At 65.6% G+C, this 114,549-nt stretch carries 105 protein-coding genes and 1 riboswitch (3 of these 106 cut by a window edge); of the genes, 40 read left to right on the forward strand and 65 right to left on the reverse strand.

Annotated elements, in window-relative coordinates:
- On the reverse strand, positions 1–533 hold the beginning of the coding sequence (locus ARTH_RS13985; protein ID WP_011692593.1) for an ATP-dependent DNA helicase UvrD2. The gene continues 1,648 nt to the left of window position 1, outside the view; the window shows 533 of its 2,181 coding nt (coding positions 1–533); its start codon is at positions 531–533; the stop codon falls past the left edge of the window.
- A 70-nt stretch (positions 534–603) separates the two neighbouring features.
- Positions 604–1,680, reverse strand: a complete 1,077-nt coding sequence (gene nudC / locus ARTH_RS13990) for an NAD(+) diphosphatase (protein ID WP_011692594.1) — start codon at positions 1,678–1,680, stop codon at positions 604–606.
- A gap of 164 nt (positions 1,681–1,844) precedes the next feature.
- Between nudC and ARTH_RS13995 the strand changes: the two genes are divergently transcribed.
- Positions 1,845–3,050, forward strand: a complete 1,206-nt coding sequence (locus tag ARTH_RS13995; RefSeq protein WP_011692595.1) for a macrolide 2'-phosphotransferase — start codon at positions 1,845–1,847, stop codon at positions 3,048–3,050.
- Here ARTH_RS13995 and ARTH_RS14000 read toward each other — a convergent pair.
- From ARTH_RS14000 to ARTH_RS14010, 3 genes are all read right to left on the reverse strand, one after another.
- Positions 3,022–6,573, reverse strand: coding sequence for an ATP-dependent helicase (locus tag ARTH_RS14000; RefSeq protein WP_011692596.1), 3,552 nt, complete (start codon positions 6,571–6,573; stop codon positions 3,022–3,024). The genes ARTH_RS13995 and ARTH_RS14000 overlap by 29 nt on opposite strands.
- Positions 6,570–9,902 carry an ATP-dependent helicase gene (locus ARTH_RS14005; protein WP_052309795.1) on the reverse strand — a complete coding sequence of 1,111 codons (3,333 nt, stop codon included), beginning with the start codon at positions 9,900–9,902 and terminating at the stop codon, positions 6,570–6,572. Before ARTH_RS14005 ends, ARTH_RS14000 begins: the two co-directional genes overlap by 4 nt.
- A 116-nt stretch (positions 9,903–10,018) precedes the next feature.
- Entirely contained in the window at positions 10,019–10,435 is a 417-nt protein-coding gene (locus tag ARTH_RS14010) for an MGMT family protein (protein WP_011692598.1), read from the reverse strand.
- Between the two features lie 82 nt (positions 10,436–10,517).
- On the opposite strand from ARTH_RS14010, the gene ARTH_RS14015 reads away from it, so the two are divergent.
- The 4 genes from ARTH_RS14015 to ARTH_RS14030 all read left to right on the forward strand — a co-directional run bounded on the left by ARTH_RS14015 (position 10,518) and on the right by ARTH_RS14030 (position 14,311).
- Positions 10,518–11,282: a 3'-5' exonuclease gene (locus ARTH_RS14015; protein ID WP_011692599.1), complete on the forward strand. Its 765-nt coding sequence runs from the start codon at positions 10,518–10,520 to the stop codon at positions 11,280–11,282.
- Positions 11,283–11,565: 283 nt separating this feature from the next.
- The gene (locus ARTH_RS14020) at positions 11,566–12,645 is read left to right on the forward strand and encodes a methionine ABC transporter ATP-binding protein (RefSeq protein WP_011692600.1); all 1,080 of its coding nucleotides are present in this window, start codon (positions 11,566–11,568) and stop codon (positions 12,643–12,645) included.
- Positions 12,642–13,313 (forward strand): methionine ABC transporter permease, encoded by a 672-nt coding sequence (locus tag ARTH_RS14025; protein WP_011692601.1) that lies wholly within the window; start codon positions 12,642–12,644, stop codon positions 13,311–13,313. Before ARTH_RS14020 ends, ARTH_RS14025 begins: the two co-directional genes overlap by 4 nt.
- 155 nt (positions 13,314–13,468) lie before the next feature.
- On the forward strand, positions 13,469–14,311 hold the full coding sequence (locus tag ARTH_RS14030) for a MetQ/NlpA family ABC transporter substrate-binding protein (RefSeq protein ID WP_011692602.1): 843 nt from the start codon (positions 13,469–13,471) through the stop codon (positions 14,309–14,311).
- Between the two features lie 103 nt (positions 14,312–14,414).
- Here the strand turns inward: ARTH_RS14030 and hemL are convergent, their stop codons facing one another.
- The 10 genes from hemL to hemE all read right to left on the reverse strand — a co-directional run bounded on the left by hemL (position 14,415) and on the right by hemE (position 25,527).
- On the reverse strand, positions 14,415–15,758 hold the full coding sequence (gene hemL / locus ARTH_RS14035) for a glutamate-1-semialdehyde 2,1-aminomutase (protein WP_011692603.1): 1,344 nt from the start codon (positions 15,756–15,758) through the stop codon (positions 14,415–14,417).
- 13 nt (positions 15,759–15,771) lie between these two features.
- Positions 15,772–16,905, reverse strand: coding sequence for an LLM class flavin-dependent oxidoreductase (locus ARTH_RS14040; protein WP_011692604.1), 1,134 nt, complete (start codon positions 16,903–16,905; stop codon positions 15,772–15,774).
- Positions 16,902–17,885 (reverse strand): porphobilinogen synthase, encoded by a 984-nt coding sequence (gene hemB, locus ARTH_RS14045; protein ID WP_011692605.1) that lies wholly within the window; start codon positions 17,883–17,885, stop codon positions 16,902–16,904. Before hemB ends, ARTH_RS14040 begins: the two co-directional genes overlap by 4 nt.
- Complete coding sequence (locus ARTH_RS14050) at positions 17,882–18,811, reverse strand: uroporphyrinogen-III synthase (RefSeq protein ID WP_011692606.1); 930 nt, start codon at positions 18,809–18,811, stop codon at positions 17,882–17,884. Before ARTH_RS14050 ends, hemB begins: the two co-directional genes overlap by 4 nt.
- A gap of 18 nt (positions 18,812–18,829) precedes the next feature.
- Positions 18,830–19,828 carry a hydroxymethylbilane synthase gene (hemC, locus tag ARTH_RS14055; RefSeq protein WP_011692607.1) on the reverse strand — a complete coding sequence of 333 codons (999 nt, stop codon included), beginning with the start codon at positions 19,826–19,828 and terminating at the stop codon, positions 18,830–18,832.
- On the reverse strand, positions 19,825–21,105 hold the full coding sequence (locus ARTH_RS14060; RefSeq protein ID WP_011692608.1) for a ferrochelatase: 1,281 nt from the start codon (positions 21,103–21,105) through the stop codon (positions 19,825–19,827). The genes hemC and ARTH_RS14060 overlap by 4 nt, the downstream gene beginning before the upstream one ends.
- Positions 21,102–21,815 carry a hydrogen peroxide-dependent heme synthase gene (gene hemQ / locus ARTH_RS14065; protein WP_011692609.1) on the reverse strand — a complete coding sequence of 238 codons (714 nt, stop codon included), beginning with the start codon at positions 21,813–21,815 and terminating at the stop codon, positions 21,102–21,104. Before hemQ ends, ARTH_RS14060 begins: the two co-directional genes overlap by 4 nt.
- 120 nt (positions 21,816–21,935) lie before the next feature.
- Positions 21,936–22,853, reverse strand: a complete 918-nt coding sequence (locus ARTH_RS23910) for a hypothetical protein (protein ID WP_198011512.1) — start codon at positions 22,851–22,853, stop codon at positions 21,936–21,938.
- Positions 22,854–22,925: 72 nt separating this feature from the next.
- A complete protein-coding gene (locus ARTH_RS14080) occupies positions 22,926–24,401 on the reverse strand; it encodes a protoporphyrinogen/coproporphyrinogen oxidase (protein ID WP_011692611.1) in 1,476 nt (491 codons plus the stop codon).
- A 4-nt stretch (positions 24,402–24,405) separates the two neighbouring features.
- A complete protein-coding gene (hemE, locus tag ARTH_RS14085) occupies positions 24,406–25,527 on the reverse strand; it encodes a uroporphyrinogen decarboxylase (protein ID WP_011692612.1) in 1,122 nt (373 codons plus the stop codon).
- 158 nt (positions 25,528–25,685) lie between these two features.
- Here hemE and ARTH_RS14090 point away from each other — a divergent pair, with 158 nt between their 5' ends.
- Positions 25,686–27,026, forward strand: a complete 1,341-nt coding sequence (locus ARTH_RS14090) for a glutamyl-tRNA reductase (RefSeq protein WP_043429913.1) — start codon at positions 25,686–25,688, stop codon at positions 27,024–27,026.
- 316 nt (positions 27,027–27,342) lie between these two features.
- On the opposite strand, the gene moeB is transcribed toward ARTH_RS14090, so the two are convergent.
- Entirely contained in the window at positions 27,343–28,542 is a 1,200-nt protein-coding gene (gene moeB / locus ARTH_RS14095; RefSeq protein ID WP_011692614.1) for a molybdopterin-synthase adenylyltransferase MoeB, read from the reverse strand.
- A gap of 66 nt (positions 28,543–28,608) precedes the next feature.
- Between moeB and ARTH_RS14100 the strand changes: the two genes are divergently transcribed.
- The 3 genes from ARTH_RS14100 to ARTH_RS14110 are packed head-to-tail and all read left to right on the forward strand — an operon-like array spanning position 28,609 to position 29,922.
- A complete protein-coding gene (locus ARTH_RS14100) occupies positions 28,609–29,295 on the forward strand; it encodes a TetR/AcrR family transcriptional regulator (RefSeq protein WP_011692615.1) in 687 nt (228 codons plus the stop codon).
- A gap of 51 nt (positions 29,296–29,346) precedes the next feature.
- The gene (locus ARTH_RS14105) at positions 29,347–29,571 is read left to right on the forward strand and encodes a DUF3107 domain-containing protein (protein ID WP_011692616.1); all 225 of its coding nucleotides are present in this window, start codon (positions 29,347–29,349) and stop codon (positions 29,569–29,571) included.
- Positions 29,572–29,619: 48 nt separating this feature from the next.
- Positions 29,620–29,922 (forward strand): hypothetical protein, encoded by a 303-nt coding sequence (locus tag ARTH_RS14110; protein ID WP_011692617.1) that lies wholly within the window; start codon positions 29,620–29,622, stop codon positions 29,920–29,922.
- On the opposite strand, the gene ARTH_RS14115 is transcribed toward ARTH_RS14110, so the two are convergent.
- The 4 genes from ARTH_RS14115 to ARTH_RS14130 all read right to left on the reverse strand — a co-directional run bounded on the left by ARTH_RS14115 (position 29,919) and on the right by ARTH_RS14130 (position 32,708).
- Positions 29,919–30,272 (reverse strand): 4a-hydroxytetrahydrobiopterin dehydratase, encoded by a 354-nt coding sequence (locus ARTH_RS14115; protein WP_011692618.1) that lies wholly within the window; start codon positions 30,270–30,272, stop codon positions 29,919–29,921. The two genes, ARTH_RS14110 and ARTH_RS14115, sit on opposite strands and share 4 nt — an antisense overlap.
- 23 nt (positions 30,273–30,295) lie before the next feature.
- Positions 30,296–31,117 (reverse strand): thiazole synthase, encoded by an 822-nt coding sequence (locus ARTH_RS14120; protein WP_011692619.1) that lies wholly within the window; start codon positions 31,115–31,117, stop codon positions 30,296–30,298.
- A gap of 5 nt (positions 31,118–31,122) precedes the next feature.
- The gene (gene thiS, locus ARTH_RS14125) at positions 31,123–31,359 is read right to left on the reverse strand and encodes a sulfur carrier protein ThiS (RefSeq protein WP_011692620.1); all 237 of its coding nucleotides are present in this window, start codon (positions 31,357–31,359) and stop codon (positions 31,123–31,125) included.
- Positions 31,356–32,708, reverse strand: a complete 1,353-nt coding sequence (locus ARTH_RS14130) for an FAD-dependent oxidoreductase (protein ID WP_011692621.1) — start codon at positions 32,706–32,708, stop codon at positions 31,356–31,358. Before ARTH_RS14130 ends, thiS begins: the two co-directional genes overlap by 4 nt.
- Positions 32,695–32,814: riboswitch (TPP riboswitch) on the reverse strand. It overlaps the preceding gene by 14 nt.
- Positions 32,815–32,840: 26 nt before the next feature.
- On the opposite strand from ARTH_RS14130, the gene thiE reads away from it, so the two are divergent.
- Positions 32,841–33,554 carry a thiamine phosphate synthase gene (gene thiE / locus ARTH_RS14135; RefSeq protein ID WP_011692622.1) on the forward strand — a complete coding sequence of 238 codons (714 nt, stop codon included), beginning with the start codon at positions 32,841–32,843 and terminating at the stop codon, positions 33,552–33,554.
- On the opposite strand, the gene ARTH_RS14140 is transcribed toward thiE, so the two are convergent.
- Positions 33,555–34,229 carry a ferritin-like domain-containing protein gene (locus ARTH_RS14140; RefSeq protein ID WP_011692623.1) on the reverse strand — a complete coding sequence of 225 codons (675 nt, stop codon included), beginning with the start codon at positions 34,227–34,229 and terminating at the stop codon, positions 33,555–33,557.
- A gap of 41 nt (positions 34,230–34,270) precedes the next feature.
- Here ARTH_RS14140 and ARTH_RS14145 point away from each other — a divergent pair, with 41 nt between their 5' ends.
- The 3 genes from ARTH_RS14145 (at position 34,271) to ARTH_RS14155 (ending at position 38,681) form a co-directional block, all read left to right on the forward strand.
- Positions 34,271–35,743 (forward strand): RNB domain-containing ribonuclease, encoded by a 1,473-nt coding sequence (locus tag ARTH_RS14145; protein ID WP_011692624.1) that lies wholly within the window; start codon positions 34,271–34,273, stop codon positions 35,741–35,743.
- A gap of 299 nt (positions 35,744–36,042) precedes the next feature.
- Positions 36,043–37,800 carry a DEAD/DEAH box helicase gene (locus ARTH_RS14150; protein ID WP_011692625.1) on the forward strand — a complete coding sequence of 586 codons (1,758 nt, stop codon included), beginning with the start codon at positions 36,043–36,045 and terminating at the stop codon, positions 37,798–37,800.
- A gap of 8 nt (positions 37,801–37,808) precedes the next feature.
- Complete coding sequence (locus ARTH_RS14155; RefSeq protein WP_011692626.1) at positions 37,809–38,681, forward strand: DNA-methyltransferase; 873 nt, start codon at positions 37,809–37,811, stop codon at positions 38,679–38,681.
- Positions 38,682–38,765: 84 nt separating this feature from the next.
- Here the strand turns inward: ARTH_RS14155 and ARTH_RS14160 are convergent, their stop codons facing one another.
- Positions 38,766–39,614, reverse strand: coding sequence for a PHP domain-containing protein (locus ARTH_RS14160; RefSeq protein WP_011692627.1), 849 nt, complete (start codon positions 39,612–39,614; stop codon positions 38,766–38,768).
- Between the two features lie 84 nt (positions 39,615–39,698).
- On the opposite strand from ARTH_RS14160, the gene ARTH_RS14165 reads away from it, so the two are divergent.
- A complete protein-coding gene (locus ARTH_RS14165) occupies positions 39,699–41,291 on the forward strand; it encodes an aminopeptidase P family protein (protein WP_011692628.1) in 1,593 nt (530 codons plus the stop codon).
- 63 nt (positions 41,292–41,354) lie between these two features.
- Here ARTH_RS14165 and ARTH_RS14170 read toward each other — a convergent pair whose 3' ends face one another.
- Positions 41,355–42,257, reverse strand: coding sequence for a general stress protein (locus ARTH_RS14170; RefSeq protein ID WP_011692629.1), 903 nt, complete (start codon positions 42,255–42,257; stop codon positions 41,355–41,357).
- 76 nt (positions 42,258–42,333) lie between these two features.
- Between ARTH_RS14170 and ARTH_RS14175 the strand changes: the two genes are divergently transcribed.
- Genes ARTH_RS14175 through ARTH_RS14185 form a run of 3 tightly spaced genes read left to right on the forward strand, consistent with a single transcriptional unit; the run spans position 42,334 to position 45,459 of the window.
- Positions 42,334–43,617, forward strand: a complete 1,284-nt coding sequence (locus ARTH_RS14175; RefSeq protein WP_011692630.1) for a magnesium transporter MgtE N-terminal domain-containing protein — start codon at positions 42,334–42,336, stop codon at positions 43,615–43,617.
- On the forward strand, positions 43,598–44,320 hold the full coding sequence (locus tag ARTH_RS14180) for a DUF1003 domain-containing protein (protein WP_043429917.1): 723 nt from the start codon (positions 43,598–43,600) through the stop codon (positions 44,318–44,320). The genes ARTH_RS14175 and ARTH_RS14180 overlap by 20 nt, the downstream gene beginning before the upstream one ends.
- An 11-nt stretch (positions 44,321–44,331) precedes the next feature.
- Positions 44,332–45,459 carry an Mrp/NBP35 family ATP-binding protein gene (locus tag ARTH_RS14185; protein WP_011692632.1) on the forward strand — a complete coding sequence of 376 codons (1,128 nt, stop codon included), beginning with the start codon at positions 44,332–44,334 and terminating at the stop codon, positions 45,457–45,459.
- Between the two features lie 70 nt (positions 45,460–45,529).
- Here the strand turns inward: ARTH_RS14185 and ARTH_RS14190 are convergent, their stop codons facing one another.
- The 3 genes from ARTH_RS14190 to sigE form a co-directional block, all read right to left on the reverse strand.
- Positions 45,530–45,931 (reverse strand): hypothetical protein, encoded by a 402-nt coding sequence (locus ARTH_RS14190; protein WP_011692633.1) that lies wholly within the window; start codon positions 45,929–45,931, stop codon positions 45,530–45,532.
- Between the two features lie 81 nt (positions 45,932–46,012).
- On the reverse strand, positions 46,013–47,086 hold the full coding sequence (locus tag ARTH_RS14195) for a hypothetical protein (protein WP_011692634.1): 1,074 nt from the start codon (positions 47,084–47,086) through the stop codon (positions 46,013–46,015).
- 8 nt (positions 47,087–47,094) lie between these two features.
- The gene (sigE, locus tag ARTH_RS14200) at positions 47,095–47,724 is read right to left on the reverse strand and encodes an RNA polymerase sigma factor SigE (protein ID WP_011692635.1); all 630 of its coding nucleotides are present in this window, start codon (positions 47,722–47,724) and stop codon (positions 47,095–47,097) included.
- A 297-nt stretch (positions 47,725–48,021) separates the two neighbouring features.
- Between sigE and ARTH_RS14205 the strand changes: the two genes are divergently transcribed.
- Entirely contained in the window at positions 48,022–48,654 is a 633-nt protein-coding gene (locus ARTH_RS14205; RefSeq protein ID WP_011692636.1) for an O-methyltransferase, read from the forward strand.
- A 44-nt stretch (positions 48,655–48,698) separates the two neighbouring features.
- Here the strand turns inward: ARTH_RS14205 and ARTH_RS23335 are convergent, their stop codons facing one another.
- The 4 genes from ARTH_RS23335 to ARTH_RS14220 form a co-directional block, all read right to left on the reverse strand.
- Positions 48,699–48,866: a DUF3117 domain-containing protein gene (locus ARTH_RS23335; protein ID WP_009357720.1), complete on the reverse strand. Its 168-nt coding sequence runs from the start codon at positions 48,864–48,866 to the stop codon at positions 48,699–48,701.
- 243 nt (positions 48,867–49,109) lie between these two features.
- Positions 49,110–50,318 carry a hypothetical protein gene (locus tag ARTH_RS14210; RefSeq protein WP_156810822.1) on the reverse strand — a complete coding sequence of 403 codons (1,209 nt, stop codon included), beginning with the start codon at positions 50,316–50,318 and terminating at the stop codon, positions 49,110–49,112.
- 74 nt (positions 50,319–50,392) lie between these two features.
- The gene (locus tag ARTH_RS14215) at positions 50,393–50,752 is read right to left on the reverse strand and encodes a DivIVA domain-containing protein (RefSeq protein ID WP_011692638.1); all 360 of its coding nucleotides are present in this window, start codon (positions 50,750–50,752) and stop codon (positions 50,393–50,395) included.
- Positions 50,753–50,775: 23 nt separating this feature from the next.
- Positions 50,776–51,603, reverse strand: a complete 828-nt coding sequence (locus ARTH_RS14220; protein ID WP_011692639.1) for a TIGR00730 family Rossman fold protein — start codon at positions 51,601–51,603, stop codon at positions 50,776–50,778.
- A gap of 164 nt (positions 51,604–51,767) precedes the next feature.
- On the opposite strand from ARTH_RS14220, the gene ARTH_RS14225 reads away from it, so the two are divergent.
- The 4 genes from ARTH_RS14225 (at position 51,768) to ARTH_RS14240 (ending at position 55,059) form a co-directional block, all read left to right on the forward strand.
- A complete protein-coding gene (locus ARTH_RS14225) occupies positions 51,768–52,523 on the forward strand; it encodes an amino acid ABC transporter ATP-binding protein (RefSeq protein WP_043429919.1) in 756 nt (251 codons plus the stop codon).
- Positions 52,524–52,593: 70 nt separating this feature from the next.
- Positions 52,594–53,478 (forward strand): glutamate ABC transporter substrate-binding protein, encoded by an 885-nt coding sequence (locus ARTH_RS14230; protein WP_011692641.1) that lies wholly within the window; start codon positions 52,594–52,596, stop codon positions 53,476–53,478.
- 94 nt (positions 53,479–53,572) lie between these two features.
- Positions 53,573–54,223: an amino acid ABC transporter permease gene (locus ARTH_RS14235; RefSeq protein ID WP_011692642.1), complete on the forward strand. Its 651-nt coding sequence runs from the start codon at positions 53,573–53,575 to the stop codon at positions 54,221–54,223.
- Positions 54,220–55,059 carry an amino acid ABC transporter permease gene (locus tag ARTH_RS14240; protein WP_011692643.1) on the forward strand — a complete coding sequence of 280 codons (840 nt, stop codon included), beginning with the start codon at positions 54,220–54,222 and terminating at the stop codon, positions 55,057–55,059. The genes ARTH_RS14235 and ARTH_RS14240 overlap by 4 nt, the downstream gene beginning before the upstream one ends.
- A gap of 77 nt (positions 55,060–55,136) precedes the next feature.
- On the opposite strand, the gene dapE is transcribed toward ARTH_RS14240, so the two are convergent.
- Positions 55,137–56,261 (reverse strand): succinyl-diaminopimelate desuccinylase, encoded by a 1,125-nt coding sequence (dapE, locus tag ARTH_RS14245; RefSeq protein WP_011692644.1) that lies wholly within the window; start codon positions 56,259–56,261, stop codon positions 55,137–55,139.
- Between the two features lie 50 nt (positions 56,262–56,311).
- Between dapE and dapD the strand changes: the two genes are divergently transcribed.
- Together dapD and ARTH_RS14255 are read left to right on the forward strand one after the other, a co-directional pair.
- On the forward strand, positions 56,312–57,343 hold the full coding sequence (gene dapD / locus ARTH_RS14250) for a 2,3,4,5-tetrahydropyridine-2,6-dicarboxylate N-succinyltransferase (RefSeq protein WP_011692645.1): 1,032 nt from the start codon (positions 56,312–56,314) through the stop codon (positions 57,341–57,343).
- Positions 57,344–57,398: 55 nt separating this feature from the next.
- Positions 57,399–58,250 (forward strand): hypothetical protein, encoded by an 852-nt coding sequence (locus tag ARTH_RS14255; RefSeq protein ID WP_011692646.1) that lies wholly within the window; start codon positions 57,399–57,401, stop codon positions 58,248–58,250.
- 21 nt (positions 58,251–58,271) lie between these two features.
- On the opposite strand, the gene ARTH_RS14260 is transcribed toward ARTH_RS14255, so the two are convergent.
- Both ARTH_RS14260 and ARTH_RS14265 read right to left on the reverse strand, forming a co-directional pair.
- On the reverse strand, positions 58,272–58,883 hold the full coding sequence (locus ARTH_RS14260; RefSeq protein ID WP_011692647.1) for a hypothetical protein: 612 nt from the start codon (positions 58,881–58,883) through the stop codon (positions 58,272–58,274).
- A 76-nt stretch (positions 58,884–58,959) separates the two neighbouring features.
- The gene (locus ARTH_RS14265; RefSeq protein ID WP_011692648.1) at positions 58,960–59,580 is read right to left on the reverse strand and encodes a TetR/AcrR family transcriptional regulator; all 621 of its coding nucleotides are present in this window, start codon (positions 59,578–59,580) and stop codon (positions 58,960–58,962) included.
- An 81-nt stretch (positions 59,581–59,661) separates the two neighbouring features.
- On the opposite strand from ARTH_RS14265, the gene galE reads away from it, so the two are divergent.
- The gene (galE, locus tag ARTH_RS14270) at positions 59,662–60,675 is read left to right on the forward strand and encodes a UDP-glucose 4-epimerase GalE (RefSeq protein WP_011692649.1); all 1,014 of its coding nucleotides are present in this window, start codon (positions 59,662–59,664) and stop codon (positions 60,673–60,675) included.
- A gap of 135 nt (positions 60,676–60,810) precedes the next feature.
- Here the strand turns inward: galE and ARTH_RS14275 are convergent, their stop codons facing one another.
- The 3 genes from ARTH_RS14275 to fdxA form a co-directional block, all read right to left on the reverse strand.
- Entirely contained in the window at positions 60,811–62,094 is a 1,284-nt protein-coding gene (locus tag ARTH_RS14275; protein ID WP_011692650.1) for a citrate synthase, read from the reverse strand.
- A gap of 248 nt (positions 62,095–62,342) precedes the next feature.
- Complete coding sequence (gene dapC, locus ARTH_RS14280) at positions 62,343–63,491, reverse strand: succinyldiaminopimelate transaminase (protein WP_011692651.1); 1,149 nt, start codon at positions 63,489–63,491, stop codon at positions 62,343–62,345.
- Positions 63,492–63,501: 10 nt separating this feature from the next.
- A complete protein-coding gene (gene fdxA / locus ARTH_RS14285) occupies positions 63,502–63,828 on the reverse strand; it encodes a ferredoxin (protein ID WP_011692652.1) in 327 nt (108 codons plus the stop codon).
- Between the two features lie 166 nt (positions 63,829–63,994).
- On the opposite strand from fdxA, the gene ARTH_RS14290 reads away from it, so the two are divergent.
- Together ARTH_RS14290 and ARTH_RS14295 are read left to right on the forward strand one after the other, a co-directional pair.
- Complete coding sequence (locus ARTH_RS14290; protein WP_232223521.1) at positions 63,995–64,252, forward strand: putative acetyltransferase; 258 nt, start codon at positions 63,995–63,997, stop codon at positions 64,250–64,252.
- Positions 64,253–64,283: 31 nt separating this feature from the next.
- Positions 64,284–64,793, forward strand: coding sequence for an ArsR/SmtB family transcription factor (locus ARTH_RS14295; RefSeq protein WP_011692654.1), 510 nt, complete (start codon positions 64,284–64,286; stop codon positions 64,791–64,793).
- A gap of 19 nt (positions 64,794–64,812) precedes the next feature.
- On the opposite strand, the gene ARTH_RS14300 is transcribed toward ARTH_RS14295, so the two are convergent.
- Together ARTH_RS14300 and typA are read right to left on the reverse strand one after the other, a co-directional pair.
- Complete coding sequence (locus ARTH_RS14300; protein ID WP_043429921.1) at positions 64,813–65,175, reverse strand: hypothetical protein; 363 nt, start codon at positions 65,173–65,175, stop codon at positions 64,813–64,815.
- A gap of 48 nt (positions 65,176–65,223) precedes the next feature.
- Complete coding sequence (typA, locus tag ARTH_RS14305; protein WP_011692656.1) at positions 65,224–67,152, reverse strand: translational GTPase TypA; 1,929 nt, start codon at positions 67,150–67,152, stop codon at positions 65,224–65,226.
- A gap of 274 nt (positions 67,153–67,426) precedes the next feature.
- Here typA and ARTH_RS14310 point away from each other — a divergent pair, with 274 nt between their 5' ends.
- Positions 67,427–68,377, forward strand: coding sequence for an SGNH/GDSL hydrolase family protein (locus ARTH_RS14310; RefSeq protein ID WP_011692657.1), 951 nt, complete (start codon positions 67,427–67,429; stop codon positions 68,375–68,377).
- 144 nt (positions 68,378–68,521) lie between these two features.
- Here the strand turns inward: ARTH_RS14310 and ARTH_RS14315 are convergent, their stop codons facing one another.
- The 5 genes from ARTH_RS14315 to ARTH_RS14335 all read right to left on the reverse strand — a co-directional run bounded on the left by ARTH_RS14315 (position 68,522) and on the right by ARTH_RS14335 (position 76,096).
- On the reverse strand, positions 68,522–70,237 hold the full coding sequence (locus tag ARTH_RS14315; protein WP_011692658.1) for a dipeptide ABC transporter ATP-binding protein: 1,716 nt from the start codon (positions 70,235–70,237) through the stop codon (positions 68,522–68,524).
- A gap of 11 nt (positions 70,238–70,248) precedes the next feature.
- Complete coding sequence (locus tag ARTH_RS14320) at positions 70,249–71,241, reverse strand: ABC transporter permease (RefSeq protein ID WP_011692659.1); 993 nt, start codon at positions 71,239–71,241, stop codon at positions 70,249–70,251.
- A complete protein-coding gene (locus ARTH_RS14325) occupies positions 71,231–72,160 on the reverse strand; it encodes an ABC transporter permease (RefSeq protein WP_011692660.1) in 930 nt (309 codons plus the stop codon). The genes ARTH_RS14320 and ARTH_RS14325 overlap by 11 nt, the downstream gene beginning before the upstream one ends.
- A 215-nt stretch (positions 72,161–72,375) precedes the next feature.
- Positions 72,376–74,019 carry a peptide ABC transporter substrate-binding protein gene (locus ARTH_RS14330; RefSeq protein WP_011692661.1) on the reverse strand — a complete coding sequence of 548 codons (1,644 nt, stop codon included), beginning with the start codon at positions 74,017–74,019 and terminating at the stop codon, positions 72,376–72,378.
- Positions 74,020–74,257: 238 nt separating this feature from the next.
- Positions 74,258–76,096, reverse strand: a complete 1,839-nt coding sequence (locus ARTH_RS14335; RefSeq protein WP_043429924.1) for an ABC transporter ATP-binding protein — start codon at positions 76,094–76,096, stop codon at positions 74,258–74,260.
- A gap of 76 nt (positions 76,097–76,172) precedes the next feature.
- On the opposite strand from ARTH_RS14335, the gene ARTH_RS14340 reads away from it, so the two are divergent.
- The gene (locus ARTH_RS14340; protein ID WP_043429926.1) at positions 76,173–76,802 is read left to right on the forward strand and encodes a PH domain-containing protein; all 630 of its coding nucleotides are present in this window, start codon (positions 76,173–76,175) and stop codon (positions 76,800–76,802) included.
- A gap of 24 nt (positions 76,803–76,826) precedes the next feature.
- Here the strand turns inward: ARTH_RS14340 and ARTH_RS14345 are convergent, their stop codons facing one another.
- The 5 genes from ARTH_RS14345 to ychF form a co-directional block, all read right to left on the reverse strand.
- Complete coding sequence (locus ARTH_RS14345; protein ID WP_011692664.1) at positions 76,827–77,924, reverse strand: ABC transporter permease; 1,098 nt, start codon at positions 77,922–77,924, stop codon at positions 76,827–76,829.
- Positions 77,921–79,462, reverse strand: coding sequence for an ABC transporter permease (locus ARTH_RS14350; protein ID WP_011692665.1), 1,542 nt, complete (start codon positions 79,460–79,462; stop codon positions 77,921–77,923). Before ARTH_RS14350 ends, ARTH_RS14345 begins: the two co-directional genes overlap by 4 nt.
- Positions 79,463–79,638: 176 nt before the next feature.
- Positions 79,639–81,417, reverse strand: a complete 1,779-nt coding sequence (locus tag ARTH_RS14355; RefSeq protein WP_011692666.1) for an ABC transporter family substrate-binding protein — start codon at positions 81,415–81,417, stop codon at positions 79,639–79,641.
- A 642-nt stretch (positions 81,418–82,059) separates the two neighbouring features.
- The gene (locus ARTH_RS14360; RefSeq protein ID WP_011692667.1) at positions 82,060–83,382 is read right to left on the reverse strand and encodes a nicotinate phosphoribosyltransferase; all 1,323 of its coding nucleotides are present in this window, start codon (positions 83,380–83,382) and stop codon (positions 82,060–82,062) included.
- A gap of 2,285 nt (positions 83,383–85,667) precedes the next feature.
- Complete coding sequence (ychF, locus tag ARTH_RS14375; protein WP_043430854.1) at positions 85,668–86,753, reverse strand: redox-regulated ATPase YchF; 1,086 nt, start codon at positions 86,751–86,753, stop codon at positions 85,668–85,670.
- Positions 86,754–86,875: 122 nt separating this feature from the next.
- Between ychF and ARTH_RS14380 the strand changes: the two genes are divergently transcribed.
- On the forward strand, positions 86,876–88,087 hold the full coding sequence (locus ARTH_RS14380; protein WP_011692671.1) for a DNA recombination protein RmuC: 1,212 nt from the start codon (positions 86,876–86,878) through the stop codon (positions 88,085–88,087).
- A 33-nt stretch (positions 88,088–88,120) separates the two neighbouring features.
- Here the strand turns inward: ARTH_RS14380 and ARTH_RS14385 are convergent, their stop codons facing one another.
- Positions 88,121–89,200 carry a 4-hydroxy-3-methylbut-2-enyl diphosphate reductase gene (locus tag ARTH_RS14385; RefSeq protein ID WP_011692672.1) on the reverse strand — a complete coding sequence of 360 codons (1,080 nt, stop codon included), beginning with the start codon at positions 89,198–89,200 and terminating at the stop codon, positions 88,121–88,123.
- 9 nt (positions 89,201–89,209) lie between these two features.
- Positions 89,210–90,082, reverse strand: coding sequence for a hypothetical protein (locus ARTH_RS14390; protein WP_011692673.1), 873 nt, complete (start codon positions 90,080–90,082; stop codon positions 89,210–89,212).
- Positions 90,083–90,268: 186 nt separating this feature from the next.
- Here ARTH_RS14390 and xseA point away from each other — a divergent pair, with 186 nt between their 5' ends.
- Together xseA and ARTH_RS14400 are read left to right on the forward strand one after the other, a co-directional pair.
- Positions 90,269–91,555 (forward strand): exodeoxyribonuclease VII large subunit, encoded by a 1,287-nt coding sequence (xseA, locus tag ARTH_RS14395; protein ID WP_011692674.1) that lies wholly within the window; start codon positions 90,269–90,271, stop codon positions 91,553–91,555.
- A gap of 65 nt (positions 91,556–91,620) precedes the next feature.
- Positions 91,621–91,851 carry an exodeoxyribonuclease VII small subunit gene (locus ARTH_RS14400; RefSeq protein WP_011692675.1) on the forward strand — a complete coding sequence of 77 codons (231 nt, stop codon included), beginning with the start codon at positions 91,621–91,623 and terminating at the stop codon, positions 91,849–91,851.
- A 38-nt stretch (positions 91,852–91,889) separates the two neighbouring features.
- Here the strand turns inward: ARTH_RS14400 and ARTH_RS14405 are convergent, their stop codons facing one another.
- From ARTH_RS14405 to rsgA, 7 genes are all read right to left on the reverse strand, one after another.
- Positions 91,890–92,744, reverse strand: coding sequence for a polyphosphate kinase 2 family protein (locus ARTH_RS14405; protein WP_011692676.1), 855 nt, complete (start codon positions 92,742–92,744; stop codon positions 91,890–91,892).
- Positions 92,745–92,848: 104 nt separating this feature from the next.
- Positions 92,849–94,069, reverse strand: coding sequence for a pyridoxal phosphate-dependent aminotransferase (locus tag ARTH_RS14410; RefSeq protein ID WP_011692677.1), 1,221 nt, complete (start codon positions 94,067–94,069; stop codon positions 92,849–92,851).
- Positions 94,070–94,196: 127 nt separating this feature from the next.
- Positions 94,197–95,153, reverse strand: coding sequence for an ABC transporter substrate-binding protein (locus ARTH_RS14415; protein WP_011692678.1), 957 nt, complete (start codon positions 95,151–95,153; stop codon positions 94,197–94,199).
- Positions 95,150–95,896, reverse strand: a complete 747-nt coding sequence (locus tag ARTH_RS14420) for an ABC transporter permease (protein WP_011692679.1) — start codon at positions 95,894–95,896, stop codon at positions 95,150–95,152. Before ARTH_RS14420 ends, ARTH_RS14415 begins: the two co-directional genes overlap by 4 nt.
- A complete protein-coding gene (locus ARTH_RS14425; RefSeq protein WP_011692680.1) occupies positions 95,893–96,603 on the reverse strand; it encodes an ABC transporter permease in 711 nt (236 codons plus the stop codon). The genes ARTH_RS14420 and ARTH_RS14425 overlap by 4 nt, the downstream gene beginning before the upstream one ends.
- Positions 96,603–97,700 carry an ABC transporter ATP-binding protein gene (locus tag ARTH_RS14430; RefSeq protein WP_011692681.1) on the reverse strand — a complete coding sequence of 366 codons (1,098 nt, stop codon included), beginning with the start codon at positions 97,698–97,700 and terminating at the stop codon, positions 96,603–96,605. The genes ARTH_RS14425 and ARTH_RS14430 overlap by 1 nt, the downstream gene beginning before the upstream one ends.
- A 235-nt stretch (positions 97,701–97,935) precedes the next feature.
- A complete protein-coding gene (gene rsgA, locus ARTH_RS14435) occupies positions 97,936–99,099 on the reverse strand; it encodes a ribosome small subunit-dependent GTPase A (protein WP_442853000.1) in 1,164 nt (387 codons plus the stop codon).
- Between the two features lie 349 nt (positions 99,100–99,448).
- Here rsgA and ARTH_RS14440 point away from each other — a divergent pair, with 349 nt between their 5' ends.
- A complete protein-coding gene (locus ARTH_RS14440) occupies positions 99,449–100,540 on the forward strand; it encodes a pirin family protein (RefSeq protein WP_011692683.1) in 1,092 nt (363 codons plus the stop codon).
- A gap of 58 nt (positions 100,541–100,598) precedes the next feature.
- On the opposite strand, the gene ARTH_RS14445 is transcribed toward ARTH_RS14440, so the two are convergent.
- Positions 100,599–101,573, reverse strand: coding sequence for an N-acetylglucosamine kinase (locus ARTH_RS14445; protein WP_011692684.1), 975 nt, complete (start codon positions 101,571–101,573; stop codon positions 100,599–100,601).
- Positions 101,574–101,608: 35 nt separating this feature from the next.
- Here ARTH_RS14445 and ARTH_RS14450 point away from each other — a divergent pair, with 35 nt between their 5' ends.
- On the forward strand, positions 101,609–102,658 hold the full coding sequence (locus ARTH_RS14450) for a nitronate monooxygenase (RefSeq protein WP_011692685.1): 1,050 nt from the start codon (positions 101,609–101,611) through the stop codon (positions 102,656–102,658).
- A 33-nt stretch (positions 102,659–102,691) separates the two neighbouring features.
- Here ARTH_RS14450 and ARTH_RS14455 read toward each other — a convergent pair whose 3' ends face one another.
- Entirely contained in the window at positions 102,692–103,675 is a 984-nt protein-coding gene (locus ARTH_RS14455) for a LysR family transcriptional regulator (protein WP_011692686.1), read from the reverse strand.
- Between the two features lie 97 nt (positions 103,676–103,772).
- Here ARTH_RS14455 and ARTH_RS14460 point away from each other — a divergent pair, with 97 nt between their 5' ends.
- Positions 103,773–105,032, forward strand: a complete 1,260-nt coding sequence (locus ARTH_RS14460) for an MFS transporter (protein WP_011692687.1) — start codon at positions 103,773–103,775, stop codon at positions 105,030–105,032.
- On the opposite strand, the gene ARTH_RS14465 is transcribed toward ARTH_RS14460, so the two are convergent.
- A complete protein-coding gene (locus ARTH_RS14465; RefSeq protein WP_198011513.1) occupies positions 105,029–106,192 on the reverse strand; it encodes a trans-sulfuration enzyme family protein in 1,164 nt (387 codons plus the stop codon). The two genes, ARTH_RS14460 and ARTH_RS14465, sit on opposite strands and share 4 nt — an antisense overlap.
- 132 nt (positions 106,193–106,324) lie before the next feature.
- Here ARTH_RS14465 and ARTH_RS14470 point away from each other — a divergent pair, with 132 nt between their 5' ends.
- Complete coding sequence (locus ARTH_RS14470; RefSeq protein ID WP_011692689.1) at positions 106,325–106,828, forward strand: Lrp/AsnC family transcriptional regulator; 504 nt, start codon at positions 106,325–106,327, stop codon at positions 106,826–106,828.
- Between the two features lie 55 nt (positions 106,829–106,883).
- Here the strand turns inward: ARTH_RS14470 and ARTH_RS14475 are convergent, their stop codons facing one another.
- From ARTH_RS14475 to ARTH_RS14485, 3 genes are all read right to left on the reverse strand, one after another.
- A complete protein-coding gene (locus ARTH_RS14475) occupies positions 106,884–107,123 on the reverse strand; it encodes a hypothetical protein (protein WP_011692690.1) in 240 nt (79 codons plus the stop codon).
- Complete coding sequence (locus ARTH_RS14480; RefSeq protein ID WP_156810677.1) at positions 107,120–107,860, reverse strand: ArsR/SmtB family transcription factor; 741 nt, start codon at positions 107,858–107,860, stop codon at positions 107,120–107,122. Before ARTH_RS14480 ends, ARTH_RS14475 begins: the two co-directional genes overlap by 4 nt.
- A 99-nt stretch (positions 107,861–107,959) precedes the next feature.
- Positions 107,960–109,201 (reverse strand): MFS transporter, encoded by a 1,242-nt coding sequence (locus tag ARTH_RS14485; RefSeq protein ID WP_011692692.1) that lies wholly within the window; start codon positions 109,199–109,201, stop codon positions 107,960–107,962.
- A 160-nt stretch (positions 109,202–109,361) separates the two neighbouring features.
- On the opposite strand from ARTH_RS14485, the gene ARTH_RS14490 reads away from it, so the two are divergent.
- The 3 genes from ARTH_RS14490 to zapE are packed head-to-tail and all read left to right on the forward strand — an operon-like array spanning position 109,362 to position 111,370.
- Entirely contained in the window at positions 109,362–109,874 is a 513-nt protein-coding gene (locus ARTH_RS14490; RefSeq protein WP_011692693.1) for an Lrp/AsnC family transcriptional regulator, read from the forward strand.
- Positions 109,875–109,889: 15 nt separating this feature from the next.
- Positions 109,890–110,885 (forward strand): magnesium/cobalt transporter CorA, encoded by a 996-nt coding sequence (gene corA / locus ARTH_RS14495; protein ID WP_011692694.1) that lies wholly within the window; start codon positions 109,890–109,892, stop codon positions 110,883–110,885.
- 11 nt (positions 110,886–110,896) lie between these two features.
- Positions 110,897–111,370, forward strand: a complete 474-nt coding sequence (zapE, locus tag ARTH_RS14500) for an AFG1/ZapE family ATPase (RefSeq protein ID WP_011692695.1) — start codon at positions 110,897–110,899, stop codon at positions 111,368–111,370.
- Here zapE and ARTH_RS14505 read toward each other — a convergent pair.
- Entirely contained in the window at positions 111,367–114,045 is a 2,679-nt protein-coding gene (locus ARTH_RS14505; protein WP_011692696.1) for a PEP/pyruvate-binding domain-containing protein, read from the reverse strand. The two genes, zapE and ARTH_RS14505, sit on opposite strands and share 4 nt — an antisense overlap.
- A 157-nt stretch (positions 114,046–114,202) precedes the next feature.
- Between ARTH_RS14505 and ARTH_RS14510 the strand changes: the two genes are divergently transcribed.
- Positions 114,203–114,549, forward strand: partial view of a hypothetical protein gene (locus ARTH_RS14510; protein WP_043429931.1) — the 5' portion only. The gene runs 4 nt beyond the window's last position; only the first 347 of its 351 coding nucleotides appear in the window; the start codon lies at positions 114,203–114,205; its stop codon lies off the right edge, out of view.
- Positions 114,534–114,549: the 3' portion of a S1 family peptidase gene (locus ARTH_RS14515; protein WP_043429933.1), read on the reverse strand. The gene runs 740 nt beyond the window's last position; only the last 16 of its 756 coding nucleotides appear in the window; its start codon lies off the right edge, out of view; its stop codon occupies positions 114,534–114,536. The genes ARTH_RS14510 and ARTH_RS14515 overlap by 20 nt on opposite strands.

Consider the following 114,549-nt stretch of genomic DNA (forward strand, 5'->3'; position numbering starts at 1 on the left):
TTCGCCGGCGTCAGCATGGACACCTTGGCCCACTCGATCTCGGAGGCGAGGTCCCTGATGGATGCACGGTCCGTGCTGAGCCGGAGTCGGCGGGCGGCCTCGGCGATCATCTGTGCCTTGTGGTCGAGGAGATTCGGCAGCGCCCCGCCGACGGCCTGCGGCCAGAAGAATTGCAACTGCCTCAGCGCGGCAGCGTGGAACGTCCTCGCCTGGACGTTGCCCACCCCGAGATCCCGGAGCCGGCTCCGCATCTCCGCCGCTGCGCGCGCAGTAAATGTCACGGCCAACAGCCGCTGCGGGCTGTAGACGCCTGAGTGCACGCCATAGGCGATGCGGTGGGTGATGGCGCGCGTCTTTCCGGTGCCGGCACCCGCGAGCACGCAGAGGGGTCCGTTCAGCGTGCTCGCAACCTCCCGCTGCTCGTCGTCCAAACCGCCGAGAATGCGCTCTTCCAAGGACCGGGTGTCCAGCAGGGCGGGATCGGGTGACGCGCCGTCGCCCGGCAGGGTGCGTTCAAAATTGTCAGTTGTCACTTGGTGCTCATGTCGATTGGTGCTCGGTGGATCAGTTCTGTCAGTCGGAGGTCCGCAGTGCGTGGTGAAGTCATTCGTCGGCCGGGCGGTCCTGGATGACGCCGCCGTACCAGTGCTCAATCAGGGAACGGGCGATGGACAGTCGGCTGGAAATAACGATCTCCCCGCTCAACACAGCGGCCTGGAGTTCCTCGCGGCTGAACCAGCGCGCCCGGGTGACCTCCACGCCGTCGGGCGTTGCCTCCGTATCCAGGGTCCTGGCCGTGAAACCCAGCATCAGCGAGGCGGGAAACGGCCAGGACTGGGAACCGAGATACTGGGTGGCCGTAATCCGAACACCAACTTCCTCCTGGATTTCGCGGACGACCGCCTGTTCCAGTGACTCGCCCGGCTCCACGAATCCGGCCAGGGTGGAATAGTTTTTCGCATCCAGTGGTCCGCCGCCGCCCAGCAGGAGCCTGTCATCCGGGCCGACCACCGTCACGATAATCGCGGGGTCCGTCCGGGGGTAGTGTTCGGAGTTGTCGACAGGACAGCGGCGGACCCATCCCCCTGCTTCCACGACCGTCGGGGCACCGCACCGCGGGCAATGAACGTGCGTGGCATGCCAGTTGGCGATGGCACTGGCTTCGATGAACAGGGCGGTGTCGGTGGCGTTCAGGCGGGCCGCCACGTCCCGGAACCCCGTCCACACGGCGTCCGACGGGATTCCGGCGATGCCGCGTTCGAACTGTTCCGCCCGGACCTCGAACGGCTCCGGCAGGACAAAAAGGACGATTTCCGTACCTTCGTCCAGGTGTGAGCCGGCGAGGGCGGAACCGAGGTAGATGGTCATCGACGGCGGTGTTCCGGCTTCGCCCAAGCTCTCCGCGAGCCCGGCGGCGTCCGTCAGCAGGAGGCTGTCGCCACGGACCAATGCCTGTCGGTGCGAGAGGACCATGGCCAGCGCCCGTCCTGAACCGACCACGGAGTCAACCATGCCCGGTTTCATCCGGGCGCCCGATCCCCTGTCAATAAGGGCCGGACGGACCGGAAGGACTGTGTCCATAAGGTGGTTCGCCGGGAGCCGCGTCAATGGCGGCGTGCTGCCCCGGGACGCATTTTCTGTTAACTGGTTTTTGGATGCCGGGGACTCCGCAAGACTCATGTACCCACCGTACTGACTCCGGCTGACAATTGATATTTGCTCCGGGCGCTACAGCCGCGCGGGGAAGCGTTCCACGTGCTGCCTTGGCAAGGGAAATCGTCACGATCTGGAGACTCGCCGTAGTACATCGCCATGTTGGGCGCCAGTCAATCTACCGTGGATGGGTGAGAAGAAAACCGATCGAACTGGCAGCTGTAGCAACCGCGGCAGTCCCCGGACTGACGCCCACCGCCGTGAGTTCCGCCCCCGACGATCCGGCGGACTTCGATTCGGCACTTCTCCTGGATTCCGAAGGGAAGCAGTGGCGGGTACGCTCACCGCGCCACGCGGAGGCCAGCGCCCGGCTGGAAACGGAGTTCATGGTCCTCCGCGCGTTCGCCCCGGGAATCAGGGCCGAGCTGCCCTTCCTGATGCCCACGGTGGCAGGGACCGTCCGGCAGGGCGCGCTGAGCACGTTTGTATACTCGCATCTGGCTGGCACCACCCGCAGCGTGGAAGAGCTGACTGCGGGACCGGAAGGCCTCGCCCGGGAAGTGGGCGCGGCACTGGCTGCGATACATGACCTTCCCCGGACCCTGGTCAGCAACGCCGACCTCCCCAGCTACACCCCCAACGAGTTCAGGCAGCGCAGGCTCAATGAACTCGACCAGGCCGCAACCACGGGGAAGATCCCTCCCGTGCTGCTGCGCCGCTGGGAGCACGCCTTGGAGGATGTGTCCCTATGGCGGTTCAATCCCTGCGTGGTCCATGGCGACCTGCACGAAGACAACATCCTGGTTGAGGGCCAGCGCGTGACGGCTGTGACCGGGTGGACAGATTTGCGCATCGGCGATCCCGCCGACGACATGGCGTGGCTGGTGGCCTCCAATGAACAGGGTTTTGTCGACGCCGTGTTGCGCCATTACACATCGAGCCGCAGGGATGCACCCGATGCCCACCTGCTGCGCCGGGCGGCGCTCTCTGCCGAGTTCGCGCTCGCCCAGTACCTGGTCAAGGGGCTGGCCGCCGGGGACCAGTCCATGATCGGCGAAGCCGAGGAAATGCTGGCGTCGCTGGCCGCGGACATCGCTGAGCACGGCGGTCAGCCCATCAGCGTGGAACCGTTGCCGCAGTCCGTCCCGGCCGTGCAGGTGGAACCTGTGCCGCTGGACGAACCGTCAACGGCCGCCGCCATGCCCGCCGTGCACGTGGCACCCATCCCGGTCGAACAGTCCGCCGAACCCGATGCCCCGGCATCGGGACCAGCACCAGCGGACAGCGACTCCGGCCGGGCTGCTGACGGGCCGGGAGAAACAGCTCCCCCGGCCCCGCCTGCAGCAGACGACACGTCCACCGCTGCCCTCAAGATTGTGGACGCGAAGTCCCACTAGCGGGGCCGGAGGCGTTGAGCAGGGCTGTCGTTCCGCCGAGGGCAGCCGTAACGATGTCCTCGAGCTGCTCGGCTGTGCCAAGGTCGTGGGGGCGCACCACCTGGTTTTCCCCCACGTAGTAGAACGCTGCCCGGACACTGTCGAGCGGAACTCCCTTGAGCCGCGCCCAGGCAAGACGATAGACGGCCAGCTGGACAGCCTTCACCTTCAACTGTCCCGCGGCCGGGCGTCGGCCCGTCTTCCAGTCCACCAGGTCCCAGCCGCCGTCGGCGTCCCGGAACACGGCATCGATCCGGCCACGCACCACAACCTCCCCTATGCGCGTCTCCACCGGAACCTCCACATGGGCGGGAGCACGGTGCGCCCACTCCGAATTCCTGAATGTTTCCACCATGGAATCCAGCCCGTAGGCCTCGTCAATGTGGCTGTCCGAACCGGGGGCCTCATCCAGCTCCAACATGCCCGCCTTACCGAAGTGCTCTTCCACCCAGGCGTGGAAAGCCGTTCCTTTACGGGCGGACATCCCCGGTTCCCTGGGAACCGGCCGCCGCAGCCGCGCAAGCACTGCTGCAGGATCGTCACCGAGATCCACGAACGTTGACGCGGAAATGTGGCCCGGCAGGTGGACGTCCTGCACGGTGGCCCTGCGATGGCGGCGCTCCAACAACAGGTCAGCTTCCTTCGCCCAGTTGGCCGCGAAGCTCCGGAGCTGCCGGGGCCCCTCCCCTGCGTCCGAATCCGCCGCCGGCTCCGTATCGGGGCCAGCGGCCAAGGCTTCGCGGACCCGCCCGGCGGCTGCCTCCATCGCTGCCCGCCGTCCCGGAACCAGCCTGAGCCTGGCACCGGTGCGCGGATCGGCCGGTCCTTCCAACGGGTCATACGGCCAGTGGGCCAGTTCGAGGTCCTGGGTCAACGGACTTTCTGCCGGCACTAATGATTCCTCCACCGATGCGGCATGCACGACGGCGGCGGTCCCGGCCGCCGCTTCCGTCCGCCCGCGGGTGCTGCCCTCCGCCGCCACGGTTTCGGCTTCACCTGCCCCGATCCCTGCAAGGGGCGCCAGCTCCGAGAGGAATGGCGACATCTCCGCCATACCGGCCCGGGAACCGACCCAGGCCGCGCTCGAAACCCACAGCACGAACTTAGCCCGGGTGTACGCCACGTAGGCGAGCCTGCGTTCTTCGGCCTCTCCGTGCGCCTGGACGTCGGCTTTGAAGTTCTTTTCGGCGTCCAGCCAGCCCTTTTGATCCGGCTGGTCCGTGTCCCACTGGGGCAGGTCGGCACGGTCTCCCCGCAACGGCCAGGGCAAGGCAGCGCTTCCGCTGCTCCACCGCGAATCCCGGCTGCTCGGAAACGCTCCGGCGTTCAGGCCGGGAACGAACACAACGTCCCACTCCAGGCCCTTTGACGCGTGCACCGTCAGCAGCTGCACCGCTTCGTGGTTGACCTCCGGGGCCGCGACGTCCAGCCCGCCCTCTTCCGTTGCCGCTGCTTCCAGCCAGGCCAGGAACGCGAGGACATCGACGCGGTGCGAGGTGTGGAGGAATCCTGCCGCGGCATCGTGGAATGCGTCCAGGTTTCGCCGGGCCTGGTGGATGCTGACGCCGGGGCGGGCCGCCACCTCGATGTCGAGGAGCATGGCCCGTTCCACTTCGCCCAGAAGCGTCGTGAGGTCATCGCCCATAAATCCGCGGAGCTGCCGGAGTTCGGCCGACAAGGCATGCAGCCGGTCGAGGGCTGCAGGGCTCAGCGTCCGGCCGTGGGCCGAGGTCCATCCTTCCCGCGGCAGCCAGTCCAAGGCTTCCACAAGGCTCGGCGAATCGGTGATGTCGCTCTCGATCACCGCGGCGTCCGGATCGTCAGCTTCATCTGCGTCCGTCCGCGGATTCCCCCGGCGGCGCGCGAGGAATGATGACCAGTCCCGGAATGCCATGAGGTCAGCCGGGCCAATGCGCCAGCGCGCTCCGGCCAGAAGCCGCATGAGGCTATCCGAACGTCCCGGATCCGCGAGTACTCGCAGCGTGGCGACCAGATCCACGATCTCCGGGGTGTCCAAGAGGCCACCGAGGCCCACGATTTCGTAGGGGATCCCGCGCAGCTCGAACTCACGCCGGACGCATTCCATCTGTGCGCGGCGCCTGCACAGGACCGCCATCGCAGGAGCTACGCGGTCGGCGCCGACGGGTTCCTCGAAATCTGTGAGGCGGTAGCGCAGGACATCCGCTGCGATGGCCCTGGCCTCATCCTCATCCGTCGCAAAGCGTCCGATGACAACCTTCCCCTCGGCCGCAGCCGGACTGGGCTGCAGCGGCGGGACCTCCACGGAACCCGCCGACTGCCGCTCCCCCGCCGGGCCGGCTTGCAGCGCGGCGGCGCTAAGGGGCGCCGAAATAACGTTGGCCGCGGAAAGGATGTTGCGCCCGTTACGCCACGCGGTTGTCAGGTAGGAGGTGGGTGCCACGGCAAACGAATCGCCGGCCAGGGCAGGGAACTCCCGAACAAAATGGAAGAGCTGGCCGGCAGACGCCCCCCGGAACCCGTAGATCGACTGGTTGGGGTCGCCCACGGCTGTCACGGCGTGGCCGCCGCCGAATAGCCTGGAAAACAGCACTAGCTGGGCATGCGAGGTGTCCTGGAATTCGTCGAGCAGCACCACTTTGAACCGCTGGCGTTCCACTTCGGCGGCCAGCGGAATCTCACTGGCGACCCGCGCGGCGAGCGCCACCAGGTCACCAAAATCCAACGCCCCGCGGACCCGCTTCGCGTCAGCATACCTGCCCACCATTTCGGCGACGCTCGCCCTGGTGCGCAGCATGGCGCCGAGTTCTCCGGCAGCCTGTGTCGGGTTCTTTTTGGCCCCGGCCACGTAGGGCAGGCCTTCAAATTCCGCGACCCGCTCCATCAGCCATTCCTGCACCTCGGCCGGATCGCGCAGGTGTTCGGCACACTCGCCCGCGAGCTGGATGACGGCTTTGACGAGCGTCGATTTGGCAGCACGGAAATGTTCGTATTCGCCGTCGAAAGCCTCAACAACTTCGCTAGCCAGCTGCCAGGCCTGCGCCCCGCCCAGGAGGACAACATCACGTTCGACACCGAGCCGGAGCCCGTAGTCGGACACGATGCCGCTGGCGTAGGAGTGGTACGTGGAAACTTTAGGTTCCAGGGCATCCTCGCTGAGCAGGCCCTCGGGAAATATCCTGTGGCCGGTGTCCTCCGCCGCAATCCGTTGCAGGGCCGAGAGCTTGGATCGGATCCGGCTGGCCAGTTCCCCGGCCGCCTTGCGCGTAAACGTCACGCCCAGGACTTCTTCCGGCCGGACCCAGCCGTTGGCAACAAGCCACACCACACGATCCGCCATGGTGGCGGTCTTGCCGGACCCGGCACCGGCAATAACCAGCCGCGGGGTGAGCGGCGAGGAAATGATGGCGGACTGCTCAGCGGTGGGGCTGTTGCGTTCGCCCAGCATGGCAGTCAGCTCTTCCGGGGAAAACCGGGCGGGCGGGACGTCGGGTGGCGTAGTCATTCAGTAACCTGCTTTCCGCGCGGACAGAGAGGACAGACCTCCGGCAGCCGGCAGCCATGGCCGCCGTGACCAGATTTTGCCGGATCGTGGCGCGCCTCGAAGACACTGCCGGACATGAGCCGTGCGGCATCGTTCACCATGTCGAGTGCCCAGTTGTTGTCGGAGCCGTCCAGCGGCTCCTGGACCTGGATGCCCGGGCTTTTACTGCTCGTGCCAAGCTGGGCAAGGACAGCGCCACCCGGCTGACTATCGCCGGACTGAAGGTCACCTTCCGCCGTGCCGGGTTCGGTGAACCCCCCGGCCACTACCGCGGCCTGGTAAGCACCCAGCTGGGGATGGCGGGCCAGGTCTGCCTTCGACGGCTGGCGTTTGCCCGTTTTGAGGTCCACGATCACCAGGCGTCCTTCGGCATCGATCTCCAGGCGGTCCACCTGACCGCGGAGTACCGCGGATCTGACCTCGGGCTCAGCATCGGTTGCCGCAGGTACCAAGGTTTCCGGCTGCGGGATGTCCACGATGTCTGGCAGTTTCACTTCGAAGTCCCGCTCGACGCCGACAAGGCTCCTGCCTTCGCTGCGCATGACCAGGACGTACTGGGCGAGCTTCCGGACCATTCCCTCGGCACGCTGGAAATCCAGCTTGCCTTCCCAGTTATCCTTCATGCCGAGGGCCGGCCACCGCCGGACCAGTTCCACGAGGTATTCCGAGCCCGAAGCGTCCGGGAGATCCTGTGCGATGGCGTGGACCAGTGTTCCCAGACTCCTGGCGAAGTCGGTGGCTGCTTCACCACCGACAGCCTGGATGAACCAGTCAAGGGGCGACTTTTGGACGGATTCCACCTTGGACGGCGAAACGAACACTGTTCCTCCGGGCGGAACGATCCGTTCCTCCGAAGACAGGGCAGCGAGGCCCCACCAGGAATCGGGATGGGCGCCGGGAACGGAAGGCTCGGCAGCGGCGAGCCTTGCCAGGACCCTGGCTGCTTCGACGGATTCAGCGGCAAACCTCCCGTCAAGCTGCGCGTGCTGCCGAAGTTCGGCCACGAGGGCGCGGAGGGTCATGGGACGTTCCACCGGGGTGAAGGTCCGCCGGTCCTGCCCGGGATGCAGCGGTGCGACGTAGTCGAGGAAGGAGGAGGGCTGTTCGTCCTCTGACGACACGGCGGTGCAGATTAGCAGTTCGCGGGCACGGGACACCGCTGTGGAAAAGCTGCGGAGTTCGTCGTACCGGATTTCCCGCAACCTACTGATTGGCCCGAGTTGCAGGGCGTGGTCCACCCCGTGCTCCACGGCGTCGGCGAACAGCGTGCTGCCCAGGAGTTCTCCCCGGAGCCTGGTGTTGGGCCACACTCCTTCCTGCAGGCCGGCGATGATGACCACAGGCCATTCACGTCCGGCGGCACTCGCCGGCGTCATGAGTTCAACGGCATCCTCCAGCTGCGCGCGCGCCGCCAGGGTGTCCATGGGCAGCTCCTGGCTGAGCAGGTACTCAAGGAACTGGTCCGGCCCTGACCCCGGCAACTGGTCAACATAGCGTTCGGCTGTGTGGAACAGGGCCATCATGGCGTCCAGGTCGCGGTCTGCCCGCGCCCCCGCCGCTCCGCCGGCCAGTGCCGCGTCAGTCCAGCGTGCGGCAAGCCCGGTGGAGTTCCACAATGCCCAAAGCACCGTCTCCGCGTTTGCCCCCGGTGCCCGGGCCGCCTCCCGGCCGGCCTCGATCATCCGCGCCACACGCCTCGCGGAGCGGCCCTCGATACCTGTGGTGGCCAAGGCGCCCGGTTCAAGCAGCGACTCGACCAGCAACGCATCACTGGTGCGGCCACCGCCGCCGAGGATCTCCTCGCGGCGCAGCGACTGGCGCAGCCGGCGCAGCTCGATGGAGGTCGCTCCGCCGATCCGGGATGTCAGCAGTGCCACTGCCGCTTCCGGGGTCAGCACCGCGGGATCCAGCGCCACAGCATAGGCATCAAGCAGGGGGCGGACCGCCACTTCGTCCCGGACGGCGGACTCCGCTACAGGAACGCGGACGGGAATGCCGTGGCCGGCCAAGTGCCGTTGCAGCTGGTTCAGCTGCCCGCCGTTACGCACGATCACCGCGATGTCGCCGAGCTCACGACGGTCGTTCAGGTGCGCGTCCAGGATGCGCTGGGCTACGTAGCGCAGCTCTTGGACCGGCGACGGAAGGATATGGCCCTCGACTCCGCCGCATGCCGGGACCGCGCCGGACTCGGGACGGTTGGATGGCGGTTCGGCGCTCTCCAACCTGCGCGCCGACTGGCTGCCTGCCCGTTGGGAGATCCGTCCCGCCACCGAAAGCCAGGCCTGGGCGACGGCGGGAGTATGGCGGTGCGTACGCCAGAGCGGGCGCTCCAGGGCAGTACCCGGTGCGGCGGCATCCCGGGGGCTGCGTCCGGTTGCGTCCGCTGGAGCCAGCAGGTGGGGCAACTCAGCTGTGAGGTCAGGGCGGGCGCCGCGGAAACCTTGGACGACAGTGTCCGGGGAGAATGCCACGTAGGCGTCCTTGCCTGCCGCGATATCCGCCAACAGTTCGAATACCGCCGGGTTGGCTTCCTGGATGTCGTCCACCAGGATCAGCTGGAGGCGTTCCCGCTCGGCGGCCAGGAATTCGGGGGCGTCCTGGAAGATCTGGCGGGCCGCCGTGATGATTCCGGCGGGGTCGAATGCCTCCGGCATCCGCAGGTCCAGGACGTCGCGGTACTCGGCGTACAGTGCGGCCGCAGCGATCCAGTCGGGACGGTTGCACTGCTGGGCCAAAGCCACCAGGTCGGCGGGCGTCCGGCCGGATTCGATGATCCGGTCAAAGAGCTGGCGTACTTCCTGACGGAAACCACGGGTTTCCAGAGCGGCACCGAGATCGTCCGGCCACGGCAGCTCAAGGCCCGGCAGGGTGTGTCCTTCCAACAGTTCCTTGATAATTAGGTCCTGCTCGGGTCCGGACAGCAGACGTGGCGGCCGCGGCAGCGGGAGGATGCCTTCCGCCTTGGCACGCCGGATCAGGTCGAAGGCATACGATGCCCAGGTGCGTGCCGGCGTCGTGCTCAGGCTCCGGTTGAGGCGGGCCGTGAAACGGTCCCGGAGCGAGTCTGCAGCGAGGCGGCTCGGGGCCAGCACGAGCATTCTTTCCGGATCCAGGCCGTCGCGCTCTGCCCGGCGCACTGCTGCTTCAATGAGCACAGTGGATTTTCCCGTCCCGGGAGCACCCGGAACCAGCACCGGGCCGGACCCGTGGGGGACGTCCACGGCCGCCTGCTGGTCCGGTGTGAGGACAGGAACGGCGCTGTGGGCCTGGCGGGGAGGGAGGAGTCTCAGGCCGGCGGGCGATCCGGCTGGCCTGGCGACTGTTAGCTGGCCGGGCTGCCCATCTGCCCTCCGGCCGGACTGGACTCGTGGCCCGGAACGGACCTCCGGGGAATCGCTGGTAAGTGTCACACAGTCATTTCATCATCGGGGGCGGACATTTTATGGAGCCGCCGCTCCAACCGCTCTGCAATCAGGTCAATGAGGTCAAAATCACCGTCGACGGGGGCCCACCTTGCCTCGGTAAGGTCAACGCGCCACCGGCCTTCCCCGGTCCGGAGGAAGTCCAGGTAGCGGCCAAGAAGCGGAGTGCCTTCCTGGATGTAGAAGTTCAAGGCTTCGGTTTCCAGCCCCTGCGGTGCTTCGCCGTTTGCCCTCAACACGCGCCACCAGGGAACGGAACTGCCGTGGTGGCTCATGACGGAGCCCACCTGCCGTGCGCCGCCTGACCCGAGGAGCTCAGCAACATCCCCATACGCCACAGCTGATCCCGGAGGAACGAGCTGAACCAGGGCCAGCACCGCCTCGACATACTCCGTGCGCATGGATCCAGCGTAGCGGGTACCTTGTGGCGGCACGCCACCGGCCTGGCACAAAACTGTCGGTGGCAGCAGGTAGTTTTGAAGCATGAGCAGCAGGAACACCATCACCACGAGTAGCACCAGCACCGCCACCACGGCTACCGGCACGTGGGACAAGCGGCCGCGGGCTGCATTCGACTTGGAGACCACCGGCCGCAACTCGCGCGCCGCGCGGATTGTCACGGCGTCGGTCACGGTGGTGGACGCGGACGGAAGTGTCATCACGGAACATGAGTGGCTCGCGGATCCTGGAATCGAGATCCCCGCCGAAGCCAGCGAAGTCCACGGCGTCACAACCGAAAGAGCCCGGCTGGAGGGCCGTCCGGCCGCGGAGGTGACCCGCGAACTGGCCTCGGTGCTGCAGGGGTTGTTCGACGACGGGATCCCGGTTATTGCGTTCAACGCAAGCTATGACTTCACGGTGCTGGCTGCCGAATCGGCCCGCTACGGCATTCCGCAGCTGAACCGCTTCCCCGTGCTGGATCCCTACATCATGAACAAGCAGGTGGACCGGTTCCGCAAGGGCAAGAGGACGCTGACCGCACTGTGCGAGGAATACAAGGTCAACCTTGACAACGCCCACACGTCCGCCGCGGACGCCCTCGCGACGCTCCGGATGCTTGACGCCATGGCCGGCAAGTTTCCCAAGCTGCGAATGGCAGCCGGGCAGCTCCATCAGCTGCAGGTCGGCTGGGCGGCCAGCCAGGCCGCAGACTTCCAGACCTATCTGCGCAAGACCAAGCCCGCCGCCGTGATAGAGGGCGAATGGCCCGTCCTCCCCCCTGAAGACGCCAGCAAGGGCGACTTTTAGCCACTGCCCCGGGCTGGGCACCCGGGAGAGGCCCGCCCCCTGGGATGAGGATCACAGTCTCCGGCGCGTTCAGCTACCGGCAGCTTCGTCCCCTCCAATTTGGCCTGCCCCTGTGGGGCCGCACGAGTAGCGCCACCGGGGGGTCTCGGCGCACTTTTATGCGGGCAGCAGCACCCCAAGCCGAATATTATGCGGAAGTGGCTCGCTTCAGGGTCCGCTGACATAATTAAGTTCAAAAGCGTGCTTGTGCTATGCCCTGCCCGAGGCCAACTCCTGAGGATAAATGATCACAGTTACTGACCTTCGAAAGGTCTACCGCCAGGGGAAAAAGGAAGTCTTGGCCCTCGACGGCGTCACCCTTTCCGTTCCCAAAGGTTCCATTCATGGAATCATTGGCCATTCAGGCGCCGGAAAGTCCACCCTGGTGCGCTGCCTCACTCTGCTGGATCGTCCGACGTCCGGCTCGGTCAGCATCGACGGCACAGAATTGAGCTCCGTCCGGGACTCCGAAATCCGTGCGGCGCGGCGCCGCATCGGCATGGTTTTCCAGCATGCCAACCTCATGGATTCACGCACTGCGGCCGGCAACGTGGCCCATCCCCTGGAGCTCGTCAAAACGCCGAAGGACAAGATCCGGGCCAAGGTGTCCGAGCTGTTGTCCCTCGTAGGACTCGAAGGCTTCGAGAACGCCTACCCCTCCCAGCTTTCCGGTGGCCAGCGCCAGCGCGTTGGCATCGCCCGGGCCCTGGCCGCCGACCCCGATGTGCTCTTATGCGATGAGCCGACCTCGGCCCTGGACCCCGCGACCACTGATGAAATCCTGGACCTGATCCAGGACCTCACCAAGCGCTTGCAGCTGACGGTGCTGATCATCACGCACGAAATGAACGTCGTGAAGCGCGTTTGCGACTCGGTCTCCCTGCTGTCCAAGGGCCGGATCATCGAGCACGGCGCCCTCAAGGACGTGGCCGGAGACCTCGAGAGCAAACTGGCCAAGGCGCTCCTGCCCCTGCCGGCGTCCGAACCCCTGAAGGGGGCGCTTCAGGGCGGACCGGTCCTGGAAATCCTGTTCGCCGGTGACAATGCAAAGGAACCTGTCCTCACCGGCGTAGCGCGGCACTTTGACATCGACCTGAATGTCCTGGCCGGCAGCGTCGAGACCCTGGGCGGCCAGCAGTTCGGGCACCTCCGTGTGCAGCTCGCTGAAAATGCGGACTACGACGCCGTCCTCAACTACCTCCACCAGCGCGGAATAGGCGCAAAACTGGCCGCGACCAGCACAGCAGCCGGCGACCCCCTCGATTCGGACCCTGCAGAAGCGGATGCTGCTGAATTGAACGACGTGACGGGAAGGAACCCATGAACGACATTTTCAGCAACCCCGTCCTTGCCAAGGCCCTGCCCGAAGCAATCGTAGAAACCCTGCAGATGGTCGGAATTTCGGCCTTCTTTACAGTGCTGGTTGGGCTTCCCCTGGGCGTCTTCCTGCACGTCACGGCGCCGGGCGGCCTGCGTCCGATGCCTGTCACCAACCGGATCATGAGTGACGTGATCGTCAACATCACCCGCTCCATCCCGTTCGCAATCCTGATGGTCGCCCTCATCCCGCTGGCCCGCCTGCTGACCGGCACGAGCCTGGGACCGGTGGCGGCCTCGGTATCGCTGTCCATCGGCACCATTCCGTTCTTTGCACGCCTGGTGGAGACCTGCCTCCGGGACGTCCACCATGGCAAGATCGACGCCGCCCAGGTCATGGGTTCCACCAAGATGCAGGTCATCAACAAGGTGATGCTGCGCGAATCACTCCCGGCCCTGGTAGCCGCCACGACCACCACCGTGGTCACCCTGGTGGGGTACTCGGCCATGGCCGGCCTGGTGGGCGGCGGAGGACTGGGGAAGCTGGCGTACAACTACGGCTTCCAGCGCTTCGATGTCACGGTCATGATCGTGACCATCGTGCTGATCATCGTCCTGGTGCAGGTCATCCAGCTCGTGGGCGAACAGATCTCCCGCAGCCTCGACCACCGCTAAGCCATTACCACCGCTAAACCCTCACCATCAGCCGTCGTCCAACGGCCACGGCGATCTTCACCGCAGCAGGTAGCCTCCCGCTGCATCTGTGCCGGAGCGGGCGCCGGGCGCAAGCCCGCCGTCGAACTCCCAGCAATTCGAAAGGAACGCATCCGATGCGTAAATCACTCTCCCTCCTGGCCACCGGTATAGTCACCGCACTGGCGCTGACGGCCTGCGGCGGCTCGTCCAGCCCCAGCTCCGAGGCCACGACCCTTGACCCCGCCAAGCCCGCCACCCTGACCGTCGGCGCCAGCCCGGTCCCGCAGGCGAAGATCCTGGAGTTCATCAACCAGGACCTCGCGCCGAAGGCCGGCCTGAAGCTGGACATCAAGGAAATCGAGGACTACCAGACGCCGAACACCGCCCTGAGCGACGGCTCGCTGGACGCCAACTACTACCAGCACCTGCCGTGGTTTGAGGACCAGGTCAAGACCAAGGGCTACAAGTTCGGCCACGGCGAAGGCGTCCACATCGAGCCGTACGCCGCGTTCTCGGAAAAGGTCAAGGACATCAAGGACATCCAGGAGGGTGCCAAGGTTGCCATCACGAATGACCCTTCCAACCAGGTCAGGGCCCTCAAGGTCCTCCAGGTAGCCGGGCTGGTGAAGGACATCAAGGATGATTCCTCCGTGCTGACCCTGACTGACGAGCAGAACCCCAAGAAGCTGAAGTTCTCCGAGAACCAGCCTGAACTGTTGATCAACGACCTCAAGGACCCGTCAGTGGACCTGGCGCTCATCAACGGCAACTTCATCCTGAAGGCCGGCCTGAGCACCAAGGACGCCCTCGCAGTGGAGTCCGTGGAGAACAACCCCTACGCGAACTTCCTGGCCTGGCGCGAGGACTCCAAGGACGACGTCCGGATCAAGAAGCTGGATGAACTCCTGCACTCCCCCGAGGTCAAGGCCTTCATCGAGAAGGAATGGCCCAACGGTGACGTGACGGTGGCCTTCTAAGCCTCCGTTTCACAGCTTTAGCAAAAGTCCCCGCCTCCCGGACGTTTCCCCTTCGCTTTTAGCGGGGACTCGTGCGGGAGGCGGGGACTTCTGTTGTGAGCCGTTACAGCCCGGCCGGCACCGCTGCCGACGCTGCAGCCCTGGCTGCGGCGGGAAGTGCGTCGAAGATCCGGTTCATGGCGGCGTCGTCGTGGGCGGCGGAAAGGAACCAGGCTTCGAAGACAGACGGCGGCAAGTAGACCCCGGAGTCCAGCATCGAATGGAAGAACGGCGCGTACCGGAACACTTCCTGGCCCTGGGCGTCGTCGTAGTTGTGGACGCCCCGCGCCGAGGTGCCGAAGGCCACCGAGAACAGGTTGCCGGCCCGCTGGATGGAATGGTCCACCCCGGCGGCATCCAGTGCCGAGGACAGCGCAGCGGAAAGCTCCAGCGAGCGTGCGTCGATGAACGAGTACACCTCAGGGGTGGCATGGGCCAGGGTGGCGACGCCGGCTGCCATGGCGACGGGGTTTCCGGACAGGGTGCCTGCCTGGTAGACGGGACCGAGCGGCGCAAGGTAGTCCATGATGTCGGCACGGCCGCCGAGAGCCGCCGTCGGCATGCCCCCGCCAATGACTTTGCCGAAGGTGAGGAGGTCCGGGCTCCACGGTTCGGCGGCGTCTGCCGCACCGCCGGTGAGGCCCCAGTAGCCCGAGTATCCGGTACGGAAGCCGGTGAGGACTTCGTCCACGATAAGCAGGGCGCCGTGTTCGCGGGTAATCCGCGAAAGTCCGGCGTTGAAGCCTTCGCCGGGCGTAACCACACCCATGTTGGCGGGTGCCGCCTCCGTAATGACGGCGGCGATGTTGCTGCCATGGGCGGCGAACGCGGCCTCCACGGCGGCGAGGTCGTTGTACGGAAGGACCAGGGTCTCGGCGGCGGTGGCGGCCGTGACGCCGGCGGAACCGGGCAGCGCCAGGGTGGCCACACCGGACCCGGCCGCGGCCAGGAGCCCGTCGAGGTGGCCGTGGTAGCAGCCGGCGAACTTGATTACCAGGTCGCGTCCGGTGAAGCCGCGGGCCAGGCGGATGGCGGTCATGGTGGCTTCAGTTCCGGTGGACACCATCCGGACGCGTTCGGCAGCCGGCACCCGTTCCTTGACGATCGCAGCCAGGTTGGCTTCGTCCGGAGTAGAGGCACCGAACGAGAGTCCGCGGTCCACGGCGGCGTGGACCGCCTCGAGCACGGCCGGGTGGGCGTGGCCGAGCAGCGCGGGACCCCACGAGCACACCAGGTCCACATACTCGGCACCGTCGGCATCGGTCAGGTACGCGCCTTTTGCGGACACCATGAACCGGGGGGTCCCGCCCACGGAGCCGAAAGCCCGGACGGGGGAGTTGACGCCGCCCGGCATGAGCTGGCGTGCACGGTCGAAGAGTGCCTCATTGCGAGGAGAGCTGGAAGTCATGGTTCCTATTCTTTCAGTTTCCGGATGCGTGCCCGGACAGGAGCTGGGCCACCCTGGGTGCCACCGCTGTACCAAGCAGTTCAATGGACCGCATCATCGCGGTATGGGGCAGGGAGCCGCTGCTGTACTTGAGATCAAAGCGGTCCACGCCCAGGTTCCGTTTGAGCAGGACGATCTTGCGCGCAACCGTCTCCGGTGACCCCACATAGAGGGCGCCCTCGGGGGTGCACATGGCGTCGAATTCGTGCCGGCTTCCCGGACCCCAGCCGCGTTCGGCTCCGAGCCTGTTCCGGAGTCCCAGCCAGTGCGGGAAGAACTCCTCGCGCGCTTCCTCGTCTGTTTCGGCCACATGTCCGGGCGAATGGGTGGCCACCTGCTGCATCGGGTGTCCGTATTTGGCCATGGCCTCGCGGTAAAGGTTGGCCAGCGGAGCGAAGGATCGCGGTTCGCCGCCGATGATCGCGAAAATAATCGGGTAGCCGTATTGCGCGCAGCGCAGCACGGACTCAGGGGTTCCGCCTACGCCGATCCAGGCCGGCAGCAGATGGTGCTCCAGCGGCGGATAGACGCTCAGCCCGTTGATGGCCGGACGGGTCCGCCCTTCCCAATGGACGGGCTTCTGCGCGCGGACCTTGTCAAAGAGCTCGAGCTTTTCCTCGAAGAGGATCTCGTAGTCGGCAAGGTCCAGGCCAAACAGCGGGAAGGATTCAATGAAGGACCCGCGGCCCAGCATGACTTCCGCGCGGCCGCTGGAGATGGCATCCACCGTGGAGAAACGCTGGAAGACGCGGATGGGGTCATCCGAGCTCAGCACGGTCACGGCCGACCCCAGCCGGATGCGCTTGGTCCGCGCTGCGGCGGCGGCCAGGAACACCTCGGGTGCCGAGACGGCGTAGTCCTTGCGGTGGTGCTCCCCCACGCCAAAGGCATGGAGTCCGACGTCGTCCGCCAGCTCCGCCTGTTCCAGCAGCTGGCGAAGCACTTGCGCGTGCGGCACCGGGTGCCCGTCGGGGTACACCCCGACGTCGCCAAAAGTGTTCAGGCCGAGCAGCACCTTCCCGGGGCCGACGGGAGCGGTGGGGCTGTGGGCGGGCGCCGCGGCGGGGGCCAAAGGCCCGGCGTCTCCGGTACCGGACGCCTCGCTCATCGGGACTCCTTCAGCCAGCCGGCGAGCTCGGACGCCCAGTAGGTCAGGACCATGTTGGCTCCGGCCCGCTTGATGCCGAGCACGGATTCGGTAATGGCCGCGCGCCGGTCGATCCAGCCGTTGGCGGCGGCCGCCTCGATCATGGAGTACTCCCCCGAGATCTGGTAAGCAGCCACGGGCACGGTGCTGATGGCCGCGACGTCGGCGAGGATGTCCAGGTAGCTCATGGCGGGTTTCACCATCACCAGGTCGGCGCCTTCGGCCAGGTCCAGCTCCACTTCGAGGAGGGCCTCGCGGCGGTTGGCGGAGTCCATCTGGTACGTGCGGCGGTCGCCCTTGAGCTGGGAATCCACGGCTTCCCGGAACGGACCATAGAACGCGGAGGCGTACTTTGCGGCGTACGCCACCACGGCCGTGTTGGTGTGCCCGGCGTCTTCCAGCGCCTGCCGGATCACGCCGATCTGGCCGTCCATCATTCCCGAGGGGCCAAGCATGTGCGCCCCGGCGTCCGCCTGCGCCACGGCCATCGCCGCGTAGATCTCCAGCGTCGCGTCGTTGTCCACGTAGCCTTCGTCATCGAGGACGCCGCAGTGGCCGTGGTCGGTGAATTCGTCCAGGCACACGTCGCTCATGACCACCAGGTCATCGCCCACTTCAGCGCGGACGTCCCGGATGGCCTTGTTGAGCACTCCGTCGGGATCCAGCGACGCGGTACCCCGGGCATCGCGCTCGGCGGGGATGCCGAAAAGCATGATTCCGCCGACACCCAGTTCCACGGCCTCGGCCGCTGCCTTCTTGAGCGAATCGGTGGTGTGCTGCACCACGCCGGGCATGGAGGCGATGGGGTTGGGTTCCGTGAGCCCCTCGCGGATGAACGCGGGAAGGATCAGCTCCGGGGCCGCCAGTCGGTTTTCGGCCGTCATCCTGCGCATGGCCGGGGTGGTGCGGAGCCGGCGGGGGCGGTGGGTCGGGAAGCTCATGTTCTGTCCTTCACGTAGGTCTCGGTGGCGGGCGGTGGGGTGGCATGTCCTGGTGCAAGGGCCTCGATGACGGCGGACACCAGGCCGGATGTTGTTGGTTCCTCAGCGACGGCGGCCACCGGCAGGCCCAGCGACTCCGCCTCAGCTGCCGTTGAACGTCCGATCGCCACGAACCTGCACTCGCCGAGCGGCGACAGCCCCGCATGGATGCGGCGGGCAGCGCTGGGTGAAGCAGCGACGACGGCGTGGAGCCGCCCGGCGTCGAGCTCGGCTTTTGCTTCGGCAGGGGTGAGCACTCCAGTGCCCGGGGGCGCGGCTGACGCATCGTTGCCGACGGAAGGGGTGAAGCTGCGGGCCGGATCGGCCGGATAGTCCACCGTGTGATAGGCGGTGACAGCCTGAACCCTGGCGCCTAGTGATTCCAGCCCCTCGGCAAGCCGGGCATCTGCTATGTCTGCCTGGGGCAGGAATACGCTGCCCTGGCCTTGCGGCCAGATGTCCAGGAGTCCGACGCCGGACTGGAGCCGGGCCGGGGCCAGGTCAACAGTGATTCCGCGTAATTCCAGTTCGCGACGTGTGGCGGGGCCAATGGTGGCCACTTGGAGGGAGCCGGGCAGCCACCGGCTCAGCGTGGAGCCCCGTTCACGGGCGAGCTCCTCGAGGGCCTGCACGGTGGTGACGCTGCTGATCACCAGCCAGGTGTACGCGCCGGCGCCCAGGGCGTCGAAGGCGACTTCCAAGGAGTGCAGGTCCCGGGCGCGTTCGAAGTCGATCAGCGGCAGCAGCAGCGGTTCGGCGCCGGTTTCCCGAAGGGCCGCGAGGAGCGCCCCTGCCCGGTCCGGGCTGCGTGTGACCAGGACGCGGGCGCCCTCGAGGACGCGCAGCCCGTGGCGGCCCTCACCGCGGGCACTGCGCCGCCCCATCATCTGCCCGGCTCCGCCGGTTCAGGAAGCGGCAAGGTCCGCGATGTCGGCTGCACCGGCTGCCAGCAGCGCCTCAGCCAGTTCGATGCCAAGAAGCGTAGCGCCGACCTCGGTGAGCCCGTCCGTCGCCCGCTTGTCGCGGACGGTGGCTGACCCGTCGACAGCGCAGACGGCGGCCTCCAGGTAGAGCATGCTTCCCTTGCGGAAGGCGTAGGCACCCACCGGGGCTGCGCACCCTGCCTCCAGACGGGCCAGGAGCGCCCGTTCGGCCGTAACCGCGAGCCTGGTGTCCGTGTCGTCCAGGGCTGCCAGCGCCTGGGCCAGCGGCCCCTGGGACCCTTCGGTGGATCCCGTTCTTCGCGGAGCGTCCGCAGTGCGGCACTCGATGGCAAGCGACCCCTGGCCGGCGGCCGGAAGCATGACATCTGTTTCGAGATATTCGCTAACGGTGTCCAGCCGGCCGATGCGCTCGAGGCCGGCGGCGGCCAACACGACGGCGTCGAGGTCGCAGGATTTGCCCAACACCACGGCATCCGTGGTGTTGCCCGGCAGGCCGGGAACACGACCCAGGCGGGTGTCCACGTTGCCACGGATGTCCACGACGTCAAGGTCGGGACGGGCCGCGCGGAGCTGCGCCGCTCGGCGCGGGGAACCGGTTCCCACCCGGGCGCCCTGCGGGAGGTCGGCCAGCTTGAAACCGTCGCGCGCGCAGAGCACGTCACGGACGTCGACGCGCTTCGGCGTCGCGGCGAGGTTCAGCCCGGGCGCGGCTCCGGTGGGCAGGTCCTTGAGCGAGTGCACGGCAACGTCGCAGTCGTCCCGCAGGAGCGCCTCCCGCAAGGCCGCCACAAAAACTCCCGTGCCGCCCATCTGCGAGAGCGAACCGGTCAGGACGTCCCCGTCCGTCCTGATGTGCACCAGTTCCACGGGGAACCCGCCAATGGCGGCGAGCTGGTCGGCTGTTTGCTGGGTCTGGGTCAACGCCAGCTTGCTGGCACGCGTCCCGATGCGGACCGTCACAGTGAGTCCTGTCCCGCCGCCTGGGCAGCCGGAGTGTCAGCCGAACCAGAAGGGTAGGAGGCGTGGCCTGTGCCCACTGAGGTGTCAGCTCCTGCGATGGTGGGCTTCTCGCCCCGGAAGTTGGCGCAGCAGCCGGGGCGGCAGACGTCATACCAGGGCCCCAGGTCGGTGAGGTGCGGCCGGTCGGCAATATTGTTCGCGGCAGTGCGCTCACAGACCAGGTCCACGATGCCGCTCACGAATTTGCGGTGCGTGCCGGGGGTGGGCACCCGGGTTGCGGACAGGCCAAGGTTGCGGCACGTTTCCAGCGCTTCGGTGTCCAGGTCCCAGACAACCTCCATGTGGTCGCTGACGAAACCCAGGGGGACGATCACGATTCCCTTGACACCCTCGCCGGCAAGCTCCTCGATGGCGTCGTTGATGTCCGGTTCGAGCCACGGAACGGACGGAGCACCGGAACGGGACTGGTAAACGAGGGACCATGGGGCGGTCAGGCCCGATTCTTCCTCGACACGTCGGATGACCTCGGCGCCGGATGCCAGGTGCTGCGCCACGTAGGCCGAGCCTTCAGCGAAGGTGCGCGGTTCACCCTCGGAGCGTCCGGCAGCTTCAGCGTCACGCGTCGGAATGGAGTGCGTGGCGAACAGGATGTGGACCGGTGCGTCCGGAGTACCAACCGCGGCAAGCTGGGCGCGGACGTCGGCAAGGCCGGCAGCGGTCCCTTCCACGAAGGGCTCCACGAAGCCCGGGTGGTCGAAGTACTGGCGGACTTTGTCCACTTCCAGCTTCCCGTCCAGGCCGGTCTCGGTCAGCGCCATGCCGATGTCCTCGCGGTACTGGCGGCAGCTGGAATAGCAGGAGTAGGCGCTCGTGGTGACCATGAGGACCTTGCGGTGGCCGGCGTCGTACACGTCCTGGAGGGTCTGCGGAATGTAGGGGTCCCAGTTGCGGTTGCCCCAGAAAACGGGCAGGTTGATGCCCCTGGCCGAGAGTTCCGCTTCGATCCCGGCCTTGAGCTCGCGATTCTGCTGGTTGATCGGGCTGATGCCCCCGTTGGCACGGTAGTGGTGCGAAACCTCTTCAAGCCGTTCGTCGGGGATTCCGCGCCCCCGGGTGACATTGCGGAGGAAGGGGATGACGTCATCCTGGCCCTCAGGCCCGCCGAATGAGGCGAGGAGGACGGCGTCGTATTCCTTCGGAGCCATACGCCCGGATTCGGTGACCGGGTTGACGGCCGTCACCGAGGCCGGTGCCTCCTGTGATTCAAGCGGGCTCATGCGAGGACCTCGGCGATCTCGCCGGCGGTAACCCGCCGGCCGGTGTAGAAGGGGATTTCTTCGCGGACATGGTGCCGGGCCTCGGTGGCGCGCAGGTGGCGCATCAGGTCCACGAGGTCCACCAGTTCAGGGGCCTCAAGGCCGAGGATCCATTCCCAGTCGCCCAGGGCGAAGGAGGAGACAGTGTTTGAGATGACCTGCGGGAAGTCGCGGCCCAGCAGTCCGTGGTCGCGAAGCATGGCGCCGCGTTCCGCGTCGGGGAGCAGGTACCACTCGTAGGAGCGGACGAACGGGTACACGCACAGCCATTCGGCCGGTTCCACGCCGCGGGAAAATGCCGGGGTGTGGTTCTTCGCAAATTCCGCCTCGCGGTGCACGCCCATGGCGGACCAGGCGATCTCGGTGCCGGCGAAAAGCGTGCTGCGGCGGATGTCACGGACGGCCTGCTGCAGGGCCTCGGGCTTGGGCCCGTGGAGCCACACCATAATGTCCGCATCCGCACGCATTGCCGAAACGTCGTAGCTGCCCCGGTGGACCACTCCTCCGTCGGCCAGGCGGCCCAGCAGGGCTTCGAAGTCCGCGGCAGCATCGCCGCTGCGGGTTACGTCGGAGGAGCGCTTGAATACCGTCCAGAGAGTGAAGAACTGCTCTGTTTCTTCGGCTACTGAATTTTCGGTTTTACTGACAGATTCGGCAGAAGTGTGGCTCATGGTTACCAGTCTGCCCCTTCAATGCCACGTAAGTCGAAACAGCACACTTCTACAACGTGTAGAAGTGTGCTATTTCACATATTTAGGCGATTGGGCCGGGAAGGACGGCGGACGGCCGGCTTAGATCCGACGCATCCGGACGTAGGCAACGCCTGCGGCGCAGGCCAGTGCCACAAGTCCGGCACCCCACCAGACCTGGGGCGACAATTCACCGACGGGCGAAACGCTCACAGCCGACCGCATCACCGGGGCGCTGGACACGCCGTAGCCCGGGCCGGAAAGGGGAACGACGCCGGCAGAGGTCAGGACGGCCATGTTAGCCGGACCGAACATGTTCGTGGTCTTCCATGCGGACGCCGGAGCAGCCGCAGCGGGCCCCGCGGCCTTGCTGCCTGATGGCCGGGCCGCCCCGGCCGGGGCAGGCACTCCAGCCGACGGACCGGGAGTGGTTGTCCCGGTTGCGGGAGCAACGGGTGCGGAAGATCCGGGGAGAACCGGCGGAGCCGCCGGAATGCCGGCGGGTGCCGATCCGGTGCCCGGGGCAGGTGCCGCAGGCGCCTGCGGCGGAACTGCAGCTCCGCCGGCGGGCGATGGTGCGGGAGTTCCCGACGGCGGAACGGTGCCTCCGGAGGGCGACGGCACTGACGGAGACGGGGTGGGTGACGTCGGCACGGGCGACGGCGCGGGCGTGACGGGGTCGGTCGTCGGAGTCGGCGACGGCGTGGGCTGGGTCCGCTGCCCCGGCGGTTTCGGCTTGCCGTTTCCCGGTGCGGACGGGCGGGTGGGATCCGGCTTGGGACCCAGGACCACGGATGCCCAGACATCCAGCGAAGGAACGCCCGCTTGCACGGACGTCGTGGCGGCGGCGTCGGCGCCGTCCGTAGTGTCCGGAGCCGGGACGAGGGAGACAGCGTTGGATGCAGGAACACCTGCGGAAAGGACTAGTACCGCTCCGAGCGCCGCTGCTGCAGTGCCGCGCCGAAGACCCCCATGGAAACCAGTCAGCGTTCGAGTTTCTTCGGACTTCTGAATGACCATAGTCATCGACCCTAGCCAGAAATACGTGCCATTAGAAACTTGCAAAGGAGCCCGGCACACGTTACTCGCGGGCTAGCGTAGAACGTCCGCAACCTGCCTTTTGGTGTCATCCACCACGGCGGCCAGGCCGTTGCCGGCCAGCCACCCGCCCACCATCACGAGGCTTCCTTCAGCGGCGCAGACCCTGCGGACCTGCGCCACCCGCTGGCGGTGGCCCACGGCGGCGAACGGCAGCACTCCGCCCCAGCTGACAACGTCCCAGTCGAGCACGTCATCGGCTGTGACAAGCACCGTCAGGAGGGAGGAGGCATCCCGTAAAGCAGCCTGAAAAAGCCCCTCGTCACCGGCCCCCGGCCCGGCACCGCCCGGCGGGCCGGCGGCGGCATCCTGCGCCTCGGGGCTGCCATCCTGCCGCGGCCCCTCTCCCCGGCCGTAGGACAGCCGGACGACATGGGTGCCGGGCCCCGACGCCGCCGCCAGCCAGTCCCATTTCGCGGTGGCGTGGGTCAGCGCTTTGGCCTGGATGCCGGGTGTCTGCGGAGCCACCAGGATGCCGGTTCCGCGCGGCCGGCGGTCCAGTTCCGGGAGGTCAACAACAAGGGTCACAAGCTTTACATCGGGACCGGCGTCGGGCCGGTGCTCCGTCAAGCCGGGTACGGCATCCTGCAGCAGCCCGACGGCGGAGGGGCCGTCAAGCGCCACTACCAGCAGGCCGGCGTCGTACATCCGTTCCCCCGCCGAAACCCGCCAGCCGTCCGCGGTCCTGGCCACAGCGTCCGCCCGCGTACCGGTGAGGAGTGTCACGCCGCGACGCCGCAGTTCGGCTACCAGCGCGGTGACCAGCGAGTGCATGCCGCCCCGCAGTCCGGCGACCGCGGATCCGGCTTTGGCACCCTGCGCTGCGGTTCCACGGCGCTGGGCGGCAACGGCGGCTGCCAGGGAGCCATGGGTCCGTATGCCGGCCCGGACTCCGGGCGCCACCATGTCAACGTCGAGCAGCGCCGGATCGGCTGAATGGACGCCGCCCACCACAGGTTCCACGAGGCGTTCCAGGACGCGGCGGCCCATCCGCTGCCGGACCAGGGCCGACACGCTGGTGATGGCCGCGCGGGTCCCCACCGAAGCCGGGAGGAACCTGTCCACGGAAGCGCGGAGGGAGCCTGCGAACCCCAGTGTCCGCCGGACTTCGGGGTCCCACGGGTTGGCCGGAATACCCAGGACACCGGTTTTGGGCAGTTCCCGGGCACCCTCGGGGAGCTGGACCCAGGCCCCGCCAGGATGGGGCGCAACAATTTTGCCGGCGATGCCGAGCTCCGCCGCGAGGTCCGCCACGGCACTCGAGCGGGTGGCGAAAGACTCCGCCCCGCTGTCCAGCGTCAGGCCTCCCACCACGTGGCTGCCTACGCAGCCGCCCCAGGCCTCGCCGGCTTCCAGGACGGTGACGTGCCGGCCTGCTTTGGCAAGCTCCAGGGCCGAGAGCAGACCCGAAATGCCGCCGCCCACCACCGCGGCCGAGGTCACGGACGGTTCCGGCGTGGCTCCGCTCACCGGATTACTCCGGGGAAATGGAGTGAATGAGTTCGACGACGCGCGTCAGGACGTCCGGGTCGGTCTCCGGCGGCACGCCGTGGCCCAGGTTCAGGACGTGTCCGGGCGCGAAGGATCCCGCCTTGATGACTTCCCGGACGTGGGCCTCGAGGACTGCCCACGGGGCTGACAGCAGCGCGGGGTCGATATTGCCCTGCAGCGGCACAGTGCCGCCCAGCCGGCGGTTGGCTTCGTCCAGCGGAAGCCGGTAGTCGACCCCCACCACGTCGACGCCGACGTCGCGCATCGCCACCAGCAGTTCCGATGTACCGGTTCCAAAGTGGATCAGTGGCGCGCCGAGGTGGCGGACGTGGTCCAGCGCGCGGGCGGAGGCCGGGGCCACGAAGCGTTTGTAATCGGCCAGTCCCAGCGAGCCCGCCCAGGAATCGAACAGCTGGCCCGCGGAAGCGCCGGCTTCAAGCTGGGCGCGCAGGAACATGCCGGACGCGTCGGCAGCCCAGTTGGCCAGCGCATTCCAGGTTTCAGGATCTGCGTGCATCATGGTGCGCGGGCCGAGGTGGTCGCGGGAAGGCTTGCCTTCCACCATGTATGCGGCGAGGGTGAACGGCGCGCCCGCAAAACCGATCAGCGGGGTCTTGCCCAGCTGGGCCACGGTGAGCCGGACGGCTTCCCGGATGGGCTCCAGCGCTTCCCAGGTCAGCTGCGGGAGTGCCGCGACGTCCTCGGCGGTGCGGACCGGCTTGTCCAGGACCGGACCGACGCCCGGAACGATGTCCACTCCCACGCCGGCGAGCTTCAGCGGAATGACGATGTCCGAAAAGAAGATGGCTGCGTCGACGTCGTGCCGTCGCACCGGCTGCAGCGTGATCTCCGAGGCCAGCTCGGGTCGCAGGCAGGAGTCCAGCATGGCCACGCCTTCGCGCACCTTCAGGTACTCGGGCAGGGAGCGTCCTGCCTGCCGCATGAACCAGACGGGACGGCGGGTCGGCTTGCCGCCGCGGTAGGCGGTGATGAGCGGCGAATCAGCCGTGCGGCCGTCCATCAGCGGGTGTCCTGCATCCAGGGTGGCATCGGAGAACGGGACGTCGGATACCGTGCCGTTGGACGTTGCAGCGCTTGAAGTCATGACTCCGATTGTCCCTAAAATCGATCGCAAAAGATAACGACAGGCTGTCATCCGCGGCCCGCCGCGGACCTCCGTGGCGGGAATCACAGCCCCTGGTGCCCTTTGCCACGGAGCTTTGTTGTTCTCCGCCGCGAGTCAAAAGCTATGATTGTGATGCTGTGGTTCTTTTTTCATTGGTGGCTACACACGCCGACATCGACCTCGAGACCGTTGCTCAACTGAGCACCGGTGCTTCCGAGCTGGCTACATCCGCACTCTCCGGGTCACCGGCCGTGAAGGGTGCGGTGGTGCTTGCCACCTGCAACCGCTTCGAAATCTATGGCGAAGCGCCCCACCCTGATGACGTGGAAGCGGCACGGGCCGCCCTTGTCGCCCAAATAAGTGAACGCACCGGGCTCAACGAGCAGCTGGTCTCCCGCTCATTCAATACCCGCACAGGCGGCGAGGTCAGCCAGCACCTTTTCGCCGTGAGCTCCGGCCTGGACTCGGCAGTGGTGGGCGAACGCGAAATCGCCGGACAGGTTCGCCGCGCTCTCATCAATGCCCAGCACGAAGGCACTGCCAGCTCCGGCCTCGTCCGCCTCTTCCAGGCCGCGTCCAAGACCGCCAAGGATGTCGGCGCCCAGACTGCGCTGGGATCACGGGGACTGTCCATCGTCTCGGTGGCCCTGGATCTGGCCACCGACCTTTCCGAGAACCCCGACTGGTCCGCCAAGAAGGCTGTGGTCTTCGGTACCGGCGCCTATGCCGGGGCCACCATGTCGTTGCTCCGTGAACGCGGCTGCACGGACATTTCCGTCTTTTCCTCCTCCGGACGCGCCGAAGGCTTCGTGGCAACGCGCGGAGGCAAGGCCCTCGACTCCGATACACTTCCCGCCGCGGTGGCCGCAGCGGATGTCATGATCGGCTGCAGCGGCTCTGACACCCGTGTGGAAGCGGAGGAGCTCGCCCGCGTGCGGGCCGGGTCCGCCCAGACGCTGATCGCCATCGATCTGGCACTTACCCATGATTTCGATCCGGCCGTTGGAGAGCTCGACGGCGTGGAGCTGCTGACGCTCGAATCCGTGCGGCTCGCTGCCCCCCAGGAGCAGGCCGAGTCGCTGGCGCAGGCCAGCGGCATTGTCACCGGCGCCGCCGCAGCTTTTGAACAGGAGCGCGAAGCCAGGTCCGTCGACTCGGCGATCGTCGCCCTGCGCCGCCACACCATGAACGTCCTTGACGCCGAAATGGAGAAGGTCCGGGCACGCCACGGCTGCACCGCCGCCGCCGAGGAAGTCGAGTTCGCACTGCGCCGGATGGTCAAGCAGTTGCTGCACGTTCCCACCGTCCGCGCCCGTGAGCTGGCCTCCAACGGACAGCAGGAGCAGTACATCGCGGCACTTGATGCGCTGTACGGCATCACCGTTGAGCAGCCGGCCGCGGCTCCGGCCGCCGAATGCCCCGTGGACCACGGCCGGGCAGGCCAGGCGCCGGCTGACGTCCGGCGGGAAACCGCCTAGCTTCCCTTACACTGCCGGGCAGGCAGGAACGCCGGCAGGCAGCAACTCAGCCGAAGGCGTTCACTCCGGTCATCCGCGCCGAGAGCGCCCACCGTCGCGCTGCATCCGAGGGATCCACGGCGTGCGCATCCACTCCCCTGAACCGGGCTTCGGAGCTTCCCGTCCGGGTGGGCTCCGCAGTGTCGCAATCCTCGCCGTCGGGCCCCGCTCCGGTGCGGCCATCCCGCCCGCCTCCAGCCCCTGACGTGCATGCTCCGCCCTATGCGCCCCCACCAGGACACAGGCACCGGCGGAGATCGGGCGGTGGTCCGGCCGTTCAGTAAACCGGCTTGCCCGGCTCCACTTCGCGCACCCAGGCCAGGATGCCGCCATCGAGATGGCTGACCCGCTGGTAGCCCGCCTTTTGGGCCGCGGCCAGGACCGCTGCGGAACGTGTCCCGGCCTTGCAGTGGAAAACGATGTCCTTGTCCTGGGGCAGCTCCGCCCAGGCCTCCCCCGCCAGGATCCTCCCCTGCGGGATGAGGACGGACCCGTCAATCCTGACGATGTCGTGCTCACCCGGCTCCCGGACGTCCACGAGGTCAAAGTCCTTCAGCCCCGCTTTGCGCGAAGCCAGCATGGTGGCCAGCTGCGTGGCCGTAACAGTGTTCTCTTTGGCCGCGGCCGGCTCCGGTACTATTCCGCAGAACGCCTCGTAGTCAGTGAGTTCCGTGACGCGTTCGGCCGCCGGATCCCGTGCCACTTTGATCTCCCGCCAGCTGCCGCCGAGGGCGTCGAACAGCGCGACGCGGCCCAGCAGGGACCGCCCGACGCCGGTGATCAGTTTGACCGCTTCGGTCACCATGAGCGAGCCTACGGCGGCGCACAGCATCCCGAACACGCCGCCTTCGCCGCAGGACGGCACCGAGCCGGCCGGCGGTGCCTCCGGGTAGAGGTCGCGGTACGTCGGGCCGTGCTCTTCCCAGAACACGCTCACCTGGCCGTCGAAGCGGAAGATGGAGCCCCAGACATAGGGTTTGCCGAGAATGGCGGCGGCGTCGTTTACCAGGTAGCGCGTGGCGAAATTGTCTGCGCCGTCCAGGATGAGGTCGTAGCCCGCGAACAGCTCCAGCGCGTTCGAGGCGTCGAGCCGCACGTTGTGGAGCCGGACGTCCACCAAGGGGTTCAGCGCGGCAATGGAGTCGCGTGCCGACTCGATCTTGGACCGGCCCACGTCCGCAACGCCGTGGATGACCTGGCGCTGCAGATTACTCAGGTCAACGGCGTCGTCGTCGACGATTCCCAAGGTTCCCACCCCTGCGGCGGCAAGGTAGAGGAGGGCCGGCGAGCCCAGGCCGCCGGCACCGATGACCAGGACCTTGGCGTTCTTGAGCCTGCGTTGGCCCAGCGCGCCGATCTCCGGAATGATGAGGTGGCGGGAGTAGCGCTCCACCTCTTCGGCGGTCAGGGCATCCGCCGGTTCCACGAGCGGATCCAGGGTTGCGGGGACAGCAGTTGCGGTGAACGTGGAAGCCATACTTCAATGTATGCCCGAAGATGCCGCAAGGTCATATTACCCGCGCGTAAAGTGTAGGTAACTGCAATGGAAAGAAGGCCAACAGTGGTTCATCATGCACCGGTTGATCGGACACAGGCCGGGAAGGCAGCCGCGGGACAAGCGCGGGCCGGCGGTGCGCGTTCGGCGCGGCTCCCGCGTGACGAACGACGCGCCCAGTTGCTGGCGGCCGCCCAGGAAGTCTTTGTGGCCAATGGATACCACGGCGCCGCCATGGACGAGATCGCTGAGACGGCCCATGTCAGCAAACCGGTGCTGTACCAGCACTTCCCTTCCAAACGCGAGCTCTACCTCGCCCTGCTGGACAGCCACCTCAGTGCCCTGACCGAGCTTATGATGGGCGCACTGAATTCCACCGATGACAACGATGAGCGCGTCCAGGCGGTCATGCGCGCCTACTATCACTTCATTGCCAGCGATGACCAGGCGCACCGCCTGGTGTTTGAATCGGACCTGATCAATGACGCCGACGTCAGTTCCAGGCTCGAAACATTCAACAAGACGTTTGCCGACGCCATCGCGCGGGTCATCGCCGAGGACACGAAGCTCCCCATGCTGGAGGCCCAGTTGCTGGGTCGCGGACTCGCCGGCATGGCGCAGGTCAGTGCGCGCTACTGGCTTGAAACCGACGGAAACCTGGACCTCGATGTGGCCAGCGACCTGATCTATCGTTTAGCTTGGCGCGGAATCTCGCGCTTTCCCAAGGAAACCTAGACTACAAATAGAGAACACCTTTAGAACTTTGATTGGCTGGGAGGCCTCGCTGTGGAAGTAAAGATCGGCATTCAGAATATTGGCCGCGAAATTGTGATGGAATCGGCTCAGGATGCTGACGCGGTAGCAAAGCTCGTCGAGGAATCCATTACCAAGGGCGCCGAACTGCGCCTGACTGACGAAAAGGGCCGTGTGATCATCATTCCCGCCAACGTCCTGGGTTACGTGGAGATCGGCGCCGAGGAAGCCCGCCGCGTCGGTTTCGGCCAACTCTAGGCCGCCGCTTCACCTGTCCGAAACGCCCTGCAGCAAGGAGTTCGCTGAATGCTTTCCCTGGTAATCGTGGCCCTCGTGACTGTGGCCGCAGGCTTTGTTGTCTGGGCCAACGACAGGCGGCATGCCAAGTACGGCATCGGCATGCCTGCAGGGGTGGCCACTGCGGTGGGGATGCTCAGCTGGATCATCTTCATGGCAGCAGGGCTTGGTTACCAGCCCGGCCTGACGTGGATTCCGTGGGTGCTGCCCATGGTCCTGGGCACCGGGGCGGCTCTCGCCGCCGCGGTGTACCTGGGCCGGAAGCGTGCCCTGCATGATACGAAAGAGCTCACCGCCGCGCTGCGGCTCTAACTACGTGAGGCGCCGGGCGGGGGGTATTTGCCGGGCTCCGCGGAGGCCGACACAGCGGCGGCCGCCCGGCTGACGGCCGCGGCTGCGGCGATGTCACGCCCTGTCACCCGTGTGCCGGCGTCATGTGAGCTGAAGCGGATGAACACCCTGTTGTACCGCCAGTCCAGATCGGGGTGGTGGTTTTGTTCCTCAGCCAGGCGCCCGACGGCGGCAATCAGCTCAAGCGCAGCGGCCGCCGTCGGCGCCTTGAAGACGGTCACCAGAGCACCCGGCTGGTAGAGCCAGTCGGAAAGTTCCGTGAGTGCGGCGTCAATCTGGGTTTGGGTAAGAATATCTTCCGTGCCGGTCATCAGTGGCTCCTTGGATGGTCCGCCTACAGGAACTCGGCCCGGCCTTCCATGGCCGACGAGGCGAGGGCGTGCTCGCGGCGCGGAATCCGTCCTGCCGCCTTCGCCAGCCTACCGGCGATGACTGCGTGTTTGAAGGCCTCCCCCATCATCGCCGGGTTCTGCGCCCGGGTCACTGCTGTCGCCAGCAGTACCGCGTCGCACCCCAGTTCCATGGCGAGCGCCGCGTCGGACGCCGTGCCGATGCCGGCATCCAGCACCACGGGAACGGATGCCCTGGAAACGATGAGCTCAATGTTGTGCGGGTTCAGGATGCCCAGGCCGGTGCCGATCGGGGACCCGAGGGGCATCACGGCGGTGGCCCCGAGGTTCTCCAGCCGAAGCGCCAGCACGGGGTCGTCATTCGTGTAGGCGAACACCTTGAACCCGCGGTTTACCAGCTGCTCGGTGGCGTCCACCAGCTCCACGGCGTCCGGCAGCAGGGTGTGTTCGTCGGCGATCACTTCAAGCTTCACCCAGTCAGTCTCCAGCGCCTCCCGCGCCAGTTCCGCCGTCATCACGGCGTCCCGTGCGGTGAAGCAACCGGCGGTGTTGGGCAGGACCCGGATGTTGTGGTCCACCAGGAGCTGGAAGAGCGAGCCTGTTTCGGCCGGCGAGTAGCGGCGCATGGCCACGGTGGTCAGTTCCGTTCCGGACGCGATCAGGGCGGCCCCCAGCCCATCGAGGCTGGGAGCACCGCCGGTACCCATGATCAACCGTGATCCTAGCGGCACGCCGTCCACGATGAAGGCGTCCGCCGCAGCCTGCTGCCCGGTCCCTGCCGTGCCGGCAACCGTTGTTCCTGCCATGATGCTCAACCTCCCTGTACCGCGGTAACAAGTTCGACGTCGTCGCCCTCGGCCAGTGCCGTGACGAACCATTGGCTGCGCGGCACCACCTCGGAATTCCGCGCTACCGCCACGCCCAACTTTTGGCCGTCGGCAGCCTGCCCGTTTGGCGCGAGGTTCCTGCCGGTGACCTGGCTGACGAGGGTGGTGACGGACGCGCCGTCGGCCACCGCGTGTGCCGTGCCGTTCAGTGTGATGTTCATGCTGTTTCCTTGTTCGGGTCAATTGTGACGGTGTGCGCGGGAGTTGCCGGTCCGGCCGAAACGCCGGAAAACCGGTCGGGCCGGAACGGGGTCCAGCGTGGATCGGCGTCGCCGTCCATCAACTGCCTGCAGATGGACGCCGCGGCAGGAGTGAGCAGGACGCCATGCCGGAAAAAGCCGGTGGCAATGATCAGCCCCTCAATATCCATGCCGGTTCCTGCGGCCGCTACTCGGCCCAGCAGCGGCGCGTTGTCCGGCGTTCCCGGACGGGCCCTCGCCGTGGCTTCGAGCAGTTCCAATTCGGCGACGGCGGGGACCAGCACCTGCGCATCGCGGAGCAGCTGGTAGACGCCGCCGGCGGAAACGGCCGACCCTGCGGGTGTTACGGGCCCTGCAGGCGCCGTAACGGCGGTGCCGATGCCCGCTCCTGACAGCGAATCTTCACGCTGCGTGGCCCCAATAACCACGGTGCCGTCCTGCCGGGGCACGATGTAGACGGGAACTCCGTGGACCATTCCTCGGACCGTGGATGTCACCAGGGGCTGCAGGTAGGCGGGGACGCGCAGGCGCAGGATGTCGCCGTACACGGGGCGCAGCGGCAGCTGAAGTCCGGGAGGCATTCCGCCCAGGGACGCGGATTCCAGTCCGTTGGCAATGATTGTTTCGCCAGCGTGCACGGTGCCTCCCCCGGCCAGGCTGACGCCGCTGACGCGCCCGTCGTCCCAGAGCAGGCCGGCGGCCCGGTCACGCACGGCGGCCCCTGGCAGGAGCTCCGCGATCCGGGCGAGGAGTTTGCGGGGATCCACCTGATGGTCGGCCGGGATGTCGAAGGCGCAGGATATCCCGGGGCTCAGCAGCGGCTCCCGTGCCCGGGCTTCCCTGACCGTCAGCGGTTCCACCGTTAGGCCGCTGGCCTGCTGGACGGCGCGCAGGTCGGCGAGCGCCCGGCGGTCTGCGGCGTCGGCACCCACGGCGAGGGTCGCCGTCGTAAGGTAGCCGGTGTCCGGGCCGTCGCCGCCGTGTTCATGGGAGGCACGCCCGGTTTCCAGGCCGGCCGCGAAGGCCGGCCACAGTCCCGAGGAGTGGAGCATGAGCTCCAGGAGGTCTTCCTCCTGGTAGTGGAGTTCGCTGACCGGCGCCAGCATGCCTGCGGCGGCCCAGCTCGCGCCCGTTCCCGGTGCGTCGTCGATGATCACCACGGACCTGCCCGACTTCCGGGCTTCCCAGGCGATCCCGTGGCCGATTACTCCCCCGCCGATCACGGCGACGTCTGCGCTGATGTGCACGCCGTGCCCGTCGCGACTGCGCGCGGGTGGGCGGGTGGGCGGGGATTGCGGGGTCATTGTCATCCTTCCCTACGCCGGTACTAACCGGATCAGGTCAAGCGGTCGGCTCTGACGCCCTCTCAGCCCTGCAGCTTTGTGACAGCTGCGGCGGGCTCCCGCGGTACTCCCCCAGTTTAGGGGAACTAGGCTTGTGCCATGACCGAGCAAGCTCTCCTTACTGATGCCCGCCTGTACCTCTGCACTGATGCCCGCACGGACCGCGGCGATTTTGCCGACTTCGTTGATGCCGCCTACGCAGGCGGCGTGGACATCATCCAGCTCCGCGACAAGGGCCTGGAAGCGGCCGAGGAGCTCGAGCTGCTCGAAGTACTGGAAACCGCGGCCCGCCGCCATGGCCGGCTGTGGTCGGTCAACGACCGCGCGGACATCGCCTCGCTCTCCGGCGCCCCGGTGCTTCATGTAGGGCAGAAGGACCTCCCCCTGGCGTCCGCCCGGAAGTTCCTCGGCGGTGAAGCCGTGATCGGCCTGTCCACGCACAGCCACGGGCAGATCGATGCCGCCATCGCCGCATCCCGTGGTGCGGGAGGCCTGGATTATTTCTGCGTCGGGCCGGTGTGGGCCACTCCCACGAAGCCGGGCCGTGCCGCCGTCGGCCTCGAACTGGTCCGCTATGCGGCGGAAGCCGCCGGCAAAACGACCGCCAAAACAACTGGCGGCGCTGCGGGGCCAACGGTTGACGGGCCGCGCCTGCCGTGGTTCGCCATCGGCGGCATCGACCTGGGCAACGTAGAACAGGTGGCGGCTGCAGGAGCGGAGCGGATCGTGGTGGTCCGCGCCATCACCGAGGCCGACGACCCCGCCGCGGCCGCGAGGTCGCTGCTGGCGGCACTCGACGCCGGCGCATCCTGACTATCCGGTCAGGCCGAGCTGCGTCATCCGCTTGGAGTGCTTCTCTGCCAGCCCGGCGATCAGCCCACTGACCAGCTCTTTCGCGGCGGCACTGTCCTCGCCGCCGATCAGGCTTCCCAGGAACGCATGCTCGTAGCTGACGCGCTGCGCCTGGGTCAGTGCTTCGCCCAGCAGCCGCCTGCCCCATAGGGCAAGCCTCGACGCGAGCCTCGGATCATCGGCGAGCGCGCTCCTCAGCCGTTCGCGGAGAACTTCCGTTGTCTCGTCGGAGGCCTGGATCTGTTCGATGACGTCCCGCGTTCCGGCATCAACATAGCGGGAGATAGCCCGGTAGAAGTCTGCAGAAACCGTATCGATCACGTAGGCCTTCATCAGTGATTCGTACCAGTCGGCCGGGCGCGTCCGTGAATGGAAATAGTCCACGGCCGCCTGGAACGGCAGCATGGCATCCTCGGCGTCGATCCCCATGGCCTCAAGCCGGGCGCTCACCAGCTCGTAGTGCCGGAACTCCACCACGGCAATCCTGCCGAGCACGGCCCGGTCGTGAAGGGTCGGCGAATACCGCGCGTCAGCGGAGAACCTCTCGAAAGCTGACAGCTCGCCGTAGGCCATCATTCCGAACAAGTCTGCGACGAAACGGTTGTAGCGAGCGGTGTCAGCCGGGGATGTGCTCATCGTCCAAGACTAATGGCGCAAATGGAGCTAACCTGACTTTCGTGTCACATCATCACCTGACTCCAAATGTCCACGAACAGACCAACCGGCTGGCCGAAGCGCTGAACGCGCTGCGCACGGAGTTGGAGCTGCCCGGGCCCTTCCCTGACGATGTCCTGCGGGATGCGCTGGCGGCCATCGCGGAACATAAGATGCCTGACCTGGACCTCACCGATGTGGGCTTTGTGACCATCGATCCCCCGTCTTCCACTGACCTGGACCAAGCCCTCTTCATCGAACGGTCAGGCGACGGGTACAAGGTTTTCTATGCCATCGCCGACGTGCCGTCCTTTGTGGCACCGGGCGGTGCGCTCGACGCCGAGACGCGCCGCCGGGGGCAGACGTTCTACGCCCCGGACGGTCGGATTCCGCTGCACCCGGAGGTCATCAGCGAGCAGGCCGGCAGCCTGCTTGCCGGCCAGTTGTGCGCCGCCTTCGTGTGGGAGTTCGACCTGGATGCGGCGGCCCAAGTGGTGTCGGTGCTGGTGCGCCGGGCCAGGATCCGGAGCCGGGCGAAGCTCACCTATAAGGGAGTCCAGGCCGAGCTGGATTCCGGCAGTGCCGCCCCCGTCCTCCTGCTCCTGAGGGAGGTAGGGATCAAGCGCGTGGAACTTGAGCGGCTCCGCGGCGGCGCCAGCCTCAACATGCCGGAACAGGAAATCGAACAGCTGCCCGACGGCGGCTACCGCATCGTGGCGGCTCCGCCCCTCCCCGTGGAGGACTGGAATGCGCAGATCTCCCTCATGACCGGCATGGCTGCGGCTGACCTTATGCTCGAAGGCAAGGTCGGGATCCTGCGTACCATGCCCGCCCCCGACGAACGGTCGCTCCTTCATTTCAAGCGGCAGACAAACGCGCTCGGAAAGCCGTGGGACGGCGAGGCGAGCTACGGCGAGTACCTGCGCTCCCTTGACCCCACCGACCCCCGGCAGCTGGCCATCCTGCACTCCGCCGGGATGCTGTTCCGGGGCGCCGGTTACACGCCCTTTGACGGCACAGTGCCGGAGGACGCCATCCAGTCGGCCATCGGGGCCGCCTATGCACACACCACGGCACCGCTGCGCCGCCTGATCGACCGCTTCGTCCTGGTGATCTGTGAGGCGCTGAGCAACCGGACCGCGGTTCCCGACTGGGCCCGCGAGGCACTGCCCTCGCTGCCGGAAATCATGGGCGCCTCGGACCAGCTGGCGGCCAGGATGGAACGGCTGGCCCTGGATACGGTGGAGGCCGCCCTGCTCGTCAACCACATCGGGCAGGAGTTTGACGCCGTAGTCATCTCCGGGTCGAAACCGGGCAAGCCCAACGGGAACGGCGGGAACGGGAACGGCAACGGACCGTCCGGCATCATCCAGATCGCAGACCCGGCGGTGACGGCCCGGTGCCCCGGCGAACTCGAATCCGGCACCACGGTCCGGGTCAGGCTGATCTCGTCAGACATCCGCACGCGGGTGATCCGGCTTGAGCTGGTGGAGTGATTGCCGGCAGATTGCGGACCGCGTCCGGGGCGTCAGTCGGGGATGGTTGCGGGCAACAGCTAGACTGAGGGGGTAGTAATGGATGCCCGGTCGTTGATTTCCATGATTTTTGAATTCAACAAGCCCGCCCCTACGCGATCTTGAGATACACCCGCTGGTCCCCAGTGCCAGCATTTAGATAGCCCGCGATCGGCTTCCACTGGATTTGCTTGCGCGCCCGAGCGTGCTCCGGAACGGCCTCGCGGCCGGCCCCGTTGAGCAAGCAGCGCCAATGCCCAAATGAATAAGGAAACTCCCCTGTGAGTGAATTGCATACGCACCAACTTCTGACCGACGAAACCGGCACTGAAACGATCGAGCCGGAAGAGACCATCATCTCGGACGAAAAGCCGCACGAGATCGAGGAGAAATCGTTCGCGGACTACAACGTCCGCGCCGACATCGTCGAGTCCCTGGCCGACGCCGGAATCACCCACCCCTTCCCCATCCAGGCTATGACGCTGCCTGTGGCCCTCGCCGGCCACGACATCATCGGCCAGGCCAAGACGGGCACCGGCAAGACCCTGGGCTTCGGCATCCCCGCGCTGCAACGCGTGGTGGGACGCGACGACCCCGGCTTCGACAAGCTGGCAGTCCCGGGCGCTCCGCAGGCGCTGGTGATCGTGCCCACCCGCGAGCTCGCCGTCCAGGTTGCCAAGGACCTGGAAAACGCCGCCCGGAAGCGCAACGCCCGCATTGCCACCATTTACGGCGGCCGCGCCTATGAGCCGCAGGTGGATTCCCTGCAGAAGGGCGTCGAGATCGTTGTCGGCACCCCCGGCCGCCTGATCGACCTGTACAAGCAGAAGCACCTGAGCTTGAAGAACGTCAAGATCGTCATCCTCGACGAGGCCGACGAAATGTTGGACCTCGGCTTCCTGCCGGACGTCGAGACACTGATTGCAGGGACCCCCGCCGTCCGCCAGACCCTGCTGTTCTCGGCAACCATGCCCGGCCCGGTCATCGCCATGGCCCGCCGCTACATGACCCAGCCCACGCACATCCGTGCGGCTGATCCGGACGACGAGGGCCTGACCAAGCGCGACATCCGCCAGCTGATCTACCGCGCCCACAGCATGGACAAGATCGAAGTGGTGGCCCGCATCCTGCAGGCACGCGGCCGTGGCCGCACCATCATCTTCACCAAGACCAAGCGCACCGCCGCCAAGGTGGCCGAAGAACTGGTGGACCGCGGGTTCGCTGCGGCCGCCATTCACGGCGACCTTGGCCAGGGTGCCCGGGAGCAGGCCCTCCGGGCCTTCCGCAACAACAAGGTTGACGTCCTGGTGGCCACCGACGTCGCCGCCCGCGGCATCGACGTCGACGACGTCACCCACGTGATCAACTACCAGTGCGTCGAAGACGAAAAGATCTACCTGCACCGCGTGGGCCGCACCGGCCGCGCCGGCAACAAGGGTACCGCCGTGACCTTCGTCGACTGGGACGACATGCCCCGCTGGGGCCTGATCAACAAGGCGCTGGGGCTCAGCGTGCCGGAACCGGTGGAGACCTATTCCTCGTCCCCGCACCTCTACGAAGAGCTGGACATTCCGGAAGGCACCAAGGGCCGCCTGCCCCGCGACAAGCGCGTACTCGCCGGCGTCGACGCCGAGGTCCTGGAGGACCTGGGCGAGACCGGCAAGAAGACCGGGCGCGGCAGCGCACGGGACGGCGGCCGCGACACCGCCCGCGGCGGAAGCACCGGCGGTGGACGCGACAGCGGCCGCTCCGGCGGACGCGATTCCCGCCGCAGCGAGGCCGGGAGCAGCAGGGACAGCTCCGGACGCGAGGGCGCACGTTCAGGTGAGCGCCGCCGTCGTTCTTCCGACAACACTGCGGCAGCCGTTCCGGCGGCCGACGCAGCCCCCGTGGCAGCAGCGCCCGCTTCAGCGCCGGCGGAGGTCGACCGGGCAACCCGCGCCCGCCGCCGCACCCGCACGCGCCGCCGCAACGGCGAAGTGGTGGGCGGCGGAAACGCAGCCCAGGACGGCGCACAACACGGCAACACTGAGGCCTAAACCCCTCAATGACTGACACCGTCTGGGCGCCGGACGGCAGCAACCTGGTGGTACACGCGGACAACGCGGAGTACCTCCCCACGCTGCCGGACGGCGCCTTCACACTCATCTACGTCGACCCGCCGTTCAACACGGGCCGCGCCCAGAGCCGCCAGCAGACCACCATGGTGCGCAACGCGGACGGCGGCGGCGACCGCGTGGGCTTCAAGGGCCGCTCCTACGACACGATCAAGGGTGCCCTGCACAAATACGACGACGCGTTCAGCGACTACTGGTCCTTCCTGGAACCAAGGCTCGTGGAAGCGTGGCGGCTGCTGGCTGATGACGGCACCCTGTACCTCCACCTGGACTATCGGGAAGTCCACTACGCCAAGGTGATGCTGGACGCCATCTTCGGCCGGGAGTGCTTCCTGAACGAGATTATCTGGGCCTACGACTACGGCGCCCGCGCCAAGTTCCGCTGGCCCACGAAGCACGACAACATCCTGGTGTACGTCAAGAACCCTGCCAAGTACCACTTCAACAGCGCTGAAGTGGACCGCGAACCGTACATGGCACCCGGACTGGTCACGCCGGAAAAGCGGGAGCTCGGCAAGCTGCCCACCGACGTCTGGTGGCACACCATCGTCTCCCCCACCGGCAAGGAGAAAACCGGCTACCCGACGCAGAAGCCCGAGGGCCTGATCCGCCGCGTGGTGGCTGCCTCCAGCCGGCCGGGTGACTGGTGCCTGGACTTCTTCGCCGGCTCCGGCACCCTCGGAGCCGTGGCCGCCAAGCTGGACCGGAAGTTCGTCTGCGTCGACCAGAATCAGCCTGCCATCGAGGTCATGTCCAAGCGGCTCAGTGCCCTGGCATCGTTTACGTCGTTCCCACCCAACTGACCCGCATAACTCGTCGTCATTCGCGGTTTCCAGAGCGTTAACTGCCAGTCAGCCGGGGCGCGGTTCACGAGGTAACGGCAAAGTTCAAGGACGCACGACGGCGGTTCCGCTGGCCTGCTCTTCGATCCTCGCCATGACCTCGGGTGCCGTGAGGTTCTCGCCCAGCAGGTTCGGCTTGCCCGTGCCGTGGTAGTCGGAGGAGCCGGTGACCAGCAGGCCATGTTCCTCGGCGAGTGCACGCAGGTAGGCCCGGCCCTTCTCCGGGTTGTCGCGGTGGTCGATCTCCAGGCCTGCCAGGCCGGCGTCGATCATCTCCAGGTAGGTGCGCCTGCCCACCACCCGGCCGCGGGCCGACGCCACCGGGTGCGCGAACACGGGCACGCCTCCCGCCTCCCTGACCAGGGCCACGGCGACGGCCGGATCAGGGGCGTAATGCTGGACAAAGTACCGGGACTGAGACGTCAGGATCGAGGCGAAGGCCTCAGTCCGGTCCGCGACCACCCCGGCAGCCACCAGGGCGTCGGCGATGTGCGGCCGCCCCAGCGTGGCGCCCGGTGCCACATGGTGGATGACGTCGTCCCAGGTCAGCGGGTAGTCCTCGGCCAGGAGGGTGACCATGCGTTCGGCCCGGATGAGGCGCGCGTCCTTGGCCTTGGTGATTTCCTCCAGCAGGCCGGGGTGCGAAGGATCGTGCAGGTAACTGAGCAGGTGGACGCTAATGCCCTCCTCCGTACGGCAGGAAATCTCCATGCCGGGCACCAGGACAATCCCCGCGCTCCGGGCCGCCGCCGACGCTTCCGCCCAGCCGTCGGTGGAATCGTGGTCGGTCAGGGCCACTACGTCCAGGCCTGCGGCAGCGGCGGCCGCCATCACCGCTGCGGGCGCCTCCGTGCCGTCGGAAACATTCGAGTGGGCATGCAGATCAATCCTCACCTGCCCAGCCTAGTAGATGGCCAGTGCAGTCTTCGGTGCAGTGTTCGGTGGCCCCGGCCACGCAGCTGGTGAGACTATGGGACGGTGAACGATGCAGACAACACCTACAACGGTGAAAATACAGCAAGCCAGCCCCTCGAAGAGCGCGTCAACAACCGCTCGCAGCGGCCCAGTTCCGACGCCTTCAAGGCCTTCATGGCCAGCAACTGGGCGCCCTCGGCACAAGAGCTCCCCGATCGGGACGCCGTGGCCGATCACGCCGCCGCCCGGCGTCGCACCATTTCCGGCCTGTTCAAGGGCGAACGCCTGGTGGTCCCCGCCGGCCCGCTGAAGGTCCGCTCCAACGACTGCGACTACCGCTTCCGCCCCCACTCCGGTTTCGCCCACCTGACGGGCCTGGGCCTCGACCACGAGCCCGACGCCGTGCTCATTTTCGAACCGGTTGAAGAAGGAAAGGGCGACGACGGCGGGAACCACCGCGCCACCCTTTACTTCCGGCCCCTCGCCGGCCGGGACACCGAACAGTTCTATGCAGACTCCCGCTCCGGCGAATTCTGGATCGGTGCCCGCCCCACGCTGGCAGAATTCGAACGCAGGCTGGGCCTCGCCACTGCCCACATCGACGAGCTCGAACTGGCAATCACCAAGAATGTGGGCGCCCCCGAAATCGGCGGTATCTCCATCCGGCTGGTGCGCAAGGTGGACGAGAACATCGACGCCCTGGTGGACACGGCCCGCTACAACACTGCCAAGGACCCGGACAACCTGGACCTGGGCGTGCTGGATGCCCTTGATGAGAAGCTCACCGAGGCCCTCTCCGAGCTCCGCCTGGTCAAGGATGCGTGGGAAATCGAGCAGATGAAGACCGCCGTGGCCGCGACCGTGGAAGGGTTCACCGAGGTCGTCAAGGCCCTCCCCCGGGCCCTGACCCACCGGCGCGGCGAGCGCGTCGTCGAGGGAGCCTTCTTTGCCCGTGCCCGGGAAGAGGGCAATGAGCTGGGCTACGACACCATCGCGGCCTCGGGCAACAACGCCACCGTGCTGCACTGGACGCGGAACACCGGAACGGTCAACGCCGGCGAGCTCCTGCTGCTGGATGCCGGCGTTGAGGCCGATTCCCTCTATACGGCTGACATCACCCGTACCCTGCCCGCCAACGGCACGTTTACCGAGGTCCAGCGCAAGGTCTACGAGGCTGTCCTGGACGCAGCGGACGCCGGCTTCGCCGCCGCGCAGCCCGGCACCAAGTTCCGCGACATCCACACGGCCGCCACCACTGTCCTCGCTGAGCGCCTGGCGGAATGGGGCCTGCTGCCCGTGTCCGTCGAGGAAGCCATCAGCCCCGAGGGCCAGCAGCACCGCCGCTGGATGCCGCACGGCACCAGCCACCACCTTGGCCTCGATGTGCACGACTGCGCCCAGGCCAAGCGTGAGCTCTACCTGGACGGCGTCCTGACCCCGGGAATGGTGTTCACGATCGAGCCGGGCCTGTACTTCAAGAACGAGGATCTCGCGATTCCGGCGGAATACCGCGGCATTGGCGTCCGGATCGAGGACGACATCCTCATGACTGCCGACGGTCCGGTCAACCTCAGCGCCGCACTCCCCCGCAAGGCCGACGACGTCGAGTCCTGGATGGCGGGCATCTACCAGGAAGCAGAGCACGCACAGCCGTAAGCCGCTTAAACAAAAGGCCTCCGTCCGGATCAACCGGACGGAGGCCTTTGTTGTGTAAGGGGACTACTGCCGGTCGCCGCCCTCAGCGGTCTCCTGCTTGTGTCCGTCCTCCGGTTTGTGGGTATCGGTCACGCGGACACCGTACTGCGGCCGGCCGTCCGGGAGGTCCGGGTAGCGCACTGCGGGCTTCGGCGCGGCCTGATGCTGTTCCTCGGCAGCGGCCTGCGGTCCGTGGCCGGGCGCGGCGGCTGCATGCGCGCCGTAGGACGGCTGGTTCCCTGCCTCAGGCGTCCTCTGGCCGTAAGGATCATCCCAGCCCGCAGGGCGCTGGGGTCCGGGACCGTGCTGCGGTCCAGGGCTCTGCTGAGGCCCGGGACCCTGCTGGGGTCCGGGCTGGTGCCCCGGCTGTTGGAACGGCTGGGTCTGGCCATACGATGCGGCCCCGGCGGAGGCATCCGACGTGGTCATGGGCAGCTGCTGCAGCATGCGCCGTGCCTCATGGGAAGCCTCAAAGGCCACCACGACGTCGTAGTTGGTGGCCACCACCTGGCTGGTTGAGGTGAAGTCGCGCTTACCGCGTTGCATTGCGTAGGTCACGATGCCAAAGAGCATAAAGAACGCCGCGCCCATGAGCACCGAGGTCACAATCGAGAAGTAGCCGCCGGTGGGCGAAAAGAAGGACAGCATGACGCCTACGAATAAGCCAAACCACATACCGCTCAGTGCGCCCGACAACGCCACCCGGGGGTAGCTCAGCCGGCCGGTGACGCGCTCAACCATCTTCAGGTCGTTGCCCACGATGGACACCAGCTGGACGGGGAACTGCTGGTCTGCGAGGTAGTCCACCGCCTTTTGGGCGTCCAGGTAGGAGGTATACGAACCGACGGTGTCCCCGGCCGGAACCGTGCGGAACTCGTCCGGCCCGTTCGGGACACCGGCCTTGGGGGCACCAAAAATGTTTGACATACATCCATTCTTGCCCATCCGGCTGTGTGCAGGCTGAAATTCAGCTAAAAGAGAGCAGACTCGGTAGCCTGTAGGGGTGAGCACAAATATTTCGCGGGTGTTTGTTGCGCGCCTCCTCGGACTGGATGTCTTCGACCCCCTGGGCGACCGTCTCGGCAGGTTGCGCGACGTCGTCGTGCTCTCCCGCGGCACCCGGGGCGCCCCGCATGTGGTGGGCATCGTCGTGGAAGTCCCCGGTAAGAAACGCGTCTTCGTGCCGATGACCCGAATCACCTCGATCGACCAGACCCAGATCATCTGCACGGGCCTGGTCAACCTGCGCCGCTTCGAACAGCGCGGCGCGGAAACCCTCGTGGTGGCTGAGATGTTCGACCGCCGCGTGACCCTCGCCGATGGCAGCGGCGACGCCACCATCGAGGACATCGCGATGGACAAGCACCGTTCCGGCGACTGGTTTGTCAGCAAGCTCTTTGTCCGCCGGGGCCACTCTCTCTCGCCGTTGAGCCGGCTGCGCCGCAACGAGACCATGATCATCGACTGGGCCGATGCGCAGCAGGGTGCCAAGACGGAGCCGCAGGCCGCCACCCAGTTCGTTGCGACCCACGAGGACCTAAAGCCTGCCGACTTCGCCGAGGCCCTCCAGGAAATGAGCGACAAGCGCCGTTTCGAGGTCGCCAGCGAACTCCAGGACGAGCGCCTCGCCGACGTCCTGCAGGAGATGCCCGAAGGTGACCAGGTGGAAATCCTCTCCGCCCTCGACGTCAACCGCGCCGCTGACGTCCTTGAAGAGATGGACCCGGACGACGCCGCCGACCTCCTCGCCGAACTCCCCAGCGCCCAGGCGGAGGAACTGCTTCAGCTCATGGAACCCGAGGGCGCCGAAGACGTCCGCCGCCTGCTGGAGTACGACGAGGACACCGCCGGCGGTCTGATGACTCCGGTCCCGGTCATCCTCCCGCCCGAGGCCACCGTCGCCGAGGCGCTCGCCCACGTCCGCCGCGAGGAACTCTCCCCCGCCCTGGCCTCGTCGATCTTCATCGCCCGGCCTCCGCTGGAGACACCGACCGGCCGTTTCCTCGGCGTCGTCCACATCCAGCAGCTGTTGCGCTATCCGCCGCCGGAACCCCTCGGAAACCTGGTGGACAAAACCCTGGAACCGGTCTCGGACCAGGCGCACATCAGCGAGGTGGCCCGTACCCTGGCCACCTACAACCTCAACTCGCTCCCCGTGGTCAACAGCGACGGTCGGCTTGTGGGGGCGGTGACTGTTGATGACGTGCTGGATCACTTGCTCCCGGATGACTGGCGCGCCCACGAGGACGACGCCCCGATAAGGAAACTTGGAGGCCGCGTTGGCTGATAACAGCACACCCAGAACCTCCACTGCCCGGCCGGGCGGTAAAGGAGGCGGCAAAGGCAGCCTCGACACTCCGCTGAGCGGGCGTCAGCGGATCCTCCCGAAGTTCTCTCCGAACCCGGATGCCTTCGGCCAGACGACCGAGGGCTTTGCCCGCTTTATGGGAACGCCCCAGTTCCTGGTCTACATGACAGTGTTCTGCATTTTCTGGCTGGTCTGGAACACCTGGGCCCCGCTGGAGTGGCAGTTCGATTCACGCGAACTCGGCTTCACGTTGCTGACGCTGATGCTCTCCCTGCAGGCCTCCTATGCGGCCCCGCTGCTGCTGCTCGCCCAAAACCGCCAGGACGACCGTGACCGCGTGTCGCTGCAGCAGGACCGCCAGCGCGCCGAACGCAATCTCTCGGACACCGAATACCTCACCAGGGAACTAGCGTCGCTGCGCATCGCGCTACGTGAAGTTGCCACCCGTGACTACGTCCGTGCCGAACTTCGCAGCCTCCTGGAGGACATGCTGGAGGCGCAGGAAGAACTTCGCACGCATGACCCGTCCGGTACGGGAAGCCACGAATCTCCCAAGGATAAAGTCAAGGAGAAGTTGAAGGAGCGGCGAGACAAGCAGCGCAACCCGCGGACCCAGCAGATCCCCAGGGTGAAGCCGGATCATCCCAGCTACCCTGCGCACCTCAACACCCCCGAAAGCTGAGTACTGACCGCATGATCACCCCCCTGGGCCAGGCAGTGGATGCTGCACTGGCCACTGTCATCGATCCCGAACTGCGCCGCCCCATCACCGAACTCGGCATGGTGCAGTCGGTGGCCATTGACGACGACGGCCGGGTCCGCCTCGTTGTGCTGCTCACCATTGCGGGGTGTCCGCTGCGCGGCACCATCACCGCGGACTCCGAGGCCGCGCTCTCCGCGGTCCCGGGGGTGACCGCCGTCGACGTCGAGCTCAAAGTCATGACGCAGGAGCAGCGGGACGCGTTGAAAGAGCAACTCCGCGGCCCCGGCGGCCAGCGCGGCGTTCCGTTCAACCAGCCCGGGTCGCTGACGAAGGTCTTTGCCGTGGCCAGCGGCAAGGGCGGAGTGGGCAAGTCCTCCGTGACGGTCAACCTCGCGTGCGCCATGGCAGCCCAGGGCCTGCGCGTCGGCATCATCGACGCCGACGTGTACGGCTTCTCGGTCCCGGCCCTCATGGGCATCGACCAGGCTCCCACCCGGGTCGACGACATGATCCTTCCGCCGGTGGCTTACGGTGTGAAAGTCATTTCGATCGGCATGTTCGTCAAGGGCAACCAGCCGGTGGCATGGCGCGGGCCCATGCTGCACCGGGCCCTTGAGCAGTTCCTCACCGACGTCTACTTCGGCGACCTGGACGCACTCTTCCTTGACCTGCCCCCGGGAACCGGGGACATCGCCATCTCCGTGGCGCAGCTGCTTCCGAAAGCCGAAATCCTGGTGGTGACGACGCCGCAGACCGCTGCCGCCGACGTCGCCGAGCGGGCCGGCGCCATCGCCACGCAGACAGGCCAGTCGGTGGCCGGGATTGTGGAGAACATGTCGTTCCTTGAAATGCCCGACGGCGGCAGGATGGAACTGTTCGGCAGCGGCGGCGGCGCTGTGCTCGCCGAACGGCTGTCCGCGACGGTCGGGGCGGACGTGCCGCTCCTGGGCCAGATACCACTGGACATCCTGTTGCGCGAGGGCGGTGACACCGGCCAGCCGATCGTTCTCGGCAGGCCCGAGACTCCTGCGGCCCAGGCGCTGACGGGGATTGCGGGAAAGCTCGCAGCAAGGCCGCGGGGCCTGACGGGAATGAAGCTGGGCCTGCAGCCCCGGTGATTGAGCCTGGTGACATCCGCCTCGGCAATTGAGCCGTTAGCCCGGCAAGTGAGCCTGCCGAAATTCCGGCCTAGGTGGCCTCGGAGTCGAACGGTGCACGCTCGCCGTCGGCCAGCCGTTCAATGACGCGTGCCGGGCGCTCTTCCGCGTAGGACGCGGCAGAGGCCGAGGCAACGGCCGCAACCGTTGCCGGCGCACCGGCGCTGACGGGCTTGGTGTCGTCGTCGAGCAGGGCTTCCTTGATGATCCGGCGGGGATCGTACTGGCGCGGGTCGTATTTCTTCCAGTCGACTTCGTCGATGTCGATCCCGACCTCGTCCTTGATCTGTTCCCGGGCGCCCGACGCCATCCGGCGGACTTCCTTGACCAGGTTCGCCAGTTTCTGGGTGTATTCGGGCAGCCGGCTGGGGCCGATCACCAGGACGCCGATGATCAGCAGAAGAAGAAACTCCGGACCGTTGATTCCAAACACCCTAGGAAGATTACCCTCTCCGGGACACTGGTGACGATTCTGACGCGTGCCGCACAATAGCAGTCACGGCAGGCAGCCCGCTCATGGCGTGAAAAGCTCCAGAATGCGCCCCAGTCCACGCTGCAGCCTTGCGGTCAGGTCTTCCGGGGCGGCCGCGGTGCTGCCGGCCGCTGCGGGCCCCGCAACGTCCTTGATACTGTGCACCGGCTTGACCGAACCTGAGCGAACCAACTCCGCCACGCCGTCGACGGCCGTGTCGGCGGGCAGGTCCGACATATAGGTAAACGTCACACCCGGCGCCTGGTAAATGGCTCGCCACGGGGCTGATGCGTTGATCCAGAGCGACCCGGGTCCGCCAGCGGGACTGCCGGCAGCACCTTGGGGCGCGGGCACGAACCCGTCGTCCGCTGCAGGACGGCCCGTCAGGATATTCGTGGGCGATGACACGGGGACGGTGGATGGTGCAGCGCCAGCCGGGCCTGGCTGCGGATGCTGTTCCAGGACGGTGGCAAAATGCTTCCCGTCGGTAAGCCTCATTTCCAGGATGCCCAGCCCCGCCACAGCTTCGCGCCGGGCCCAGAGCATGTGGAAGCCCATGTGCCGGAGCTCCGGGCAAGACCATCCCTCCGTGCGGAGCTGCGCAAGATCGGCGCTTGTCAGCATGCCGGCCGTCCCCAGGGACGCGGAACCCGTCGACGACTGCAGTCCGAAGGTGGCTTCCTCCTGCTGGACCGACGGTGCGGGTGCACCGCCTGCCTCGGGCCCGGGAACACCGGCCATGAAATATGCGGCGGCAGTGACCACTCCGGCTGCGGCAACAGCTCCGCCTGCTGCGAGGCCCAGGCTCCTCAGCGCCCGGGATCCGGCAGCGGCGTGGCCGGGGGCGGGGTGCCAGCCAGCAGTGTTTTCGGCCGCCTTGGGCGCCGTGGCGAGCTGCTGCGTCCGCGCCAGGAGCCTGGCCGTGAAGTCGTCGCTGGCGGCCGGGATCGAGGCGCGCCGCAGGCGCTCCAGGTACTGGCGTTCACGCCACTGCAGCGACATGCATTCGGGGCAGGACTTTATGTGTTCCGCGCCGCGTCCGCGCTTGCTGCGCGGCAGGAGTCCGCGCGTACAGTTGCCGCCAAGGCCACGCAGCAGGTTTCTCAGCTGACCCATGGAGCCGATCAGAGGATGCCGGCGATGCGGGGCAGCTTAAGCCGTGGCTTGAGGGACTGCCTCGTGCGGGGATCGCGGTGCGCCAGCTTTTCCCGGAGCATGGTGCGTCCGCGGTGTATGCGGGACCGCACGGTTCCGAGTTTCACTCCCAGCGCCTCGGCCACCTCGTCATAGGACAGGCCTTCGAGGTCGCACAGGACGACGGCGGCGCGGAAGTCCGGCGGCAGTTCCTCCAGGGCGGCCTGGACATCGAGGTCCAGGTTGTTGAATTCAAAGCTCTGTTCCGGGCCGGGTTCGCGGCCGGGCAGCCGGGATTCGGCGTCTTCGGCGAGGGCATCAAAGCGGATGCGGCTCTTGCGGCGCGCCTGGTCCAGGAAAAGGTTGGTGGTGATCCGGTGCAGCCAGCCGTCGAGGGTACCGGGCTTGAAGTTCTCCAGCGACCTGAAGACGCGGACGAACACCTCCTGGGTGAGGTCCTCGGCGTCGTACTTGTTGCCGGTCAAACGGTAGGCAAGGCGGTAGACCTTGGCGGAGTGGTTAGTTACCACTTCTTCCCAGGTTGGCCTGACCCACTCCGCTTCTGACTGGGCCACTGAATCTTCAATTGCCGGGACAGGTGCCACAACTGATGCTGACATCGTCCACTCCCCTCATGGATGGTACTAACGCCTGGACGGTGCTGACACCAGTGCTTCGGCGCCGATCACCTCCTGGATGAGCGGATAACAATCATTTCAAAGTTGGCTGGGAATTTCCTGACTATCCATGGGCTTCAGCCTTGGGCGGAATCCCGCGCGGCAGGCGCGCCAGGGATGGTGGTTCCCGTCACATCGGGCCGCAGCCACAGCCTGCCGGGCCGTCACCTCCGGGCCGGGCACCGCCGGACACAGTACGCTGTTAGGAACAATCCCCTGCCGCCCAGAAAGCGAATCCTCATGAGCGCCGATAAGTCCACGAGCTGGTCCTATGCAGAAGATCTGCCTGCCGAGGATGAAGTATTGCTGCATGCTCGGGAGCGTTCCTTTGAGCTGGGCGTGACGCCGGTCGGACCGGGCGTGGGAGCGGTGCTGACGGTACTGGCGGCAGCTTCGAAAGCCCAGACTGCTGTGGAAATCGGCACGGGTGCCGGCGTGTCCGGCGTCTGCCTGCTCCGGGGCCTTGGCCCCCAGGCGGTCCTGACCACCATCGACGTGGACGTGGAACACCTCAGGGCGGCGCGGGAGGCTTTCCAGGAAGCCGGAAGTCCCGCAAACCGCACTCGCACTATTTCCGGCCGTGCCGGCGACGTCCTGCCGCGCCTGACCGACGGCGCTTACGATCTGGTGTTCATCGACGCGGACAAGCCGGGCATCCCGGGGTATGTCGAGCAGGCCATCCGCCTGCTGAAACGCGGCGGCCTGTTGGTCATCAACGACGCCCTGGATAAGGACCGCGTGGCCAACCCGGCGGCCCGGGATTCAACCACGGTGGTTCTTCGCCAGGTGGGCAAGGCAATTCGCGACGACGAACGGCTGGCCTCGGCCATGCTGCCCACCGGTGACGGCCTGTTGGTAGCGGTCAAAAAATAAGGAAGGGCCTGCAGCCACAAGCTGCAGGCCCTACCCGAGCAAATCTATTCGGTAACGCCGACGAGGCATTCCTTGAGGTTTGCCGCCTCTGCCGCGTTAAGTTCGACCACAAGCCGCCCCCCGCCTTCGAGCGGCACACGCATAATCAAGCTGCGGCCCTCTTTGGTTACTTCCATAGGGCCGTCGCCGGTGCGTGGTTTCATAGCCGCCATGAGGAAAATCCCCTCCAATAGTCCCAGGACCTACCAGCCCGGGCGGGCTGTGGCCGCGTCGTCAATCAAGCCGCTATGGCGGCCTAGGAGCTACCGCCATGGCTGAACAGTTGTGAATGCAATTTGTTCATGCTTAACCCCTATTATCCTGTAATTACCCGGCTGTAGCTAATTGATGGATTTTCTTCATCACTTGGAAAATCGTGGCCGACTGTGTCGTGCGTCATAGTTCCGCGGACCGGCTCACGGCGGATAGTCTCCACCACCCGGCAGCTGCGCCCAGGCCCAGAGCCACACGATCCAGACAATCTGGAGCAGGACGAACATGGTGACCACGGTGCCGCGGTAGGCGCGGGAACGCGACAGGAGGGCTGCGCTCAGCGCCAGCGGAAAGAGCGGCAGGAGCATCCGGAACGTGCTGGTCTGGGGATGCAGGAATACGAGCAGATAACCCATGTAGCAGACGCACCAGAGCCGCAGCTCCGGCCCTAGCGCGGCCACCGGAGAAGACGTCATCACAAGCCCGAAGGCCGCAACAAAGACGAATGGAGCCAGCACCCCCAATACTGGGCCGAAAAGCTGGATCCCGGTGTCGAACCACGGCTTAAAGGGCACCAGGTCATGGCCGCGCCAGACGGTTTCCGTCTTGGTGTACGCCGCGGGATCGCCGGTAACGGCCCAGGCAATGGCCGGCCACATCAGGGCGCTGAGTCCGCTGACTGCGGTCAAAGCCGCCAGGCCCAGGAGGTCCCGACCGCCGGGAGGCAGGGTCTCGTCGCCGCGCCGCGTGGCGGGGCGGGTGCGCTCCCACAGGCGATAGGCAAGCAACCCCCCAGCCATGGCGGCAAACGGAACCCCCGTGGGCCGGGAAAGGCACATCAGGACAACTACCGGCATGGCCCACAGATATCGCCTCTGCATGACCAGGAGCAGTGCCGACGCCAGCAGCAACAGGTTCAGCGACTCGGCATAGGGAACCTGGAGGACGGCGGCCACGGGAAAGGTGGAAAAGAAGACCACACCCCACATCGCCGTGCGGTGGGCGGCTTTCTGCCGAAAGAGGCGATACACCACCAGCACGGCACCCAGCCCGGCAGCCATCGCGATGAATGTGAGGGCCAGCGCGGGGTCCATTCCCGTCATGGCCGAGACTGCGCGCCCGAGCATCGGAAAGAGGGCATAGAAAGCCCAGGCGTTCTCCTGGACGTTGCCGCCGTCGTCCACGGGAAGCTGGCTCGGGTAGCCGTTCCGGAGTACCTCGCCGTACCAGCGGGCGTCCCAGATATTGATGAAGTTCCAGTAATCAGGCTTGGCGGGGAACCACGGGTTGACCCCCTGGTGAAGGGCGGCCGCCATGAAGATGCAGGCGCTCACAATCCGTGCAGCAGCGTAGACGCAGGCCACTTGCGCCCACCACGGCCACATGCCGGCGCGCGCAGCAGCGGACCCCATACGTTTGCGCAGCAGGGTATTCAGCCCCTGGTTCCCCTCCGGCACCGCCCGGCCGGCTGACGTGCCCTGCCGGCTCAAGGCCCGCTCTCCCCTGGCTGTGCGGGCGCGCGGAGTTCGGAACGCAGCCGTTCAATTTCGTCGTCCTTCGCGGCAAGCTGGTCCCGGAGGTCGTCCAGGACTTGGTCAACCTGATCCATGCGGTAACCGCGCAGTCCCAGGGCAAAACGGATCCGGTCAACGTCGGCAGGCGCTGCCTCGGCAGGAAGCAGCACCGGGGGCAGCGACGCCACGGGCTCCTCGAAACCGTCCAAAAGCGCGGACTCGGCAGACCGCCCGCGCCGAAAAATACCCGATGCGGAATCAGCTCCGAAGAAGAGCGCGGCGCCGATCAAAGCGATGGCGAGGAATATCAGGAAGAAACTCACAGGATCCATCGTGCCAGACGCCGGCGCAGCCCTTATTCCGGACGCTGGTTGCCGTTCGGCCCGCCCGCTCCGTTGCCTGCACTGGTTTCCGGCGACGGCCGGATGGCACCGTGGATCACCAGATCCACGGCATGTGCAGGCTCGTCCACAACCTGGATGAGGCTCAGGTCCTTCTCGGAGATCATCCCGTCTTCAACGAGCGTGCCCCTGATCCAGTCGATCATGGGTCCCCAGAAGGCAGTGCCGAGGAGCACGATCGGGAACGAGGTGACCTTCCGGGTCTGGACCAGGACCATCGCTTCGAAGAGTTCGTCCAGGGTGCCCAGGCCGCCGGGAAGCACAATAAAACCCTGGGCATACTTCACGAACATCGTCTTCCGCGCGAAGAAATAGCGGAAGTTGATCCCGAGGTCCACCCACTGGTTGAGGCCCTGTTCGAACGGCAGCTCAATGCCAAGCCCCACGGAAACACCGTTTCCCTGAACGGCACCCTTGTTGGCCGCCTCCATGGAGCCCGGACCGCCGCCGGTAATGACGGCAACTCCCGCTTCGGCCAGTTTGCGGCCCACTTCAACGCCCAGCTCGTAGTAGACCGATCCCGGTTTGGTGCGGGCGGATCCAAACACGCTGACGGCCGGCCCCAGGTCCGCCAGGGCACCAAAGCCTTCCACGAACTCACTCTGGATCCTAAGCACCCGCCAGGGATCGGTGTGGACGAACTGGCCCGGCCCCTTGGTGTCCAGCAGGTGCTGGTCCGACATCTCCACTGCCGCCTGTTTGCGTCGCAGCTCCAGCGGACCCTTGTGACGGGTGGCAATGGGAGGTACTGGAGTTGGAGAAGGCTGCGGATCGGTACTCATCCACCAAGGCTAGCGCGGTTCGACAAGCCCCACCGTCCGGCGCGTCCGAACCCGCACCAGCGGGCATCCGGGTCGCTGACCTGCAGGTATCTCTTGAATTACGATCTGTATGAAGTTGGAGTGATTGCCGTCATATCCCGCTAATGTTCGCTAGATTCTCTCTTATGACTACTCAAGTGCCCGGCGATGCGCTCGTCTCCCTGAAAGCCGTGAACAAGCACTACGGCCAGCTGCACGTACTGAAGGACATCAACCTCAACGTCCGCAAGGGCGAAGTTGTTGTGGTCATCGGACCGTCCGGTTCCGGTAAATCGACCCTCTGCCGGGCCATCAACCGTCTGGAGACGATCGATGACGGCAAGATCGCCATCGACGGTAAGGAACTCCCGGAAGAAGGCAAGGAACTCGCCAAGCTGCGGGCCGACGTCGGCATGGTGTTCCAGTCCTTCAATCTCTTTGCCCACAAGACGATCCTCGAGAACGTCACCCTGGGGCCGATCAAGGTAAAAGGGGTGCCCAAGGCGCAGGCCGACAAGGACGCCATGGCACTGCTGGAACGCGTCGGCGTCGGACACCAGGCACCCAAGCTGCCGGCACAGCTCTCCGGCGGCCAGCAGCAGCGCGTGGCAATTGCCCGCGCCCTGGCCATGAAGCCGAAGGTCATGCTCTTTGACGAGCCCACCTCTGCCCTTGACCCGGAGATGATCAACGAAGTCCTTGACGTCATGATCCAGCTGGCCAAGGAAGGGATGACCATGATCGTGGTCACCCACGAAATGGGGTTCGCCCGTAAAGCCGCTGACCGCGTGGTGTTCATGGCGGACGGCCAGATCGTCGAGGACGCGACGCCCGAGGAATTCTTCACGAACCCGCAGAGCAACCGCGCCAAGGATTTCCTCTCCAAGCTCCTCACTCACTGATTCCCCCGAGACCGCACCAACTCAGTTCGCACCTAGGCCACCACAGTGGCCGCCAATGAAAGGTAATGTCATGAAGGCATTTTTGACCCGACGAAAGTCCTTTGTGGTTGCAGCATCAGCAGCCCTCGCTCTGACACTGAGCGCCTGCGGCGGCGGGGGCGGAACCACCAGCAATCCGTCGGTCGCCGAGAAGCCAACCTTTGCGGCAGGCAGCACAATGGAGAAGCTCTCCAAGGCCGGTTCCATCAAGATCGGCACCAAGTTTGACCAGCCGTTGTTCGGCCAGGTTGGCCTGGACGGCAAGCCCATCGGCTTTGACGTCGAGATGGGCAAACTCATTGCCGCCAAACTGGGCATCCCTGCGGACAAGATCGAATGGTCTGAGACTGTTTCGGCCAACCGCGAACCTTTCATCGAGCAGGGCAAGGTGGATCTGGTCATCGCCACCTACACCATCAACGACAAGCGCAAGCAGGTCGTCAGCTTCGCCGGACCTTATTACGAGGCGGGACAGGCCCTGATGGTGAACAAGGACAACGACACCATCAAGAAGCCGGAAGACGTCAAGGGCAAGAAGGTCTGCTCCGTAACGGGGTCCACCCCGGCGGCCACTATCGTGGAAAAGTACGGAGCTGAACTCGTTCCCGCAGCCACCTACTCGGCCTGCCTGGAACCTCTGCGCAACAAGCAGGTGGAAGCCATCACTACGGACAACGTGATCCTGGCCGGCTTCGTGGACAAGGAACCGGAAGCCTTCAAGCTGGCCTCGGATGAAACCTTCACCAAGGAGCCTTACGGCATCGGCCTGAAGAAGGACGACACCGTTTTCCGCAACTGGATCAACGACCAGCTGGAAGAGTTCAGCAGGGACGGGTCTTACAAGAAGGCCTGGGAAGCGACCGCTGGCTCCGTCATTAAGACGGCCCCGGAACTCCCCGCCATCGACCGCTACTAAGTAGCTCGGGGCGGTTGCCGAGTCCGCTCACCGCGGCTCCGGCAACCGCCCACCCATCTTCGCTCCCGTCCGCGACACACAGCCGAAGGATGTTATGGACGTCATCATTGAAAACCTGCCACTTTACTGGGAGGGCTTTCTCCGAACCCTGTTCCTGTCTGCCGTATCCGGAGTAATCGCCCTGGTGCTGGGAACGGTGCTCGCCGCAGCCCGGGTCTCCCCCGTTGCTGCCCTCCGCGGCTTCAGCATGACCTACGTGGAAATCCTGCGGAACACCCCCCTGACGATTGCCTTCTTCTTTGCGGCGATCGTCCTCCCCAGGCTCGGGGTGAAATTCGAGCAGTTCGAAGTGGCCGCCATTATTGCCCTCAGCGCCTACACAGCCGCCTTCATCGCCGAAGCTGTGCGCTCGGGCGTCAACAGCGTTCCCGTCGGGCAGGCCGAGGCTGCACGCAGCATCGGCATGAAATTCGGCCAGGTGCTATCCCTCATCATTCTTCCGCAGGCTTTACGGACGGTGATCCCGCCGTTGATCAACATCCTGATTGCACTCGTGAAGAACTCCTCCGTTGCCGGCGCGTTCTTCGTACTGGAATTGTTCGGCTACGGCCGCCAGCTCGCCAATGCCAACGGTGATGCTGTGCTGGCCGTTCTCCTCGGAGTGGCTTTCTTCTACCTGCTGATCACTGTTCCGCTGGGCATCCTGGCGAGCACCGTCGAACGAAAGGTGGCGATCGCCCGATGAGCTCAGTCCTGTACGACGTCCCGGGGCCAAAAGCCCGAAGGGTCTCACTGATCGGCTCTGTTGTCGGTTCACTCCTCATTCTTGGCCTGCTGGCATGGATCGTCAGCACGCTGGCTCAGCAAGGCATCTTCGAGGGACGGCGCTGGGCCATCTTCACGCGCGCGGATGTATGGGCGCTGCTCGGCAACGGCATCGGCGCAACCCTCAGCGCTGCAGCTGTTGCCGCCGTCATCGCGTTCCCCTTGGGACTGCTGCTCTGCCTGATGCGCATTTCCGACCTCGCCGCCATCCGGATCCCCACCCGGATCGTGCTGGAATTCCTTCGTGGCATGCCGGTTGTTCTAATGATGTTTTTCGTTCTGCTGGTCTTTGGCACGAACCAGTTCATCGCGGTAGTGGCAGGCCTTGTCCTGTACAACGCGGCCGTTTTCGCGGAAATCATCCGCGCCGGTATCCAATCCCTGCCGAAGGGCCAGCGCGAAGCAGGCCTGACCATTGGACTGACAAGCTTCCAGTCCCGCATGATCATTGAACTGCCACAGGCAGTCCGCCGGATGATGCCCTCGCTGGTGGCCCAGCTCGTGGTACTGCTGAAGGATACGTCCCTGGGTTACATCGTCGCCTACGGTGAGCTGCTCCGTGCCGTCCAGGTCATGGCAGACTTCCTGGGAACACAGTTCCTGTTCCCGGTCTTCTTTGTGGCGGCTGCGATCTACATTGCCATCAACATCTGCGTTTCGCGCATCGCGGTCTGGATCGAACGCCGCGGCTCCAAGAAGGCCGCCGGCGGCGTGGCCAAGGCTGAGCCTGAGCCGATTGAAGCCGAAGTGGCATAGCAACCACGACGTGATGTACCAGGAAGGCCCGGATCACATGATCCGGGCCTTCCTCGCAACCAGGGTCGTCTTCCTGCCTAGTCGGCCAGCCACGTCCGAAGCGCCCGCAGGCATTCGCGGATCGCGTCGGCGTCGACGTGTTCGTCGTCCTTGTGCGCCAGCAGGGGATCGCCCGGGCCGAAGTTAACGGCAGGGATCCCCAGCTCGCTGAAACGTGCGACGTCAGTCCAGCCGTACTTGGGTTTCGGTTCCGCGCCGACCGCGGCCACGAAGGACGCGGCAGCCGGATGGTTCAGACCGGGCCGCGCGCCGGCGGCGCTGTCCGTTTTGACGACGTCGAAGCCGTCGAGAAGTTCCCGTACGTGAGCTTCCGCCTGTTCCGGGGACTTGTCCGGGGCAAAGCGGTAGTTGATCTCCACCACGCAACGGTCGGGGATGACATTGCCTGCCGTGCCCCCGTTGATCTTCACAGCATTGAGGCTTTCGCGATAGTCCAGGCCGTCCACACTGATGGTGGCCGGTTCATAGGCGGCCAGCCTGGCGAGGATAGGGGCCGCAGCATGGATGGCGTTGCTGCCCATCCAGGCCCGGGCGGAGTGCGCGGCTTCGCCGATGGTGGTTGCCTCGAAGCGCATGGTGCCGTTGCATCCGCCCTCCACAGTGCCGTGTGTCGGCTCCAGCAGGATGGCAAAGTCGCCGTTCAGGAGCTCGCCATGGTTGCGGACCAGGCGCCCGAGTCCGCTCTTCACCGCTTCCACTTCCTCGTGGTCGTAGAACACGAAGGTGACGTCCTTGCTCGGTTCCGCGCCGCCGTCGAACATTGTTGCCGCCAGTGCCAGCTGCACCGCGACTCCGCCCTTCATGTCCGTGGTGCCGCGGCCGTACAGCAGCCCTTCCCCCGGCGCGCCGGACGGCCAGAACGATGGGACGGTGCCCAGTGCCCCTTCGGTGGTCGGCAGGGGCACCGTATCCAGGTGCCCGGCCAGGATGACCCGCTCCGGGCGGCCCAGCTGGGTACGGGCAATGATGGAGTCGCCGTCCCGGACGATCTTGAGCTGCGGAATCTTGAGCAGGGCATGTTCGACGGCGTCGGCCAGTTCCTTTTCGTTGGCCGAGACGCTGTTGATGTCGATGAGCGCAGCGGTGAGGAGGGCGACGTCCTGGCGGAGATCCAGGCGGACAGAGGCGGTTTGAGCAGTCACGATGACAGTCTAGTTCGAGACCTGCCCGCGCCTCTCGATAGACTGGGACCATGACTGAAACCGCTGCCGCTTCCGCCGTGCCCGCTGACAATTCCGCCTCCGCCGACACCCGCTCCGCCTACGGCTACGGTGTGGCCACCGTCTCCACCCGTAACGGCGAGGCTACGGTGCTCGACGTCTGGTTCCCGGCACCGTCCCTTGGAACCGCAGCGGACAGCCTCCGGAATGTGGAAAGCGCCGATCCGGTGCTGGCCGAGATCGCTGCGGCCGGCACCGACGCGGACCGCGGCACCGAACAACAGGTTGTATTCGTCCAGGTGCACCTCGACGAAGCCCCGGCCGATACCGCGGATGCCTACCTGCGGCTGCACCTGCTCTCGCACCGGCTGGTCCGGCCCAACACCATCAACCTGGACGGCATCTTCGGCAAGCTCCCCAACGTCGTGTGGACGAACTTCGGTCCGGCTGCCGTTGAGGGCTTCGAACTGACCCGTGCAAAGCTGCGCAAGCGCGGCGCCGTGACGGTCTACGGCGTGGACAAGTTCCCCCGCATGGTGGATTACGTGGTGCCTGCAGGTGTCCGGATCGCCGACGCCGACCGCGTCCGGCTCGGCGCCTACCTTGCCGAGGGCACCACGGTGATGCACGAAGGCTTCGTCAATTTCAACGCCGGCACCCTGGGAACCTCCATGGTTGAAGGCCGCATCTCAGCCGGTGTCGTCACGGGCGACGGTACCGATGTTGGCGGCGGCGCGTCGATCATGGGCACCCTGTCCGGCGGCGGCAAGGAGAAGATCTCCCTCGGCGAACGTGTCCTGCTGGGCGCAAACTCCGGTGTGGGCATCAGCATCGGCGACGACTCGGTGGTGGAAGCCGGCCTGTACGTCACGGCCGGTACCCGCGTCCGCGTGATCGGGCCGAAGGACGCCGACGGCGAGGACACCACCCGGGTGGTCAAGGCAGTTGAGCTCTCCGGTGTGCCGAACCTGTTGTTCCGCCGCAATTCCGCGAGCGGCGCTGTTGAGGTGCTCCCCCGCAAGGGGCAGACCGTGGAACTCAACGAGGCACTCCACGCCAACTAATTCCGCCCGCCCGCAGAAGTCAACCGGCCCGTCCAGGGCCTGAGGGAGTAGCCCCGTGTCACGGAGACGCGGCCTGCGCCGCCTGCTAGTGCTGGGGCTGGCCCTGGCCCTGATTGCCGGCGGCATCTACACGGCAGTGGCCTTTATCCAGCGCTCGGAAACGCTCATTGCCGAGAAGTGCACCGCCGCCGTCGGGTCACGGAAGGCCGACCTGGCCACTGACCAGGCGGCAAACGCGGCCCTGATCACCGCCGTCGCCGTGCGCCGTGGGCTGCCGCCCAGGGCGGCGAGCATCGCTTTGGCCACTGCCATGCAGGAATCCAAGCTGCGCAACATCGAGCACGGAGACAAGGCCGGGCCGGATTCGCGCGGCCTGTTCCAGCAGCGCCCTTCGCAGGGCTGGGGCACCGAGGAACAGGTGATGGACCCGTATTATTCGACCGGGGCCTTCTTCGACGCCTTGGTGAAGATCCCGGGTTACGAGTCATTGGAAGTCACGGCTGCCGCGCAGCAAGTCCAGCGCTCAGCCTACCCCGCAGCTTACGCGGAGCATGAGGACATGGGCCGGGCCTTTGCCTCTGCCCTGACCGGGCAGTCCCCCGCTGCGCTGGACTGCACCCTCAAGTCTCCGGAGGGTGCAGGTGATGTCCAGGCCGTTCTCGCCGAAATCAACGCGGCCTTCGGGAACGTCCAGGGTTCGGCAGACGGCAGGACAATCGTGCTGCAGGCGGACGGCAGCGAGGCGTGGGCCGTTGCGCAGTGGGCTGTGGCGAACGCGAAGTCCCTTTCGGTCACGGAGGTCGGAGTGGACGGACGCAGCTGGGACCGGGCGTCCAGGAACGGCTGGCAGCCCTCGGGCGCTCAGCCCGGCCAGGTCACGGTCACCGTCGCCGCCGGGGTTCCCTGACGGTCCGGGGTTCCCTGACGATCAGACGAGCAGTTCCACAACGGGTTGGACGTAGCTTCGGAACACCTCGGGCTGGGAAAGCAGTTCCTTGCTCATGATGATCTTGTCCGGCTCCAGGTACCACGCCCGTGGTTCCGTCAGCGGAAGTTCAATAATGGTCAGCGTGAAGTCACGCGACCCGCGGCCCACTTCCAGCAGGCGGTCCTCCACCATGTCGCCGAGGAGTTGCGGGGCGCCGCTGGCCTCCCGTTCGGCTTCGAGCGCCGCATATTCGGCACGACGCTCCCGTGCCCAGGTCAGAGCCGAACCGAAGTGGGCCTGCAGCACGCGCTGGAGAGCCGGAGAGTTGCCAAAGGCCTCGAAATCCGGCGGCGTTACGTCCGGGGTCATTTGGGGATGCGCCTTGAGCAGCTGCTCCCACCAGGCCTCCCATTCCGTCTTCAGCGCACTGATTCCGCCTACTTCGGATGTGAGGTTGCTGTGGTCCACGGGACGGATTTTCGGTGCCAAATGGCTAAGCGCCGGACGCCCGGCGGAGTTGAGGCCTGCGGCGTCGCGAACATAAAGCGCGATGAGCATGGGACCCGAGGTGTCCATGGTGATTCGCCAGCCAGGACCGCCTGTTTGGTGCATCCGAATGGCCTCCCTTGGCATGTTTACTGTCCCAGTGTATTCCTGATGACTACCCACGTTAATGGCTGGTTGAAGACTAGCCCAGACTCCGCAGATGCGATGACAGGACGTCCCGGCACATCTCGGCTGTCATCCATTCCGGCTGCAGCAGGGCGTGCATCGTCAATCCGTCCAAGGTAGCCAGCAGCCTCTCCGCTTCAGTGACCAGGGCCTGGTGCCCGTCGGCGTCCTCTGTATCTCCGGGTCCGCGGAGTTCCATGATCAGCCACCCCACGACGGCGGCAACAGCGCGGTGGCTGCGGTCGGCCTCGGCGGCCAGGAACGGCCTGATCCGGGCGGCATTCTTGAACGCCATCCAGACACACGCGTCCACTGCCCGTTCCTCGTCCAGCGGGAGGAACTGGCCCAGCAGGGTTAACAAGCCCTCCCCGTGCCCGGGGGTCCCGGGGTCCTGGCGGCTGAGGTGTTCCCGGGCCGCATCCAACCTGCCGGTGATCCTGTCAACCACGACGCCAAAGGAATGGGCCAGCAAGTCGTCGCTGCTGGCGAAGTAATGGCGGACGGAACCTACCGCCAGTCCGGCTTCGTCAGCCACCTCACGCAGGGACGCCCGTTCCAGTCCGTCCGCCGCGATGATCCTGAAGACTGCTTCGACAACTTCCCGGCGCCGGACTGCGGCATCAACAATTTTGGGCACCCTTATTATTTAGCACAGTTGTGCCGCCAAGGTGTGGGCAACACGGGCGGAAGCCTGGCGAATTGGGATAGCGTTGAGTCCATGAGAATTCTGGTTACGGGCGGCACCGGCTACATCGGGTCCCACACTGTTCTGTCCCTGCAGGAAGCCGGCCATGAGGTAGTGGTCATCGACAACCTGGTTAATTCAAGCGAAGAGTCGCTGCGCCGCGTAGCCGAGCTCAGCGGCAAGGAGGCGGTGTTCCACAACGTAGACCTCGTGGATGAGGCGGCCGTGAATGCCGTCTTCGCTCAGGACCGGATCGATGCAGTGATCCACTTCGCCGGGCTCAAGGCCGTGGGCGAATCCGTGCGGGAGCCGCTGAAGTACTACTACAACAACCTCGTAGGCACGCTGAACCTCATCCGCGTCATGGACCGGCATGACGTCCGTTCCCTGGTGTTCAGCTCCTCCGCCACCGTGTACGGCGAGCACAATCCCATCCCCTACGTCGAAAAGATGGAGATCGGCGCCAACAATCCCTACGGCCGGACCAAGGAACAAATCGAGGACATCCTGTCGGACCTCGGGGCCGCGGACACCCGCTGGCACATCGCACTCCTGCGGTACTTCAACCCCGTGGGAGCGCACCCGTCCGGCCGGATCGGCGAAGATCCGCAGGGCATCCCCAACAATCTGGTGCCTTTCATCGCACAGGTCGCCGTGGGCCGCCGCGAGAAGCTGATGGTCTTCGGCGGCGACTACGACACTCCTGACGGAACCTGCCTGCGTGACTACATCCATGTCGTGGATCTTGCCGAGGGCCACGTCGCGGCACTCAACCACGTAGCTGACCGTACCGGAGTCTTCCGCTGGAACCTCGGCTCCGGCAAGGGGTCTTCCGTCCTGGAAGTGCTGCGCTCCTTCGAAAAGGCCGTGGGCCACGAGCTCCCCTACGAGATCACCGGCCGCCGGGCGGGAGACCTTCCGGCGTTCTGGGCTGATGCCACGTCCGCGCTGGCCGACCTGAGCTGGTCCACCACCAAGACGGTGGACCAGATGTGCGAGGACCACTGGCGCTGGCAGAAGAACAACCCCTTGGGCTACAACTCCTAGAACCGTCCGGTGGTTGAGCCCGTCGAAACCGATCTCGACAGGCTCGGTCACCGGTGAAAACGCACGACGCCGGCTGCGCACCTAAGGTGTGCAGCCGGCGTCGTCCTTTAAGTCACCGGTTGATAGTCGGCCCGGCTAGCTGACCGGGTAGTTGCGCTCCGGCTCTCCTGTGTAGAGCTGGCGCGGACGGCCGATCTTGGTGCTGGGATCGTTGATCATTTCGCGCCACTGGGCAATCCAGCCCGGCAGGCGGCCGATCGCAAAGAGGACCGTGAACATCTTCTCCGGGAAGCCCATGGCCTTGTAGATCAGGCCGGTGTAGAAATCCACGTTCGGGTAGAGCTTGCGCTGGATGAAGTAGTCATCACCCAGGGCCTTCTCTTCGAGGCGCATGGCGATGTCCAGCAGTTCGTCGTTGCCGCCAAGCTTGCCGAGCACTTCGTGTGCCGTGTCCTTGACGATCCTGGCCCGCGGATCGTAGTTCTTGTAGACGCGGTGCCCGAAGCCCATGAGCCGGACGCCGTCTTCCTTGTTTTTGACCTTCTCCATGTAGTCCTCGGGCTTGATGCCCTCGGTCTGGATCTGGCGCAGCATCTTGAGTACTGCCTCGTTGGCGCCGCCGTGGGCAGGGCCGAAGAGTGCGTTGATACCTGCAGATACGGAGGCAAAGAGGTTCGCATTGGACGAGCCCACCAGGCGCACCGTCGACGTGGAGCAGTTCTGCTCGTGGTCCGCGTGCAGGATCAGGAGCAGGTCCAGCGCCTTGACCATGACCGGGTCCAGCTCGTACTGCTCGGCCGGGAGGCCAAAGCTGAGGCGGAGGAAGTTCTCCACGAGGTTCATGGAGTTGTCCGGGTAGAGCATGGGCTGGCCGATGCTCTTCTTCAATGCGTAGGCGGCGATGACCGGCATTTTGGCCAGGAGCCGGTAGGTGGACACTTCCACATGCTCGGCGTTGAAGGGGTCCAGGGAATCCTGGTAGAAGGTGGAGAGGGCGGATACTGCAGAGGAGAGTACCGGCATCGGGTGCGCGTCACGCGGGAAGCCGCCGAAGAAGCCCTTCAGCTCTTCATGCAGCAGGGTGTGGCGGCGGATCCGCTGGTCAAAGGCGTCCAGCTCGGTGGGCGTCGGCAGGTTGCCGTAGATCAGCAGGTAGGAAACTTCCAGGAAGCTGGAGTGCTGGGCCAGCTGCTCGATCGGGTACCCGCGGTACCGCAGGATTCCGGCATCGCCGTCGATGTAGGTAATGGCCGATGTGGTGGCCGCGGTGTTCATGAAACCGGGGTCAAAGGCAACGGCGCCTGTCTGCTTCAGCAGTTTGGAAACGTCATAGCCTTCGTTTCCTTCTACAACCTTGATGCGCGGGAGTTCGAGTTCGCCGCCCGCGTGGCGCAGGGTTGCGCTGGTGGTCTCAGTCATGGAGTCTCCTCATGAGGCGCCAGGGCCTCTCTGTAGAAAGCTTGATCCAACCTCCGGTGGAGCCGCCCGAGGAGCCTGCAAGGCAGGGATTCCAACGGCCGGGCTGCCTTCTTGTAGAAAGCCACCATTGATAGTCAGTTAAAAAGTACCGCTCCAAGGCAAGGTGACACTAATCCGGTAGTGCCTAAATGCCCCTAAAACGCCCCCGTTGTGTTGCGTGTCACATCATTGTTACGGACCCGTAGCCACTAAGTGCCGGCGGTCAGCCGTGCCACTGCCGCGTCGATCCGCTCGTCCGCGGCAGTCAGCGCCACCCGGATGAACCCGTTGCCGGCGTCGCCGTAGAAGACGCCGGGCCCCACCACGATTCCTAGCTCGGCCAGCCTGCCCACGGTGTCCCACGTTGCCTCTCCGGCAGTGCACCACAGGTAGAGCCCGGCCCTGGACTCGTGGATTGTCAGCCCGAAGGCCTCGAGTGCCGGAACTATCCGTTCCCGCCGTCCGCGGTAAAGGTCTTTCTGGGCCTCTACGTGGGCATCGTCCCCGAGTGCGACCCGCATTGCTTCCTGCACCGGGTAGGGAACGATCATGCCGGCGTGTTTGCGGCTGTTGACCAGGTTGGCCATGATCACCGGATCGCCCGCGACGAACGCGGCGCGGTAGCCCGCAAGGTTTGACTGCTTACTCAGCGAATACACCGCGAGCAGGCCGTCATGGGATGCTCCGGCAACGCGGGGGTCCAGGATGCTGGGCACCGGGTGGCCGCCGCGCTGGACGTCCCACTCCCCCCAGCCGAGCTCCGCATAGCATTCGTCGGACGCAACCACGGCGCCTAGCCCTCGGGCCTGGTCCACGATCCGCTTCAACGATGCGGCGTCACGGACGCTTCCCGTGGGGTTGGCCGGCGAGTTGACCCAGACGAGCCGGACGCGCTGCCGTGTGTCGTCATCCAGTTCATCAAGGTCGTCGGCCGCAATCTGTTCAGCGCCGGCGAATGACGCCCCGATGTCGTACGTGGGGTAAGCAACGGTAGGACGGACGACGACGTCTCCGGGCTTCAGGCCCAAGAGGAACGGCAGCCAGGCCACAAGTTCCTTCGACCCGACGGTGGGCATCACGTCCCGGGGGTCCAGCCCGGGAACGCCGCGGCGGCGCGCGAACCAATCGGCGATCGCTGCGCGAAGTTCCGGCGTTCCATGCACTGTGGGGTACCCCGGAGCGTCAGCGGCCCGCTGGAGCGCCTCCTGGATCAGCGCGGGCGTATGGTCCACGGGCGTGCCGATGGAAAGGTTGACTGCCCCTCCGGGGTACTCCGCGGCCCTGGCAAGATACGGTGCCATGGCTTCCCACGGGTAATCGGGCAGGCTGAGTCCGAAGCTGCGTACCGCGGAGGTCACGCCAGACGCCTCAGTGATCCTGGTTCTGGGGCGGCAGGGCGGCAATCATCGGGTGGTCGGTGTGCGTGTTGCCCACCTTAGCGGCGCCGCCGGGAGAACCCAGCTCGTCGAAGAATTCAACGTTGGCCTTGTAGTAGTCGGCCCACTCATCGGGGGTGTCATCCTCGTAGTAGATGGCTTCGACGGGGCAGACCGGCTCGCAGGCGCCGCAGTCGACGCATTCGTCCGGATGAATGTAGAGGGACCGCTCACCCTCGTAGATGCAGTCGACGGGGCATTCCTCAATACATGCCTTGTCCTTGACATCTACACACGGCTGCGCGATTACGTACGTCACGTCCCTTGCCTCTCCACGTTGGTTCCGGCGTTCGGCCGGATATCACTCCCGGCCTGAGCGCCGGGCTGCTGACTTCTGAGCCTATTATCTACCAGCCTGTTCCCGCGAACCTAGCGCGTCATACAAAGCCCTGCGTCATACAAGCCCGGCGTCCTAGTATGAAGTGGTGAATTCGCAGATCCCCCCTCCCCGGCAGTTCCTTGAAGGCGCCCCCCTGGGCACGAGGGTGGTGGTGCGTTACAGGATAGCGGAGGGACTGACGGACGCACTGGGCGACCTGGTGGGGATCAACCAGGCGGAATGCACCGTGCGGACCCGGCGGACAGACGTCGTCATTCCGTTGGCCATGGTGGTGGCGGCGAAGCCGGTGCCGCCGGCACCGGCGCGGCGTGCCGCGCGTACCGCGCCCTGGCCCCAGCCGTAGCCGTACCGACCGGCTTGGCTACACTTTCCCTATGAACCGGCCGGAGCAGGACCCTGATGCGGACGTTGCCGCCAAGGGCCGTGCCCTCAGCTCGCCGCTGCGGCTTCGGATCCTGCGGATGTGCCTGCACCAGTCCCGGACCAACAAGGAGATCGCCGAACTCCTCGGCCTCAACCCGGCGTCAAGCCTGCACCACGTCCGGACTCTCGTGCGGACCGGGTTCCTGGTACCTGAGGAGCGCCGGAAAGGCAAGAAGGGCGCCGTCGAGGTTCCCTACACGGCAAGCCGCACGTCCTGGCGTACGCCCGTCGACAACGTGGCTCCTATCCTGATCGAGACGTTCCTGCAGGAGACCAGGGATCTTCCGTCGGAAGACATCGAGGTGTGGCGCCTCGGGGTGAAATTCAACGCCGCCCGCCGGGAGGAAATGCTCGGCAAGCTGAGAGCGGTCATGGAAGAGTACGTCCGGCTCCCGGCCGACGACGACGGCGAGGCCACCTCGCTGATGATCGCCCACCACCGGGACCCCACAGCCGGTTGAGCCGGCGCTGACGAAACCGTCAGGCCGGCGGCCCCTGCCTCCGGTAGCGCCGGCACCACAGGAGCATGAGCACGGTTGTTCCCGCGATGCCGTAGATCCAGGTGTTCCCCGGAAGGTCACCGACGATGAGCCGTTTGCCGGGCTCCAGCATCGACAGCCAGCCCGCCAGGACATAGGCGAGGCCGCCGCACACCGCCGTCGGGATGACTGAGCGGAAGGCTGCCCCGAGGAGCAGCTGGACTGATCCGAGAAGGACCAGCGCTGCCACTGCACCCCAGGGAAGCACGACGCCGGCCAGCATCCACTGCTGGCGGTGCAGGACCGTACCTGCCGTGGCAACAAAAAGAGCTGCCGGCACGGCGGCGGCAATGCCGCCTGCCATGCCGGCAGCTCTAGTGTTCACGAGAGTGATGACCCGAACGTGCCGGGATCAGACCTTGGCGCGGGCGCGGTTGGCCTTGGCACGTTCGTTGGTGTCCAGGATGACCTTGCGGATACGGATGGACTCCGGGGTGACCTCAACGCACTCGTCCTCGCGGGCGAATTCGAGGGACTCTTCGAGGGTCAGGTCGCGCGGCGGCGTCAGGTTCTCGAAGGTGTCGGAGGAGGCTGCACGCATGTTGGTGAGCTTCTTTTCCTTAGTGATGTTGACGTCCATGTCGTCCGCGCGGGAGTTCTCGCCGACGATCATGCCCTCGTAGACCTCTGAGGTGGGCTTCACGAAGAAGGAGCCGCGTTCCTGCAGGTTGATCATGGCGAATGGCGTTACCACACCGGCGCGATCGGCGATCATCGAACCGTTGGTACGGTACTCGATCGGACCGGCCCAGGGCTCGTAGCCCTCGGAGATGGAGGCCGCGATGCCGGCGCCACGGGTGTCCGTGAGGAACTTGGTGCGGAAACCGATCAGGCCACGGGCCGGAACGATGAACTCCATGCGGCACCAGCCGGTGCCGTGGTTGGCCATGTTGGTCATGCGGCCCTTGCGGGCTGCCATGAGCTGCGTGACGGCGCCGAGGTACTCTTCCGGCACGTCGATGGTCATGTGCTCCATCGGCTCGTGGATCTTGCCGTCGATGGTCTTGGTGACCACCTGCGGCTTACCGACCGTCAGCTCGAAGCCTTCGCGTCGCATCTGCTCAACGAGGATGGCGAGCGCGAGCTCGCCACGGCCCTGGACTTCCCAAGCGTCGGGACGCTCGGTGGGGAGAACCTTGATGGAGACGTTACCGATCAGTTCCTTGTCCAGGCGGTCCTTCACCTGGCGGGCCGTGACCTTGGCGCCCTTGACCTTGCCGGCCAGCGGCGAGGTGTTGATACCGATGGTCATGGAGATCGCGGGATCGTCCACGGTGATCAGGGGCAGCGGCTGCGGGTTCTCGGCGTCGGTCAGGGTCTCACCGATGGTGATTTCCTCGATGCCGGCGACGGCGACGATCTCACCCGGGCCTGCGGACTCGGTCGGAACGCGGTCCAGGGCCTTGGTGGCCAGCAGTTCGGTGATCTTGACGTTCTTCAGCTCACCGTTGGCGCGTGCCCAGGCCACGGTCTGGCCCTTGCGCAGCGTGCCGTTGTAGATGCGGAGCAGAGCCAGGCGGCCGAGGAACGGGGAGGCGTCCAGGTTGGTGACGTGCGCCTGCAGGACACCGTTCGGGTTGTACGTCGGCGCCGGGATGTGTTCGATGATGGTCTTGAACAGCGGCTCAAGGTCCTCGTTCTCCGGAGCCGTGCCGTCGGCCGGCTGCTCGAGGGAGGCGCGGCCAACCTTGGCGGCGGCGTAGACGACCGGGACTTCGAGGATCTTGTCCAGGTCCAGGTCAGGGACTTCGTCGGCAAGGTCGGACGCCAGGCCCAGGAGCAGGTCCATGGACTCGTGGACAACTTCTTCGATCCGCGCATCGGGGCGGTCGGTCTTGTTGACCAGCAGGATCACCGGCAGGTGCGCGGCGAGGGCCTTGCGGAGCACGAACCGGGTCTGGGGCAGGGGGCCCTCAGAAGCGTCGACGAGGAGCACAACGCCATCAACCATGGACAGGCCGCGCTCCACCTCGCCGCCGAAGTCGGCGTGGCCGGGGGTGTCGATCACGTTGATTGTGATGGTCTCGCCCTTGGAGGACGGTCCGTTGTAGGCCACTGTGGTGTTCTTGGCCAGGATGGTGATGCCCTTTTCGCGCTCCAGGTCACCGGAGTCCATGACGCGGTCTTCCAGGTGGTTGTGCTCGGCAAAGGAGTTGGTCTGCTTGAGCATGGCGTCGACCAGGGTGGTCTTGCCGTGGTCAACGTGGGCCACGATCGCGACGTTGCGCAGGTCACTGCGCGATGCAGTGGCTACCGCGGTGTTGGTGGTGGTTTCAGACATGCGTTATTGCTCGATTCAGTGGTGAAGTCAGCTGTGGTATCGCGACATTTCCAACCGGAACGCACGACGGACGAGACCCTTTGGCACAGGGCGCCTTCTACAAGTCTAAGCGCTAGGTCATTTATTGGCCTAAAAACCCCAAAACGGCGCCCTCGGGCCCCCGTTACCGAAGCGTCACTTTAATGGGATGAATAGTGCGTAAAGTTACTGGATATTCCCACTGCTATGCCGCATGATTGCGGAGGTAACAGCAAGCCCAGCCCGGAGACCATAGATGCGAATTGCCTCAGCATTGCCCCGCTTCATCGCACCTATGATCGCGGTCGGCGTTCTGGTATCCGGCTGCGGCCAGGCATCACAGGTACCGGACACCGCCGCGGAATCGAAAGGTCCCGCTGCCAGCGCCGCGGCACAGCCGTCAACCGGAGCCGTTCCGCTTAAGTCTGCCTCCGTTCCCCGGAAGTCAGCCGCCGCACCGGTGGCTGCTGCGCCGGGTGAACCCGTGGCAGCTGGTTCAGCATCGAAGGCACAGCTCACCCCGGAACTTGACCCGGCTACCATGGCCCCCGGGTCCGTCTACAAGAACCCTGCGAACGGCCGCAATGAAGTCATCGTGGCCAACATCAGGCGGACCGCCGTCCTGATCGGGGATTCCCAGTCCGAGCCGGAATCCGGCTGGCCGCGCCAGGGCCTGGCCGCCATGGGCTACAACGTCTTCTTCTGCGGCCGCGGTGGCACCGGGTATGTTGCCTCGAACGGCAAGACCGGAAACTACATCGACGCCCTGCAGCGCGGAGACTGGCAGCTTCCCTACGGCTCCCCCGCGCTGGTTGTCATCGAAGGCGGTGGAAACGATGCTGCACGTGGGGCAACCGACGCCCAGATCGTGGCCAATGCCGAGCGCCTGATCGCGTCGCTCAAGCAGCGCTACCCTGGATCCAAGTTCGCCATGATCGGCACTTTGGCCCGCGGGGTCACCTACGGCGGCGGGCGCCGGTCACAGGTGGATACACTGCTCAGCACCGTCGCGGCCAAGCACACCATCCCCTTCATCAGCGTTGGAGACTGGCTGACCAGATACAACCTGGCCAAGGAACTGGCGGACGGCGTGCACATGAACAGCGTCGGACACAAGGCACTGGGCACGATTCTGGCCGCACGGCTGAAGGAACTGGGCCTTGAGGCCCCGGCTCAGCCAGCCACATCGGCGCTGCCGGTTGGCTAGGGCGGCGTCCCGCCCTTGAGCTCACGTCTTCACGACGCAAGCGAACAAAGTAGGAGCCGGTATCCACCCAGCGGGGCGGCTACCGGCTCCTTCTTTATGCAACTGGCTTTGTGCAGATGGGCGAATGCTTAGGCGACGGCTTGCTTAGGCAACCTCGGGGGGCAGCATGAGCCGCGCCCCCGGAATGGCGTTGAGCAGTGCCTTCGTGTAGTCCATCTGCGGCGCGTCGAAGACGTCATCCGTTGAACTGGTTTCAACCAGCTTGCCCTTTTCCATCACGCAGACGTGGTCGGCAATCTGCCGGACCACGGCGAGGTCGTGCGTGATAAAGAGGTAGGTCAGGCCCAGCCTGGACTGGAGCTCAGCGAGCAGGTTCAGCACCTGCGCCTGGACCAGCACGTCGAGGGCGGAGACCGCCTCGTCGCAGATGATCACTTCCGGATCGAGTGCCAGTGCACGGGCAATGGCAACACGCTGTCGCTGACCGCCGGACAATTCATTCGGGTACCGCTGCATGGTGGACTGCGGCAGTGCCACCTGGTCCAGAAGCTCGCGGACTTTCTTCTCGCGGCTTGCCTTGTCCCCGATCTTGTGGGTGCGCAGCGGTTCCTCGATAGTCCGGAAGATGTTGTACATCGGGTCGAGGGAACCGTACGGATCCTGGAAGATCGGCTGCACGCGGCGGCGGAACGCGAAGATCTCCTTGTTGTTGAGCGTGGACGTATCCACGCCGTCGAACACGATCTTGCCCGACGTCGGCTGCAGGAGGTTAAGCACCATCTGCGCCACAGTGGACTTGCCGGAACCCGACTCCCCCACAATCGCCGTCGTCGTCCCGCGTTTGACGCTGAACGAGACGTCGTCCACGGCGGTGAAGTCGGTGGACTTACCGAAGCCGGAACGGAGCTTGAACACCTTGCGGAGGTTCTGGATCTGGAGCACAGCCTCAGGCTGGGTGGGCTCGACAACCACGGCGTCGGTGGGGGCAAGCAGCTCATCGGATTCGACTCCGAGCTCCTTGGCCACCTGGATGCGGCGTGAAGCGAGAGACGGCGCCGAGGCAACCAGGCGCTGCGTGTACGGGTGCTGCGGGTTCTGCAGCAGCTCCAGCGACGGACCCGACTCCACCACCTGGCCCCGGTACATCACCACCACCTTGTCCGCCCGTTCGGCGGCGAGGCCGAGATCGTGCGTAATCAGCAGTACGGCCGTCCCGAGTTCGGTGGTCATCTTGTCCAGGTGGTCCAGGATCTGCCGCTGCACGGTCACGTCCAGGGCCGACGTCGGCTCATCGGCGATCAGCAGGCGCGGCTGGCAGGAGAGGCCAATCGCGATCAGGGCACGCTGACGCATGCCACCGGAAAACTCGTGCGGGTACTGCTTCGCGCGCCGCGCCGCATCGGGAAGCCCTGCTTCGGAAAGCACCTTCGCGACGTCGTCGGGTCCGCTGGGCAGCCCGTTCGCCTTCAGTGTTTCGCGGACCTGGTAACCGATCTTCCAGACAGGGTTGAGGTTGGACATCGGGTCCTGAGGCACCATTCCGATGCTGTTGCCGCGCAATTCGATCATGCGCTTCTCGGAGGCGTGGGCAATGTCCTCACCGTCAAAGAAGACCTGCCCGGCCGCCACCCGGCCGTTTCCTGGAAGCAGGCCGATGGCGGCAAGCGCCGTCGTCGACTTGCCCGAACCAGACTCGCCGACGATGGCAACCGTCTCACCGGGCATCACCGTGAGGTGGGCGTTCCGGACGGCGTTGACCTCGCCGTTGCTGGTGCTGAAATTGATCGCCAGATCCTTGATTTCAAGGAGCGGGCGTTCGGCAATGATGCCGGCTTCGTGGATTTCGACAGAGGCGTTCATGGCGTCCCCTTTCATCGCTTGCGCGCTTTGGGATCGAGCGCATCACGCAGGGCGTCGCCCAGCATGATGAAGCTCAGGACGGTGATGGACAGCGCGATGGCCGGGTAGAGCAGCGGCATCGGGTTGGAGCGCAAGGACGCCTGCGCGGCCTGGATGTCGTTTCCCCAGGACATGACGCTCGGCGGGAGGCCGATGCCGAGGAAGGACAATGTGGATTCGGCCACGATGAAGGTGCCGAGCGAAATGGTGGCCACCACGATGATCGGGGCAAGCGAGTTCGGCATCACGTGGCGCATGAGTGCCCCGAACTTGGAAACACCGAGCGACCGGGCAGCGGTCACGAAGTCGGCGTTGCGGACTTCGATCACGGCGCCGCGGGTGATGCGGGCGATCTGCGGCCAGCCGAAAGTGACCAGGATCAGCACGAGCGTCCACGCCGTGCGGTTGGCCCGGAATACCGGCAGCTGCATCATCACAATGGCGCCAAGGATCAGCGGCAGTGCGAAGAAGATGTCGTTGATACGGGCCAGGATGGAGTCCACCCACCCCCCGTAATAGCCGGCGAGCGCCCCCATGATGCCCCCTATCAGGAGAACCCCAATGGTGGTGAAAAGGCCCACTGTCACCGAGGAGCGGGTGCCGAAGATGACGCGCGCGTACACGTCGCAGCCCTGCTGGGTGAAGCCGAGCGGGTGTCCTGCCGCGGGTCCGGCGTCGGAATTGGCCAGCTGGCAGGCCTCTGAGGCCGGGTCAATACCGGAAAAGAGCGAGGGAAAAAGTGACACAGCGACGACGACAAGGATCAGGAACGCGGAGATCAGGAAGAGCGGCTGCCTGCGCAGGTTCTTCCAGGCCTCGCCCCAAAGGCTTAGCGGGGCCTGGTCCTCTTTGACCTTGTCGGTTGTCTGCAGCGGGGTTTCTGCAAAGTCTGCGACGAAGTGCTCTATGTGTCGCTTTGCCGGCGTGGCAGTGAGCTGTGATGATGCGATGTTCTCAGGCGTCATAGCGGATCCTTGGGTCAAGCCAGGCGTACAGCAGGTCTACAAGCAGGTTGGATACGACGTAGATCAGCACGAGCACCGTGACGATCGAGACCACGGTGGGGCCTTCACCCTGCGTAACGGCGCGGTAGAGCCGGTTGCCGACGCCGGGCACGTTGAAGATTCCCTCGGTGACGATGGCTCCGCCCATCAGGGCGCCCAGATCGGCGCCGAGGAAGGTGATCACCGGGATCAGCGAGTTGCGGAGGATGTGCACGCGGACAACGCGAAAGCGGGACAGCCCCTTGGCGGTAGCGGTGCGAACATAGTCGGCATTCATATTTTCGATGACGCTGGTCCGGGTAAGGCGCAGGACGTAGGCGAACGAGCCCAGACCGAGGACGATCGCTGGCAGGATAAGGTCCTGGACGGTCGCGGCCGAACTGACGGTGGGCTTGGCCCAGCCAAGCTGGACACCGATGGTGAACTGCAGCAGGAAGCCGAGGACGAAGATCGGGATGCCGATCACGACCAGGGAGGCGATGAGGACGGTTGCGTCGAAGAACTTGCCTTTCCGGAGTCCCGCAATCAGGCCGAAGATGATGCCAAAGACGGCTTCGAAGATCAGCGCCATGACGGCCAGCCGGGCCGTGACAGGGAAGACTTCACCCAGCACAGTGGCGATCGGCCGACCGGAGAAGTCCTGGCCCAGGTCGAAGGTGAAGATCCCCTTGAGGTAGAGCAGGTACTGGATCCAGAACGGCTGGTCCAGGTGGTACTGGGCACGCAGCTGGGCCGCCACGGCCTCATTGACAGGTTTGTCGCCGAAAAGGGCCACGATGGGGTCACCAGGCAGGCTGAAGACCAGGAAGTAGACCAGCAGCGTAGCGCCCAGGAAAACCGGGATCAGCTGCAGGAAACGCTTGAGGATGTAAGTCGCCATCAGCGAATGACACCCCCGTCAGCAGGCATCCTGTGCAAGGATGCGGCGGAGTTGTTCATCAAAGAACCTTTTCACTATGGGTGCAGCCATCGCCGGTGCGGTCACGGAGGCCCGGCTGCAAAGTACACCGGCCGTAGCTGGTGCTTAGAAATTGGGGGTGGGGGCAAAACAATGGCGGGGGCCCAGTCCAGGCAGCCCCCGCCGTTGTTCAGTTGTTACTTGCCAGTGATGTTGTAGTACAGCGGGACGCCGTCCCAGCCGTAGTCAACGTTGGTGACCTTGTCGCTCCAGCCGCCCTGTGCAACCTGGTACCACAGGGGGATGGCCGGAAGGTCGGCCAGGAGGATTTCCTGGGCCTTGTTCATGGCCTTGTTGCCTTCGCTGACGGAGGAAGCGGCCAGTCCTTCAGAGATGGCCTTGTCGAACGTCGGGTTGGCGTACTTGGCGTCGTTAGAGCCTGCACCGGTCTTGTAGATCGGTCCGAGGAAGTTGTACAGCGACGGGTAATCCGCCTGCCAGCCGGCGCGGATGGAGCCGGTCAGCGTCTTGGCGGTGGCGTCGTTGCGGGCTTCCTTGAAGGTGGCGTACGGCTTGCCCTCAACCTTGATGCCGAGCGTGTTCTTGAGCTGGTTCACTACGGCTTCGACCCAGGCCTTGTGTCCGCCCTTGTCGGCGTTGTAGGCAATAGTGAAGGTCTCGTTGGAGTCCCACTTCTGGATGGCGTCGGCCTTGGCCCAGGCTTCTTTTGCCTTCGTGGCGTCGAACGTCAGGTTCTCGGAACCCGTGATCGAGTCGCTGTAGCCGTCAAGGACGGGAGCAGTGAAGTCCTTGGCGGGCTGGCGTGCACCGCTGAAGATCACCTTGGTGATCTCTTCCCGGTTGATGGCCATGGAGATGGCCTGGCGACGAAGCTTGCCTGCCTCACCGCTCCATTCCGGCAGGTATTCCGGGATGGCAATGGTCTGGTTGCCGGCGTACGGCTTGTTGATGGTGCGGTCACCCAGGTCGGTCTTGAAGTTCTTCAAGGCGCTGGTGGGGATAGTCTGCAGGATGTCCAGATTGTTGGACAGCAGGTCCTGGTACGCGGCGTCGTCGTTCTGGAAGATCTTGAAGGTCACGCCGGCGTTCTTGGCCTTGCGCGGGCCGTTGTAGTCCGGGTTCGGCACGAGCTGGATCTGCACGTTGTGCTGCCAACCGCCGTCCGCCAGCTTGTACGGGCCGTTGCCGACCGGCTTCTCGCCGAAACCCTTCGGGTCCTTCAGCGCGCCGGAGGGAACCGGAACGAAGGCGGTGTAGCCGAGTCGAAGCGGCCAGTCGGATTCGGGCTGCTTCAGTTCAACCGTGAACGTCTGGTCGTCAACGACCTTGAGGCCGGACATGGTCTCCACGGTGGAGCCTTCTGCACTGGCCTCGTCGTAGCCGGCAATGCTTTCAAAGAAGCCCCCGCTCAACTGGGCATTCTTGGCAGCAGCCCCGAAGTTCCAGGAATCGACGAATGACTTGGCCGTGATGGCCTCGCCGTTCGTGAACTTCTGGTCCTTCTTGATCTTGATGGTGAAGTGCTGGCCGTCTTTGCCTTCAATGGACTCGGCCAGTTCGTTGACGGGCTTGCCGCTGGGGTCATAGCTGACAAGGCCGGCGAAGATCATGTCGATGACCTTGCCGCCGCCGACCTCGTTGGTGTCGGCCGGCATGAGGGGACGCTGGGGCTCGGAGCCGTCGGCCAGGATTACTTTGCTGGTGTCGCCACCGGTACTGCCGCTACCGGTGGTGGAGCCGTCTCCGGCTCCGCATCCGGTCAGGGCCAGGGCCGCGATGGCAACCATGCCCAGTGCTTTGGAAGTGCGCGAAAAACGCATTCCGCCTCCTATGAGTTGTGGGAGTTGAGTAGGGAAGTCTTGTGCTTCCCCGCAGGCCGGGCACAGAGATGTACTGTGACGTGGCATACATAAGTGAGAAGCCTAACCTCAAAATGTCCAAATATTGGAACTCTGTTGCCAAACTGTAACCGGGTCACAATTTGACCACTAGCGTCAACACTGGCGCATTTCAAGTCACATGTTACTCACTGGTATGCTACCCCTGATGTGACGGACGCTACTCCACTCCACTCGCCAGCAGCTGTGCCCGCAACTCCCTCCGCTCACGCTGTTTTTCGGGGTCCGGAAGGGGCACCGCGGCGAGCAGCCGCTGGGTGTAGGGCTCCTGCGGATTGCGCAGGATCTGGTCCCGGGTGCCCTGCTCGACGATCCTGCCCCGCTGCATCACACAGATCCGGTCGGCCAATACGTCGACCACTGCCAGGTCGTGGGTCACGAACAGGCAGGCGAAGCCGAGGTCCTTTTGGAGGTTTTGGAACAGTTCAAGCACTTTGGCCTGCACAGAGACGTCAAGAGCCGACGTCGGCTCATCCGCCACCATCAGCTTCGGCTTGAGCGAAAGCGCCCGGGCAATGCCCACGCGCTGCTTTTGCCCGCCGGACAGTTCATGCGGGTACCGGTTGCGATAACTCCTCGGCAGCTCAACCTGGTCAAGCAGTGCCTCGATCCGCTTCTGCAGCCCGCTTCCCTTGGCTTCCCCGGCTAGGAACATCGGTTCGCCGATGCTCTCGCCGATCGGAAGACGCGGGTTCAGCGACGACGACGGGTCCTGGAACACCATCCCGATGTGCCGCCGGACCTGGTGCAGCTGTTTGCCGTTTTTCTTGGCGGCGGAAATGTCCTGGCCCACCACCCGCATGGTGCCGGCGGCGACCGGAAGCAGCCCCACGGCCGCCCGCCCGATGGTGGTCTTGCCCGAACCTGATTCGCCGACCAGCCCGACCACCTGGCCCGGGTAGATCACGAGGCTTGCGCCTTCGACGGCCCTGAAGGCGGGCACACGGCCCTGCTTGGGGTACTCGATCGCCACATCGGTCAGTTCAAGGACCGGCTCGCCCTGGGGCCGTTCGGCGGCCGCAGCAGCAGCAAGCGCCGCAGCGTTCTCGCGTTCGCGCCTGACCAGTTCGGCGTGGTCCACCGATTCCAGTTCGGCATGGGTCGCGGCAGCCAGTGCGGCAGTGACGTCCACCCCTTCGCCCGGCTCCGCACCTCCTTGGCCGAGGTGCGGCACGGCCGCCAGCAGTGCCTGGGTGTACTCATGCCGGGGGTTGCGGAAGATCTGCTCGGCCGTTCCGGTCTCAACAATCAGCCCCTGCCGCATCACGGCGATCCGGTCGGCAAGGTCCGCCACCACCCCCATGTCATGGGTAATCAGCACAATGGCGCTGTCCAGCTTGTTCCGCAGGTTGCGCATGAGGTCAAGGATTTCGGCCTGGACCGTCACGTCCAGGGCCGTGGTGGGCTCGTCGGCAATCAGGAGTTTGGGGTCGCAGGACAGTGACTGCGCGATCATGGCCCGTTGCCGCTGGCCGCCGGACAGCTGGTGCGGGTAGGACCTGAAGGCCTTCTCCGGATCCGGGAGCTCCACCAGTTCCAGCATCCGCAGGGCACGCTCCTTGGCCTGCTCAGGTGAAACTTCGTTGTGGAGCCGCACCGTCTCCACGATCTGCGCCCCCACGGTGTACACGGGGTTGAGGGCGGTCATCGGCTCCTGGAAGATCACGGCGACATCCTTGCCGCGGACCTCGCGTATGTTGGCTGCGTTGGCTCCGAGCAGTTCCTTACCGGAGAGCCGGACGCTGCCGGACACCCGGCTGTTGCTGGGCAGGAGGCCCAGGAGGGCCATGGAACTGGCGCTCTTGCCGGAACCGGACTCCCCCACGATGGCCAGGACTTCGCCTGCCCTGACCTCGTAGTTCAGGCCGATGGCCGCGGGCACCCACTTCTTGTCCACGCCGAAGTCGACGCTGAGATCGCGGACCTCAAGGACAACTGCGCCTTTGGCGGGATCCTGAGCCGGGGCGGTGTCCTGGTTCGGGGTGATGTTGTCAGTCATGACGCGTTCCCTTCCGCCCAAGCCACGACTGCACCGAGATTAGTGCTGTGGCCTGGAATCCTGAATTATTAGGGGCATGAGCAGTGTGCCGCACGCCGGAAATGTTGAAGTCTTCAAAGCCCGCACCAACAAGTGGTTCGCCTGGCTGTCCTGGCTGGTCGCAGCACTTGGCCTTGCAGTGACTGCGGCGGCCGGAGGGCCGGCCGCGCTTCTGGGCACAGGCCCGCTGCTGCTGATCGGCTTTCTGGGCTGGCTGCTGTTCTGGATGCCCGCTGTGGTGATTCACGACGGCGGCATCACGCTGGAGAATCCGTTCCGCTCCGTTGAAGTCCCATGGAGCGCGCTCGTGAACGTCGACACCCGGTACGCACTGACGCTGGTCACGCCCGCACGGAACTATGTCTCGTGGGCTGCGCCTGCTCCGGGCATCTGGGGCGGGCGCAACGCCCGTCCCGAGGATCTCAAGGGTCTTCCTTCCGCGACCTACGGACCGGGAAAGTCCGTGCGTCCCGGGGACCTGAAGACCACCGATTCCGGCCAGGCAGCCCGGCTGGTTCGCGGGCGCTGGGAAGAGCTGGTCGAGACGGGCGCCCTGGATGCGGGAAAGGCCGAATCGACGGCTGTCAGGGTGACCTTCCGCTGGACGGCCGTAGCCGCCACTGCCGTGCTCCTGGCGGCCAGCTACTGGGGCGTGGCAGTTCCGTAGGGCGGATGCCCGGACAGGGCGCATTCAGTCGCCCGCTGACCCGTCGGCTGCTGCAGCCGGGGCATTCGGCGCCCCAGCAGGCTTCACGTCCTTGGCCTTCTTGGCGTTGAACTTCTTCTGCCTCGGATCGAACGCATCGCGAAGTCCGTCGCCAATGAAGTTGATGCTGAGGCAGATCAGGACAATGAAGAGGCCTGGGAACCAGAACAGCCATGGCCGGGTGGCAAATGCTTCCTGATTTTGTGAGATAAGCAGGCCCAGTGAAGTGTCCGGTGATTTCACACCGACGCCGAGGTAGCTCAGGGCTGTTTCCAGCAGGATGGCAGCGGACATGGTCAGGGTCACGTTAACGATCAGCACACCGATGGCATTGGGCAGGATGTGCTTGAAGATGATCCGTGAATTGCTGGCTCCCGAGATGCGTGCCGCATCGACAAACTCCCGTTCACGCAGGGTGAGGAACTCCCCGCGCATCAGCCGGGCGAGGCCAACCCAGCTGACGAGGCCCAGGAAGATTCCCAGGATCAGGATTCCGTTGCTGGCCGCGAAACCCGAGAACCAGCCTCCCTGGTCCCGGCGGTTGACGCTCTGGGCGACAACCGCGGCGAGCAGCAGCACGGGGATGATAATGATGACATCGGTGATCCGCATCAGCACGGCCTCGACCCACCCGCGGAAATAGCCCGACAGGCCACCCACCACGGTGCCGAGCAGGCCGGCGATGGTCCCGATGAGGAGCATGATGATGATGGACTGCTGGGCTCCACGCATGGTCATGGCGAAGAGGTCGCGTCCGATCCGGTCCTGGCCGAACGGGTGTTCGCCCCAGGCCGGCGGCCACAGGGACGCGGTCGGAACGCCGTCATTGACGAGTGGTGAGACATCCAGGTGGTTGTATTTCCACCAGCCCGGAATCCCGGCCCAGCCCACTGACGTGAACGCCATCAGGAAGATGATGGCAAAAATGAACAGGCCCGCGATGGCTCCGCTGTGGCCCAGGAACCGCTTACGGACTATTTGTCCCTGGCTGAGCCCCTTCGCGTCCGGCTCCAGGGACGCACCAGGCGGCCTGGGGTGTGAGTGCTCGGCGAGGAATTCTTCCTGCTGGGTTGGCTGGCTCATGCCTTAATCCTTACGCGGGGATCGAGTGCGGAATACGCAAGGTCTGCGATCAGGTTGAACACCATCGCGGTCACTGCCACGCAAACGAATACGCCCATGACGGGGTTGGGGTCCGTATGCATGATGCCGTCCAGGAAGAGGAACCCCATGCCCCGGACGGAGAACACGGTCTCCGTGATGACGGCCCCGCCAATGAGCGCCCCGATATCAAAAGCAACGATGGTGGCAATGGGAATCAGTGCGTTGCGGAACGCGTGCCCCATCACCACGGACCTTTCGGAGAGGCCCTTGGCACGGGCTGTCCTGATGTAGTCCATGTTCATGATCTCCAGCATGGACGACCGGGTGAACCGCGTGTAGCTTGCCAGCGAAACGAGGATGAGGGCCATGGTCGGAAGAATCAGGTGGGTGAAGGTGTCCAGTGTCAGGATCCAGAAGTCGCCCTGAATGTTGGGGGTGCCTGCACCGATGGTGGCGATCGGCCTGCCCCGGACCCTGCTGTTGCTGAAGTAGCTGGGCCAGGCCTGCATGAAGCGGTCCATGAGCACCAGACCGCCCACCAGGAAGGAAGTGATGCCGGCGGCGCGCATTGACTGGCCCCGGTCGTAGCCGCCCATCAGGTAGCCCACGGCTACGCCCACGCCGATTGTCGCGATTCCCAGCAGGACGATCATGATGGCCGTCGCCTGGTTCAGGAGCGGCTGGACCGCGAAGTAGGCCACCACTCCAAGTGCCACAACGATCAGCGACGCCTGCAGGGCCTTCCGGTTCTTGAGCCCCGCTACCAGGAGGGTGACGGCGAACGCCAGGCCCACCCCGGCAATCGCTATGACCACTGGTCCAAGACCGGGGTTCCGGAACCATTGGACAACGGAGAAATAGACCAGGATGAGGCTGACCGCGAGGAACACGGTACCGCCTGAAACGATGCGGCGGCGGGCGGCCCCGCCGACGGCAACGGCAACGATCAGGCCGGCGACGGCACCGATCCCGAGTGCCACCGGGAGCGGAATCTCAGGATTGCGGAGAAAGTCGTTGAAGCCGATGGCCCCGTATTCCTTCAACAGCACCGCAACCCAGAAAATAGGGAGCGAGAAGAAGAGGAAGGCCATGAACGTCACGCCGTAGTCCAGTGCACTGTACTGCCGAAGCGCCGTGATGATGCCCAGGGCAATGCCGATAAGGATTGCCAGAATCGTGGCGCCGGTGACAAGTGTCAGGGTTTGCACCAGCGCAAATCCGAGCGCATCGGTAATCGGCTGTCCGGCGATGTTCTTTCCAAGGTCGCAGGAGCTGCCGAAAGGGACCAGGCACCTGGCTGCTCCGCTGAGCCATTTGAAGTACCTGAGGGGTGCCGGGGTATCCAGGTCAAGGAGTTGGCTGCGCGAGTCCATGAGCTGTTGTTTGTTCGGAGCGCTGCTGGCGCGGAACTCCTCCAGCGGATCCCCTGACGACGCTGTCAGGAGATACACGAGGAATGATGCCCCGAGAAGTATGAGTGCGGCCGTAATCAGTCGCCGGACGATGTACGTCACCATGGTGCAAAGCCTCGATATCCGGGCCGGGATCTGACCGGGCCCATCGCAGAATCAGTCCGGCTTTCCGATTGAGGTGGGCGGAAAGCCGGCGAGTGCCGGTGGTGCCGGAGAAGGCGCCGGGACGTTGGTGCATTTGTCCCGGCGCCTTCACCTGCTGTTGCTCGCTGAGCGGGGCTTTACTTCTCAGCCCACTCCCAGAAGTTCCACCAAACACCGGTCTGGTTCGGCATGAACTTCACGCCCGTGATCCGGTCGCTGTAGGCGTCCACTCCGACGGACTGGAAGAGCGGAAGGCCGTAAGCGGATTCCCAGATCTTCTTGTCAATCTCCTTGCTCAGCTCATCCTGCTTGCTGCGGTCCGTGGTGACGATCAGCTCGTCCATCAGCTTGTCGGCTTCCGGATCGCTGAACTGGTTGAAGTTGGATCCGTTGCCGGTGCGGAAGATCTGCGGGACGCCGGAAACGCCGACACCGGGGTTGATCCAGCCGAAGATGGTGGCGTCGTAGCTGCCGTCGCCGAGGGCCTTGCCCCAGTCAGACTTGCCCAGGCCGCCGTCAACGATCTTGAAGCCAGCCTTGGTGGCCGACTCGCGGATCAGGGAGAAAGCGTCAACGCGGTTGGGGTTGTCCTTGTTGTACATGATGCGGATCTCAGGCGTCTTGCCGGCGAGGAGCGCCTTGGCACCGTCGATGTCCACGTCCTGGTAAGCGGAAGAACCGTTGTTCTTGACCGAATCAGCGTAGGCCGCCTGGGCCGGAACGAATAGCTGCGAGTCCAGCGGCTTGGCCTCCGGGTCAAGCTTCTTCACGATCTTGTCCACAATGTCCTTGCGCGGAACGGTCTTCATGAACGCCTCACGGACGCTCTTTTCGGCCAGCGGACCCGAGTAGTTCAGGTCGATGTGGTCGTAGGAGAGCTGGTTGCCCTGTTCCACGGTGACTCCCTGGCTTTCAAGCGCCTTGAGCTGCTCGATGGTATCTGCCGAGGCCTGCGGCGCAATGATGTCCGCTTCGCCGTTCTTGAGTGCCTGCACCTGCGCCGGAGCGGAACCGATGTAGCGGACCGTGATTTCGTCCAGGCTGGCCTCCGGGCCCCAGTTGTAGTCCTTGTTGCGGACCATGGTCAGGGACTGGTCCTGGGTGACGCTCTTGACGATGTACGGGCCGTTGGAGAGGAAGAGGCTCGGATCGGACGGCAGGGTCTTGGTGTCAAAACCGGTGTTCCAAAGATCCGCCATGGCCTTCAGCTTCTCATCGGCCGGCTTCGGGGCCTTCGGATCGCCCTTCGGCTTTTCCTTAAGGTAGTCCACCAGCGCCTTGGCGTCGGCCAGTCCGGCTTTCTTGGCCAGGACGTGGGCTGCGATGTCGATCCCGGGACCGCCAAGGATGGTTTCCCAGTCGGCGAAAGGCTTGGAGTACTTGATGGTCATGGAACGGTTGCCGTCGCCCAGCTCCGGGAAGTCAGTGAGCTTGAGTCCGGTGGGATCACCCGCGTAGGAGAAGTAGGACGTGCCGGTCTTCGCTTCCGAGTCGGCATCGTCGTAGTAACCCGAGAAAGCAGCCCACTGCAGCAGGAGGTCGGCTGCCGTCACCGGAGTGCCGTCGGACCATTTGACTCCCTCGTTGATGGTGTACTTCACCGTCAGGGGGTCATCGGAAGTCTTTTCCATCTTGCCGAACTTTTCGTTGCGAACAACGTTCAGCTGGTTATCGATGTAGTAGAAACCCGAGTGGGTGGCGTAGCTGATCTTCGAGTTGATGTCAGTGTTGCCGTCGGCAGTGTTGGGGTTGAAAGTGTTGAACGCGTTCACTTCAACCACAGTGGCTGAACCACCCTGTTTGCCGGCAGTAGCGCTTGACGGGGTTGTCCCGCCGCTGTTGCCGGCGCAGGCGCTGAGAGCTAGCGCAGCAGCAGCCGCGACGCCTATCGCTTTGGAAATACGACCTAAGCGCATTCCGCCTCCTATGTTTCTGTGGTGTTGAAAAGACCGCCGCTGTAGGCGCCGGCCAGACCGCCCATTCCCCCAGTGAGAATGTGGCTAGCCTCACATGAGCAGTAGCCTAGACCCGAATAGAATGCGCATGGGACCAAAGTTGCCCGTGAGTAAAGGTTGTTACCGAGCTGCAACAATGGACAGGCAGAGCCGTTTCAATTCCTAAAGAAGGCGGGAGCGGAAAACCAGCCCGCGGGCGGGTCCAATCACAACGAAAGCCCCGATTCTGTGGAATCGGGGCCATCACCGTTAATGCTCAATCACTGACTTCTGGCTGCTGCTACTACATGTTGAAGCGGAGCTCCACACGTTCCGTCACGGAATTCCCTTTGCTCAGCGGTCGCAGGCCGTAAGCCTATTCTCTTCGTTCGGTACCACATTCCCGTTCCGACGGGGTCACAAGGACTGGATCAGTGTCAGGACACCTGCCAGTGTCACCCAGGCCAGGCCGCGAGACGCAACGGCCGGCCGGCGTCGTCGAAGCCGGCCCCGGCGCCTCTGGCGGCGCTTGAGGAAAGTGTGCCGTGGATGAGCTGGGCGAGCTCACTGATATCAGCCTCCGGGAAATAGTGTTCCGCCATCCCGGGCCGTAGGTCGAACGCTTCACTCGTAGATGGTCGGGATGGCCGGTTCGCCGGGCTGCAGCCGGTCCACGACCCGGGGCAACTCCGCCATGGAGGCCGTGTGCCGCTCCCGCGCCCGCCTCACCGCGTCCGGCCCGGTCCAGCCGGGCAGGAGTTCGCCGTCCATCATGAATTGCTGCAGGAGCGGTCGGCCGTTCTTGCCGACCGCTGGGGGATGCTCCACGCCCAGGACCTCATGGGTGGCCGTGCCGCGGTCATCCAGGCGGCGCACCGCGAACTTGCGGCCGCCCACGTTGATCTTGTCCTTCGAAGTCTTGGCGACGGCAACGAGCCCGCCGGAGTCGCCGGCCCGGCTCACCAGCTTGTAGACCATGCCGGCGGTGGGCGCCCCGGAACCCGTCACCAGCGACGTGCCGATCCCGTAGGAATCCGCCGGCGCTGCCCGGAGCGCGGCGACGGAGAACTCGTCCAGGTCCGAGGTCACCACGATCCTGGTGTGCACATTGCCAAGGCTGTCCAGAAGTTCGCGGACCCAGCGTGCCTGCGCCACGAGGTCTCCAGAGTCGAGCCGGATGGCCCCGAGCTTGTCGCCGGCGAGGTCGACGGCGGTGCGGACAGCCGCTTCGACGTCGTACGTGTCCACGAGCAGTGTGGTGCTTGCCCCCAGCGAGGCAAGTTGCGCCGCGAAGGCGTCGCGCTCGGAGTCGTGGACCAGCGTGAAGGAGTGGGCCGCGGTGCCGACGGTCTGAAGGCCGTAGCGCCGGCCGGCGGCCAGGTTGGACGTGCCGGAAAAGCCCGCGATCACGGCCGCGCGGGCCGCCGCCGCGGCGGCTTCCTCATGCGTGCGGCGGGAACCCATCTCAATGCAGGGCCTGCCGCCGGCGGCACTGGTCATTCGGGACGCGGCCGAGGCGATGGCGCTGTCGTGGTTCAGCACCGACAGGACGTAGGTCTCCAGGACGCAGGCCTCGGCGAAGGTCGATTCCACGATCAAGACGGGGGAGTGCGGAAAGTAGGCCTCGCCCTCCGGGTAGCCCCAGATGTCACCGGAGAACCGGAAGGCGGACAGGTGTTCCAGCGTGTCCTGATTAACCACACCGGTGCCGGCCAGGAAATCGAGGTCGTCCTGGTTAAAGCGGAAGTCCACGATGCCTTCAAGGAGTCGGCCGGTGCCGGCCACGATCCCGTACCGGCGCCCGGCAGGGAGCCCGCGGGCAAAGGCCTGGAAGACGGACCGGCGGTGTGCGGCCCCGGATTGGAGCGCCGCCTGGAACATGGTCAGCTCATAGTGATCAGTAAACAGTGAGGTCCGGGATCCGTCCGGTCCGGCCGAAGTGTCCATGATTCACTCTAGGGCGGGGCGGTCCGGAAAAGGAGGCCGCCCGGGCCGGCGTTGGGACGAACTCAGACTGCAGCCGTCGGGGCCGCAGGCGCCCGCAGCCGCGTGCACTCGGGGTCCGGGGGCCCGAAGGCGTGGACCCCTCCCCCGGACCACGAACTCCGCAGACAAGTGCGGGGGAACCGACAACCGGTACGGCGTGCCCCCAAAATTATGCGGGCCGCACCGGAGCGCCGCATCCGGCCACCACGATTTGACCTGCAAAACGGCCGAAAATGTGTTTTCAATACGGCGCCCCGATGTTTCCCCCAAAAGAACATTGGGGCTTTCCAGGCCCGGGCCCAGGACCCCCGCTCACCGGCTGGGCAGGAACCCTTCGGATCCAGGCCTCGATCCGCGGCGCCGGTTCAGCATCGAGCCATGCCCCATCGGCTGCGTCCGGGTCGCGTCAAGGGCAGCGGCGAGCCGGGCCGCAGCGCCGGTACGCAGGGCTGTCTGCGGCCCTGTGCGGTCCTGGCTGGTGCAGTCCGCCAGGGCAGCGGTGACTTCAGCGACCAGTCCGGGGACCGGCCGGACCGGTAACCGGCACAGGCGGAGACCTCGGGACGATTCAGCGCACCGATGACCAGCTCAGCGACCTCCGTCCCGCGCGCCATGCCGAGCTTCATCAGCATCGACGCGACCATATTCTTCACGGTCTTTTCGCAAGAAACATCTCCCGGCTGATCTGGCGGTGGCTCCAACCTCTGGCCAGACCGAGGGCGACGGAGGCTTGCCGGTTCGACAGACGCAGGAGCGTCTCCTCCGGACGGTCAGCTCCCCCGACACCTGGCCCAAAAGCCCTGGAAGGAACCGACTGCTGTAAGTGGTCTGTCCGGCCGGTACCCGGCGGACTCAGCTGAGATGCTCGCTGCTGTCATCCAGCCTGGACAAGCAACCCCACGCACTGGCCAGGACAGATTCAATCAGCAGGACTCGTCGTCGTCGCCGGTCATCAGAACACAGCGAAATAGGAGGGTCCGCCGCGGCGACGGCCCGGCACACATCCACACCGGAACCGTCCGGAAGATCATCATCAAGAACCGCCATCACCGGTCGTAGAGCAGGAATCCGCCGAGACGCCTCCCGCGCTGACCCGGACTCCCCCGCCTTGAGCCCCCTCGGACGCACCGGGTTTCGGGTCAGCCATCATTGCTGTTCCAATCTGTCGCCGCCTTTGACTCGAAGGCGCTGTTAGCGAATCGCTGAAGAGGGCCCTACACCGCTGCGGGATGAACCTCGCCCAAGCCCACCAGCCTCTCCCGCTAGACGCTCACGCGGCCCACGACCAGGCAGGTCCTCACACTAGACCCCAACATTTTGGCTGCGTCGGGGAGGGATGCGACATGATGCCCCAGGCACATTGGACCCTCGGCGGGCTGGGGCCTGGTGCACTGCAAGGACCTTCGCCCCTATTCAAGAAACTCATACAAGCGATTAACTGGGTCTAGACCATGCGCGAAAGAGGAGACGGATAATGGGAGCATGCGATGTTTGCGGTAGCCCCGACGGAAAGACGTTCACCGTCTCCATGGGCAACCAGACTGGAACTTTCGACAGCTTCGAATGCGCCATACATATGATGGCGCCGGCGTGTGAAAACTGCGGCTGCCGGATCGTGGGGCATCCGGTCGACAGTGAATCGGGCGTGTACTGCTGCATCCACTGCGCCAAGGAAGCAGGAAACCCGCACAAGCCCGCCAAGGCGGAAGCTTCCGGCCTCGCCGTTCCGGCGCAAGGCCCATCCTCCGCCCGCTAAGTCCGTCCATTTCTCAACGGCCCGGACAGCGGGTCTCACGCCCCTCCGACGCAGATGTCCACTCCGCAAGGGCGGACGAGACCGCTACAGCGGCAAGCACGGCAAAACCCGACATGCTGACTGCTGCGGGGGATTGGCCGCGCCCGGGCCGGCCCGCTCACATCCGCTCGATCGAGGGGATGGGCATTGAGGTGGCCCGGCACAAGCTTGAGGCTCGCCGCCTCATCGGGTACGTGCCCTCGCCGCCTCATCGGGTAGGTGCCACAGCAACTCTCCGGCATTCCCCTGTAACCCAAGAAATGGCTGGGCTTCCTGGCGCTCGACGGTGTCGCGCCCGGCGAACCGCTCGAACAGTGGCCGGTCATTCCTTAGTCCGCAAATGCCGGCGGCGTCCCTTCTGACCAGGAAACGGCTCGCAAAAAAGCACATAGCCGCCAAGAGCACGTGTTCTTGGCGGCTATCGCAAAAGGTCTCACAGGGGGATCAGGAACTACACATTGAACCTAAATTCAACCACGTCGCCGTCGGCCATGACATATTCCTTGCCTTCGATGCGGACTTTGCCGCGGGCCTTTGCCTCGGCCATGGAACCGGCCTCCATGAGGTCGTCGAAGGAGACGACTTCGGCCTTGATGAAGCCGCGCTGGAAGTCGGAGTGGATCACACCGGCGGCTTGCGGTGCCGTGTCGCCCTGGTGGATGGTCCAGGCGCGTGTCTCTTTGGGTCCTGCCGTCAGGTAGGTCTGCAGCCCGAGGGTGTGGAAGCCGACGCGCGCCAGCTGGTCAAGGCCCGATTCGTCCTGGCCGTTCATTTCCAGCATCTCGCGGGCTTCTTCCTCATCCAGTTCCACGAGGTCGGATTCCAGCTTTGCGTCGAGGAAGACGGCGTCCGCCGGGGCAACCATGGCCCGCAGTTCTTCCTGCTTCTCGGGGTTGCCGAGGATTCCTTCGTCAGCATTGAAGACGTAGATGAAGGGCTTGGCGGTCAGGAGGCTGAGCTCCTTGAGGTGTTCCATCTCGAGTTTGTCGCTCTTGACCGATGAGAAGATCGTGTCGCCTCGTTCGAGTACGGCCTGCGCCGCCTTAATGGCAGCAAGCTCGGCGGCTTCGCGCTTCTTGATCTTGACTTCTTTTTCGATCCGCGGAATGGCATTTTCGATGGTCTGAAGGTCGGCCAGGATCAGTTCGGTGTTGATCGTCTCCATGTCCGAGCGGGGATCCACCTTGCCGTCGACGTGGATGACGTCGGGATCATCGAACACGCGGACAACCTGGGCAATGGCCTCGGCCTCACGGATGTTGGCGAGGAACTTGTTGCCCAGGCCTTCGCCCTCCGACGCACCCTTGACGATCCCGGCGATGTCGACGAACGACACCGGAGCGGGCAATAGGCGCTGGGATCCGAAGACGGCGGCCAGCTTTGCGAGCCGCGGGTCCGGCAGGTTGACCACACCGACGTTCGGCTCGATCGTGGCGAACGGGTAGTTCGCCGCGAGCACCTGGTTGCGGGTCAGTGCGTTGAAAAGAGTTGATTTGCCGACGTTGGGCAGTCCGACGATGCCAATAGTAAGAGCCACGAGCACTAATTCTACCGGCAATCGGGCCGGAGCCCTGCGTCCGTTGGTTCTGATCGCCCCGGACCATGACGGGCGCGTGCGTCTGCGCCAAAAATGTCAGGGGCCCGTGCCAAAGTGAACACATGGACGCTTTTGCACTGATACTTGCCCTGCTGATGCTGATTCTCGGCGCCGTGATTGGCGCGGCCTGCACCTACGTGGTGTTCCGGCGGCGCAGCGTGGCCCTGGAGCAGGACTTCGACGGCGTTTCGGCGCGTCTCTCGGAGGTCAGCGCCCAGTTCGCGGCGGCCGACGCCGAGCGGCGCCTTTTGTCAGCGCAGAACCGGGAGCTGGGCGAGTCACGCAACCAGGACGGCAGCGTCCTCCGCGCCCTGGCGCCGGTGGCAGAAAAACTTACGGCGGTGCAGCAGCAGGTGTCCCTGCTTGAACGTGACCGGCTGGAGCAATACGGGCAGCTGGCACAGCAGCTGCAGGAGGCCCGCCTCTCCGACCAACAGCTTCTTCGCTCAACCCACGCCCTTGAATCCGCCCTGCGCTCCAACAGCGCCCGCGGTCAGTGGGGCGAAGTCCAGCTCCGCCGCGTCGTGGAAGCCGCAGGCATGCTCCGCCATGTGGACTTCCACGAGCAGCAGCACAGCGCCGGTGCGGGGAACGCCGTCCGGCCCGACCTCGTGGTCCAGCTTCCGGGCGGGAAGCAGCTTGTGGTGGACGCCAAGGTGCCCCTGGCGTCGTACTTGGAGGCCCAGGACCTGGGCTCCTCGGCGGGGCAACAGCAGACCGGGCCGGCGCTCACCGGCCAGAACGCGCTGCTGGCGGCACACGCCAAGGCGTTGAAATCACACGTGGACGCCCTGAGCACCAAGAAGTACTGGGACATTCCGGGCAACTCGCCGGAACTCGTGATCTGCTTCCTGCCGGCGGAATCCATCCTGGCAGCCGCGCTTGCGGCGGATCCCGCCCTCTTGGACTACGCCCTGAACAAGAACGTGGTGCTCGCGTCCCCCGGCACCCTCCTGGCCGTCCTGAAGTCAGTGGCGTTCACCTGGCGCCAGGATGTCCTGACAGACAGTGCCCGCGAGCTCTTCGAGCTGGCACGGCAGCTCTACGAGCGGATGGGAACGCTCGGTGAAAACGTCACCAAGCTAGGGTCCTCGCTGAAGACTTCCGTTGACCGCTACAACTCCATGGTCGGAACGCTCGAAGCCCGTGTCCTCCCCACCGCACGGAAACTCAACGCCCTCGAGGCCGAAGGACTGACGACGCCGCCTCCGATCGAGGTGACTCCCCGCTCCGTGGCAGCACCGGAACTCCAGTCGGAGGAGTCCGCCGCCTAGTCGGCAGCCGGACAGGAACCAGCCGGGAGTGCGTCAGGCCCGCGCGCCTCGTCCGCCGAGGGCGCGGGTCACGTCGCCGGACTTCTTGAGCGTTGCGCGAAGCTCCTTGGGCAAGGAGAAGAGCAGGTCTTCCTCCGCTGTGACCACTTCCTCCACGGTGCCGTAGCCGTAGTCCGCAAGGAGCCGGAGCACATCCTTGACCAGCACCTCCGGAACCGATGCGCCGGAGGTGACGCCAACCGTGGCGACGCCCTCGAACCAGGCCTCATCCACTTCGTTGGCGAAGTCGACGCGGTAGGACGCCTTGGCACCGTATTCCAGTGCAACTTCCACGAGCCGGACGGAGTTGGAGGAATTGGCCGAACCCACCACGATGACCAGGTCGGCCTGCGGGGAGATCTTCTTAATAGCCACCTGGCGGTTGGTGGTGGCGTAGCAGATGTCGTCGCTGGGCGGGTCCTGCAGCGTCGGGAAGCGTTCCTTCAGCAGCCGGACTGTTTCCATCGTTTCATCCACGCTCAGTGTGGTCTGCGACAGCCAGATGACCTTTTCAGGATCCCTGACCGTCACCTTATCCACTTCGTGCGGTCCGTTGATGATCTGGATGTGCTCAGGAGCTTCACCGGCCGTGCCCTCAACTTCCTCGTGGCCGTCGTGGCCGATGAGGAGGATGTCAAAGTCGTCCTTGGCGAATCGGACGGCTTCCCGGTGGACCTTGGTGACCAGCGGACAGGTAGCATCAATGGTCCGCAGGCCACGGTCTTCTGCCGACTGCACCACTGCGGGCGATACCCCGTGGGCCGAAAAGATGACCAGCGCACCTTCGGGGACCTCATCGGTCTCATCAACGAAGATGGCGCCCTTCTCCTCAAGCGAGCTCACGACGTGAACGTTGTGAACGATCTGCTTACGGACGTACACGGGCGGACCATAGTGTTCCAGTGCCTTCTCAACTGCAATGACTGCCCGGTCAACTCCGGCGCAGTAGCCGCGCGGAGCTGCGAGAAGCACTTTTTTGGGTCCGGGCACCGGGGCCGCAGCCAGCACGTCCTCAGGCGATCGGCGCCTGCGTGGAATTGACGGCATGGGGATGGAGACAGCTGAGGTGGTCATTGTTCAATGCTACCGGGAACGCTGGTCGCGTCCGGTGCCCGCTCCGACGGCACCAGCAACGACGCGGAGAATGACACCCGCCACGATGAGGACTGCGCCGGCAATGAGTGCCGCCAAGATCCACTGCCCGAACCGTTCGGAGGATGCCGCCACGAATTCGCTTTTGAAGATGTCCGCCACCTCGTTACCGCTGGCTGTTCCGCCCACCGCGAGTCCGGCCGCGTCCGAGCCGAGTTTCCAAAATGCCGCGAGCACCAACGCCCCGGCTCCCGTGCCCACCAGCACAGTCCAGCGGCGGCGTGCGGCAATGAGGCCCAGCAGGAAGGCGATGGCGGAGCCTGCAGCCACCGGCCAGCCCATCGGTGCGTACGCCGAAACCTGGTCCACGAGTTGACGCTGGCTCGGCTGTCCTATGTTGATCAGCGTCTGATCCGGCGCGTCCAACGGAACATTCATTGCTTCCGAGATCTGTTTGGTCAGCAGGCCAACCAGGGGCGCCACATCCAGGGTGAGGGACGTGGAAGGTTCCGTCTCGGGCGAGGCGGCCCCGGAAGACGGGAAATTAAGCCGGTGGCTCTTCCTCAGCGTCTCCTCCCAGGCTGCCGGATAGCCGGGGAGCGCCGTCAGGGATTTGGCGGCAGAGTCGAGGATCGGCTGCACCAGTTCCGTGAACGGCTCAGGAATGCGGCCGGCCGGATCGATGCTGCCAACTGCTGCCGAAGCCAGCCGTTCCTGGAAGACGGTGTCCTTGCCCAAGGGAGCGGCGAGGGAAACGAAGCCGTCCTCCTGCACAATGTTCCGGTCAACCCAGATCGCTGGAACGGCGACGGCGGCCAGCAGCAGCCCAAGGATAACGGCGGCAGCGGAGACAAAGGTGCGCAAGGGAGTCCTCGGTTGTGGTTGGCGGTACTGCCATCCTAGGGGTGCCGGCGGGGAAGAAAAAATGTCGGCCGACAGTGGTAGAGCTATGGATAGAGTTGATTCGGTTTGATGCCAGTCCGTTTTTGATGCACTGCCACCCGCAAAGGATTCCCATGCCCAAGGCTCCCTTCCCGTCAGGGTCCGACCGTGCCTGACAACGTGCCCGCGGCCACCACGGTTCCTGCCACGGCTGCTGAGACGAGCCCGGATAATCCCTGGCCCCTGCAGCTACTGTCCCAGAAGCTCAAGGCCCACATCGACCGGACTCCCTCCGCCTGGGTCGAAGGCCAGGTCATTGAATTGAACCGCCGCGGCGGCAGCGCGTTCATGACACTTAGGGACGTAGACGCCGAAATTTCGCTGCCTGCGTCCATCTGGTCTAATGTGCTGGATCGCCAGGACGTTCCCCTGGAACGGGGTTCCAGGGTTGTGGCCCTCCTGAAAGCCGAGTTCTGGCTGAAGACCGGACGCCTCAACATGTCGGTGAAGGACATCCGGCCATTGGGGCTGGGAGACCTGTTGGCGCGGATTGAGCGGCTCCGCCACGCGCTTTCCATGGAAGGGCTCTTTGCGGACTCCCGGAAAAAACGCCTCCCGCTCCTCCCCCATCGGATCGGTCTGATCACCGGACGTGATTCCGACGCCAAGAAGGACGTGCTGCGCAATGCCGCCCTCCGGTGGCCCGCGGTCGAATTTGAGATCCGGGAAGTTGCCGTGCAGGGAAACACCGCTGTTTCCCAGATTATGGGTGCGTTGCGGGACCTCGATGCCGACGCGCATGTTGACGTCATTGTGATTGCCCGGGGCGGCGGTGCGCTTGAGGACCTCCTCCCCTTCAGCAATGAGGATCTGATCAGGGCAGTGTCCAACGCCTCGACGCCGGTGGTCAGCGCGATCGGCCACGAAGCGGACCGTCCCATCCTCGACGACGTCGCTGACCTCCGGGCTTCCACGCCCACGGACGCCGCCAAGAGGATTGTTCCTGACGTCGTTGAGGAACTTGACCGGGTACGGCAGGCACGTGACCAGCTCCGGCGCGGAGTGCACCGCCTGGTGGAGCGGGAGTCCGACCGGCTGGCTTCCCTGCATTCAAGGCCCGTGCTCGCCGCGCCGGAGGTCATGGTCAGCGCCCGTGCCGAAGACGTGGCACGGCTCAGCAGCCGCTCCCGTGCAGCCATTAGCACGGCAGTGCTGAGAGGGGCTGACCAGATCCTCCATCTCCGCAGCCAGGTGCGCTCCCTCTCGCCGCAGCAGACTCTGGATCGGGGCTACGCCGTGGTGCAGGTTTCGGGGACGGCCCGGGCCGAGGACGAGCCGCTTGCAGTCGTTCGGCACCCTTCGCAGGCTCCGGAGGGCTCGGATCTTTTCGTACGCGTTGCCGGCGGGTCCTTTTCCGCCCGGTCCACGGGCGGTCAACGGATTTCAGATAGCTGAAACTAGCCCAGCTCCGGACATCCCGGCAGCGCCCATCCACTCATCACCAGCAGGGAGCAAACACATTGGCAGCAGAACACAACCCGAACGCAGACATCGAAGCGCTGAGCTACGAAGAGGCCCGCGAGCAGCTCGTGGCCGTGGTGGGCAAGTTGGAAGCCGGCGGCGCCAGCCTGGAGGACTCCCTCGCGCTGTGGGAGCGGGGCGAGGCCCTTGCCAGACGATGTGAGGAGTGGCTGGAAGGCGCGCGCAAACGGCTGGCCGCCGCCCGGAACCAGGCCGGTCCGGAGTCCTAAGTCCGGAGTCCTAGGATCCGGGTCCCGGGCGTGGTCCGTCAGGACCTTTCCACGAGGCTGCGCTCGAGCGCGACGTCGAATTCCGCAACGGGCCATTCAAGGTGGAGGTCTTCCATGGCCTGGAGCAGCAGCTGTTGCACGGCGATGCGCGCGTACCATTTTTTGTTCGCCGGGACCACATGCCAGGGCGCCACTTCGGTATGCGTCTTGTCGAATGCCGCCTGGTATGCGGCCATGTAGTCATCCCAGAAGGCACGCTCCTTCAGGTCACCGCTGCTGTACTTCCAGTGCTTCGAAGGATCGTCCAGCCGGGCCAGCAAGCGGGATTTCTGTTCGTCCCGGCTGATGTTCAACATCACCTTGACTATTCGGGCTCCGCTGGCCGTAAGCCTGGCTTCAAATTCGTTGATCGCCGTGTAGCGCCGCTCCAGCTCTTCCGGGGAGGCCCAGCCGTGGACGCGGTGGATGAGCACATCTTCATAGTGGGAGCGGTCAAAGACGCCCACCATGCCGGCCGCGGGTACTTCCTTTTCGATCCGCCAGAGGAAATCGTAAGACTTTTCCTCATCGGTGGGCGCCTTGAACGCCTTGAGCTGCACACCCTGCGGGTCCATGGCGCCGACCACGTGAGCCACAATGCCGCCCTTCCCTGCGGTGTCCATGGCCTGGAGGATCAGCAGGACGCGCTTGGTGCCGCCGAACTTAGCTTCGGCGAACAACTGCTCCTGGAGGGTGGCAAGTTTGCCGTCGAGTTCGGCCAGGAGGGCCTGTCCGTCGGATTTGCCGCCAGGGTACCCCGGCGTGGAATCCGGATCGACGTCGGACAGCCTGAATCCGTCACCGGCCGCGAGGGTTCCTGACGGGTGTTCGTTGAACGTTTCGAGTCCTGACATGTGAAGCCTTCCGCCGATGTTCCGCCAGTCCGGAGCTCCGCTTCCTCGCGGCCGCGTCCGGCTGCCGCCGCCCGGGAAACCCGGGCGGCGCTGCTGCCATCAGGCTAGTTCCCCTGGTACCGGCTCAGGAAGTCCCCCATACGGCCGATTGCTTCTTCTATATCCTTCACGTTGGGCAGGGTGACCATCCGGAAGTGATCCGGACGGACCCAGTTAAAGGCGCGGCCGTGGGAAACGAGGATCTTCTGCTCACGGAGCAGGTCCAGGACGAACTTTTCGTCGTCCCGGATGTGGAAGACCTCGGGGTCCAGTTTCGGGAACAGGTACAGCGCTCCCCTGGCCTGCTGCGTGCTGACGCCGGGGATGGCGTTGAGCAGGTCGTAGGCCTTGTTCCGCTGTTCCAGCAGGCGGCCCCCTGGCAGGATCAGATCATTGATGCTCTGGTATCCGCCCAATGCCGTCTGGATGGCATGCTGGGCAGGCACGTTGGCACACAGGCGCATGTTTGCAAGGAGACTGATGCCTTCGAGGTAGTCGGCCGCGTCCTTCTTTGGCCCGGAGATCGCCATCCAGCCGGCCCGGTACCCGCACACGCGGTATGCCTTGGACAACCCGCTGAAGGTCAGGCACAGGACGTCGTCGCCGGTGAGTCCGGCCAGGTTCACGTGGACAGCGTCCTCGTACAGGATCTTCTCGTAGATTTCATCCGCAAAAAGGACCAGGCCGTGCTTCTCAGCCAGGGCCACAATCTTCTTGAGGGTCTCCTCGGGATACACCGCACCGGTGGGGTTGTTCGGGTTGATCACCACGATTCCCTTGGTTCGCGGGGTGATCTTGGATTCGAGGTCCTCCAGGTCCGGCTGCCAGCCGGACTCCTCATCACAGAGGTAGTGCACCGGGCGACCGCTTGCGAGGGCGACGGAGGCGGTCCAGAGCGGGTAGTCGGGCGTGGGGATCAGAACCTCGTCGCCGTCGTCGAGGAGCGCCATGAGCGACATGGTGATGAGCTCGCTGACGCCGTTGCCGAGGTAAATGTCGTCCACGTGAATGTTCTGGATACCGCGGGTCTGGTAGTACTGCGACACTGCCGTCCGGGCGGAGAATATGCCCCGGGAGTCACTGTAGCCCTGGGCGTGCGGCAGATGGCGGATCATGTCCACCAGGATCGCGTCCGGCGCTTCAAAACCAAACGGTGCCGGGTTTCCGATGTTCAGTTTGAGGATCCGGTGACCCTCTGCCTCCATCTGCTGGGCGGCCTGAAGAATCGGTCCACGGATGTCGTAGAGGACATTATGAAGCTTGGTGGACTGCTTGAATTCTGCCATCCATCAAATATGCCATATGGAGGATGTACTTCCGCTGAGACTTGACTCACACGGAGAACGGCGACGGCGCCTGCCGGACCCTGTGAGGTCCGGCAGGCGCCGTCGGACTCGTGTTGGCTGGTTTGAGCTACTTAACCAGGCCCTTGTCCTTGAGCCAGGCCGCCGCTGCGTCCTTCGGATTCTGCTTCTGCGTGCCGCTGACTGCGCGGTTGAGGTTGATCAGGTCCTCCGTGGTGAGGATCTTGGAAACGGAATTGAGCGCTTCCTTGGCCTTGTCAGTCATCTTGGCCTTGTTGTACAGCGGCAGGACCTGCTGGGCGATGAAGTTGTTCTTGGGGTCATCCAGGACCACCAGGTCGTTGTCGGCAATGGCCGGCGTGGTGGTGTAGATGTCAGCGACCTGCACCTTGTCCTCGAGCAGCGCCTTGACGGTGATCGGGCCGCCGCCGTCGCTGAACGGTTCCAGCTTCTTGGGTTCGCAGCTATAGTTCTTCTTCAATCCCGGCAGGCCATAGGCGCGCTCTGCGAAGGTGGCCGGAGCTCCTACGACAAGCTCGCTGCAGACCTTCGCGAGGTCTTCGATCGATTTGAGCTGGTACTTCTCCGCCGTAGCCTTGGTCACCACCATGGCGTCCTTGTCCTCGGCCTTGGACGCTTCCAGGACGGCCAGTCCCTCCGGGAGCTTGGCCGGGAGCGCCTTGTAAATGTCCTCCGCCGAAACCTCGGTGGCTTCCTTGTTCACATGCAGCAGCAGGTTACCGCTGTAGTCGGGAATAACGTCCACGGAGCCGTCCTGGACAGCCTTGAAGTACACCTCGCGCGAGCCGATGTTTGGCTTGGTGCTTGCGGTCACGCCGGCCGCGTTCAGGGCACCGGCATAGATTTCAGCAATGATCTGGCTCTCGGGGAAGTCAGCAGATCCGATCACCAGCGCTGAACCCGAGCCGGAACCGCCCGTGGCCGGAGCGCTTCCGAGCGGATCAGAACCGCCGCCGCACGCGGACAGGGCCAGGGCCAGCCCGACGCCGGCGGCCAGGCCGCCGAAAGCGCGGCGGCCCAGGATACTAGGGTTGGTTTCCTTCATGATGTACCTCCTTGAACAACAGGCTCCGCGGGCACGGGGCCTGTGAGATCAACCGGGGCCTGCTGGCTCCGGCCTGGCATGGCAGAGGCTCCCCGGAACAGGAACAGCCTCTGGAAAACAGCGAGCAGCAGATCGACGGTGATGGCCAGCGCTGCTATCAGCAGCGAGCCGCCCAGCATCTGCGGAAAATCAGACAACACCAGTCCGTCAAAGAGATACCGGCCCAGTCCCCCGAGGTTGATGTAGGCCACCACTGAGACGGTGGCGATCACCTGGAGCACACCGGTCCTGAATCCGCCGAACATCACCGTCAGTGCGTTGGGAAATTCCGCCCGGAACAGCACCTGCAGTTCGGTCATGCCCATGGCCCGGGCTGCGTCCACGACGTTCCGGTCCACACTGGCAATCCCGGCGTAGGTGCCCGCGAGCAGCGGGGGGACCGTGAGGATCACTAGGGCCCAGATAGGAGGCATCAGGCCGATGCCGGCCAGGAGCACGAAAAGGGTCAGCAGGCCCAGGGTGGGCAATGCCCGCAGAGCGCCGGCCAAGGCAACCACCGCCACCCGGCCGCGCCCGGTGTGGCCGACATAGAGGCCGATGGGGACGGCTATGGCGGTGGCAATCAGCATCACCAGTCCCGTGTACTGCAGGTGCTCAGCCAGCCTTGCCGGAATGCCTGAGCTTCCTGCCCAGTGCAGGGGGTCGCCCAGCCAGGCGAAGGTGTCCGTGAAAACGTTGCTCATGCCGCCGCACCTCCCGCCCGGACGTCGGACAGCCGCTCGGCCGCCGAAGGGAGGGCAGCCTTGTCCGTTCTGCCGGCGGCCCTCGTCCACGGCGTCAGCAGCCGTTCCAGGAGCACAAGGAGCGCATCCATCAAAAGTGCCAGCACCAGGATGGCAATGATCCCAACCACGACTTCGGTAATGAAGCCCCGTTGGAGGCCCGAGGTGAAGAGCATGCCGAGGTTGCCGATTCCCAGGAGGGCCGCCACGCTCACCAGGGAGATGTTGCTGACGGACACCACCCGCAGCCCGGCGAACAGCACCGGCAGGGAGAGCGGGAGATCGATCTGGAGGAAGCGCGCGCCCGGCTTGAACCCCATGGCGACGGCGGCCTGCCGGAGATCTTCGTCCACGGAATCGAAGGCGTCGAGCGCGGCGCGCACCAGCAGCGCCACGGCATAGATGGTGAGGGCCACGATCACGTTGACAGGGTCAAGGACCCTGGTCCCCAGGATTGACGGCAGAATGATGAACAGGGCAAGGGACGGGACCGTGTAGAGCAGGGACGTGGCCGTGACCACCACGGAGCGCAGCGTCCTGTTTCGCCGGGCGAACTGGGCCAGCGGAATCGAGAGCGCCAGGCCAAGGACCATGGGCACGATGGCAAGCACGAGGTGCTGGCCGGCGAGCTCGAACACCCGTCCGCTGTTGGCCAGGAACCATTCCATCAGAGGGCACCCTGCCGGACCAGCCGGGCCGATTCGATGACAGCGAGCACCTCGTCCGCCTTAAGGACTCCGGCGAGCCTGCCGTCCGCGTCCACGGCGACGCCCAAACCCGAGGGTGAGGACAACGCTGCGTCAAGGGCGCGCCGGAGCGTGTCCCCCTTCCGGAAAAGCGAACCGCCGGGTATCAGCACGGAGCCGGCACCGGGGCTTGTCCAGCCGAGCGGGCGGGACTCCGCATCCAGTACCAGCAGCCAGTCGCCGCCCAATCCGGCAGCACCGGCCTCCAGTTCCCTGCGGCTGACCGTCGGAACGTCATGGAGGGTGACGGCGTCGGAGGGGCTGAACGCCAGGTGACGGAACCCGCGGTCCTTGCCCACGAACGAGGCCACAAAGTCGTTGGCCGGAGCCCTGAGGATCTCCTCAGGGGTGGCATACTGAGCCAGTTTTCCTCCGGTGGCGAAAACAGCAACCTTGTCCCCAAGCACGGTGGCTTCGTCAATGTCATGGGTGACGAAAACGATGGTTTTGGCGAGGTCGCGCTGCAGCCGCAGGAGCTCCTGCTGCAGTTCGTCCCGCACCACTGGGTCCACCGCGCTGAACGGTTCGTCCATTAGCAGCACGGGCGGGTCAGCCGCCAGCGCCCTCGCCACTCCGACCCGCTGCTGCTGTCCGCCGGACAGCTGTGAGGGGTAGCGACTGCCGAGCACCGACGCCAGCCCGACGACGTCGAGCAGTTCTTCGGCGCGCCTGCGAGCCTCGGCCTTGGGGACGCCATTCAACCGCGGGACCGTGGCGATGTTATCCAGAACCGAGCGGTGCGGCATGAGCCCGGAGGACTGCATGACATAGCCCATGGACCGCCTCAGCTGCGCGGCGGGCACTAAGGTGACGTCTTTACCGTCCACGGTGATGGTGCCGGAGGTGGGCTCCACCATGCGGTTGATCATCCGCAGGGAGGTGGTCTTGCCGCAGCCTGAGGGCCCGACGAAGACCGTGATTGAGCCCTTGTCAATGGACATGGTGAGGTTGTCCACGGCCGGCTGCCCGCTCTGGTACTGCTTGGTGACGCTCTGGAATTCGATCATGGCTTCAGCCATTTCCGGGCTTACCTAACTGTTGGCGGCAACATCGGACGGTCAAGCCGGAAGATCATAAGCTTGCTGATTTTCGGCTGTAAAGCAGGTAATACACAGCGTAACCAGCGGCCCGGACAAAGTCAGCGGTGCCGCGGCTACCGTAAGCATTCGGTGACCTGCGCCTTTTGGATGGGTGGCGGCGCCGGCTTGCTCGATCCGCCGCGACCCGGCACCGCCGTCGACCCTCGTCCGCGCGTCAGCTGCGCTTCCGTTTACCCCGTTTTCCCTCGCCGCCGGCGCGGTCTGCGCCCTTTTCGTGCCCGTAGCGCTCGGCCGCCCGTTGGCTCTTGCCGGCAACTACCACCTTCTGGTGCCATTCCCGCTGGTACGCCCGCCGGGCTGCCGCGTCGTGCCGGCGGTTGAGCGCCGCCAGTTCGCGTTGGAGTTTGAGGTAGCTCTCCCATCGGCGGATCTCCAGCGTCCCGTCGGCGAGCGCTGCCTGGACAGCACAGCCGGGCTCCCGATCATGAGCGCAGTCGGCGAAGCGGCACCGGCCGAACAGCTCCTCGAGGTCACCGAACATCTCCCCCATTCCGTCGTCGGCGTCGAAAAGCGCGAAGCCGCGCACGCCGGGGGTGTCCATGAGCACAGCTCCCCCGGGCAGCGGCACAAGTTCGCGGGAGGTGGTGGTGTGCCTGCCTTTGCCGTCGCCGGACCGGACGGGCCCAACGTCCTGCGCGTGGTGCCCGGCGAGGGCGTTGATCAGCGTGGACTTCCCGGCGCCGGAGGGCCCCAGGAGAACCAGCGTCCCGCCGGCGGGCACGTGTCCGAGCAGTTCGTCGAGGCCGTCGCCCTGTTCCGCCGAGGTGGTGACCACAGCTACGCCGGCGGCCTGCAGGATGACCTTTCCGACGACGTCGTCCGCGATGTCGGCAAGGTCCGCTTTGGTGACAATCACCAGCGGGGTGGCCCCCGAGTCCCAGGCCGCCACCAGCGTCCGCTCCAGCCGGTTGTGGGTGAGCGGCCGGTCCACCGGGACCACGACTCCCACCACATCGACGTTGGCGCCCAGGACCTGGGCCTCCGACGACGCTTCGAAGGCGCGCTTGCGGCTCAGCGCCGACTGACGCGGCAGCACAGCGATGACGGCCGGCTCCCCCGCCGTGTTGGAGCCGAGCCACACCCAGTCGCCGGTGGCAGGGATCTCGCCGTGGGCCGGGTAGGGCAGGTGCAGGAGCTCCGCAGCCCCGGCAACAAGGACCCGGTTCCGGTCAACGCGGACCACCCGTCCGGGGCTCTCCCCGCCGGGGGCGGGATGGGCGTCGAAAAGTGCTGCCGTCCGAGCTGTGAAACCGTAATGCACGGGACCGGCCAGCGTTGAAACTGAGTGGGTGGGTGTTGAATCTTTTGCGGTCAGCAGGTGACCTGGAGTTGTTTTCACTAAAGAACCTCTGGTGAGGCCCCGTTGGCACGGACTCCGCTGCTTGAATCAGCTGCTGCGGGTCAGGACGTGCTTGTGTCCGGGGCAGGAATAATGACGTTGCTGGCGCTCTTGGCGCGCAGGATTAATGCAGTCATCGTCTCCACCTCCCAGTGTCCGCGGTCATGACTCTTGATGTCATGCCGTGTGCTTCGCCGGGCGCATCTGCCGGCGGCTTTTCAAGGCTAAACCGTCCAGCCCGGCTTGGCTAGGGGTCAGGCCGTCCCGCGTTCATCTACGGTTGCCTGCCCGCCTGCCGGCAACCGGTTGTTCGGCCTAGAGTTGGTCTGTGACGAACCTTGAAGTAAGCCCCATTGAAGAAGTGTGCCCGCCGGGACTGCCCGGAGGATCCGCCGGAAACGGTCCGTGCCTCCAGTTGTGGCCCGCACGGGAGGTTCCGCTCGGCGGAGTCCGGGCCATGAACGTCTTCCGGACGCTTCCGCAACGGGGCCTGCCCACCGTCGGCGCCTGGTGCTTCCTGGACAGCTTCGGCCCGGACCGGGTGGCCATGTCCGTGCTGCCGCACCCGCACACCGGCCTGCAGACTGTGACGTGGCCGCTGGCCGGCAACATCAGGCACCGCGATAGCGTGGGCAGCGATGTGATCGTGCGTCCGGGAGAGCTCAACATCATGACCGCCGGCCGGGGCGTCTCGCACTCCGAGTTCGCCGTACTGCCGCACCGGCCTTCCCCCGGTGAAACGATGGGCGCCGGGCCGTCCGGCGCCGGGACCGTTGCGGCGGGAGATTCCGGCGCCGGGGCGGAACTGCCCCTTCAGCGCGGCCTCCAGTTGTGGGTCGCCCTTCCGGACGGCGAACGCCACAGGGACCCGGCCTTCGAGCAGCACCGCGATCTCCCGGAAGTCACCGGAGACGGATTCACCGCAACGGTAATGGTGGGAAATTTCGCGGGAGAGTCCTCGCCGGCCACGATGTATTCCCCGATTGTCGGCGTGGACGTCAGCTGCTCCGGACCCGTCGCCCTGCCGCTCGACCCGGAGTTCGAGCACGCGGTGCTGGTCCTTGACGGCCGCCTCACCCTCGACGGGCAGGATGTGCCACCCGGCCCACTGGGTTACCTCGGGATCGGCCGCCGCCTGCTGGAAGTCGAGGCCCTGCCCGACACGCGCTTCATCCTGCTGGGCGGGGAGCCGCTCCAGGAAGAGTTGCTGATGTGGTGGAATTTCGTGGGCAGGACCCATGATGAGGTTGCACAGGCCCGCCAGGACTGGGAGAACCAGGCAGACCTTCCGGACGCGTTAGCCGAGGGCTCCCGGTTCGGACTGGTCCGCGGTCACGGACCCGATGCGGGGGTCGAGGCCGGGCGCATCCCGGCGCCTCCCCTGCCGGGTGTCCGGCTCCGGCCCCGCACCCGTTCGTGACGCCCCCATGCACGTGACGGACCCGCCTGACGGGCGCACTGAACCCTGAGGGCAGGGGCTATCCCTGTTCAGCCACAAGTTGCAGGACACCGAAGACGGGATCCTGCTCCAGGACCCGCACATCCGTGACGCCATCGGCGGCCAGGCTCCGCTTAAAGGAATCCTGCAGCCTGGCCACGTTCATGCCGAGGCCGCTCCCCAGGATCACCGGGCCCCGGATGCCCAGCTTCCGCAATGCCTGGGCGGCCAGTCCGGCGAGGTCCCTGCCTGCCTGCTCGACAAGCGCCTGGCTGGCGGCGTGGCCCGCGTCCGCCGCCTCCACCACGAGCCGGGCTCGTTGCGCCCAGTAGCGCCGGCCGGTCTCCGGTGAGTGGAAAAGCGCAATGAGCTTGTTGGGGTCGTCTATGTTGCACGACCGCAGCAGGGCAGTGGTGAGTTCGTCGGGTTCCAAGCCCTGGTTCATGCGGCGGAGGCTGTGCCGGACAGCTTCACGGCCCAGCCAGTAGCCGCTGCCTTCGTCTCCGAGCAGGTAGCCCCAGCCGCCTGCCCGCGCTTCCTCGCCCTGGTCGTTCTTTCCCCAGGCGGCAGAGCCGGTCCCCGCGATGACAGCTACCCCGGTGCTCGCCCCGCCGGCCGCCAGCAGCAGCCGGGAGTCATGGACCACTGTGATCCTGGCGCCGGGCACATGGGGCGCGATCAGAGCCGAGAGTGCGGCCGCGTCCTCGTCCGTGTCGATGCCGCCGGCCCCGGCGTAGACCTGGGACACCGCGCCTCCGCCGATCTTTGCGAACAGCTCCGCCAAGTGCAGTGCCGCTTCCTCACGGCTGACGTTCTGCACGTTCGAGCTGCCAACGCTTTCATCGGCCACGGCCTTCCCGTCCTCGAAGCGGACGCCGCGCGTTTTGGTGCCGCCGATGTCCAGGCCGATTACGGCGCCGGGGATCGTAGCGGGAGGTGCCGCGGACGTCGCGGCGGGGAGCCCGCCGGGGGAAGGAACAGAATCCGTTGCCGGCAGGTTGTCAGAATTAGTCACGTGAACAGACTACTGAGTCACCACAAGGAGCAGGAATGACGGGCACCATTTTCGGTACACGGATCATCGCCGCACCCATGGCAGGGGGAACATCGACGCCCCGGTTTGTGCGGGCCGCGCACCGGGCAGGCGGGTTGGGCTTCCTGGCCGCGGGCTACAAAACCGTGGCTGCCATGCAGTCCGACATCAGCGAGGTGCGCTCCGCAGGGGCGCGCTTCGGCATGAACCTCTTCGTTCCCGACCGGACGCAGCTCAATTCCCCGCAAGCTGTCAGGGAACAGTTGGAGAACTACCGGCAGAGCCTCGAGCCGGACGCCCGGCGGTACGGGGTGGCCCTTCCCGGGCTGCGCCTCGACGACGACGACGAGTGGCAGGGCAAGATCGACGCCCTGCTGGCGGATCCCGTGGAGTTTGTCAGCTTCACGTTCGGGTTCCCCGAGCAGGCCGAAGTGCGCGCGCTCCAGCGCGCCGGTTCCACGATCATTGCCACGGTCACCAGCCCGGCGGAAGCCTCGCTGGCCGTGGAGCGCGGAGCGGACATCCTTGTGGTCCAGCACGGCAGCGCCGGCGGCCACAGCGCCGCCTTCCTGGCCCGGGAAAGCACCACGGGCTCCCCCGGCCCCGCGACGACGGCGGAGCTGCTCGCCGCTGTGCGCACCGCCGTCGGCGTACCCCTCGTGGCGGCCGGCGGAATCATGGATTCCGCCGGCCTCGACTCGGTGTTGGCCGCCGGCGCAACGGCAGCCCAGCTGGGTACGGCATTTCTGCGCAGCGACGAAAGCGGCGCCCGCCAGCTCCACAAGGACGCCCTCGCCAGCCAAAGCTTCACGGAAACACGACTGACCCGTGCGTTCACCGGCAGGCAGGCGCGTGCCCTGGTCAATTCGTTCGTCCGCGACCACGATGACGCACCGGAAGGGTACCCGGCCCTCCACCATCTCACCGCTCCGATCCGTGCAGCAGCCGCCGCGGCGGGTGATCCGGAAAGGCTGAACCTGTGGGCGGGAACCGGATGGCGGAAGGCTGGCGCCGGTCCGGTCTCGGACGTCATCAACGGGATACTTGCGGGTTCGGCCCTTTCCTGAACTGATCGGCCCCTCAGAAGCGGGCGGATCAGATCAGCCCCCTGAACGCGCGCGGATAAGTCCCGCCAGCAGCCCCGGCCCCTCGGTCAGGACCATTTCCCTGAACAGCCTGACCTGATCGGCCTCGGCCTCGTGGCCGCCGCGCCGTTCACGCCATGCCAGGCCGATTTCACGGAATGCCAGTCCTGATGTCAACGGCACCTCCACCCAGCCAAGGTTGCCGGTGTGCTCAGTCACTGTCCGGCCCGGAGCCTGGCCTCCCGGAGGGAGGATGCTGACACCCAGTCCGGCAGACACCAGCCCTCGGACGGTGTGGGAATCCTGGCTTTCGAAGGCGATGCGCGGGCGGAAACCGGCCTCGCGGAACAGTGCGTCCGTCAGTGAGCGCATGCCGTATCCGTGCCCCATGGCCACGAACGGGTCCTGTCTGATGTCCGCAAGCCGGGCGCTCTTCCGCCTGGCCAGGCGGTGTTCATGGTGCACCACCAGCCTCAGGGGCTCCCGATACAGGGCGGCCGAGCCGATGTTGCGGCCCGCGGGGGCGACGGGCGCCGTCAAGGCGAGATCAGCGGTTCCCGCCGCGAGTTCCGCCAGGCAGCCGTCCCGGGCTCCCTGGCTGAGGTCGAAGGCGGTCTGCGGGTGGCGGTGGTGGAACGCATTGATCAGGAGCGGCAGCGTCGCCTCGCCAAAGGTGTGCTGGAACGCCACGGCGATCCTTCCCCGCACCACCTCGGATTCGTGCCGCACCAGGTCCAGCCCGGTCCGGAATTCGTTAAGTGCCGCATCGATGTAGGGCAGCAGCGCCTTGGCTGCCGGCGTCAGCCGCACTCCCCTGCCGTCCCGGATCAGGAGTTCAGTGCCCACCACGGCACTGGCGCGGGCGAGAGCCCGGCTGACGGTGGACTGGGGCATGCCCAGCAGTTCCGCCGTTTCCGTCACGTGCTGCGTCCGGCCAAGTTCGGACAGGACGGGAAGCAACGGCAGCAACTGAGCCAGCTGCTTGTGCTCGATATCCATCGCGGCCTCCCTGAGATTGATCCGTTTTCAGCATTTGTTCTATGTAAATCATGCATTGGAAGCATGCCATTCGGCGACCTACGCTGGCTTAGTGCACATGATGTCAACGCAGGACACGCCACAAACCGGACCGTGGGCAGGCCATCCGAAGGGCTCGGCCGCCTACGGAAGGCTGCTCGCGGGGCTGGCCTTCGCCGGGGTGGCGACATTCGCCCAGCTCTACTCCACCCAGGCCGTGCTGCCCATCATGGCCACGGACCTGCAGATCTCGGCGGCCGAAGCCGCGCTGACCATCTCGCTGGCGACGGTGGGGTTGGCCGTCACGGTCATCCCGTGGTCCTTCCTGGCTGACCGGATCGGCAGGGTCCGGGCCATGACCCTGGGCATCTCGGCCGCGACCGTCCTGGGCCTGGTGGTTCCCCTGGCCGCCACGTTTCCCATGCTCCTGGGGCTCCGCTTGCTCGAGGGCATGGCGCTCGGCGGGATACCGGCGATCGCCATTGCCTACCTGAATGAGGAAGTGCACAAGGCGCACGCCGCCATGGCCGCCGGAAGCTACGTCGCGGGAACCACGCTGGGCGGCCTTGCGGGACGGCTGGTTGCGGGCCCCGTCGCGGAGCTGTGGGGATGGCGGGCGGCCACATTGGCCGTCTCCGTCCTGGCCGCCGTCGCTGCCGTCCTGTTCCTGGTCCTGGTGCCCAAGGCCCGCGGCTTCACGCCCGCACCAGCCAGCGGATTCGGCGGGGCCGCAAGGATACTGGCGGGCCACCTGCGCAGTCCCCGCCTGCTGGCCCTCTATGTGCAGGCGTTCCTGCTGATGGGCGGCTTCGTGGCCGTGTACAACTACCTCGGCTTCCGGCTGTCCGGTGATCCGTTCGGGCTGCCGGCCACCGTGATCAGCCTTATCTTCGTGGCATACCTGTCCGGGACGGTGACCTCCAGGCTGGCCGGCGCCCTCACGCTTAAGTTCGGACGCCGGACCATTCTGCTGGCCGGAATCCTGCTGATGGTCATTGGCCTGGCGCTGACATTGACGCAACTGCTGATCCTGATCCTGGCCGGCCTTGTGGTCTTCACCGGAGGATTCTTTGCGGCGCACAGCATCGGGGCGGGCTGGACCGGAGGGATCGCCACCACCGGCCGGGCTCAGGCCGCCTCGCTGTACAACCTTGCCTACTACCTTGGCTCCAGTGCAATCGGGTGGGCGGGCGGCCTGGTCTTCCAGTCCTTCGGCTGGACGGCGCTCGCCCTGACGGTCATCGGGCTGGGATGCACGACGGCTGTGATCACCGCCGTCGTGCATCCTGCGTCAGGCCCCGGTCAGCCGGCCTCCGGGCAGGGGAATCCGGCCGGCTAGCGCGTTCCTTCGACTGCCTGCAGAAGGTCCGCCACAATGTCCGTGACGTCCTCCAGCCCCACGGACAATCGAAGCAGGCTCGCACGCGGCCTGGCCCCGGCGGCAACGGGCCGGTGGGTCAGTCCGGCCGGGTGCTGAATGAGGGTATCGATGCCGCCCAGGGACACGGCGTGGGTGATCATCCGGACCGCCGCCGGCACCCGTTCGGCGTGCTCGGCGCTGGCCAGTTCAAACGCGAGCAGCGAGCCGGGGCCGGACATCTGCGTCCCCACCAGACCCAGCGGGTCGCACTCCGGAAGCCCCGGGTAGTGGACGGCTTTCACGAGCCCGTGTCCGGCCAGGGCAGCAGCAACCTTGTGGGCGGTTGCCTGCTGCGCCCGGACGCGCACCGGCAAGGTGGCCAGCCCGCGGTGGAGCAGATAGGCCGGCCAGGGAGTCAGGATTCCGCCTGTCACGGCACGGACCTGGCGGAGCCTGGTGGTCCACTCCACCGGAGCCGCAACCACACCGCCCATCGCATCCCCGTGGCCGCCGAGGAATTTGGTGGCGCTGTGCAACACGAGCGTGGCCCCGTGAGCGAGGGGCTGTTGGAGCACCGGGCTTGCGAAGGTGTTGTCCACCAGGAGCGGGACGCCGTCAGCGTCACGGGCGAGCTGCGCAATGTCCACAAGCTCCAGGCTGGGGTTGGCGGGCGTCTCCACAATCACCAGTCCCGTGTCCGGACGCAGGGCATCGCGAACACCGTCCGCCGTCGTGAACGTCACTTCGGTGCCCAGGACGCCCGAGGCGAGGATGTGGTCACTCCCGCCATACAACGGGCGGACTGCCACCACGTGCTTCCTGCCGGCAGCCACAGTCGCGAGCAGGACAGCCGAAAGGGCCGCCATCCCGGTGGCGAAGGCCACCGCCTCGGGCGCACCCTCCAGGACGGCCACGCCCTCCTCGAAGCGGGCCACCGTGGGATTCCACAAACGCTGGTAGACGGTGCTCTGGCCTTCCAGGGGCATCCCGCCGGTGGCCATTTGTTCATAGGCCAGGCCGCCGTCGTGGACCGACGGAAGCGGCGCAGTGGTGGAGAGGTCAATCGGCACGGCATGCACGCCTTGTTCGGTGAGGCCGGCCCGGCCTGCATGGACAGCCAGTGAATCGGGAGAAAGCACGAGACTCCTTTGAATTATTCGCCATTGAATCCGGCAAGTCTCTGGCAATAATTCGGAGTTTCATAGGGCTTACGAATGGAACTGCCGGAAACTGGAGTTTATGATGAACGCATAACAATATGAGGAGGCGCTGTGAGTAGCGGTGCGAAGAATATTCGGCTGGGCACGGGAACCGAACCGCTGGACGCCATCGACGAGCGGTTGCTGGCGGCCCTCGTGGACGACGCCCGGATCTCAAACAAGCAGCTGGCCGAGCTCGTGGGCATTGCCCCGTCCACGGCCCTCATGCGCACGCGCGCACTGTCCGAACGCGGCATCATCCAGGGCTTCGAAGCGAAACTGAGCCTGTCCGCCATCGGACGGTCCGTCCAGGCACTCATCGCCGTCCGGCTCCGCGCCCACGACCGTGAACAAATCGACCGGTTCACGTCACGGGTGCCCCGGCTCCCGGCCGTACTGTCCACCTTCCACACGTCCGGGTCAGTGGACTACCTGCTGCACATTGCCGTGGCCACTACCGAGGACCTTCGCGACTGGGTCCTGGACAACCTGGCGACCGATCCCGTTGTGGGCCACACCGAAACCACATTGGTGTTCGAACACATCCCCGGCAACCACGGGCCGCTGCCCGACTGAACGCGTCGAGCGGGCAGTCCGGCCGGGTCTCATGGTCCGGCGGCGGGACTCGCCGCTAGCGCCAGATGTAGAGCCCCGAGTGCGCGGCGCCCATGACGTCGCTGCGAAGGACATCCAGCTGCTCCCGGCGGAGCGTGGCAGCGCGTTCACGTTCGGCCCAGTCGGAGAGAATGACCCGCCGGCGTTCAGCCCAGCGGACCAGCGCCGTACCCAATCCTGCCGCAGCCGACTCGGCGAAGGTGGGCCTGCGGTACAGGCTGCAGGCAGCTGATCCGGTGGCGGATACTGTGCTCATGGCACTTTCCTTTCAGGACTTTCCGGTTGTGTGTTCTGAGGTTCAGGGTTCCGCGACGTGCGGGCCCGGCCTCCCGCTGATGCGGGAACGCCGAGGATGGGAAAGGCGTTCAGGTGGATCTGGACCGGGCGGGCGCCTTCCTGCTCGCCTTCATTCCTGATGTCCTCCAGCAGGCGGTGGCCGTAGGTTTCCAGGGCGGTGGTGTACCTCGCCAACTGGTCCGCCGTGAGCCGCGCATTCGCAGTGCTGATCAGGGCCGCGTGGAGCCATGCGGCATCAAGGCTGTCGCTGCCGTGTGCCATGAAGTCCGCCAGGACTGCCTGCCTGCTGTGTTCAAACTCGCGGGTGACCAGCCGGGAGGCTTCCTCCGTGGCCGGAGATGTTGCCAGTTCCGGGGAGGTGATCTGGATGGCTCCGCGCGGGCGTTCCCACCAGCGCTCCCGGGCGGTGCCCTTGCCCTCAACCTCCCGGACGAAGTCATGCTTTGCCAGCTGCCGAAGGTGATAGCTGGTGGATCCGCTGGATTCGTTAAGCAGTTCGCCCAAGCTGCAGGCCGTTTGCGCCCCGTAGCGGGAGAGCATCTCGAGGATCTGCACACGCAGCGGGTGCGCAAGCGCCTTCAGTGACGCGGTATCGACCCGGCGAACCGGAAATGGCGCATCCTGCTTAGCCTGGGGGGCCGGGGCCACTGAACCCCCAGGGGGCCGGGTTGGTGCGGTGTCCGGTGAACTGTCCATGCATCAAAAATACGCTTGCAAAGAAACCTTTGCAAGCGTTTCTTTGCAATGATTTGTTTGCAATAGTTTCTTTGCATGCCGACGTCGCGTCGGGGCCGCTCAGTCCGGCTGGCGGAAGGCAGCGGCCAGCGTCACGGCGGCCAGAACAAACGCCAGGAGGGCGCAGAGCGCCACGAATCCGGCCACTGCCGCCTGCAGCCCGAACACCGCCGTCGCAATTCCCAGGCCGATCACCGGTAGTGCGCTGCCAAGGTAGGTGATCACGTAGACGGTGCTGATGATCTGCGCATGCCGCGACGCTTCGACTTTTCCGGCCACATCGTTGAACACGGTCCGGAAGGACACTCCCTGACCGACACCTGCGGCCAGGCTCGCAGCGATGAGCAGCCACGGGCTCCTCCAGGCGGCGGCAGCGGCAATCAGGAGCACCGATACAGCCAGCACGGCCAGGCCGGCAGGCACCACAAACCTCCCGCGGACGGCCAGCAACTGGCTGAGGGCCGAAGCTCCTAGCGTCAATCCGGCGAGCACTCCGATGAGGGGGCGGGAATCGGCACCGACGATCTGGGCAAAGTAGCCGGGGGCCAGGGAAAGGCAGAAACCGAAGACGGTGAAGCTCAGGAACCCGACGGCGGACGCCAGCCAGAAGGCGCCCCTGGCTTCACTCGAGATGGAGGGACGGCGGGGGGCCAGGACCTTCAGGGGCTGCGGGCCGGCGACGGAGGTGATGGCCGGACGCGCCTTGAGCAGGTAGAGGGGAACCAGCATGGCGATGAGAACCACTGAGTGAACGTAGTACGGCGTGGAGGTTGCGCCCGGCAGGAGGGAAAGGATTCCGCCGATGGCCGGACCGGCGGCGACTCCCCCGGCGGACGCCAGCAGGGTGAAGCGCGAGGCCCAGTCGGGACGGGCGGGCAGCAGTTCGCGCAGGGCAGCGGAGCTGGCTCCGGTGGCCAGGGCCACCGCGATGCCTTGAAGGGCGCGCCCGGCGGACAGCATCGCCAGGCTGTCCGCGTTGGCAAAGATCATCCCGCCGATTAGGCCCACGACGACGGCGAGGAGCAGCGCCGCCCGGCGGCCGATGTGATCGGACCAGTGTCCGGCCAGCATGAGCGTGGACACCAGCGCCAGGACATAGGCGGAAAACGCCACAGTGATTCCGAATGGCCCGATGCCCAGGTTCGCCTGGAGCAGCGGGTACAGCGGGGTTGCCAGGTTCGCACCGACAAGGAGCGTGAAAATCACCACGCCGGCCATTACCAGCCGTGCCGTGGTGGAAGCGTCCCATGCCCAGCCGCCGGCGGTAGCCGGACGCATGCGGAGTTCACTGAAGACAGTCATGTGCGTGCCTTTGCCTGCAGAGCCGGCCCGCTTCCGTTCCTTGTGGGAACGCGGCGGGCCAAGCGAAAGAATTTGGTATTAACAGAATGGGGCACTTCTGACCTCAAGGACCAAGTTTCGTGCCAAAATTGAGCAAAACAGTCAATGCTGCCATGCAAATATGAACCGGAGTGACGATTTGAACAGCCTGGACAACACGGACCTCAAAATCCTGCTGGAACTGATCCGGGATCCCCGGGTCCAGATCGGTGAACTCAGCGACGCGCTCGGCATCGCCCGCAACACCGCGCAGTCACGGATCCGCCGGATGCTCCGGTCAGGCCTGCTGCACGACGGCGGACGGGAAATTGACCTCGAGGCGGTGGGGTACGACGTCGTCGCTTTCGTGACGATCGAGGTCAGCCACCGGGAGCTTGACGGTGTGGTGGGCGCCTTGCGCCTCATCCCGCAGGTCCTGGAGGTCCACGAGATCTCCGGGCGTGGCGACGTCTGGTGCCGGGTGGTGGCAACCGATACCCACAACCTGCAGGCCGCCCTGCGATCAATCCTCAGGATCAAGGGCGTCATCCGGACGGAGACTGTCCTCGCGCTGCACACGCACATCCCCTACCGCACCGAGCCGCTCATCAGCCGGCTAGCCCAAAGCGGGGCGCCGACGGCAACACGCCAGTGACTGGGATAATGGCGCGTGACCATTATCGACAACGCCGTGTACGTGAACGGCCGCCGGACCGCCGAACCGCACAATCTTGAGCAGACCTTTGAGACCCTCGCGGACCACGGCGGCATGGCCTGGATCGGGCTGTACCGGCCAACCGAGGCTGAAATGTCGGCAGTGGCCCGGGAGTTCGGACTCCACCTCCTGGCGGTGGAGGACGCCATCTCGGCCCACCAGCGGCCCAAGCTGGAACGCTATGACGACGTCCTCTTCACCGTGCTGCGACCGGCCCGGTACCTGGACGAAACGGAAACGGTGGAGTTCGGCGAACTGCACGTCTTCACCGGCACGAACTTCGTGGTCACTGTCCGGCACGCGGAGACAGCCGGCGTGGCGCAGGTACGTCAACGGCTGGAAGGCCGCCCCGAACTCCTGCGCCACGGCCCCGAAGCCGTGCTCTATGCCCTGATGGACCAGGTGGTGGACGACTATGTGCCGGTTGTTGCCGGCCTCGAAAACGACATCGATGAAATCGAGGACCAGCTATTCAGCGGGGATTCCGCGGTCTCGCGCCGGATTTATGAGCTGGCCCGCGAAGTGATCCAGTTCCAGCGCGCCATCCATCCGCTGCCTGGAATGATGCAGCTGCTCAAGCGCGGCTTCGACAAATACGATGTGGATACTGACCTGCAACACCACCTCCGTGACGTCGAAGACCATGTGGAGCGGCTGATCTCCCGCGCCGACTCTTTCCGCGACATCCTCCAGAATGCGCTCACCCTCGACGGCACCCTCACCGCCAACCGGCAGAACGAGGCGAGCGCCGAGCAGAACGAGCAGGTCAAGAAGATCTCCTCCTGGGCGGCCATCTTCTTCGCCCCGTCCTTCGTAGCCGGGGTCTACGGCATGAATTTCGACCACATGCCCGAACTGCACTGGGCTTTCGGCTATCCGCTGGCGATTGCCATGATGGCCGCGACGGCAGCACTGATGTACACCATCTTCAAGCGGAAGGGCTGGCTCTAGGAGCCGCCGGCATGGCTGCTTCCCTGCCCGGCGGTCCGCAGCGGCCCCTCCGGCCGGGCCGGATCATCACCCCCGGCACCGCCCGGCAGCTTGGTACGTTCGGATTGTTCGCCCCGGCCCCCGGCCAGCGACGGACCGTGGACGTGGCCGGAAGGCCGTTGGAGGTCAAAAGCGCCGAAGGAGACCTTTTGTGGGTAGGTTTCCGCGAACTCACCGGCGCAGCAGCGCCCGCCCGGGACTTCGCCTCCCTGGCCGGCCGGTACAGGGAGTGGGTGGTGGACGGGCTCCCGTCCCGGTCCGGTGCCACCGGTTATCCGGAGTGGCAGCAGTTCCTGGACGTCGTGGACCTGCTGTTTGCCGCGGACGTCACCTTGTTCGTCATCGGTCCGGCGCTGCCGGAGTTCGGTCGGGAGAGCCCGTTATCCCGATTGCTCCGTGTTGAATCCGACGAAGAGCTTCCGGCGGAGCACAGGTCCGGAAGCTAGTCCCGCCCTGACTGGAGAATGGTTACAGTGCCGGCGGCGCCGTCGACCTCTACCCGCTGCCCGCTCACGATCCGGCGCGTCGCCACGCCGGTGCCCAGCACGGCGGGGATGCCGTATTCCCTGGCCACAATGGAGCCGTGGCTCAGCGGGCCGCCAACATCAGTGACCACGGCCGACGCCATGGCGAACAGCGGTGTCCACGCGGGAGTGGTGATGCGGGCCACCAGCACTTCCCCCGGCTGCATCCGGTAGAAGTCCTCGGGACCGGACAGCACCCGGGCCGGCGCGCTGACCCGTCCCTGGCTGGCGCCCACTCCCTTGATCGTGTTCCCCTGCTGGTCCTGGGACCCCTCCGGCATCATTCCGGCGAGCGCCCGCTGGAGCCACCGGATCTCCGGCAGCATCTGCGGGGCGGTGGCGTTGCGCTGGCCCCGCCAGCGCAACTGTCGCTCAGCGACTGCCTCCGCCAGGACCGGCCGGCCGGCACCTGTAATTGCCGCCGGACCGTTCGGGGCCGCAAGGCCGAATTCGACGGCGCTGCTGATTTCCTGGTGTCGAAGCCAGAACACATCGCTGGAGTCCGCGATGAGTCCGGCCGCGAGCAGCCGCTCGCCCAGTTCTCGCAGCATCCGCCGCATGAGGGGCCACCCGAGCCCGACGTCGGCGAGCGCGTCTTCGCGGATCGGCGCCGGGTCCTGCGCCCACCGGAGCAGACGCGTAAAGGCCGCCCTGCGGGCCGGGTGCAGCCGGGCCAGTACCTTGGCGGTGGCGTCCTCACGGCGGGCGGCAGCAAGCTCCTGCCGCCGGTGCGGGTCGTTGCCCTGCCCGCGCAGGTAGAACTTCAGCGTGTCCAGCAGCGGGGACGGGTCGTCTGCCGGCACGGGATTAATGAAGTCCAGGTTGTATACGGTGTGGCCGAAGCGGTCCAGGTGGAGCTGGAACCGGTGTTCCCACTGCTGCCACAAGCTTTGATCCATCCCGTTCGGAAGCGTCCCTGACAGCTGGGCCCGGGCCAGCGATTCTGTCGGCGTCGCCAGGATGGCCTCGGCGAGTCCCGGGATTCCGCGGGACCACCCGGCCAGGTCGAAGAGGGATTTTTCCGCCCGGATCGGTTCGCTTTCATAGCCGAGCAGGAACGTGGCAGCCGGCGGGTCGCCGTCCTGCCGGACAAACTTGTCATAGAACTTCTGGAAGGCGAGTTCGCTCGACGTCGCGACCGGAATGATCGACTGGACGGCGGTGTAGTACACCGTGCCGGCATCGAGCAGGGCAGACACCCCCTCCAGAAGCTCCTCTCCGGTCAGGTCTGCCACCGGCTTCGCCGACCAGGATTCCACCACGTGCACATAGCGCGGATGCGAATAGTCCCGCCAGCCCTTGACCCCCATGTGCGCTTCGCCCCGGATGAGGGCGCGGACAGCGGCGGGCGTCTTTCCCATCAGCCGCCACAACGCGGCCGTGCGGTAGTAGTAATAGGCGTATCCGTTGATGGCAGGCAGCCCGAGATCGCCGTCCCGGAGGCTGCTTTTACCGAACGCCTGGTCCATCAGGGCGTTCAGGGACCGCGACACCGAACCGTCAATGAGGTCGGCAAACAAGGGTGAAAGCGGATCGGGAAGTTGCTCCACGATGCTGGCCCGGAAGTACATCCCCTTGGGGTACGGCACGCTCCAGTCGCGCGGGGTTTCCCCCGCGGGCTCGGGCAATGCAGTGATGGGTCGTGACTGCAGGATGAAGAATTCGCCGCCGGCCCGTGCCCACTCGATGTCCTGCGGGGAGCCAAAGTGCCGGGCGATGCGGGTTCCGTAGCCGGCCAGCGTTGCCGCCGCAGCGTCGTCCAGCACGGGTTGATGCCTGCGGGATTCGGGGACGGGTTCCTCGCGCGTGCCTCGGTCAGCGTAGGCCGTCATGACCGCTTTGTCGGCTGTCCGGCGGGAAACCACCTTACCGGTGGCAGCCTCGACCACGACGTCGTCGGTGGAGACAGCTCCGCTGACCACGGATTCGCCAAGCCCCCATGCGGCAGCGAGGACAATCTGGTCGCGGCGGCCGGAGGCCGGGTTGGCGGTGAACATAACTCCGGCGGCGTCCGCGGCCACCATGTGCTGGACCACCACTGCCAGCCGGACCTGGTCCGGGCGGATGCCCTCCCGGGCACGGTAGGCCATCGCCCGGGAGGTCCAGAGGGAGCCCCAGCAGTTGATGACCGCATCCAGGAGGGCCTCGGCGCCACGGACGTTGAGGTAGGTGTCCTGCTGGCCCGCGAAGCTGGCCGAGGCAAGGTCTTCGGCGGTGGCGGAGGAACGCACCGCCACCGCTGTCTCCGTGCCTGGACCAGGACCGGTGCCCGCGACTGAGCCCAGCCGGCGGTATGCATCCCGAGTTTCGGCGGCTACCGCCTCCGGCATTGTGCCAGCAGCAAAGAGTGCGCGGATCTGCCCGGAAGCTTCCTCGTAGTCGCGGGACGTGGCGGCCGCCGGCAAGGCGGCGTACTCCTGGATGCGCCCGGCCAGCTGGTTGTCCCGGACGAACAGCTCGTAGGCACCGGTGTTGATCAGGAATCCCGGGGGTACCGGCGCGCCCGCCCGAACGAGTTCGCCCAGCCCGGCACCCTTGCCGCCCGCCGTCGCGACGTCCTCCCGGCCGACCTCGCTGAAATCATTGATGTAAACCATGACCGCGGTGCCTCCTATCCGGCCGGGCCTTCCCGGCAGCCCCTGATTCACAACATACTGGCACGCGCGCCGGCATCAGGCCACGCCGGGCTTTTCCAGTGCCGGACCTGTCCTAAGACCCTTCCGCCACCACGCCCGGGTCCCTAGTGTGGGTCCCATGGCTGACGCATTTTCCTCCCTCGTGGAGACGTTCAGGAACGTGGGTGTGGCGCGGGCTTACGGCGCCCCGGTGCAGATCGGGGGCGAGGAATTGATTCCCGTGGCGCTGGTCTCCTTCGGCTTCGGCGGCGGGGGTGACTCCGGTCCGGAGGGCGCAAACGCGTCCGCGGAAGGCGGCGGGGGCGGGGGCTTCGTGCTTCCGCTCGGCGCCTACCTGACGAACGGGCAGGGCCGGGTGGTGTTCCGCGCCAATACGCTGGCGGTTCTGGTGGGGCTGGTCCCGGTGGTGTGCGCCGTGGGAATGTCCGTTCGCGGCGTGCTCAAGGCGGTCACCGCAAGCCGGCG

This window comes from Arthrobacter sp. FB24 (genome assembly GCF_000196235.1).
In the GTDB taxonomy this organism is placed as follows: Bacteria; Actinomycetota; Actinomycetes; order Actinomycetales; family Micrococcaceae; genus Arthrobacter.

Coding starts and splice junctions, on each gene's coding strand:
- nudC (WP_011692594.1), bottom strand. CDS start 1,680: ATGAGTCTTGCGGAGTCCCCGGCATCCAAAAACCAGTTAACAGAAAAT.
- ARTH_RS14000 (WP_011692596.1), bottom strand. CDS start 6,573: ATGACTACGCCACCCGACGTCCCGCCCGCCCGGTTTTCCCCGGAAGAG.
- ARTH_RS14010 (WP_011692598.1), bottom strand. CDS start 10,435: ATGCGCACGGAGTATGTCGAGGCGGTGCTGGCCCTGGTTCAGCTCGTT.
- ARTH_RS14015 (WP_011692599.1), top strand. CDS start 10,518: ATGAGCAGCAGGAACACCATCACCACGAGTAGCACCAGCACCGCCACC.
- ARTH_RS14020 (WP_011692600.1), top strand. CDS start 11,566: ATGATCACAGTTACTGACCTTCGAAAGGTCTACCGCCAGGGGAAAAAG.
- ARTH_RS14025 (WP_011692601.1), top strand. CDS start 12,642: ATGAACGACATTTTCAGCAACCCCGTCCTTGCCAAGGCCCTGCCCGAA.
- ARTH_RS14030 (WP_011692602.1), top strand. CDS start 13,469: ATGCGTAAATCACTCTCCCTCCTGGCCACCGGTATAGTCACCGCACTG.
- hemL (WP_011692603.1), bottom strand. CDS start 15,758: ATGACTTCCAGCTCTCCTCGCAATGAGGCACTCTTCGACCGTGCACGC.
- ARTH_RS14040 (WP_011692604.1), bottom strand. CDS start 16,905: ATGAGCGAGGCGTCCGGTACCGGAGACGCCGGGCCTTTGGCCCCCGCC.
- hemB (WP_011692605.1), bottom strand. CDS start 17,885: ATGAGCTTCCCGACCCACCGCCCCCGCCGGCTCCGCACCACCCCGGCC.
- ARTH_RS14050 (WP_011692606.1), bottom strand. CDS start 18,811: ATGATGGGGCGGCGCAGTGCCCGCGGTGAGGGCCGCCACGGGCTGCGC.
- ARTH_RS14060 (WP_011692608.1), bottom strand. CDS start 21,105: ATGAGCCCGCTTGAATCACAGGAGGCACCGGCCTCGGTGACGGCCGTC.
- hemQ (WP_011692609.1), bottom strand. CDS start 21,815: ATGAGCCACACTTCTGCCGAATCTGTCAGTAAAACCGAAAATTCAGTA.
- ARTH_RS23910 (WP_198011512.1), bottom strand. CDS start 22,853: ATGGTCATTCAGAAGTCCGAAGAAACTCGAACGCTGACTGGTTTCCAT.
- hemE (WP_011692612.1), bottom strand. CDS start 25,527: ATGACTTCAAGCGCTGCAACGTCCAACGGCACGGTATCCGACGTCCCG.
- moeB (WP_011692614.1), bottom strand. CDS start 28,542: ATGGCTTCCACGTTCACCGCAACTGCTGTCCCCGCAACCCTGGATCCG.
- ARTH_RS14100 (WP_011692615.1), top strand. CDS start 28,609: ATGGAAAGAAGGCCAACAGTGGTTCATCATGCACCGGTTGATCGGACA.
- ARTH_RS14110 (WP_011692617.1), top strand. CDS start 29,620: ATGCTTTCCCTGGTAATCGTGGCCCTCGTGACTGTGGCCGCAGGCTTT.
- ARTH_RS14115 (WP_011692618.1), bottom strand. CDS start 30,272: ATGACCGGCACGGAAGATATTCTTACCCAAACCCAGATTGACGCCGCA.
- ARTH_RS14120 (WP_011692619.1), bottom strand. CDS start 31,117: ATGGCAGGAACAACGGTTGCCGGCACGGCAGGGACCGGGCAGCAGGCT.
- thiS (WP_011692620.1), bottom strand. CDS start 31,359: ATGAACATCACACTGAACGGCACGGCACACGCGGTGGCCGACGGCGCG.
- ARTH_RS14130 (WP_011692621.1), bottom strand. CDS start 32,708: ATGACAATGACCCCGCAATCCCCGCCCACCCGCCCACCCGCGCGCAGT.
- thiE (WP_011692622.1), top strand. CDS start 32,841: ATGACCGAGCAAGCTCTCCTTACTGATGCCCGCCTGTACCTCTGCACT.
- ARTH_RS14140 (WP_011692623.1), bottom strand. CDS start 34,229: ATGAGCACATCCCCGGCTGACACCGCTCGCTACAACCGTTTCGTCGCA.
- ARTH_RS14155 (WP_011692626.1), top strand. CDS start 37,809: ATGACTGACACCGTCTGGGCGCCGGACGGCAGCAACCTGGTGGTACAC.
- ARTH_RS14170 (WP_011692629.1), bottom strand. CDS start 42,257: ATGTCAAACATTTTTGGTGCCCCCAAGGCCGGTGTCCCGAACGGGCCG.
- ARTH_RS14185 (WP_011692632.1), top strand. CDS start 44,332: ATGATCACCCCCCTGGGCCAGGCAGTGGATGCTGCACTGGCCACTGTC.
- ARTH_RS14195 (WP_011692634.1), bottom strand. CDS start 47,086: ATGGGTCAGCTGAGAAACCTGCTGCGTGGCCTTGGCGGCAACTGTACG.
- sigE (WP_011692635.1), bottom strand. CDS start 47,724: ATGTCAGCATCAGTTGTGGCACCTGTCCCGGCAATTGAAGATTCAGTG.
- ARTH_RS14205 (WP_011692636.1), top strand. CDS start 48,022: ATGAGCGCCGATAAGTCCACGAGCTGGTCCTATGCAGAAGATCTGCCT.
- ARTH_RS23335 (WP_009357720.1), bottom strand. CDS start 48,866: ATGGCGGCTATGAAACCACGCACCGGCGACGGCCCTATGGAAGTAACC.
- ARTH_RS14210 (WP_156810822.1), bottom strand. CDS start 50,318: ATGGGGTCCGCTGCTGCGCGCGCCGGCATGTGGCCGTGGTGGGCGCAA.
- ARTH_RS14215 (WP_011692638.1), bottom strand. CDS start 50,752: ATGGATCCTGTGAGTTTCTTCCTGATATTCCTCGCCATCGCTTTGATC.
- ARTH_RS14220 (WP_011692639.1), bottom strand. CDS start 51,603: ATGAGTACCGATCCGCAGCCTTCTCCAACTCCAGTACCTCCCATTGCC.
- ARTH_RS14225 (WP_043429919.1), top strand. CDS start 51,768: ATGACTACTCAAGTGCCCGGCGATGCGCTCGTCTCCCTGAAAGCCGTG.
- ARTH_RS14230 (WP_011692641.1), top strand. CDS start 52,594: ATGAAGGCATTTTTGACCCGACGAAAGTCCTTTGTGGTTGCAGCATCA.
- ARTH_RS14235 (WP_011692642.1), top strand. CDS start 53,573: ATGGACGTCATCATTGAAAACCTGCCACTTTACTGGGAGGGCTTTCTC.
- ARTH_RS14240 (WP_011692643.1), top strand. CDS start 54,220: ATGAGCTCAGTCCTGTACGACGTCCCGGGGCCAAAAGCCCGAAGGGTC.
- dapD (WP_011692645.1), top strand. CDS start 56,312: ATGACTGAAACCGCTGCCGCTTCCGCCGTGCCCGCTGACAATTCCGCC.
- ARTH_RS14260 (WP_011692647.1), bottom strand. CDS start 58,883: ATGCACCAAACAGGCGGTCCTGGCTGGCGAATCACCATGGACACCTCG.
- galE (WP_011692649.1), top strand. CDS start 59,662: ATGAGAATTCTGGTTACGGGCGGCACCGGCTACATCGGGTCCCACACT.
- ARTH_RS14275 (WP_011692650.1), bottom strand. CDS start 62,094: ATGACTGAGACCACCAGCGCAACCCTGCGCCACGCGGGCGGCGAACTC.
- ARTH_RS14295 (WP_011692654.1), top strand. CDS start 64,284: ATGAACCGGCCGGAGCAGGACCCTGATGCGGACGTTGCCGCCAAGGGC.
- ARTH_RS14300 (WP_043429921.1), bottom strand. CDS start 65,175: ATGGCAGGCGGCATTGCCGCCGCCGTGCCGGCAGCTCTTTTTGTTGCC.
- typA (WP_011692656.1), bottom strand. CDS start 67,152: ATGTCTGAAACCACCACCAACACCGCGGTAGCCACTGCATCGCGCAGT.
- ARTH_RS14310 (WP_011692657.1), top strand. CDS start 67,427: ATGCGAATTGCCTCAGCATTGCCCCGCTTCATCGCACCTATGATCGCG.
- ARTH_RS14315 (WP_011692658.1), bottom strand. CDS start 70,237: ATGAACGCCTCTGTCGAAATCCACGAAGCCGGCATCATTGCCGAACGC.
- ARTH_RS14320 (WP_011692659.1), bottom strand. CDS start 71,241: ATGACGCCTGAGAACATCGCATCATCACAGCTCACTGCCACGCCGGCA.
- ARTH_RS14325 (WP_011692660.1), bottom strand. CDS start 72,160: ATGGCGACTTACATCCTCAAGCGTTTCCTGCAGCTGATCCCGGTTTTC.
- ARTH_RS14330 (WP_011692661.1), bottom strand. CDS start 74,019: ATGCGTTTTTCGCGCACTTCCAAAGCACTGGGCATGGTTGCCATCGCG.
- ARTH_RS14335 (WP_043429924.1), bottom strand. CDS start 76,096: ATGACTGACAACATCACCCCGAACCAGGACACCGCCCCGGCTCAGGAT.
- ARTH_RS14340 (WP_043429926.1), top strand. CDS start 76,173: ATGAGCAGTGTGCCGCACGCCGGAAATGTTGAAGTCTTCAAAGCCCGC.
- ARTH_RS14345 (WP_011692664.1), bottom strand. CDS start 77,924: ATGAGCCAGCCAACCCAGCAGGAAGAATTCCTCGCCGAGCACTCACAC.
- ARTH_RS14350 (WP_011692665.1), bottom strand. CDS start 79,462: ATGGTGACGTACATCGTCCGGCGACTGATTACGGCCGCACTCATACTT.
- ARTH_RS14355 (WP_011692666.1), bottom strand. CDS start 81,417: ATGCGCTTAGGTCGTATTTCCAAAGCGATAGGCGTCGCGGCTGCTGCT.
- ARTH_RS14360 (WP_011692667.1), bottom strand. CDS start 83,382: ATGGACACTTCGGCCGGACCGGACGGATCCCGGACCTCACTGTTTACT.
- ARTH_RS14380 (WP_011692671.1), top strand. CDS start 86,876: ATGGACGCTTTTGCACTGATACTTGCCCTGCTGATGCTGATTCTCGGC.
- ARTH_RS14385 (WP_011692672.1), bottom strand. CDS start 89,200: ATGACCACCTCAGCTGTCTCCATCCCCATGCCGTCAATTCCACGCAGG.
- ARTH_RS14405 (WP_011692676.1), bottom strand. CDS start 92,744: ATGTCAGGACTCGAAACGTTCAACGAACACCCGTCAGGAACCCTCGCG.
- ARTH_RS14410 (WP_011692677.1), bottom strand. CDS start 94,069: ATGGCAGAATTCAAGCAGTCCACCAAGCTTCATAATGTCCTCTACGAC.
- ARTH_RS14415 (WP_011692678.1), bottom strand. CDS start 95,153: ATGAAGGAAACCAACCCTAGTATCCTGGGCCGCCGCGCTTTCGGCGGC.
- ARTH_RS14420 (WP_011692679.1), bottom strand. CDS start 95,896: ATGAGCAACGTTTTCACGGACACCTTCGCCTGGCTGGGCGACCCCCTG.
- ARTH_RS14425 (WP_011692680.1), bottom strand. CDS start 96,603: ATGGAATGGTTCCTGGCCAACAGCGGACGGGTGTTCGAGCTCGCCGGC.
- ARTH_RS14430 (WP_011692681.1), bottom strand. CDS start 97,700: ATGGCTGAAGCCATGATCGAATTCCAGAGCGTCACCAAGCAGTACCAG.
- ARTH_RS14450 (WP_011692685.1), top strand. CDS start 101,609: ATGACGGGCACCATTTTCGGTACACGGATCATCGCCGCACCCATGGCA.
- ARTH_RS14455 (WP_011692686.1), bottom strand. CDS start 103,675: ATGGATATCGAGCACAAGCAGCTGGCTCAGTTGCTGCCGTTGCTTCCC.
- ARTH_RS14460 (WP_011692687.1), top strand. CDS start 103,773: ATGATGTCAACGCAGGACACGCCACAAACCGGACCGTGGGCAGGCCAT.
- ARTH_RS14475 (WP_011692690.1), bottom strand. CDS start 107,123: ATGAGCACAGTATCCGCCACCGGATCAGCTGCCTGCAGCCTGTACCGC.
- ARTH_RS14480 (WP_156810677.1), bottom strand. CDS start 107,860: ATGGACAGTTCACCGGACACCGCACCAACCCGGCCCCCTGGGGGTTCA.
- ARTH_RS14485 (WP_011692692.1), bottom strand. CDS start 109,201: ATGACTGTCTTCAGTGAACTCCGCATGCGTCCGGCTACCGCCGGCGGC.
- ARTH_RS14490 (WP_011692693.1), top strand. CDS start 109,362: ATGAACCGGAGTGACGATTTGAACAGCCTGGACAACACGGACCTCAAA.
- zapE (WP_011692695.1), top strand. CDS start 110,897: ATGGCTGCTTCCCTGCCCGGCGGTCCGCAGCGGCCCCTCCGGCCGGGC.
- ARTH_RS14505 (WP_011692696.1), bottom strand. CDS start 114,045: ATGGTTTACATCAATGATTTCAGCGAGGTCGGCCGGGAGGACGTCGCG.